Origin of the sequence: Bacillus thuringiensis (assembly GCF_022095615.2) — a bacterium.
Lineage (GTDB): Bacteria > Bacillota > Bacilli > Bacillales > Bacillaceae_G > Bacillus_A > Bacillus_A cereus_AG.
In genome coordinates, this window is the sequence record NZ_CP155559.1 from 2,151,683 (window position 1) to 2,267,025 (window position 115,343).

Genomic DNA, 115,343 nt, shown 5'->3' on the forward strand with positions numbered 1-115,343 from the left:
TGTCGGTTCAATATGGAAAAGAGAGAAAACAGTTTCAAACTGAATTAGTGGACTTTACGATGATTCAAGAGAAAATTGCCAATATGATTATTTCTACATATGGAGCAGAAAGTGCAGCTTACCGTACAGCAGGTGTAATTGATGAAGCCATTCATGAGAGTGATGAGGACCTTATGAAAAAAATGTCCCAATTTGCAATTGAATGTGCACTTAATAAAGTAAATGCTTCTGAAACACTTGGTCATATCGTAGATGAAGCTGTACAAATTCATGGTGGTTACGGTTATATGCAAGAGTACGAGGTAGAACGATTATATCGTGATGCTAGAATTAGTCGTATTTTTGAAGGAACGAATGAAATTAATAGATTAACAGTAGCTAAAATGTTAATGAAGCAAATGGAACAAATTGAAGATACTGAAGTAGAGATTGATGTAGCAAATGTTGAAAGAAACCATCGTTACATTTTATTAGCGAAAAAATTGTTGAAACAATCTTTGAAAACGCTCTCTAAAACTCCAGGTTTAAAAATTGATCAAGAGCAAGAATATTCACGTGTATTATCAAATATGTTAACGGACGTCTACGTCATGGAATCAGCATTTTTACGTACGAGTAAAGCAATTAGTAAAAATGGTGAAGAGAAAGAGCGTACGAAACAAATGATAACTGACGTTATTTGTGAAGAAGGCTATCGTAAAGTAGAAGAAGCGGCGATTTCTATACTTTCAGCGGCTGTCACAGAAGAACAAGATAGACACGTAATTTTAGCTGAAATTCGTCAATTATTAGTGCCTTTATACACGAACATGTTTACGAAAAAGAGAGAAATTGCGAAAGTTATTATAAATCGTGGAAAGTATATTGTGTAAATAGGAGGAAAGCGATATGAAAAAGATTGGCTTTATCGGTTTAGGTAACATGGGACTTCCGATGTCTAAAAATTTAGTTAAATCAAGTTACACAGTATACGGTGTGGATTTAAATAAAGGGGCTGAAGCTTCCTTTGAAAATGAAGGAGGAATTATCGGTTTATCAATCTCAAAACTAGCAGAAACATGCGATGTGATTTTTACAAGCTTACCTTCACCTCGCGCTGTTGAAGCGGTATATTTTGGGGAAGAAGGATTATTTGAAAATAGTCACTTGAATGTAGTTTTAATTGATACAAGTACTGTATCTCCACAATTAAACAAACAGTTAGAGGAAGCTGCAAAGGAAAAGAAAGTAGACTTTTTAGCAGCGCCTGTTAGTGGTGGGGTAATTGGAGCTGAAAATCGTACATTAACGTTTATGGTTGGTGGATCGAAAGAAGTATATGAGAAAACGGAATCTATCATGGGCGTACTTGGCGCGAATGTTTTCCATGTTAGTGAGCAAATTGATAGTGGTACAACAGTTAAATTAATTAATAACCTATTAATTGGTTTTTATACAGCTGGTGTGAGTGAAGCTTTAACATTAGCGAAGAAGAATAATATGGATTTAGATAAATTGTTTGATATTTTAAATGTAAGTTACGGTCAAAGTAGAATTTATGAGCGTAATTATAAAAGTTTCATTGCAACTGAAAACTACGATCCAGGCTTTACTGTGAATTTATTAAAGAAAGATTTAGGATTTGCAGTAGATTTAGCGAAAGAAAGCGAACTTCACTTACCAGTAAGTGAAATGCTATTAAACGTATATGAAGAAGCAAGTGAATCTGGGTATGGTGAAAACGATATGGCTGCTTTATATAAGAAAGTTAGTGAACAATTAATTTCTAATCAAAAATAATAGACTTATATACATTATAAAAAAGGAGAGAATATAATGATTACAACTGAAATTAAACGAGTAAAAAATCATATTAATGGTGAGTGGGTAGAATCTACTGGTACAGAAGTAGAAGCAGTTCCAAATCCGGCGACTGGAAAAATTATCGCTTACGTTCCGCTATCTCCGAAAGAAGATGTTGAAAAAGCTGTTGAAGCAGCAAAAGCAGCATACGAAACATGGTCTAAAGTACCAGTTCCGAATCGTTCAAGACAATTGTATAAATATTTACAGCTTTTACAAGAAAACAAAGAAGAGCTTGCAAAAATCATTACGCTAGAAAATGGTAAAACATTAACGGATGCAACTGGTGAAGTACAACGTGGTATCGAAGCGGTAGAACTTGCAACATCAGCACCAAATTTAATGATGGGACAAGCTCTACCGAATATTGCTAGCGGCATTGATGGATCGATTTGGCGCTATCCAATTGGAGTTGTGGCTGGTATTACGCCATTTAACTTCCCAATGATGATTCCATTATGGATGTTCCCACTTGCAATTGCTTGCGGTAATACATTCGTATTAAAAACATCTGAAAGAACGCCACTTTTAGCAGAGCGACTTGTAGAGTTATTCTATGAAGCTGGTTTTCCAAAAGGGGTATTAAATTTAGTACAAGGTGGAAAAGATGTTGTAAATAGCATTTTAGAAAATAAAGATATTCAAGCTGTTTCGTTCGTTGGATCTGAGCCGGTAGCTCGTTACGTATATGAAACAGGTACGAAACATGGGAAACGTGTACAAGCGTTAGCTGGTGCGAAAAATCATGCGATTGTAATGCCAGATTGCAATCTTGAGAAAACAGTACAGGGTGTAATTGGATCAGCATTCGCAAGCAGCGGAGAGCGCTGCATGGCATGTTCAGTAGTAGCAGTAGTTGATGAAATTGCTGATGAATTCATCGACGTACTAGTAGCAGAAACGAAGAAGTTAAAAGTAGGTGATGGTTTCCACGAAGATAATTATGTTGGACCATTAATTCGTGAATCTCATAAAGAGCGTGTACTAGGCTATATTAATAGCGGTGTAGCAGATGGAGCAACTTTATTAGTAGATGGCCGTAAAATTAAGGAAGAAGTTGGAGAAGGTTACTTTGTAGGTGCGACAATCTTTGATGGTGTAAATCAAGAAATGAAAATTTGGCAAGATGAAATCTTTGCTCCAGTATTAAGCATTGTAAGAGTTAAAGATTTAGAAGAAGGTATTAAACTGACAAATCAATCTAAATTCGCAAATGGTGCGGTTATTTATACGTCAAATGGTAAACATGCACAAACATTCCGTGATAATATCGATGCTGGTATGATCGGTGTAAACGTAAACGTTCCAGCACCAATGGCATTCTTCGCATTTGCAGGAAATAAAGCTTCCTTCTTTGGTGATTTAGGTACAAATGGTACAGATGGCGTTCAATTCTATACACGTAAAAAAGTTGTAACTGAGCGCTGGTTTTAATAGAGAGTAGAGGGATTGTTTCCTCACAATTAATTAGTAGCCTAGACCAGTCGAATAAATTGTTAAATGAAAAACACCACTTTGAAGATGTGGTGTTTTTCGTCTTGTTAATTACTTTTTTCAAAAGCTAGTTTAATACCAAAACCAATTAAGACGATTCCTGTTAACCCTTGAATATAACGTTGCGTCTTCGGTTTTTTCATAAAAGCACTAATTTTATCAATTAAAAATATATAAAAAGCGAACCATATAACTGTTAAAATGAGATAAGTAAGGCCCATTACGAGAAGTTGGATAAACGTATTATGAGTTGGATTTAAAAATTGCGGTAAAAAAGTTAAAAAGAAGACTGCAATTTTAGGGTTTAATAAATTTGTAAGAAACCCTTGGCGAAAACAAGAAGTATGCTCGTTTTCATTATTCAAAGATATATCGTTCGTATCAACGCCTTCTTTGTTTCTTACTGCTAAAAGGGCTTTAATACCAATATAAATTAAATATAGAGCTCCAACGTACTTGAAAATAGAGAATAAAAGAGCTGACTTTACAATAAGTGCGGAGAGTCCGATTACTGCTGCTAACGTATGAATCAAAAGTGCAACACATGTACCGAACACTGTTTTCACTCCACCAATCTTACCGGCAACTAATGTGTTTTTCGTGGCCATTGCTGTATCTGGACCGGGTAAAATAATAAGACAAATGGACATAACGATGAAAAGAAAAAAATTTTCAATCATAGTCGCTCCTCCTTTTTTATTTTTAGAATATTTGATTAAAAATAGTGTAGCACATATCTCGATTTAATAAAATTAAATTTTATTAAAAATTATTAAATAGGAAAGAGGCTATATAGTCGCGTAATTACACGACTATATAGCCTCAGGTTTATCCCGTATAAATGGGGATGTTCCCCATTTATTAAATTTTCACTTTATGCATTAAGTAAGTTAAAGAATCGATTTACATCTTCTTCTGAAACATCACTTAACTGCTTATATTTATAATTCGGATTTTGATCTTTATCAACGACAACAGAGCGTACTCCTTCGAAGAAATCTGTATGTCTCATGAAGTTTTTAGCAAGTACAAGGTCGGTAGCGAAACATTCTTCAACGGACTTATTTTGTCCATCAATAAACTGTTTTAATGTTACTTTTAACGAAATAGGGGATTTTGATAATAGTATTTCTTTCGTTTTTAAAGCAAAGGAACCGTGATCTTTCTCCAATGAATGGATGATTTCTTCAATTGTATCGAATGCAAAATGTGAATTCATTTCTTCTAATGTAGGAGCAAGTTCGCTCTCTAAGCTTGGAGTAGTTGCAAATGTACGAATGACTTCTTTTAAATTAGTATGTACATCATCTTCTTTATGCCAATTTATACTTTCCAATTCAGTAAGGAAATTTGGTAATGAATCAGATGTCATAAAGTAATCAGCAGCGTTTATAAATAAAACGTCAGCAGCTTTTAAAATAGATGCCGTTAAAGCAACATAGCGGCCAGCAAACCCTGGAGCTTTATTTAAGAAATAAGCAGCACCGACGTCTGGGAAGAAGCCGATATTCATCTCTGGCATTGCCCATTTCGTACGCTCAGTTACAATTCGATATTTCGCGCCATTTGTAAGACCGACACCACCACCCATTACAATTCCATCTAAACAAGCGATGATTGGTTTTTTATATTGATAAATATATGTATCAATTTCATACTCTTCTTCAAAAAAACGTTCCGCATGCTGCAATGCAGCTTCATTTGAACGTGCTTCATAAAGAGTTTTAATGTCGCCGCCTGCACAAAAACCTTTTGTGCCAGCTCCTTTTAATACGATAAGCGCAATTCGCTCATCATTTTCCCATTCTTTCAGTTTTTGCCCAATCGGTTGTAACATGTCATAAGATAAAGAATTAAGTGCTTTTGGGCGGTTTAAAGTAATTGATGCAACGCCGTTTTCACTAACAGAAAATAAAACGTGTTCAGTCATAATTCATCCTCCCTTACATATCTTCTTATTCTTAATTCTTGATATGTACTGAAATGTCCTTTATAAACTTTGTCTAAAGTTGGCGATATATGTTAATTTGCCCAATGCATATTTTGACGAGTTATATTTGCAGGATTTTGGAGGTTGAAAATGAATATTACAACATTACTGTAATTGTAATTATTTGAAGTTATCATAATAAAAACGCTATTATATAGGTATAAATTGTATATAATCACTTCAAAAAGGGTATTTGAAATGATTATGTTGAAAGAAAAATTGCTTTTCATTAGAAATAGAGAAAGGAGAAATCGGAATGCCAGGACCTTTACTGTTGTCGGTGATTATTTTGTCTTCTTTAATGATAGGGATAACGCAGTTTTTTCATCATACAGATACGACAGAGGAAGTGAAGGATAAAGTACGTCTCGTATTTCCGATTTTTATCATATCTATTTCTTTTTGTATTCTATTAAATAAGGATGGGTACATTGTCGCTGTATTTTCATTTTTTGTAGCGATCGTTTTAATTACTGTTTTATATTATGTAATGAAAGACTTTATACAAAAATAAAGATGTCACATGAGACATTTTTATTTTTGAAATAAATAAAATTTCACATACCGAATTATGTATAAAAAATAAAAAACATATAGCAATAGAAAAGTATGTACTTTGCCGTGTATTTACTTGTCAATCTTGCATAGCCAATATACTATTAATAATATAGAGATTAGAAAAAGGGGTTGTATCTGGCATGAAATTTGAGATGCACACAAAAATTATTTCAAATGAAAAAGAAGTAAGATTACATATAGAAGAAAATATATTTCAATTAAAATTGGATGGTTATCACTTATTTACACTGCAAGAAATATTGCCTTTATATAAATCAAATGAAGAAAGAATTGGTAGTGCAATGATACAAAAGTTAGAGTGGGAAAACGGAAAAACGACAATAAACTATCAACTCGTATCACTAAAATCAGTAAATTAAAAGGAGCAGGAAACTATGAAGTTATTTCATACAGCGGATTGGCATTTAGGAAAGCTTGTTCATGGCGTGTATATGACTGAAGATCAAAAGATTGTATTAGATCAGTTTGTACAAGCTGTTGAAGAAGAAAAACCAGATGCCGTAATTATTGCAGGGGATTTATATGACCGAGCAATTCCACCTACGGAAGCAGTAGACTTATTAAATGATGTGCTGCAAAAAATAGTGATTGAATTACAAACACCAGTTATTGCAGTTGCAGGAAACCATGATAGTCCAGATCGTATTCATTTTGGAAGTAGTTTAATGAAGAAACAAGGATTATTTATTGTGGGGCAATTTCAATTTCCATATGAGCCAATTATATTAAATGATGAATATGGCGAGGTTCACTTCCATCTCGTCCCATATGCGGATCCAAGCATAGTTAGACATGTATTGAAAAACGAAGATGTACGTTCTCATGATGATGCGATGCGTATTTTTATGAATGAGCTTTCTGAAACAATGGAGAAAGAAGCTAGACATGTATTTGTTGGTCATGCATTTGTAACTTCTGCGGGAGAAGCAGAAGAAAATACAAGTGATGCAGAACGACCACTTTCAATTGGTGGTGCTGAATACGTAAATAGTCATTATTTTGATAAGTTTCATTACACAGCGCTTGGACATTTACATCAAGCGCATTTCGTACGTAATGAGACAGTTCGATATTCGGGTTCGCCACTTGCATATTCTATTTCTGAAGAAAAACATAAAAAAGGATATTATATTGTGGAACTGGACGAGAAAGGTGAAGCAACAATTGAAAAAAGGTTACTTTCACCACGTCGTAAAATGAGAACAGTAGAAGCGAAAATAGATGAATTATTACAACATCCAATAAGTGAAGATTACGTGTTTGTAAAATTATTAGATGAAAATCCTGTCTTGCAGCCAATGGAAAAAATACGATCTGTATATCCAAATGCAATGCATGTTGAAAGATCTATTCAGAGACGAGAGTTCACAGAGTCAAATGAAGTAACTGTTTCAAGACATAAAACGGATGATTTATCTTTATTAAAGGCTTTTTATAAAGAAATGAAAGGCTTAGATTTATCAGAAGAGAAAGAACGTCTATTTGTAGAAGTACTACAAACAGTGCAAGAACGGGAAGGTGAACGAGGATGAGACCGATTCAGCTTATTATGACGGCATTTGGCCCATATAAACAGAAAGAAGTAATTGATTTTGACGATCTGGGAGAGCATCGTATCTTTGCCATTTCTGGGAATACAGGAGCAGGAAAGACAACGATTTTTGATGCGATTTGTTATGTGTTATATGGTGAGGCAAGCGGAGAAGAACGTAGTGATACGAGCATGCTTCGCAGTCAATTTGCTGATGATAATATGTATACAAGTGTAGAACTAACCTTTCAGCTAAAAGGGAAGCGTTATGAAATAAAACGACAACTTGGGCATAAAAAACAAGGGAACAAGACGATTACGGGACATGCAGTAGAACTATATGAAGTGATTGATGAAGAGAAAATCCCAGCTGTTGATCGTTTCCATGTAACGGATGTAAATAAAAAAGTGGAAGATTTAATTGGTTTAAGTAAACATCAATTTAGCCAAATTGTTATGTTACCGCAAGGGGAATTCCGAAAACTATTAACATCTGAGACAGAAAATAAAGAAGAAATTTTGCGTCGTATTTTTAAAACGGATCGTTATAAGTTAATGCGTGAGTTACTTGATCAAAAACGAAAACAATGGAAAGACGTTCTGCAAGAAAAGCAGAAAGAGCGAGAGCTATACTTCCGTAATGTTTTTAAATTGCCAATTCGCGATGGAGCATTATTAGAGACATTAGTAGAACAAGAACATGTAAATACGCATCAAGTAGTAGAAGCATTAGAACAAGAAACAGCTGCGTATAAGGCAGAGGTTGAGCAACTACAAGTAGAACAAGATGTTCAAACGAAGCAATTAAAGGATGCTGAAACACGTTTTCACGCAGCGAAATCTGTAAATGAGAAGTTTACAGATTTACAACAAAAGAATGAGAAATATAATACTTTACAAGAAAATCGTACAGTTATTGAAATGAAAGAAGCATCTTTTAAACGTGCGGAACAGGCGAAGCGCTTATTACCATTTGAACAATGGCACGAAGAAGCGATGCAAAATGAGCAGAAAGCTGAGAGTTTGTTAAAACAAATTATCGCCAAAAAAGAAAATGTAATGAATAGTTTTGAACTTGCTCAGGTGAAATATGAAGCAGTAAAGAATAAAGAACCTGAGCGAGAAGATGCAAAAAAACTTGTTCAAAGATTAGAAGAGTTACAACCGATTATTGCATCATTAGCTGAGAAACAGTTGAATTTACAACATGCAGAAATTCAACTAGGAAAATTAAAGGAAAGTATGCAAAACTTAGACCGACAATTAGAGGAGCATACAAATCAAAAACAGCTAATGTCTAGTGAATTACAGCAATTAGAACGAGCACTTGAGCAATATGTAGATAAAGTAGAAGAACTAACGAATATGCGAGAAGATGCAAAAACTTTAAAACAAGCATATGATGTTTGGCAAGAAAAACAAAAATTTGAGCAAGAAAAAGTAGCAGCATATAATAAGATGCAATTGGCAGTGAACGCATATGAAAATATGGAACGCCGCTGGTTAAGTGAACAAGCTGGTATATTAGCTCTTCATCTACATGATGGCGAATCTTGTCCAGTATGTGGTAGTACGAACCATCCGGAAAAAGCTACAGAGCAAAGTGATGCGATCGATGAAAAAGAGTTAAATGATTTAAGAGACAAGAAGAATATTGCCGAAAAATTACATGTTCAATTAGAGGAGAAATGGAATTTCTATCATCTTCAATATGAACAGGTAATAGAAGAGGTTAAGCAGCGAGGCTATCGCTCGGAAGAATTAGCTGAAACATACAATGCACTTGTTCAAAAAGGAAAACAATTAGTAACGGAAGTAAATACGTTAAAAGCAAGCGAAGAAACGCGTAAGCAAACTGCTATGAATATAAAAAGCATAGAAGAAAAAGTAGATGTGCTTCAGAAACAAAAGCGTGAGGTAGAAACAGAGCAGCACCGTACAGAAATGGAGTGTTTACAGCTTCGAACGTCATATGAACATGATAAGAAAAACATTCCTGACAGCTTACAAACAATACAAGCTTGGAAAGTCCAGTTTGATCAAGCGACGCAACAACTTAGGTTAATGGAAGATGAATGGAAGAAAGTGCAGGAAGCGTATCAACATTGGCAGAATGAAAATATACGTATTCAAGCAGAACAGGAAGGTGCTTCTAATCAATTTGAAAGTGCAAAATTGAAGAAAGAAGATACTTTTGCGCGCTTTATGAAAGAACTTGAACAAAGCGGATTTACAGATCAAATCACGTATAAAGAAGCAAAATTAAATGATGCTGAGATGGAGATGTTACAAAAAGAAATTCAAAGTTATTATTCATCTCTTGAAGTACTTGCAAAACAAATTGAAGAGTTACATGCTGAATTAAAAGATAAAGAGTATATGGATATTACAGCGTTAAGTGAACACATAACAGAATTACAAATTAATCTCGATATCATTAAAGAAAAACGTCAACGTGCGCAAAACGCTGTAACATATATTTCTGATTTACATGAAAATATTAGACGTATCGATGAGAAAATTCATGAGGAAGAAAAAGCGTTCCAAGAACTTGTTGATTTATATGAAGTAATGAAAGGTGATAACGAAAGCCGTATATCATTTGAACGTTACATCTTAATTGAGTATTTAGAACAAATTGTTCAAATTGCAAACGAACGATTACGTAAATTATCAAACGGACAATTTTATTTAAAACGAAGTGAGCGAGTTGAAAAGAGAAATCGTCAAAGTGGATTAGGATTAGATGTTTATGACGCATACACTGGCCAAACACGCGATGTGAAAACATTATCTGGCGGCGAGAAATTTAATGCATCACTTTGCTTAGCGCTCGGAATGGCAGATGTCATTCAAGCGTATGAAGGCGGTATTTCCATCGAAACGATGTTCATCGATGAAGGATTCGGTTCATTAGATGAAGAATCATTAACAAAAGCGGTAGACGCCTTAATTGACCTGCAAAAATCAGGCCGATTTATTGGTGTAATCTCACACGTTCAAGAGCTGAAAAACGCAATGCCAGCTGTATTAGAAGTAACGAAGCAGAAGGATGGGTGTAGTCAGACGCGGTTTGTGGTGAAGTAAGTTCAATTGTAATTTATACTCAAAGTATTGTTTGCGATTTTCTAGTATAAAACTCATGATAAAATAAATGCCGCCTCCTTATAGAGGCGGCATTTATTTGTTATTCAGAATTACATAATTTACTTATGAGTTATCTGTAGACGGCGGCGTATTCTCCAATCGATTATAAGTTTTAAATGCTGAAATTGCCGAGATAACCCCGCCTACTAAAAATAAAGCGGATCCTCCAACTAAGATGATACGACTGACATATGTTTCCCGTGCTTCTTCGACTTCTTCTTGTAACGCTGTAGGCATATGAATTCCCCTTTATAAAAGTTGTTTTATAAATAGTATATACAAACGCCTAAAATGTGTTAAAATAACTGATGATTTTATGCAGTGAGTAATTAGATGAGTAGGATGCGAGTGGCTAAATAAATCTTCATCACAAATTTATGCGAACTTCACATAGAGCACATATTAACATTGTATTATGTATATGTACCAAATAAATAAAGTGAATTGTATTTCGTTCTGTTTTTAAAAATTTAAAATTCTATTATTTTTATATAAAGGTTTCACACCGGAGTTTTAAATATTTTGGAAATAGATCTAAATAAGAGGAATTCATATAAAAGGGGAATGTCTTATGACAACATATACGAGTGAAATGAGAAAAAGTTTAGTTTCAGAAGAAGATGTAGATATTTTAAAAATTATGGCGCACCCAATCCGCTTACAAATTGTAAATGAATTAAGTACGAGAAAAACTTGTAATGTAACACAACTAACAGAATTGCTAAATATCCCACAATCGACTGTTTCGCAACATTTATCAAAAATGAAAGGTAAAGTGTTACGAGCTGAGAGAAGAGGTTTAGAAATTTATTATCATATTAATAATCTAAAAGCGAGTAAGATTGTAAGTGTTTTAGGATATATAAACTAATGAAGTATTTTCATATAAAATAGCCGCTGCTGGTGAGCAGGGGCTATTTTGTGTTGTATTATGTATTCGTTTTTAAAATTTTATAGTTTTTATGATTTACAATTGTTCGATCAAATTCAAAAGTACCACCGCTTACATTTGCAATTTCAACTAAGACCGATTCAGTATAAAGTTTTAGTACAGATCCCGTAATCTTTAAATTATTTCGTTGAAAAAGTATAGTATCCCCTACGTTTGCTTTCATAGTACCTCCTCATTAAAGATAGAAATGTTTTTTTATTATATATATTAAACCACGTATAGGTATATTAGTGAATATTTAGTTTTATTTATCAAAAAAATTTGTGGTTTTATAAAAAATAAAATACATCGTATTGTGAAAAAATTTTTCTATTTGCATCTAAATATTAAAATATCACAATCTAAAAATATTATAAAATGAGACATGATTTTTATAAAAGAAGATGATAAAACAGTTGTAAGTTGCATTGAAACTAAACATTATAATAGCTACTTACGTATTTAATAATTCGTTTTTTGTATTTCGACCTTCGTTTTCTGTAACTGATTCCATATTTTTGACGCTCTATCTTGTAAGTGCTTACATAAGCGGAAACATCTTATACAATGAAGGTGTTAAATCAAAAGAGGTGACCAAAATGAACATGAAAAAACAAAACTTAGCGAAAAGCATTGAAATAGAAAGAGGAGGCGGAAAAGTATGAAAAAATCAACTGTTAATCCATGGCTTGTTGTCCTTGGCACAGTCATCGTACAAATGGGACTTGGGACGATATATACATGGAGTTTATTCAATCAGCCTTTAGTCAGTAAATACGGTTGGAGTCTTAACGCTGTTGCAATAACTTTCTCAATTACTAGTCTTTCCTTAGCGTTTTCAACTTTATTTGCGAGTAAATTGCAAGAAAAGTGGGGACTTCGTAAACTTATTATGATAGCTGGACTAGCATTAGGACTAGGATTAATACTTAGTTCACAAGCTTCCTCATTACTATTGCTTTATGTACTAGCAGGAGTTGTTGTAGGTTATGCAGATGGTACAGCATATATCACTTCATTATCCAATTTAATAAAGTGGTTTCCAAAGCGTAAAGGTTTAATTGCTGGTATTTCTGTCTCTGCATATGGTTCGGGTAGCTTAATCTTTAAATATATTAACGCACAGTTGATTGAATCAGTTGGTGTATCACAAGCGTTTATATACTGGGGTTTAATTGTTACAGCTATGATTGTAATTGGTGCTTGTTTAATTCATCAAGCTGCAGATCAAGGAGCGGTTCAAGAAACAAAAACTAAGGAATATACAACGAAAGAAATGTTAGGCACAAAGCAAGTTTACTTATTATTTATTATGTTATTTACATCATGTATGAGTGGTTTATACTTAATTGGTATGGTAAAAGACATTGGTGTTCAACTTGTAGGGCTTAGCGCAGCGACAGCAGCTAATGCGGTGGCTATGGTTGCAATCTTCAATACATTAGGTCGTATTATTCTAGGGCCGTTATCAGATAAAATCGGCCGATTAAAAATCGTTACTGGTACTTTTGTTGTTATGGCGACTTCAGTCTTGGTTTTAAGTTTCGTTGATTTAAATTATGGTATCTACTTCGTATGTGTAGCAAGTGTAGCGTTTTGCTTTGGTGGAAATATCACTATTTTCCCAGCTATTGTTGGTGATTTCTACGGTATGAAAAACCATAGTAAGAACTATGGAATTGTGTATCAAGGATTTGGATTTGGAGCGCTTGCAGGTTCCTTTATCGGTGCACTTCTAGGTGGATTCAAACCAACATTCATGGTGATTGGCGCATTATGTGTCGTATCATTTATTATCGCAATTGTAATTCAAGCACCTAAACAGAAAAAAGAACAAGAGGAAGAGTATCGCAGTGTAGCATAAGTATATAAATCTTCTATCACACTATAATTCATAAAAAAGCATCCTATTAAATAGGGTGCTTTTTTTATGAATTATAGTAACGAGGTTATATAATCTTTGGGATTTCTGAGGAAAAAAGCGAGTGAAATACTAATTTGGATTATATTGGAATATTAAAAGGTGATACATTATATTCGAAATACGTATTAAATCTTAAATTATAAACACAACATGCATCGATAATTGCAAGATATGCTTTCTCGATATTTTCAGAAAAATGTTGAGAAAATATACAATCGTTTTTTTTGTAAGGTTTTGAAAATGAAGGTATCTACAGTTTATTTTCTTCAATTTTAAAAAGAAGAGTATGAATTATATTTTTAATGTAAGTACGTATTAATGCTTTTAAATGTAATTGTATTGAGAAGTATTAAAATATTTTATCTGAAAAATAAAAATAGGTTGACAAGTTTATTGAGAAACATTATCATTGCGATGTAAGAATGTTAAATGAAAAACATTATCAATAAATATTAATTTGATGAAAAGTACACTTGACCAATTAGTTTAGTAAGTGTATTATTTTTTACATCGATAATGATAATCATTATCATTATTTACTTGATTAGATTAATTTTCATATGAAAGGATAGAGGAAATGAACTTAGGGGAATTTGATGGAAAAACGGTTTTAGTAACAGGGGCCGCCCAAGGTATAGGCAGTGTTGTGGCAAACATGTTTGTAGAAAGAGGGGCTACAGTTATTGCGGTTGATCAAAATGAAGAGGGGTTAAACGTACTCTTAAATCAAAATGAAACACGTGTAAAAACGTTTCGTTTAGATGTAAGTGATAGTGCCGCTGTTGAAGATATGGTAAACGGTATTGAAAATGATATAGCACCGATAGATATATTAGTAAATGTTGCAGGGGTTTTACGTATGGGAGCGATTCACTCTTTAAGTGATGAAGATTGGAATAAAACATTCGCTGTAAATTCTACTGGAGTTTTCTATATGTCCCGAGCCGTAAGTAAGTATATGATGCAAAGAAAGTCAGGGGCAATTGTCAGTTGGTTCAAATGCAGCAAATACTCCGAGAATGGAGATGGCCGCGTATGCTGCATCAAAAGCTGCAACGACGATGTTTATGAAGTGTTTAGGATTGGAACTTGCAGCATACAACATTCGCTGTAACTTAGTTTCTCCAGGTTCTACTGAAACTGAAATGCAAAGGTTACTATGGGCTGATGAGAATGGAGCAAAAAATATAATTACTGGTTCTCAAAGTACATATAGACTCGGTATACCGTTACAAAAAATTGCACAGCCTTCAGAAATTGCTGAAGCAGTATTGTTTTTAGCTTCAGATAAAGCAAGCCACATTACAATGCACAACTTATGTGTCGATGGCGGAGCTACATTAGGCGTTTAATAAAAAAATCAGGGGGTTACTATACTATGAATGAATTTACGGCTGTAAAGGAACTGTCAGAAAAACTTTTAGAAGATTATAAGACTGAATCTTCATTCTTTTTTTCTTCGCCTAATCGAACAATATTGACAGAAGGAGAGATTACTACAGTAAAACATCGTGAAATTGAAAGTTTTCCAGAACTTGTACAGGCAGTATTACGTAATGCAAAACAAGCTGGACATCCGAATCCTATCGTTGTCGGTGCTTTGCCATTTGATCGTAGAAAAGAAGTTCAACTTATCGTACCAGAACAGAGCAGATTTGCTGAACGTTTACAGTTAGAGATTACAAATGAGATAGAACGAAAGGAGCAACTGGCATTTGAAATGACACCAGTCCCAGAGCCTGAAGTGTATATGAATGGTGTGAAGCAAGGAATTGAAAAAATACAGGACGGAGATTTAAAGAAAATCGTTCTATCCAGATCGTTAGATGTTAAATCTTCCGAAAAGATTAATAAGCAAAAACTTCTTCGAGAATTAGCAGAGCATAATAAGAATGGTTATACATTTGCTGTTAATTTACCGAAAGATGAAAACGAGAATAATAAGACTTTAATTGGAGCAAGCCCTGAATTACTCGTTTCACGTAATGGTATGCAAGTTATGTCTAATCCGTTAGCTGGTTCAAGACCACGTAGTGATGATCCGGTAGAAGATAAAAGAAGAGCAGAGGAATTACTTTCTTCTCCAAAAGATTTACATGAACATGCAGTAGTAGTGGAAGCGGTTGCCGCTGCACTGCGTCCGTATTGTCATACATTACACGTTCCAGAAAAACCATCCGTTATTCATAGTGAAGCGATGTGGCATTTGTCTACTGAAGTGAAAGGTGAACTTAAGGATCCAAATACTACTTCTTTGGAATTAGCAATTGCTCTTCATCCTACGCCAGCAGTTTGCGGAACGCCGATGGAAGAAGCGAGAGAAGCTATTCAAAAAATTGAGCCATTTGACCGTGAATTCTTTACAGGAATGTTAGGATGGAGCGATTTAAATGGAGATGGTGAATGGATTGTTACAATTCGCTGTGCTGAAGTGCAAGAAAACACACTTCGATTATTTGCAGGAGCGGGAGTTGTTGCTGAGTCAAAACCAGAAGATGAGTTAGCAGAAACATCAGCTAAGTTCCAAACAATGCTGAAGGCTCTAGGGTTAAGTGATAATTCGCTGAATGAAAAATAGGGGGAAGAAAGAATGTTATCAGGTTTCACGGAATGGCCAGAAGAATTTGCAAATCGTTATCGAGAAGAAGGATGTTGGCTTGGAGAAACATTTGGTTCGTTGTTAAGAGAACGTGCTGAAAAGCATGGAGATGAAATTGCAGTTGTAAGTGGTAATACGCATATAACGTATAGTGAGCTTGATAAAAAAGTAGATCGCTTAGCTGCAGGTTTACTGAATTTAGGAGTAAAGAAAGAGGACCGAGTTGTTCTTCAGTTACCTAATATTATAGAGTTTTTTGAAATATGTTTTGCGCTATTTCGGATTGGAGCACTTCCTGTCTTTGCACTACCTTCACATCGAAGTAGTGAAATTAGTTATTTTTGTGAGTTTGGTGAGGCGAGTGCTTACGTTATTTCAGATAAGGCTCTCGGCTTTGATTATCGAAAACTAGCAAGAGAAGTGAAAGAGAAAGTATCAACTTTACAACATGTAATTGTAGTGGGAGAAGAAGAAGAGTTTGTGAACATAAGTGATCTGTATATAGATTCCGTTCCATTACCAGAAGTTCAGCCAAGTGATGTTGCATTTCTCCAATTATCAGGGGGGACAACAGGACTTTCTAAATTAATTCCTAGAACGCATGATGACTATATCTATAGTTTACGTGTTAGCGCTGAAATTTGTAATTTGAATAGGGATAGCGTATATATGGCTGTTCTTCCAGTAGCGCACAATTACCCGATGAGTTCTCCAGGGACATTTGGAACTTTCTATGCAGGTGGAAAAGTAGTGTTGGCAACTGGAGGTAGTCCAGATGAGGCATTTGCTCTTATCGAAAAAGAAAAAGTGACGATTACTGCCCTTGTTCCGCCATTAGCAATGATATGGCTTGATGCTGCATCTTCTCGTAATAACGACTTATCGAGCCTAGAAGTTATTCAAGTAGGTGGTGCTAAATTTAGTGCTGAGGTTGCAAAACGTATACGCCCTACATTTGGTTGTACATTACAGCAAGTGTTCGGTATGGCAGAAGGGTTAGTAAATTACACAAGATTAGATGATCCGGAAGAAATTATTATTCATACACAAGGTAGACCGATGTCTACATTTGATGAAGTACGAGTTGTTGATGAAAATGACAAGGATGTAAAACCTGGTGAAGTAGGTGGTTTATTAACACGAGGGCCATATACAATTCGTGGCTATTATAAAGCGGCAAAGCATAATGAAAGGTCATTTACTGAAGATGGATTTTATCGTACTGGAGATCTTGTAAAAGTAAATGAACAAGGTTACATCATTGTAGAGGGTAGGGATAAAGATCAAATTAATCGTGGTGGTGAGAAAGTTGCTGCGGAAGAGGTTGAAAATCATATATTAGCACATGATGCAGTACATGATGTTGCAATTGTATCAATGCCTGACGATTATTTAGGGGAACGTACTTGTGCATTTGTTATAGCTCGCGGACAAGCTCCGACAATAAGTGAATTAAAAAAGTTTTTAAGAGAACGCGGTATAGCAGCTTATAAGATTCCGGATCGAATTGAATTTATTGAATCATTCCCGCAAACAGGTGTTGGAAAGGTAAGCAAAAAAGAGTTACGTAAAGTCATTGCTGAAAAACTTATTACGGTAAAACGATAAAAAATATAAAAATTGGAAGGAAGTGATTAGATGGCTATCCCATCTATTTCAGTATATAAAATGCCAGTTGAATCAGAACTACCAAAAAATAAAGTGAACTGGACGCCAGATCCGAAACGTGCGGTTCTTCTAATCCATGACATGCAAGAATATTTTCTTGATGCATATAGCGATACAGAGTCACCAAAAGTAGAACTCATTTCAAATATTAAGATGATAAGAGAAAAATGTAAGGAGCTTGGTATACCAGTTGTTTATACAGCACAACCAGGTGGACAAACGTTAGAACAGCGAGGATTATTACAAGACTTCTGGGGCGATGGTATTCCTGCTGGACCAGATAAAAAGAAAATTGTCAATGAACTTACTCCTGATGAGAATGATATCTTCTTAACAAAATGGAGATATAGTGCATTTAAAAAGACAAATCTACTAGAAATTTTAAATGAACAGGGAAGAGATCAACTTATTATTTGCGGTATTTATGCGCATATTGGCTGCCTTTTAACAGCTTGTGAAGCGTTTATGGACGGTATAGAGCCATTCTTTGTAGCAGATGCAGTTGCTGATTTTTCATTAGAGCATCATAAGCAAGCATTGGAGTATGCGTCTAGTAGATGTGCAGTAACGACATCCGCCCATTCACTGTTAAAAGATCTACAAAGTGAAAAAGGTGATAAGAGTGAAGGGATTACTTTACAGGAAGTACATGAACTAGTTGCACAATTACTTCGTGAACCAGTAGAAAGTATTGAGACTGATGAAGATTTATTAAATAGAGGACTTGATTCGGTCAGAATTATGAGTTTAGTAGAGAAGTGGCGTCGCGAAGGAAAAGAAATCACTTTTGCGGATTTAGCAGAGAACCCAACCGTTGTCGATTGGTACCGCTTATTATCTCCGCAAACAGAACATGTACTTTAATATAGACTACATAATAAAGGGGTAGTAAAGAATGCCTAATAGTCAAAAGGTTCGTTATTCGTTATCATCTGCGCAGACTGGTATGTGGTTTGCACAGCAATTAGACCCGCTTAATCCGATTTATAATACTGGGGAGTATGTTGAAATAAGCGGAAATATTAATAAAGAAATTTTTGAATTAGCAGTACGTAAAGTTGTAACAGAAGCAGAAGCACTACACGTTCGTTTCGAAGAGGATGAAATGGGCCCATGGCAAGTTATGGAAGAATTACAGTGTCATATGCATTTTATTGACGCTCGTAAAGAAGAAAATCCTGAAGAAGCTGCTAAAGTATGGATGAAAAATGATTTATCTATGCCAGTCGATTTGAAAACAGATACATTATTTACTGAAGCACTTATTCAAGTTGAAAATAATCGTTTCTTTTGGTATCAGCGCATCCATCACATTGTGATGGATGGCTATGGATTTTCACTTCTTAGCCAAAAGGTAGCGAAAGAGTATACATCACTTATAGAGGAAACAAACAAGAATGAAAAGTCTTTTGGTTCTATTTCAAAAATTGTACAAGAAGATATTGAGTATCAGGAGTCTAAACAAATTCAGGAAGATCGTACTTTTTGGTTAGAGAAATTTGCTGATGAACCAGAAGTTGTAAGTTTGGCAGAACGAGCGCCGAGAACATCAAATGGATTTTTACGAGAAACCGCGTATTTATCCAGATCTAGCACGAAAACATTACTAGAAGATATTAATGTTTCGTTAACAAGTTGGCCAGAATTTATTGTCGCTGTAACAAGTATTTATATGCATAAATTAACAGGTGCAAATGATATTGTTTTAGGTTTACCGATGATGGGGCGTATCGGTTCTGCATCTATTTATACACCGAGTATGGTAATGAATTTAGTACCACTTCGTCTCACTGTAACTCCAAATATAACTCTTGCGGAATTATTACAGCAAGTTTCTAAAGAAATCCGAGACGTACGTCGTCATCATAAATATCGTCATGAGGAATTAAGAAGAGACTTAAAGTTACTAGGTGAAAATCAAAGGTTATTCGGGCCATTAGTGAATGTTATGCCTTTTGATTATGGGCTTAACTTTGCTGGTAATCGTGGTATTACACATAATTTATCAGCAGGACCTGTTGATGATTTATCGATAAATGTTTATAAACGTTTCGATGAAAATGAGTTAATGATTCATTTTGATGCGAACCCGGAGGTATATAGTGATTCGGAACTAGCATTGCATAAAGAGAGATTTATGAATGTATTAGAATTAGTGATAAATGATTATGAAAGAGATACGTCGATTGGAAATATAAACATTACTCTTCCTGAAGAAAATCATAAAGTTTTATTGGAATGGAATGAAACTAAGGAAGCTGAAGAGTTAATCTCTCTACCTATATTATTTGAAAAACAAGTACAAAAAAATCCAAATAAAATAGCGATTACATGTAACGGAGTAGACCTTACGTATAAAGAGCTAAATGAAAGGGCAAATGAACTAGCGAACTATTTAGCAGAAGAAGGTATAGGGCCAAATCAGTTTGTAGCTTTAGTATTTCCAAGATCAATAGAAATGGTAGTTAGTATGCTAGCAGTCTTAAAGGCTGGTGCAGCGTATTTACCAATAGATCCAGAATATCCAGCCGAGCGAATAAATTATATAGTAAATGATGCAAGGCCAGTTTGTATTATAACGCATTCATCGGTCACATCAACTTTAGTTATAGAAAATGATATAAAAAAAATCGAATTAGATCGAGAAGAAACAGAACTAGCATTAAAAGCATATTCTCATATGAATCTACCATTTAGAAATGAAGAATCACTTTTAAAGCCTGCGTATACAATTTACACTTCAGGCTCAACTGGAAATCCAAAAGGTGTAATTGTTCCTATGAAAGCTTTAAGTAACTTTTTATTGTCCATGGATGATATGTTTTCATTACATGAAAATGATCATTTATTAGCAGTTACAACATTTGCGTTTGATATTTCTGCTCTAGAGATTTATTTACCTCTTATTAGTGGTGCAAGTATAACAATTGTACAAAAGGAGGTAATTCAAGAACCTTCTGCGTTAACGGCAATGATACAAGAAGAAAGAGTAACAATTATGCAAGCTACACCTACGTTATGGCAGGCGTTAGTAACTGAATATCCAGAGAGGCTACAAGGGCTAAATGTGCTCGTAGGTGGTGAAGCGCTTCCGGCCCATTTAGCAAATACATTAAAAGAATTAGGTTGCTCTATTACAAACTTATATGGACCAACTGAAACGACTATTTGGTCTACTGTCATGAACATTGATGAAAATGAAATTGGTATACCTCCTATTGGAAAGCCAATTTGGAGTACAGACGTGTATGTATTAGATGCAGGTTTACAACCAGTTCCACCTGGAGTAATTGGGGAATTATATATTGCGGGGGAAGGGCTTGCGAACGGATATTTAGGAAAACCAGAGTTAACGGCTGAACGGTTTGTTGCAGATCCTCATGGAAAACCAGGGAAGCGTATGTACCGCACAGGTGATCTGGTGAAATGGCGTAACGATGGTGTGTTAGAGTACATGAGCCGCGCAGATCATCAAATTAAAATTCGTGGTTTCCGAATTGAATTAGCTGAAATTGAAATGGTATTACAACGACATGAGTATATTCAACAAGCGGTAGTAATGGTACGAGAAGATCGCCCAAATGATAAACGAATCATTGCGTATATCGTTGCCGAAGGGTATGAAGGGATTAACCTTTCAGAAATTCGTACTTATGTTTCAGAAAGTTTAGCGAATTATATGGTGCCATCGGCATTTGTTGTGCTAGAAGAATTACCATTAACGCCAAATGGTAAGGTTGATAGAAAGAAATTACCTGCTCCTGATTTTAATGAAACGAACAAGGAGAGAGTTGCTAGAAATCCGAAAGAAGAAATATTATGTGATTTATTTGCAGAAGTACTTGGTGTTTCTCGCATTAGCATTGATGATAATTTCTTTGAAATGGGTGGCCATTCGCTTCTTGCATCTCGTCTAATGTCAAGAATTCGTGAAACGTTAAGTGTTGAATTAGGAATAGGAAAACTATTTGAATCGCCAACTGTTGCTGAACTTGTGAAACAATTGGATCAAGCAAAAACTGCAAGACCAGCTATTAAGAAAGTAAGTAGACCAAATGAAGTTCCACTTTCATTTGCACAGCGCAGGTTATGGTTCTTAAATTGTTTAGAAGGTCCAAGTCCTACTTATAATATTCCATTAGTTATTCGTATTTCTGGAAAGTTGAACGAGGAAGCATTGCAAGGTGCCTTTTACGATGTAGTTGAGAAACATGAAACGCTTAGAACGATTTTCCCTAACGTATTAGGGAGTTCCTATCAGAAAATTTTAGATATGGAAAATTTAAATTTAGAAATGATTATAACAAGAACGTGTAAAGATGAATTAGAAAGTGTGCTTGTAGAGGCGGTAAGATATAGTTTTAAACTTGATGTTGAACCAGCAGTTCGTCTGCAACTATTTACAGTGAATGAAAACGAACATGTATTACTAATTTTATTGCACCATATTGTAGGGGATGGCTGGTCATTACAACCGTTAACGAGAGATTTTACAGCGGCATATAAAGCACGATGTCAAGGTAACAGAGTTCAGCTAGAGACACTTCCAGTTCAATACGCAGATTATGCACTTTGGCAACAACAATTGTTAGGTGATGAAACTACACGAGAGAGTCTTATTTCAACACAATTAGATTTTTGGAAACAAGAGCTAAAGGGTTTACCAGATCAATTGGAGTTACCTACAGATTATCAGCGTCCAATTGAAACGAGTTACCGCGGAGAAACAGTTCATTTTCAAATAGATGCAAGTATGCATAGTAGGTTAGTAGAGCTTGCACGGAAAAACGGAGTTAGTTTGTTTATGGTGTTGCAAGCAGGGCTTAGTGCGCTATTTACAAGATTAGGTGCAGGTACTGATATACCAATCGGAAGTCCAATTGCTGGAAGAAACGATGATGCCCTCTCTGACATAATCGGTTTATTTGTAAATACATTAGTGTTACGTACAAATACATCAGGAGATCCAAGTTTTAAAGAATTATTGAATAGAGTGAAGCAAGTAAATCTTGCAGCTTATGAAAATCAAGATGTTCCATTCGAACGACTTGTTGAAGTGTTAAACCCAGTACGTACTCGAAATAGTCATCCGCTGTTTCAAGTTATGTTAGCTTTCCAAAATACACCAGAAGCAACCTTTGATGCTCCAAATATAGAATCAATCCTTGAAATCCAAAGCGTCGGATCTGCGAAATTTGATCTAACATTTGAAATTAGCGAGAGTAACGGAGTTGATGGTACGCCAAATGGATTACACGGGTTACTAGAGTTTAGTACTGATTTATATAAACGTGAAACGATTCAAAAATTAATAGAAAGATACATGCTGTTATTAGACGATGCAGCAGAAAATCCGAATCAATCAATTGGAAGATTAGAAATATTAACTGTAGCAGAGAAAAATACAGTGTTAGAAAAGTGGAATGGTGGTTTTCAAATTGTACCAGAAATGACCTTATCACAATTATTTGAAAAACAGGCTTATATAAATCCAAATTCTATTGCTGTAGTCTTTGAAGATGAAAAATTAACTTATGAGGAATTGAATAAAAAAGCGAATAAAATAGCTCGATTGCTAATAGCAAAAGGAGTCGGTCCTGATCAACTCGTTGCATTAGCAATGCCAAGATCATTAAACATGGTTGTAAGCTTATTAGCTGTTCTTAAAGCTGGTGCTGGATACCTTCCGTTAGATCCAGATTACCCAGCAGACCGCATTTCATTTATGCTACACGATGCGAAACCATCATGTGTTTTAACGAATTCAGAAGTGGAAATTGAATGTGATGTGGCACTAAAAGTTTTAGTTGATGATGTGAAAGTGATAGCAGAAGTTGAGAAATATAGTGAAGAAAATATTGATGAAGTGGAACGAATTAAGCCATTATCTCCATCACATATTGCTTACGTTATTTATACGTCAGGCTCAACGGGTAGACCGAAAGGTGTTATGATACCTCATCAAAATGTAGTAAGACTTTTAGGAGCAACTGATCATTGGTTCCAGTTTGACGGAAACGATGTTTGGACGATGTTCCATTCATACGCTTTTGATTTCTCGGTTTGGGAAATTTGGGGACCTTTATTATACGGAGGGCGTTTAGTTGTAGTGCCACATACTATAAGTCGCTCACCGAAAGAATTTTTACAGCTTCTTGTTAAAGAAAAGGTTACGGTTTTAAACCAAACTCCATCAGCGTTCTATCAATTGATGCAAGCAGATCGTGAAAATGAAGAGATTGGCCAAAAATTATCTTTACGATATGTTGTTTTTGGAGGAGAAGCACTTGAGCTAAGTCGCTTAGAAGATTGGTATAATCGACATCCTCATAACGCACCAAAGCTTATTAATATGTACGGTATTACGGAGACGACAGTACATGTTAGTTATATTGAATTAGATGAAACTATCGTCTCTTTACGAGCAAATAGTTTAATTGGGTGCAGTATACCTGACCTTAAAGTGTATGTGTTAGACAACTATTTACAACCAGTGCCACCTGGAGTAGTTGGAGAAATGTATGTTGCAGGTGCAGGGCTTGCGCGTGGATATTTAGGAAGAGCAGGATTAACGGCTGAACGCTTTATCGCAGATCCATTTGGAAAGCCAGGTACAAGAATGTATCGTACAGGAGACTTAGCTCGCTGGCGTAAAGATGGGACGCTAGATTATATAGGACGTGCAGATCATCAAATAAAAATTCGTGGATTCCGAATTGAATTAGGAGAAATAGAAGCAGTCATAATGAAGCACTCTAAAGTTGAGCAAGTAGCCGTTATTGTACGGGAAGATCAACCAGGGGATAAACGGTTAGTTTCTTATATCGTTGCATCAAATAATGAAGCGATTGATACGAATGAAATGCGTCAGTTTACTAGTGGTAGTTTACCAGATTATATGGTTCCATACGCTTTTGTAGTAGTAAATGAGTTACCTTTAACTCCAAACGGTAAATTAGATAGAAAGGCATTGCCAGCTCCAGAATTTATCGCATCATCTTCTAGTCGTGGTCCAAGAACACCGCAAGAAGAAATGTTATGTGACTTGTTTACAGAAGTGCTAAGTGTAACTCAAATTGGAATTGATGACGGATTCTTTGATCTTGGTGGTCATTCACTCCTTGCAGTACAGCTTATGAGCCGCATTAAAGAGGCGCTTGGAGTGGAACTAAACATTGGTACTTTATTTGCAGCACCGACTGTTGCAGGGTTAGCTGAAAGACTTGAGATGGGGAATGGTCAAAGTGCACTTGATGTGTTGCTGCCATTACGAGCAAGCGGAGAGCAATTACCACTATTTTGTGTACACCCAGCAGGTGGATTAAGTTGGTGCTATGCAGGACTTATGAAATCTTTAGGAACAGATTATCCAATCTATGGTGTCCAAGCACGTGGTATTGCTAAAAATGAAGAACTTCCAAAAAGTTTAGAGGAGATGGCGGCGGATTATTTAAAACACGTTCGTGAAGTACAGCCTCACGGACCATATCGTTTACTCGGTTGGTCGCTCGGAGGAAATGTTGTCCATGCAATGGCAGCGCAACTACAAAATGAAGGGGAAGAAGTAGAATTACTCGTTATGCTAGATTCTTACCCAGGTCACTTCCTACCGAATACAGAAGCGCCTACTGAAGAAGAAGCGTTAATCGCATTACTTGCTCTAGGTGGATATGATCCAGATAACATGGATGGTAAACCGCTTACGATGGAAAGTGCGGTTGAAATACTTCGTAAAGATGGAAGTGCATTAGCAAGTCTTGAAGAAGAGACTATTTTGAATTTGAAAGAAACATATGTAAATTCGGTAGGATTGTTAGGGAAATACGTACCGAAAGTTTATAACGGAGATATTTTATTCTTTAGATCCACTGTTATACCAGACTGGTTTGATCCTATCTCTCCAAATACGTGGCTAAATTATTTAGACGGGCAAATTGTGCAACATGATATTGATTGTAGGCATAAAGATTTATGTCAGCCGGGTCCGCTTACAGAAATCGGACAAGTACTGGCGAAATTTTTGCAAAATAAGAAAGGGGTAAGTACAGTATGACGAATCCGTTTGAAAATGATAATTACACATATAAAGTATTAAAAAATGAGGAGGGTCAGTATTCTCTCTGGCCTGTCTTTCTGGATGTACCTATTGGCTGGAATGTTGTACATGAAGAAGCTAGTAGGAAGGATTGTTTACAATATGTTGAAAATAACTGGGAAGATTTGAATCCAAAAAGTAATCAAGTTGGCGAAAAAATATTAGTAGGAAAACGATAATGAAGGTAAAAATAAATCCAAAAGTAGTTGTAAGTATCGTATATATAACAGCGATGTTTATGGCTGCGATGGATGCAACAATTGTGAATGTAGCACTACAAACGATAAGTAAAGAATTACAAGTGCCTCCATCTGCAATGGGGACGGTTAATGTTGGGTATTTAGTTAGCTTAGCTATTTTCCTTCCGGTTTCTGGTTGGTTAGGAGATCGCTTCGGTACGAAAAGAGTATTTCTAACTGCTCTTTTCGTATTTACAACTGCGTCTGCATTATGTGGAATAGCGAACGATATTACTTCATTGAATATTTTTCGTATCATGCAAGGTGTTGGTGGCGGACTTTTAACACCAGTTGGGATGGCGATGTTATTCCGAACATTTTCACCAGAGGAAAGGCCGAAAATTTCACGGTTTATTGTGTTGCCAATTGCTGTCGCACCGGCAGTAGGGCCGATTATTGGAGGTTTTTTTGTTGATCAAATGTCTTGGCGCTGGGCATTTTATATTAATGTACCGTTTGGAATCGTAGCGTTACTATTCGGTCTACTATTTTTAAAAGAACATATTGAAAAATCAGCTGGTCGCTTTGACTCTCTCGGTTTTGTTCTTTCAGCACCAGGATTTGCGATGCTAATCTATGCACTTAGTCAAGGACCATCAAAAGGCTGGGTTTCTCCAGAAATTATGAGTACTGGGATAGTTGGGATTGTATGCATTACGTTGTTCATCATTGTGGAACTTAGAGTAAAGCAACCGATGTTAGATTTACGTTTATTAAAAGAACCTGTCTTTAGAAAGATGAGTTTTATTTCATTGTTTTCATCAGCTGGTTTATTAGGGATGTTATTTGTTTTTCCACTTATGTATCAAAATGTAATAGGAGTGTCCGCACTGGAATCAGGTCTTACGACATTTCCAGAGGCGATTGGGTTAATGATATCGTCACAGATTGTGCCATGGTCATATAAGAACTTAGGAGCTCGAAAGGTAATTTCTATTGGATTAATTTGTACGGCGATTATCTTTGTTTTATTAAGTTTTGTAAATCACGATACGAATCCTTGGCAAATACGAGCATTATTGTTTGGTATAGGTATTTTCTTAGGTCAATCTGTTGGAGCAGTTCAATTTTCTGCATTTAACAATATCACGCCACCTTCTATGGGGAGAGCAACGACTATATTTAATGTGCAAAATCGATTAGGTTCAGCGATAGGAGTTGCTGTTTTAGCTAGCATATTATCTGGGTTTGGAAGTAATGAAATACGGAATCATGCACAGTCAGATTTCTTACCATATCAAGCCGCATTAATTGGATCAGCAATGTTTTTACTCGTAGCATTACTATTTTCTTTACGTATTTCTGACAAAGAGGTAATGTCAAAGAAGAAAGAAAAAATGTTATCCGAATCAAAACAACAGAAAGCACTTGTCAATGAATAACAATTGATATTCGTTGTATAAAGGAGAGTTTACATGATAGAAAGTAAAGTTGTAGATTCTATACCAACTTTGAATGAGAATGATTGTCAAATATGGTGGGCAAGAATTTCAGATTTGCAATCATGGCATTACAATTTACTAAATGATGTTGAACGGGAGAAAGCAAATTCATATCATCATTCGGCGGATCGTGCCCGTTTTATAATAGGTTGTGTAATTAGTAGATTAGTTCTAGGGAAAATTCTTTCTATTTCACCTGTTCAAGTGCCGATTGATCGAATGTGCCCAATATGTAAGTTACAACATGGCAGACCACAATTACCAGAAGGAATGCCGCAGTTATCTGTTTCACATTCAGGTGAGTGGGTTGTTGTTGCATTTACAAAGTCTGCACCTGTAGGCGTTGATGTTGAACAAATGAATCCAAATGTAGAAGTTATGAAAATGGCAGAGGGCGTATTAACAGACTTTGAAATCGCGCAAGTTATGAAATTACCTAATGAACAGAAAATAGAAGGTTTTTTAACATATTGGACTCGAAAAGAGGCAGTGTTAAAAGCGACAGGTGAAGGACTAATGATTTCACCAGAACATATTACTGTATCAGCTCCAAATGATCCTCCGAATTTGTTGGTCTTTAAGGATAGACAGGAGTTAGTAGAAAATACAATGATGGAAGATATAAGGCCAAGTGTAGATTATATGGCTTCAATTGCAATATTTAGTAAAGAAGTAACTGAAATTACACAGTTAGACGCAGTAGCGCTTTTAAATTATAAATAAGTTTAATAAAATATTTTATAGAAGAGGTGTTCCCCATGTTAGTAGCGGAAAATAGAACAAATGAATTCACTTATAATGTACAGGCAATTAAAAATATTTTATTTTCTGGAGATACATCATCTATTCATGCTTTAGAAAGGCTTTTGAATGATACAGTTCAGTTTGATGTCCTCGAACAAGAGTTACTTGATAGACAGTATATCCCGAAAGAAGCAAAGAATTTCTTTGATAAAAACGGAACATTTCTTTATCGTGTATCGAATGTTAGTTATAAAGGAAAAGTGCTATCTGAAAATCTCATTTTTGCGGACACTTCGTTTTTACCAGATACAATTAAGAGTGAATTAGAGAGTGAAAACATTCCAGTTGAAAAACTTATAGAAAAGATGGAGGTAAGAAGAAATGTATTATACGAAGGATATCAGCCATCTGGGAATATTATTGAATTGTTTGATGGATGCTCTGTTACGGCGAATGTGTATCCAACTAGAAAATATCAAATTGTAAGTAATTGCAAATGTATATTTTATATTTGTGAAGTGTATCATGCAGAGAATATAAAAAATCTGCTTAAATAAGAAATAAACAAAAAACCAGCCATTTTATAGGCTGGTTTCTTGTTTATTTAACAGCTTCTTTTAACTCTTTACCTGCTTTAAATGCTGGAACTTTACCAGCAGCGATTTGGATTTCTTCGCCAGTTTGGGGATTACGCCCTGTACGAGCTGATCTTTCGCGCACTTCAAAAGTTCCAAAGCCGATTAATTGAACTTTATCACCAGATTGTAATGCAGTAGCAATTGTGTCAAATACGGATTGTACAGCTGCAGAAGCGTCTTTTTGAGAAATATCAGCTGATTGTGCTACGTTTTTAATTAATTCTGTTTTGTTCATGTTTTCACCTCATAAAAAAATTTTTGGAATGAATGTTTTAGTATAATAGATAGTAAAGATAAAGCTATCACTATGATTAGAAAGAATACTATATAATTATGTTAATTTCGTTGCAAGAGACTGAATCCCTTCTATTATTTAGGGATTAATTAAGAATCGATGTGTATAAAAAGCTTTAGTATGAGGATGAGGGGGAGTATACGAATGATTTTTCGTGAAAAAAATGAGAAAGAAAGTATATTAATTCGTCAACATAATCATGGTTTTTTAGCTGGAGAGATTGCAAAGCATATAAAAGAAGACTTTTTTGAAGGTAAAACATATGTAAAAGAAACAGTTGATGCAATATATGAGCATGACAGAGGATGGATAGAGCTAGATAAAGTACCAATTTTAAATGATGCTAAAAATATTCCATATACATTTATGGATTGTCCAAGCCCATTACGTTTTGTTTTTTATACGATTGGTTTGAATGAAATTGAAAATTCTAATCCATACGGGGCATTGCTTTGCAGTAAACATTTTTTATCATTTCCACTAAACGAGGAAGATGAAGAGATGATGTCATTTTATAAACATGAATTAGAACGGCAAAAAAGAATTTTGAAAACGTTAACAAAGGAACAGTTTGCGATGTTTGATAAACATTATAGATTATTAAAGTTTTGTGATGAACTTTCTTTATACGTATGTATGAATAAGCCTGGTGTAAAAAAGAAAGATGAAATTGATTTATTTAAAGATGGTTTTGAAGGAACAGAAATGTTTAATAGTAAGGATGAGAAACTTATTCAAGCTGAATGGGTGGACGAGGAAACAATTCGGATTACACCATTTCCATTTCAAACGGAATTTCATACGTATGTAAAATATAAAACGATAAATAAACATGAAATGAAAGAAAAAGGGATTGCAAAGGTTGATAGAGAATCGGAAACGAAGAAACAAATTATTCGTTTCATACAATAGGGAGGTAATATAAATTGAAAGATTATATATTAAAACAGTTTGATTACCACGCTTGGGCTAATACTAGATTATTCAATCGATTAAAAGAGTTACCAAACTATGAGACAATTTTTAATGAGCAGATACCGAGTGTATTCCCATCCATTAAGGATACTTTTGTTCATATTTATATTACAGATCAAGTGTGGTTACACATATTGCATGGTAAAAGTATGAATGAAGCAATACAAGACCGAGAAAATTTACGAAAACAAATTGAAACTAAATCGTTACATGAATTAGAAAAAATGTTTGAAAACATGGCAAATCAATATAAAGACTTTTTAATTACAATACAAGATGTGAATGCTGTATTTGTTATTGAGAACCCATATGCAGGGGCATTAGAAACTTCAATTTTAGAGTTAGTACAACATGTCGTAAATCATGGTACATATCATAGAGGAAATATAACAGCGATGATCCGTCAACTTGGTCATTCGTCGACAATGATGGATTTTGTACTGTATTTACATATGGTTAAAAAGCAGGGAGAGTAATATAGTTTGTAAGAAGGAGAGGCTTTAATTATAGAAGTCTCTCCTTCTATTTTATTCCGCATTCATGGTAGATCGACTGATTAAAGTTTTCTTAAGAAGCTTTATTTTCTTGTAATTGCTTAGCGTATTGTACAGCCTTAAATGCATTGACTCTACCATTTTTCCAGTACGTACCTGTACCACTAATTTTATCAGAAGTTGACTCAATAATTTGGCGGATTTGTGTATTGCTATATCCTTGATTTGCTAAAAGGGCAGCGACTCCTGCAACATGAGGTGTTGCCATAGATGTACCACTTAATGATTGATACGTGCTTCCTTTATATGTGGAATATATATTTGAACCTGGTGCTGCAACATCTACCCAGCTACCATAAGTAGAAAATGAAGATTTCTTATCTGCTTGATCTGTAGAAGCAACTGCAATCACTTCGCTGTAATAAGCAGGGTAATTAGCTTTTGTATTTCCAGCATTTCCAGCAGCTGCAACTATAACAGAGCCTTTATTCCATGCATATTGAACGGCTTGTTGTAATGCAGTACCACCATTTGGAGCTCCTAAACTTAAACTAATTACTTTTGCACCCGAATCAGCAGCTTCTCGAATACCTTGCGCTACAGCATCAAGAGTACCACTTCCTTGATTATCTAATACGCGGACAGCATAAATTGAAGTTTGTGGGGCAACACCAGCAATTCCGACACTATTATTCGTAAGTGCTCCAGTAATTCCAGCACAATGCGTACCATGACCATTACCATCATCAGATGTATTGTCATTATCAACATAATCATGCCCGTAAATTACTTTTGAAGCCAAATCAGGATGTGAGCCTTGAACTCCTGTATCAATAATAGCTACTTTTACACCAGGATCACTTCGTTGGCTATCCCAAGCTTGTGGAGCTTGAATTTTTTGTAATCCGTATTGATTATTAAAATATGGGTCGTTTGGAGTCCAAAAGGCATGAACGTAATAATTCGGTTCTGCATATTCTACATCTGGATTATTTTTATAACTCTTTATTTTTTCTTTTACAGTACCTTTTGAAAATTGAACGACTTCAAAACCTAATTTATCATCTTTAGATAAGACATTAGCTCCGACAGATTTATGAAAAGATTGCACATTACTTAAAGCTGCATTTTGCTTGAACTTAACGATTAATTGGTTAGGAACGTAATCAGTAGATGATGTTTCAGCGCTTGAAGTATTCGTGTTAAAGAAGAAACCACCAATGATAAATGATAAAACTGATAGGAAAACAATGATTTTGTTTTTCAAAAGATTTTTCCTCCCTTTTCTTGGATGAGTTTTTCAGCGACACTTTAATGTCGCATCCCTTTTCAACTATATAGTTAGACCATACGATTTATGACATTTATGTGAAAAACTTTTGGAGGAATAAAAAGGAGTAAACATTGATATAAATATATTTTTAATGATAGTAATTAAGTAAAAGAGGGGATAAAAAAAGGAATGCTCATCATGTATGAGTCATTCCTGTTTTCATAGATTAACTTGCCTGTTTTTTATTATTTTCTTTCAATTTCTCTGCTTGTAAAAAGCGATTCGTTTCAGCAACAACTATGCCACTTAAACCAATTAGCCCTATTAAGTTTGGAATCGCCATAAGTCCATTTGCAATATCAGCAAATGTCCATACAATACCTAGTTTTAAATTAGCCCCAACAGCAATCATGACGATAAAGATTGCTTTATAATATTTAACAGCACCTTCTCCAAATAAATAAGCCACGCATTTCTCGCCGTAATACGACCATCCTAAAATAGTAGAGTAGGCAAATAATATAATTGCGATACCAAGAATCATACTACCAGCAGTGCCAAATACAGATTGGAACGCAAGTGTTGTTGCTTCAACGCCGGTTTTTCCTGACTTCCATGCACCTGTAGTAATTAATACTAGCCCTGTAATGGTACATACAATAAACGTATCTAGAAAAGTACCAGTCATAGAAACTAAAGCTTGCTTTGCAGGTGAATCAGTTTTTGCGGCAGCTGCGGCAATAGGGGCACTCCCTAAACCAGCTTCGTTCGCAAATACACCGCGCGCCATTCCGATTTGAATAGCTGATGCAACTGTTGCGCCAATAAAACCACCAGCAGCTGCAGTACCAGTAAATGCGCCAGAAAAAATAAGTGAGAATGCTTCTGGAATTTGATCATAGTGATAGAAAATAATAATAAGACCAGCATTGATATAAAAGAAAGCTTTAATAGGAACGATATATCCTGTCACTTTCCCAATTTTTTTCACACCGCCTAAAATAACAATAGCGATTAAAAACGACATGAATATACCAGTTAGAGCAGGAGGGAAAGAGAAATTAATTCGCATTGCCTCTGCAACTGAGTTAGATTGCACCATATTACCGATACCGAAAGAAGCAGTTGTACCGAATATGGCGAATAAAACAGCAAGCCATTTCTTACCTAAACCACGTTCTAAATAGTACATTGGTCCACCTGAATATTCACCATTTTCATTACTAACACGGTATTTCACCGCAAGAATTGCTTCAGCATACTTTGTTGCCATACCGAACAACGCAGTAATCCACATCCAAAAGATTGCACCGGGTCCACCGATTGTCACCGCAGTTGCAACACCGGCTATATTTCCCATACCAATCGTTGCTGCCATAGCTGTCATAAGTGCTTGGAAGTGGCTAATATCTCCAGAGGAAGATGTATCTTCTGATTTTTTAAATGCTAGTTTGTGAGCGTATAATAGTTTACTAAACTGTAAACCCTTTAAACGCACTGTGAGAATGATACCAGTACCAACGAGTAACAACAACGTTGGTAATCCCCACACATAGTGATTGATTTGTTCTAATACTGTACTTACTGTTTCCATCTGTATTCTCCTTTTTTAGAAAAAATAAAAACCACTTCAAGTAAATGAAATGGTCTCTGGAGAAACAAGGGATAGAAAAATAAACCGATACAAATCGGCTTTTTCTTTCGCTTGTCTCTGTCCTTTTACCTGAGAGATTATCCGCTATAGTAGCGGATTTGCTCCTTCGGTGCTCGTTTTCCTCCGCGCTACATAAAGCGAGAGGGAGTCTCTCCAGAGATTCGTCCCCATGCAGTTCTACTTGTAACCAAGACCTGAGAGTTTCAAAGTTGATTCAGCAACTTTTTGCCCCGTCGGTAGATCAATAGACCTTCTCCTGAATGGTTCATCCGAATTATAAAATTTATAAAAATATTGATTGTAAATCAATAAAAATATTATAGTCAGTCAAAATGTGAATTGCAATCTTTTTTTATTTTAAAATAATAACTAGTTTCAAATATTTCAATGGCTATGTTATTAGTTGGCTTATTTGCACTCATATATTTGGACAAAGAATCTAAAATTGAAGATTTTCCAGTACCAATGTCAGCAATCCATATTAACGATGATAAGGAAGCAGATTATAAATACATAAGTGTAATACCTATTACAAAGGCAAGTGGATGGGAGAATTCAGGGGAAAATGGGCATACTGTTAGTTTCAAAAAAGGGGAGAGGAATGTAACTGTAATACATTATCCGAGAGAACTAGCGTATTATTTATTTGAGCAAAAGGTGAATAAGGGAGATAAGATAAAGATGTAATTCGTTACGGATTACATCTTTTCTTTTGATTCTGAATTATTTGAAATATAATCAGATAGATGGTTTGATATATGTAGTAATAAATATGATTCGTTCTATATGTAGATAAGGAGCACTGAAGAGACTATAAAAATATTATGTAAACTAAAGGTTGTAAGTGGAAGATAAATTATATCCTAAGGAGGAACTAAAAATGTTACTAAAAACAATATACTGTAAGGTAGAAGAAGAGAAAAAAGAGTTATTTTCAATGGCACAAGAAAAATGGCGTGATATACAGCATTTAGATGGATTTCATGGACAATTGGGTGGATGGAATGAAGATGAGGCATGTGTATTTACTTTATGGGAAGATCAAAATGCATATCAATCATTTATGAATGGTGCTCACGATACCATTTATGTAAATAGTAATCAAAAGGATACGTTTCTTTCATGTGAAATTGAATTATTTCAAACGTTGTATGATATAAATGATTTGCCTTTGAAAGACGTTGTTAAAGAAGGATCATTCGTAAGAGTTGCTATATGTGATGTAATGGGGGGAATGGAAAAGCAGTTTTTACATAAACAAGAAACAATTTGGAATAAAGGGATGGAAAAAGCAAAAGGGATGCTAGCTGGAGTTATTGGGAAATCTTTAAAAACTGGAAATCGTTACATAGTGTTAACTTATTGGAAAGATGAAATGGCACATCAAAATTATGTAGAAGAGATTCTCCCTGAGCTGTATAAACTAGCTAATATTCATGAGGATTTAGAAAATATAAGAGGTAAACAAGCTGTATGTAAGGAAGAGTGGTTTGTATATTAAGTGTACAAAACGTGCATAAATGAATGTATAATAAAGATATTTTCTTATAAACGAGTAATTAATAGAAGACGTTATATACCCTTTCATGTTAATATATTTAAGTTATAATAGAAGGCTTACCCTTTTGTATTGTACGGTAGAAGCAGTGTGAGCTTGAATTTTTTTTAGAAAAGGATGTGCCTAATTTGCGTATCAATAAATTTATTAGTGAAGCTGGAAAAGCGTCTCGACGTGGAGCAGATAAATTAATTAATGAGAGAAGAGTAATTATTAACGGTAAGGTTGCAAAAATTGGTGACCAAGTAAATCCAGGTGATGATGTGCGCGTAAATGGAGAGCAACTTCGTATTGCTCGAGATCACGTATATATTGCTTTAAATAAACCAGTAGGTATTACATGTACGAGTGAAAAAGCTGTAAAAGGTAACATTATCGATTTAGTGAACCATCCTTTACGAATTAGCCATATTGGACGTCTTGATAAAGACTCAGACGGTTTAATTTTGTTAACGAATGATGGTGATATCGTTAATGAAATTTTACGTGCTGAAAACAAACATGAGAAAGAATATATCGTTTCAGTAGATAAGCCAATTACACCTGATTTCTTAGAAAAAATGGCAGCTGGTGTGAAAATTTTAGGAACAAAAACGCTTCCTTGTGAGATCACACAGTTATCAAAATATGAGTTCAACATTATTTTAACGCAAGGGCTAAATCGCCAAATTCGTCGTATGTGTGAAGCTTTAGGTTATCAAGTATACACGTTAAAACGTACGAGAATTATGAATATTGAATTGAATAATTTACCTGTGGGACAGTGGAGAGATTTATCGAAGAAAGAGAAACGACGTCTATTTTCAGACTTAAATTACGAACCACAAGATTGGTAAAATTGAGAAAGGGAAACCAAAAATCTATTTTTGGTTTCTTTTTTATTTAATAAAAAATCTTTTTTTAACACTTGCAAAAATAAAATGAATAAGATATAGTAAATAACAATAAATGGATGTACTTATAAAAGCAAAGAAAAGGACACGAGTTATTTTATCCGGTTATACAGAGAAGGAAGGAAAGCTGAGAACTTCCTAACGCAGAAAAATAACTTACCACCTTAGAGCTGCACTAGGGAAATTAAGTATCTAGTGCCGTGTAAGCGACGTTATCGCAAAAGAAGCCATTATGTTTTTTGTGATGGGAATCTGGGTGGAACCACGAATATAAGCATATTCGTCCCTAATTTTTAGGGATGAATATGCTTTTTTGCATTCAATTTCATAATAAGCGAAGAAAAGGACACGAGTTATTTTACCCGGTTATACAGAGAAGGAAGGAAAGCTGAGAACTTCCTAACGCAGAAAAATAACTTACCACCTTAGAGCTGCACTAGGGAAATTAAGTATCTAGTGCCGTGTAAACGACGTTACCGTAAAAGAAGCCATTATGTTTTTTGTGATGGGAATCTGGGTGGAACCACGGGTAAAAGCACACTCGTCCCTATTTTAGGGATGAGTGTGCTTTTTATTATGAAATGGAGAGATGAAAAATGAAAGAACAGATGATTGAAATTAAATTTCCAGATGGTAGTCTTAAAGAATTTGTCAAAGGAATTACTTTAGAAGAAATTGCTGGATCCATTAGCAGTAGTTTAAAAAAGAAAGCAGTCGAGGGGAAAGTAAATGATCAGTTATTTGATTTACGCCGAAACATTGAAAATAATGCGAAAGTAGAAATCATTACTCTAGATTCAGACGAAGGGGCAGAGATTGCAAGGCATTCCGCGGCACATATTTTAGCGCAAGCTGTAAAGAGAATGTATGGTAATGTAAACCTTGGTGTAGGGCCTGTTATTGAAAATGGATTTTATTATGATATGGATCTTCCGAGTAGTGTGAACGTAGAAGATTTACCGAAAATCGAAAAAGAAATGAAAAAAATTATAAATGAAAATGTAAAAATAGAACGAGTTGAAGTCTCAAGAGAAGAGGCGAAAAAACTGTTTCAAGAAATGAATGATCACCTGAAATTAGAATTGTTAGAAGCAATTCCTAGTGAGGAAAGTGTAACACTATATAAACAAGGTGAATTTGTAGATTTATGTAGAGGACCACATTTACCGTCAACAGGCTATTTGAAAGCCTTCCAATTAACTCACGTTTCTGGTGCATATTGGCGAGGTGATAGTAACAATCAAGTGCTTCAGCGTATATATGGCGTTGCGTTCTCTTCTCAAAAAGAATTAGAAGAGTATTTACATTTCGTTGAAGAAGCAGCAAAAAGAAATCATCGTAAGCTAGGTAGTGAGCTAGAGTTATTTATGTTTTCAGAAGAGGCTCCGGGAATGCCATTTTATTTACCGAAAGGACAGATTATCCGAAATGAATTAGAAGCATTTTTAAGAGAAATTCAAAAAGAGTATAAGTATCAAGAAGTACGTACTCCGTTTATGATGAACCAAGAATTATGGGAGAAATCAGGGCACTGGGGACATTACAAGGATAACATGTATTTCTCAGAGGTAGACAATAAAAGCTTTGCATTAAAACCGATGAATTGTCCTGGTCATATGCTAATGTTTAAAAATAAATTACACTCTTATCGCGAATTGCCAATTCGTATGTGTGAGTTCGGTCAAGTACACCGACACGAATTTAGCGGGGCATTAAACGGATTATTAAGAGTACGTACTTTCTGCCAAGATGATGCTCATTTATTTGTAACTCCAGAACAAATTGAAGATGAAATTAAATCCGTAATGGCGCAAATTGATTACGTTTATAAAACTTTTGGATTCGAATATGAAGTAGAACTTTCTACTCGTCCAGAAGATTCAATGGGTGATGATAAGTTATGGGAGCAAGCAGAAGCAGCATTAGAAAATGTATTACATTCATTGAATTATAAATATAGACTAAATGAAGGTGACGGTGCATTTTACGGACCGAAAATAGATTTTCATATTAAAGACGCTTTAAATAGAAGTCATCAGTGCGGAACAATTCAGCTAGATTTCCAAATGCCAGAGAAGTTTGATTTAAATTATATAGATGAGAAGAATGAAAAGAAAAGACCAGTTGTCATTCACCGAGCAGTATTAGGATCTTTAGATCGTTTCTTAGCAATATTAATTGAGCACTTTGGAGGTGCGTTCCCGGCATGGGTAGCACCAGTTCAAGTGAAAGTCATTCCAGTTTCGAATGCAGTCCATGTACAATATGCAGATGAAGTTGCAGATAAATTAGCACAAGCTGGTGCTCGTGTGGAACGAGATGTTCGAGATGAAAAGTTAGGATATAAAATAAGAGAAGCACAAATGCAAAAAGTTCCTTATGTTCTTGTTATTGGGGATAAGGAAATGGAGAACGGATCTGTAAATGTACGTAAATATGGGGAAGAAAAATCAGATGTAATTGAACTAGATATGTTTGTGGAAAGTATGAAAGAGGAAATAAATAATCGGAAATAAAGTTTTAAAAAACACACACCAATTCAAAATGGTGTGTGTTTTTTTACCTTACAAAAATGTAAGGTAAATGTAAGCGAAATCGAAGGAACGAGTTGTAGAAAAGTGAGAATATGAAATAGGAAAAAGGTTTACATAACTCATGTAATCTTTTCTGATTGAAAAATTAAAAAATTCTTAAGGATTTACATGAGAAAAAGATAAGAAATATGTGAGAAATTAATTGTATACAAAAGGGATGGAGTGAAAGAGATGTCAACAAATGTAGTTACTGTAGAAAGTGTAGAAAAAACGTATGGGAAAAGAAATGAGAATCAGTCAAAGGCATTAAGGGGTGTGTCATTAAGTATTAAAGAAGGGGAGTTTGTCGGGATCATGGGTCCTTCTGGATCTGGAAAAACGACTTTACTTAATGTGATTAGTACATTAGATCAAGCAACGGGTGGCAGTGTGACAATAGCTGGTACAAATATTACTTCTATGAAGGGGAATGCATTATCAGATTTTCGATCTCAAAAATTAGGGTTCATCTTTCAAGATTTTAACTTACTAGAAAACTTATCAATTTATGAAAATATCGCTTTACCGCTTTCTCTGCAAGGCGTACCTTCAAGTGAGATTACTGGAAAGGTGAATGAGGTTGCGAAGAAATTAGGGATTACTGAAATTTTAACGAAATATCCAACTGCTGTTTCTGGTGGACAAAAGCAAAGAACAGCGGCAGCACGAGCTTTAGTACATAATCCAGCAATCGTATTAGCAGATGAACCGACAGGAGCGCTTGATAGTAAAAATGCAAAAAGCCTATTAGAAGCAATGCAAGATTTACATGAAAATCACAATGTAAGTATTTTAATGGTAACGCATGATGCATTTAGTGCGAGTTATTGTGAACGTATTTTATTTATTCAAGATGGTCTTCTTTATAAAGAGTTAAAGCGCCAAGGAACGCGGGAAAGTTTCTATCAAGATATTTTAGGTGTGCTCGCTCATATGGGCTCAGCTGCTGAGTCTAAGTAGGGGGGCGAGACTATGTTATTCAAATTATCACGTCATAGTATGAAAAAGATGTTAAAAGATTATATGGTTTTACTTATTGGTCTCGTTATTAGTATTAGTATCTTCTACATGTTCCAAACGATGGCGATGAATAGTGAATTTACGAAGGATAATAGTCTTATTAGTAGTATTAGACTCGTATTCTGGGTAGGGGCAATACTATTATCTTTCATTACTGTATTTTATATTATATATGCCAATTCTTTCTTACTCACATTAAGAAGAAAAGAACTTGGAATGTACATGATGCTCGGTGCGAAAAAGAAAAAAGTAGCACAGTTATTATTTATTGAAACATTCGGTATGGGTATTGTCAGTATTATTATTGGGATCTTAGTAGGGATGTTACTTGCAAGTGTAGCAGGAAACTTTTTAATGAATGGTATGGAAATTTCAGCAAAAGGTAGTTATTCATCTGTATATACACCAGCAATTTTAGTTACAGCTATTTTCTTCTTAATACTATTTTTTATTACTGGTTTGATGAATAGCATCCGGTTATTACGTAAAACAGAACTAGAGTTGATTCGTGAAGATGAAACACTAGATGAAGTGAAGAAAAGTAAAACTCGCATTATTGTAATGACTGTACTTGGTGTATTACTAGTAAGTACAGGATACTACTTTATGATAAATATAAAAATGTTTGCTGAAATCGGTTTTATAATAGCGACAATCGTTACAACACTTGGAACATATTTTATCTTTAGTTCATTGCTCCCATTTTTTGTGATGAAAATTAAAGGGAATAAAAAACGAAATGAAATGGGCTTAAATAGTTTTACATATGCACAGCTACGCTTTCGTGTAAATAGTTTATCGAGAGTATTAGGTACGGTAGCGATGTTAATTGCATTAGGCGCAGGTGCGATGACGGCAGGGATGGCATTTCAAAAAAATGTCGGTATTATGACAGACTTTTCTCGTGTATATGATGTCGTAATTCATGATCCAAATGATCAAGATACAGCGGCCTTAAAAGAAATGGAGATTGTGGAAGAAAGCAAGTATAAGTATAAAGTAGATGGAGAAGCGGTGTATTATTTACGTAACGACTTAACTGCGAAACCACCACTCGTTTCCGATCACTTTGATACAAAAACTTTAAAAGAGCCTGCTCGTAAACGTGTGGCTGAGCCTTTAACTGAACCTGTTTATTCTGCTTTGGAAGCTCCCGAAGCAGCCAATAAATTTCCTCGTATGCCAAGGGATTGGGAAGATGCGGTTGTAAGAGAAATACAAATTACACATAATCAATTTAACGGAAAACCTGTAAGAATTGCTGATGAAGAACACTACAAAGCCGTTCAAGGAACGGAACATAGTGTAACATTAGCAAAAGTAGACGATATGAAAAAATATAAACCGTTGTTGCTCGATATAGATAAGAGACAAAAAGAATTAATTGAAAAAACAACAGGCGCAAAAGTAGAACTGTATACAAAAATGACAATTTATCAGTTTATGAACAGTTTCATGAGTGGAACAATGTTTATGGGATTCTTCCTCGGAATTGCCTTTTTAGCAATGATGGCAAGTTCGCTTATGTTCAAAATATTAACAGGTGCTTCTCGTGATGTACGCCGTTATGAAATGTTACGAAAAATCGGTGTAAGACGTAGTATGTTAACGAAAAGTATTTATAAAGAGATTTCATATTTATTTATCTTCCCAGCAATTATTGGAATTTCCCACGTGTTAGTAGGGCTTAACTTATTCAGTTTTATATTAGTTGACCCGTTTGTAAAAGTGTGGGTGCCAATAGGAATCTTCTTAGTCATTTATTTCATCTATTACTGGATTACTGTTCAACTTTATAAAGGTATGGTAATGCCGAAAGAAGAAGTAGCGAAATAGTTTAAGAAAAGAGTCCTTGTTTAGAAAACAAGGGCTTTTTTATTTATAATACATTGTGACCAAACCTTCCTATTATTAGCGTATTGAAAATTAAGAAAATATTAAGGGTTTTTATAGCTGAAAGTTAAGAAGTGTATCCGAATTTTAGAGAATTAAAAAAGTTAGCGAGACGTAAAAAATCTCAGCAACATATCATTACATGAAGCGAAGTTAAATAAAAAGACTCTTGTATAAAAGACAAGAGTCTTTTTATCATGTTCTCTATATAGAAGGAAAAGATTGGATAATAGTCGAAAAATATAATATAACTTCCGAGAAATGACTAGAATAATAAAATTTTGTCGAGAGAAAGGATACGAAGGATGAAAGAAATGCTACAGTTATTTCGCAACAAAGTGTATGCACGTTTTTTTCTAGCAAATATTTTAGAACGACTCGGTTCTATGATTGCTGGAGTTTCTTTAATGTTTTACTTGCTTGATCAATACGGAAAACAACCAGTTTACGCAACGATGACACAAATTATGATGGCATTACCTGCATTAATCTTTTTTCTATTAGTAGGGACAGTAGTGGATCGTTTTGATAGACAGCGTATTTGTACGGTAAGTAATATATGTTGTTCGCTCTGTAATATCGGAATTCTAATTTCGCTTTATTACGGGATGATTATACTCGTCTTTATATTTTTATTTTTGGAAAATGCATGTATACAATTTTTCTCTCCATCAGAACAGTCGATGATACAGGGAGTAGTTGAATCAGACCAGTACGGTGCAGCAGCAGGTGTGAATCAAATGGTAAATAGTTTATATGCTTTGTTTGGTGTAGGAATTGCAACGATGGTGTATTGGACTTTTGGAATATACGGGAGCATTTTAGTAAATACGCTCACTTTTATTATGAGTGGTATTTTGATTCAAACGATCTCCATTTCAGAAAAAGTTCGTTTACCAAATGGTAGAACAAAATGGAAAGAAGTTAATTTGAAGATGTTAATAACAGAGTTTCAAGAAGGGATCAAGTATATATATCAAAATGACACTTTAAAAAAATTACTTTTAGGATTTATCGTATTTGGACTATTAAATGGTATTTTAAGTGTATCCACTACTTACATATTAAAATACAAATTAGCACCAGCAACGTATGAAAGTTTAGCGATGGTGGGCGGTGTAGTGGGAGGGATTTCATTACTAATTGGAAGCATAGTAGCAACGAGTATAGGTAAGAAATATGCACCAAAATCTATTATTGTTTTTGGTATGGCAGGCTCAGGAGTCTTCTTCGGTATGTGTTACTTTGTAAATTACGTATGGTCTTTTTATGTATGTATCGCTTTTGCGACTTTCTTTTTACCGTTTATTAATGTTGCAATCATGGGCTGGATGTATGAAATTGTAGAAGAATCATTCATGGGACGTGTTCAAAGTTTACTTAGTCCATTAACGACAGGATTCCAGCTGTTATCTCTCGGTGCGATAGCGATGTTGTTCCCGAAATGGATTCGTGCAGATACATTGTATATTATTTTATTTGGTTTATTATTTTTTGTTACGTGTTTATATCAAGCCATTTTACCTAGTGGGAAGAAACGCGTGCAAAGTATAGCTGAAGAGATGTAATATATGTGGTTTTTGATTTCTGAATATTCTATCGGATGGTAAGGAGAAATTGTTATGTTGATGCGAATTGCTAAGTGGTGTGGCGTCACTTGTTTACAACTAGTAGCTGCAATTTTATGTATAATCTGCCTAGGTGCGCTACCGCGTTTATTTAAGGGATTGCAAATTGATTTAATCGGTTTTTGGAACACGATTGTATTTCTCGGAGGAAAGTTATTGCAACCGAGTGAAATAACATATGGATTTCGAGACTCAAGAAAATTATTTCCGCAAATATGGATTCATTATTTTGAAACGATGATTGTATTTTTATCAGCTTTTTTACTATCTTTGCTTATAGCGTATATACTTGTCGTTTGGGTATTGCAGCGTTCTCATATAAAACAGAAAATGTGGAACGGGGTTTTTCTTACGCTTGAGAGTATACCAGATATATTACTTATTTTATTATCACAACTTCTTGTCGTAATTATGTTTCAAAAAACAGGATTTATGCCGATCAAACTGGCTGGATTAGGGGAAGAAAGGATACGTTTGTTACCGATTATATGTCTTACAATACCGACAACATTATTGTTTATTAAACTTTTGTTATTACGATTTAAAGAAGAATTAGAGAAGGAATATAGTTTGTTTGCCAAGAGTAAAGGGCTAAGCTTACGGCATATTTTGACACATCATATTTCAAGAAATGTTTTATTGACGACAATTTATTATGCGAAAACAAATATTTTATTTATGCTTTCCAATTTATATATTATTGAATGGATATTTAATACATATGGTATGTTTGTATTTGTAAAAGAAAATTCTAAATTAGAAATATTTACAGTGAGTCTAGTAATATTATACGTACCGCTTTTTATACTATTTCGTATATTACATACGCTTTTACAAAATGTTATAAAGGAGCGTGTGTAACATGTGGCAAGTTGTAAAAAGAGATGTGAGATTTTGGATAGGTATTACTTTTTTGAGTGTACTAATGATTGTTAGTATTGGATATACGGTGTTTTTTGATGGGAATATTCGTGAACTTACGATGATGTATAACGAAAAAGGGGAACTAGAGGCAGCACCATTTTCGCCATCAAGTACATTTTGGTTTGGAAGTGATGTGAAAGGTCGTGACCTTGTTCAATTAATAATAGAAGGTGCAAAATGGACAGTTGGAGCGAGTATAATTATAGCGATTTTACGAGTTATAGTGGGAGGGGGAATTGGTTTACTTCTTGGTATGTATGGTAAACGTTCTTTTCCAGTTATTTCATCCTTTTTTGATCCTTTTAGTATTGTACCGATGGTTATGATTTCTTATTTTATGTTAAATGAAGTTTTAACGTTTGATAGTGGAGCGGAAGTTGTGCCGTTATATTTGCGTGTGGCATTTCAAATTATAGTACTTGTATGCTTTGCTGTACCAACGGTGATGTTGTATGTAGCGCAAGAAGTAAAGCGTATTAAGAAAGAAGAATTTATGTTGGCAGCTACTGTGCTCGGCGGAAGTAAGTGGCATAGGTTGAAGCGCCATATATGGCCGCATATGTTACCATCATTTCTTTTATTAGTAGCGCAACAATTTGTAAGTACTTTATTACTACTTTTACACCTTGGTTTATTGCAATTATTTTTTGGTGGAACAATAACCTTCAGTGGAATGGATCCAGATAGTGTAACAAAGGAATGGACGGGTCTAATTGGTCAAAACTTCCGCCATTTAACTACACATACGTGGATTGTACTTATACCAATTGCTTTTTATAGTATGACAATTTTAGCTGGAAATCTAGTTAGTAATAGTATGCAAGATGCGATTAAACTAGGAAATGTAAAAATGCCTAAGAGCAAGGATAAAGAAGTAAAGGAAGAGAAACGAGTACAAACACAAACTAATGTGAATGATTTTTCTTTTTATAGAGAAATACAAAAATAAAAAAGATAGCTGAAGACAAATCGTTTTCAGCTATCTTTTTGTTTATAGTGGAGGTAAATCAATCTTACCTTCTTCAAACAATTCTTTTATCATATGCTTCGTATAACCAGCGGCTTGACCAAAGGTGATTTTTGCTGGCATTGGTGCTTCGTTTGCATCTACAACTACATCAATAATACACGGTCTATTTTGCTTTACCGCACTTTCGAAAGCAGGAAGTAGTTCATCTACATTCTCAACACGGTATCCAATACCTCCGCACGCCTCTGCGTATTTTGCAAAATCAGGGTTTGTTAAGTCTGTACCAAATTCGATATTCCCCATAACTTCTTGTTCGAATTTAATCATGGCGATCTTATTATTATTTAGAACGACAACAACGATGGGCAGTTTATATTTAACAGCTGTTACGAAATCGTTCATTGTCATTCCGAAACCACCATCACCACAAACAGCAAATACTTGTTTATCTGGGAAAGCAATTTTTCCAGCAAGGGCACCAGGTAAACCACAGCCAAGTGTTGCGAGCCAGCTAGAAATGATAAATTGTTGGTTTGTCATACGGAAGTGTCTTGCAGTCCATACTGTTACATTTCCGACATCGACTGATAATATTGCATCATCATGAGCCACTTGTTGCAGTGCATGCATAACGCGTTGTGGCTTAATTGGAGTAGAAGAATCGTCTTCTTGATTGTGTAATTTTTCTTCCCACTTTTTCATCATTTCTTGATGATGCACTAAGAAGGAATGGTCCTCGTGTTTTTCTACATTTTCAATTAACCATTTTAATGTTTTATCAGCATCACCGGCTAAGCCTATATCTGTGGCATAACGTTTTCCGATTTGGGCAGGATCTGTATCGATATGGATTGTTTTTGCTTTTTCAGGTAAGAAACCAGTGAACGGATAAGAAGTACCAACCATAATTAAAGTATCCGCATGTTTCATTGCTTCATAAGAAGGTTTCGTTCCAATTAATCCTAATCCACCGATGCAAAGTGGATGTTCATCAGGAATAATGCCTTTAGCTGGTAATGTAAGTACGATTGGAGCACCAATGTGTTCTGCGAATGTAAGTAAGGATTCTCTTGCATGTTTCGCACCTTTTCCAGCTAAAATAACAGGCTTTTTCGCTTCAGTTATTGCGATTTTCGCTTCATCTAAATCTTCATTTTGTGGAAATAACTCAGGCGAAGTAAAAGAAGTATTTGTAACACGGGCACCATTTTTCACTTCGAATTTCGGGACATCATCTGGAATCGTAAGAACAGATACACCTTTTTTCGTATAAGCCATTCTAATTGCTTGATTCACGACAGCTGGTAGCTGTTCTGCTGACATAATGCGTTGGTTATAAACCGCAACATCATCGAACAATCTTTCTAAGTTTACTTCTTGGAAAAAATCCGTCCCGAGTAAATCGGTTTCTACTTGACCTGAAATTGCTAGTACAGGAGCCTTGTCGAGTTTGGCATCATATAAACCGTTTAATAAATGAATAGCACCTGGCCCTGCAATTGCCATGCAAACACCAAGTTTTCCTGTTAATTTTGCATAAGCAGCAGCTGCTAATGCACCAGCTTCTTCATGGCGAACTTGAATGAATTTAATTTTATCTTGTTTTTTTCTTAAAGCTTCAATGATAGAATTGATAGAATCTCCAGGCATACCGTATATGTGTTCTACTCCCCAGTCAATTAATAAATCAACTAATGCTTCACCAGCTGTTTTCCCAAACATAATTGTTCCTCCTTATAATAGGTAGATAATATTATGTTTTGGATAAAAAGGGAAAATATACAAAAAAGAAAATTTATCCCACTATTTTCGAGCCAAGAAGCAATGTGGGATGAACAAAAGTTTTACTTTAGTAACTTTAATGATGACCAGCGAATAAAGCGAACACTGTTATTAGTAAAAAACCACTAGTTGCCCACGTTAGAAATGTCAGGAAAGAGAGCTGTTTCTTAGCTTTCCACAGCATTTCATGAATTGTGACATATCCAAGTGAACCAATAGCGCTTCCCATAATGAGTCCTTGTAAATGAAGAGCTTTTCCTTCCATCAAAATGCCAAAAACAGTACCTGTACCGAGAATAAGTGAAAGTAATAAAGTCGTTAATAAAAAGGAAATATATTTATGCTTTGTAAAGAGAAAGGGGATAATTAATGCTAAACCTTCTGGAATATGGTGAACGACAATTGCTATTAAAAACGGAATGGCAGAGTCATTATGATTTATAAAAGCTGTACCTAACGCAAATCCACTCGGTATATTATGAATAAATATAGCGAAAGAGAGAAAAAGGAAGGTTTGCCATGCTTGTCGATCTTTTTTATGGATCATTGGGTGATGACAATAGTTATCTAATAAGCTCATAACTAAAATACCGATGGCTATACCAAGTATAGGCCCAATCATTTCATAGCTTGAAAATGTTTCAGGAATAATTTCAAGTGATAATAACCCGAATAAAATACCGCCACATAATGCGTATAAACGATGCATTTTTTCCTCAATTAGCTGGCGCGTAGCAATGCCAACAGCACCGCCTAATAGTAATCCACCGAATGAAAAAAACGTAACAATCATTGGAATCCATAATCGTTCCATCGTATCACACTCCGATTCTTCCACTTATTTTTAGCTTACGAAAAGGGAAGTTAGATTAGTCCAAGTAATTGTGTTTGATTATGGAGAAAAAACTGATAATTCGTTATAATTTATATATTAAATTTAAGCGGAAAATGAAATGGGGAATAAGTTTGCATACAAAATGGAGTCTATCCGAATACGAAAATCCAAAACGATATGATATAGAAAATAAAAGTTTGTCAGATTTTCCGTTCTTACTATCATGGGCGCAAAAACTAAATATACAAAATGAATGGGTTTTAGACATTGCCTGCGGAACAGGAAGAGTTACACTTCCATTCATAGAAAACGGATATCAAATGATTGGTGTAGATATACATGAAGGCATGCTTGCTGAAGCGAAGAGAAAATCTAGGGAGTATAAAAAAGTAAAATGGCTACAACAAGACTGCTTACAATTAAAGATTGAAGAAACGATTCCATTAGCATTTATGGTTGGCCATGGATTTCAGCATTTTCTTACGAATACAGATCAAAATAAGTTATTAACATCTATTCATCACGTATTAGCTGACAATGGTATATTCATATTCGATACACGTTTTCCTTCAAAAGAAGAATTAATACAACCATCCACAGAAGAATATTGGACCACTGTTAATGATGAAAAGGGCAGAAAATGTGATCTATATACTGAAATGATATATGATTCAATTCAACAAATACAACACTACATAACAACAAGAAGGTTTTATAAAAATGATGTGCTAGTGGAGGAACTGAAAACAACGATAGATCTTCGATATACGTATCCGCAGGAGTTAGAAAGATTACTAGCAGGGAATGGTTTTGAATTATTACATATATATAATGATTGGGAAGGGAACGAATTAGGGGAAGATTGCTACTCAATGGTGGTTGTTTGTCGGAAGAAATAATAGTGATATTATAAAAATAGGAGTGTAAAAACTTTTAAGGAGAGAAAAAATGTCTTGGTACTTAGATAATGTTTATGAATTAAATAAAGAAGCTCCATATACATTCTACCTTCCTAGCTCAAACATTTTAGGGGAATTAAAGGTTGGAGATTTAGTAAAGTTAATTTTTGTAACTAAAAGCGAAGAAGATGATGGATTTCATGGTGAAAGAATGTGGGTTGCAATCACTGAAATGAATGAGGGGGGATTTATAGGGAAGCTCGACAATGAACCGTATCGCTTAGATTTAAAAATAGGTGACAAAATTTCATTTGGAATTGAAAATATATGTGATACGGAATATGATGATCCAGCTTCAAGTGATTGGGACTTTTATTTTGATACGAAAGTAATTGTTAGTAATGATGTACTTGAAAAAAGAGAATTTAACTTTATGCTTAAAGAGGATTCAAGAGAAGAAGGTGACTCTGGTTGGTCAATATTAAGTGGCTATGAAAGTGATGACTATGTAAATGATCCTAAAAACTTTCAAATTATTTCAATTGGAGTCATATTGAATATAGATGATTCTATTTTAAAATTTCTTGAGGAACCACCTTTATGTGCATATGAAAGAAATGATAAAGGTAGATTCTATAAGATTGAAGACTATGATTGGGATGCGTATTTAAATGGATAGAAGAATTTACTACGTTGTAAAGAAAAGTACATTTTGTTTCGGAATCATATTAACGTTATTTTTAAGTGGATGTATCAGTTTTAGTAAAGAAACGACAGATACAATTTACGTAATTCCTGAAGAATACGAAGGGGATTTAATTGTACTATATAACGTACCTGGTGCGGAGCCGTTACAGGAAGAAGATGGATTTAGTGTTGTTACTTTCTCAGCTGACGGTATTGCTGTGACATCTACACAAAATATGAAATATGGTACAGTGAATGATATATATTACACAGTAAATAAAGAAGGGAAGCGTACGAAGCTTGGTTCTAGCTGTATACGCCTTGTCGCAACTGGAAGTAGAACCGAAAATTCGTGGGAATTCCCGCTTGCAAACTTAGAAGTAACTCGTACAGCATGTTCTAAAGAATTTTCAGCAAATGGTAGAGAGGTACCAGAGAACCAAGAACATCCTGCTGAAAAGAAGATGAGAGATTTAATGCAGCATGTCCAAGAACAGTATATGAAAAAAGTGAAATAGTTAGTATATTAGATGGAAGAAATTCATAAGTAGTATAAATTGAAGAGAATAGTAGTAAATGGAGGAACTAATTATGCAGCAAATTAAAAAAATAGGAAACTCATTTTGGTATATGACACCAGTTTCTGAAACAGATAGACCTATATTAGGAATGGTTGTTGGAAAAGAAAAAACTTTAATGATCGATGCAGGGAATTCAGAAGAACATGCACAATTGTTTTTAGAAATGTTAAAAGAACAAAATGTATCGAATCCTGATTTTGTAGCACTAACGCATTGGCATTGGGATCATATTTTTGGATTACCTGTACTACAAGATGCATTGTCTATTGCACATTCTGAAACGAAAAAAGAGATGAGCACACTGGTTTCTTATGAATGGACAGATGAAGCTTTGGACACACGTGTAAAAGAGGGTACTGAAATTGAATTTTGTGCGGATTGCATCAAAAAAGAGTTTGAAGAAAAAGCGAGAAATATTAACATAATTCCTCCGACCTTAACGTTCCAGGATCAACTTGAATTAGACCTTGGTGAAGTGACATGCGTGTTAAAACATGTAGGCGGAGATCATGCACATGACTCTGTTGTTATGTATATAAAAGAAGAGAAGATATTGTTTTTAGGAGACTGTATATATGCAGATATTTTTTCTTCGAAGTGGAACTATACGACGAAACGAACTTTTAAATTAATAGAAGAGTTGGAGAAGTTTGATGCTGAAACCTATATACTTTCTCATGGGACAGCGATAAATCGAGATGAGTTTTTACAAGAAATACATTTGCTGAAAACAGTAGGAACATATACAGAAGCTCATAAAGGCGATGAAGAGAACATAAAGGAAGCGTATAAACGAGACATAGATAGAGAATTAAATGAAGATGAATTAGAAACAATAACGTTTTTTGTAAATGGTTATGAAATGGTGAATCTATAAAACGAAACTTTAATCAGATAACATTAAACTACACAAAAAGAGTATTGAATTAACTTTCAATACTCTTTTTAATATTAAGTTCCAACCAATTTCTAATTATTTTTACTGCACCATCTGAAGCTACATCATTTTTTGGTTTTTCATATAGATAGGTTTTTAATTTGAGACTTTCTTTGCTAACCCAGTTATATAGTCGAAAAACTCATTGTGGTTTACATCATATACGACATTTACAGGTCGTCCATCAGCAGTTTCCTCTGTACGTCCTTGGCTTGGTCCGTATGTATGAACGATACTATTAATTGTTTGAGTTTTTGCAAGGCTAGTGTTTTCGACAAGCGCGGTAGTTAGTACGTCCCATAAATAGTAAGTAGAGTTCGTTGAGAAGTGAACGAGAGGGGGAACCATTGCATAGCATTGACCAAGGAAATCAACACCAATATACTTTCTCTCTTTTGCCCACTGTTCACGAATGTCTATAGTTAACGGAACTTGGTTTGTACTTTCTAGTGTCACTAAGTCGATTTCAATATTTGATTCCCATACACGAGCTACTGCTTCTGGATCCCAAAACGAATTCCACTCAGCTGTTCCATCATGCTCTGGTTCATGTACATTGCCTGCAGTACGAAATGTACCACCCATCCAAACGAGACGTTCAATTTTATCTTCGATGATGGGAGCTTCGTATAATGCACGAGCAAGGTCAGTTAGGGGCCCAGTAAATAATAAAATTGTTTTTCCTTCCGTTTGTAGAAGCGTTTCTATTAAATGGTGATGTGCAGGCTTTGCTGCCATAGGTGTTACAACTTTTCCCGACTCATTTAAAATTGGTAAAGCATCTACATAAAATGCATGCATCCGCCATTCTTTTGGAAATGGATTTTTCGCACGGGAATTTGATGCGGCTACTTCAATATTATCTCTGCCGAAGCGATCAATAATTTTGCGACTTGCAGACATTGCGGGTTCTAAATAGCAATCTGCAGGGATAACTGAAACACCTGTAAGTTTGACATTATCCATCTGAAGTAATAAAAATAATGAGATTAAATCATCTACACCACCATCATGATTGAAGTACACTTTTTTCATCATTGTAATCCCCATCCTATTTGATTTAGTTAGAAATTAAACATGAATTGAGGAAAAGTCATCAATAATTTCCACCACTTCAATTTCGCCATCAATCAGTAGCTCAGGAAGTTCATTTCTAATATTTCCTTTCCAATACTCTCTAGCTTGTTCGATTTTTTGAGAAAAAGGAATACCATCTTCTTTCGGTAAAAGATTCCCGTCACCTTCAAAATAACTTCCAATCACTCGTAGTTTAACAATCTGTAAAACTTCTCGATTGTAAGAATCAAATAATGCTTTCCATTTTAAAGCACCTTCATAGCTTTTTGCAGCGTATAAACAAGATAATCTGGAAGGGTATTCAGGGAATTCTTGTAGCCTAACCATTTCCACAATCGCTTCTCTAATGGCTCTAATTGTTTGATCCATATAATTCATAACTACTTGAGCATTTTCAGTATTTATATGTAATCCGTCATTTGTATAATACTTATTTAAAATTTGCATGCAATCTTCACTGTCAGTATTTAATTGCTCTCTTTCAAAAAAGAAGCGATATAGAGTATTAGTTTGATTATTATCAAACTGAATGATTTGTCCAATGTTCATTTTTTTCCTTGTTACGATGTGATATGCGTAAAACTCTTGTTTATGCATGGGTATCCTCCTAGTAGTAATTATTATTTCAATGTTAAATTTAGTAATTCAACATTGAAATATATAAAACCTTTATAAGTAAAAATGAGAGTTTGAGTTGAAAGTAAAGAAAATATATGAAAACGTTTTAAATTTATTCACAAAATGGTCACTTACGAAGGGGGTTCCAATATCGATATAATGACAAAGACTCAAAGAGAAAGGATGATGAAATTTGCCAACAACAAGAAAGGAAAACCTCCAATTTGGTATGATGATGTGCCTTGGGATGGTTATTGTAATGACGTTTTATAACTTATTACTGAACGGTGCGGGAGGGTCAATTCATATTAAGGAGATCGCATTAGAACTATTAATTGGATTCATTATTGCACTATTAATTGAAATATGTATCGTTGGACCTTGTGCAAAAAAAATAGTATTGGCGTTACCGTTTGATAAATCGAAGAAAATAAATATTATAGTTGCGATGGCGACAACTATGGTAATCGGAATGGTTTTCTTTATGTCATTTTTCGGTATGGCTATGATGTATTTACATAATGGGCTACATGGTGGCTCATTCATTTCTATTTACTTTTCAATTTTTATTAAAAACTTTATGATGGCATATCCACTACAATTAATCGTTATGGGACCGCTAGTACGTTTCTTATTTGCAAAGTTTGTTTTGAAGAAATCTGTTAATGTAGCGTAATTTTTATTTGTAAAACATTATATATTAATAAAAAGAAAGGTGCATCTCACATTTTTGAGGTGTGCTTTTCTTGTTCATCCCTAGTTATTTCAAACTGATGTGACATTTGTCCTTTTGCCTTTATAGGATTATAGCTTTTAATTAAGTCAGAAATAAAAGATGAGGAGATGATTTTTTGAAAGGAATTATATTTGCTATTTTTGCTGGTTTATTTATAACACTTCAAGGAACTTTTAATGCAGAACTTAGTTCACATATCGGTATATGGTCGACGAGTATTATAACGCATTTAATTGGGTTCCTTATTGCAACAACTGTATTTTTGTTAAAGAAAGAAGAGAAAGTAATGGATTTAAAGAGTGTGAAAAAAGTATATTTAGTAGCAGGTGCATTTGGTGGATTCATTATTTATGCAGAAACGATGGCGATATATTCACTAGGAGTTACATTGACAGCTGGCACACTTATGGTTGCTCAATTGTTAACGGCAACAGTTATTGAAATGAAAGGACTGTTTCATATAAAAAAGATACAGATGGAGAGATATCATATTGTGGGAACAATAGTAATGATTATAGGTATTGTTGTATTTAATGTGTAAATGAAAGGAGGAAATGAGTATGGAGGATAGATCAGGTTTAATTACGCATTATTTGAAGACTAATAAAACACTCGAGTTTTTTTCAGGAATAGATACAGCTTATTTTCATGTAAATCATTTTGAAAAAGGGGAGCTTATTTGCAATATTGAAGACGAAATGAATCGTTTATATTTTGTTGTTAAAGGTAAAGTAAAAGTTTATACGATTACACCAGAGGGAAAGAAACTGATCCTTCGTTTTATCAATCCATTGGCAATTGTTGGTGATATTGAATTAATACAAAATAGTAAAGCACATAATGCCGTTGAAGCTTGTTCACATGTTGTAGCGATCTCCATTTCTCATACGGTAATTAGAAACAAGTTAATACAGAATCCCATATTTATGAAGTTCTTGCTTGAAAACATTGCGAACACGTTAAAAATATCGACCCGTTTTACAGCTCTAAATTTACTTTATCCAGTGGAAGTACGTGTAGCTAGTTATTTACTTTCTATTTTCACTGATAGTAACGGGAATATGTATAAAGAAGATTTGGATGCAACTTCGGTATCAAGTATTGCGGATTTTATAGGGGTGAGTTATAGGCACGTAATTCGGGTGTTACAAAAATTTTATAATGAAAAATTAATTGAAAAGAGTAATGGAGTTATTGTAATTAAAGATTTATCTAGAATGAAGGAAGTCGCGAAAGATAATATATATGAGAAATGAAAAGGGGAGAGGGAGTATGATTGGGTTTAGTTTAGCGATAGTAGCAGGAATATTAATTAGCGTACAATCTGTTTTCAATACAAAAGTGAATGAAAATGCAGGGCAGTGGTTAACAACTGCATGTGTTCTTGGAATAGGTCTCATAAGTTCTATTCTATTTTATATCATTACAGAAAACAGTATTAGCATTAATTTTTATACCACAAATTATTTATTTTATGTAAGTGGATTGTTTGGCATCGGGTTAATTATTTGTATAATGGGTGCAATAAAAAGTTTAGGTCCAGCGTATACGGTGTTAATTAGCCTTATTACTCAATTAGTTGTTGCGTTATGTATTGATACATTCGGATTATTTGGAATGGAGAGCATTCCATTACAAATAAATAAATTAGTTGGGATAGGTCTATTAATTGTAGGGGTAGGAATTTTTAAAAATCTATTTTCGAGTAAGCAAGCTATTAAAATAACTGAGGGTGAGGTTTAAAGAATATAAAGGAAAAGGTATTAATAATCAGATTATATATAGAAGGAAATACCATTATAATATGTCCCTGTTAGTGAAGGATTTATATCTATTTGATAAAAAACGTGAGTTAGTAATTAGTGTAGTTGAAAATAGTAAAGAAGACATCAATCTGTTGAGGTCTTCTTTATTAATTGTTTTGAGATTATATTAACTGAAGTAGAAGAGTATGAGAAGTGGTTATTGGAAAGGAGAATGGGGATGAAAATAAAATATTACTAAATATACGTAACTAATGCATACAATGTCTTTTTCAGTTATTATGTTGTAAATAATTTTATGGTAAAATCTTTAACATAATGAAATAAAGGGGTAGTATTCTATGGGTTATTTTTCAAATGGTTTATTAGTCTTATTTGTTCTTATCGTCTGTAGCTGTATGATTTTTGGTTGATAATATTATGACATGTTTATATAAAAGAAGTTAACTGAGGTGACGTTAACTTCTTTTTATTTTATGCTGAGAAGGAATTCTATCTTTGTTATTGAAGTTTATTTTTACATTGATCAGGTTTTTGTAAAGGGAAAGTTTATGAAACATAAACAAACCGGAGAATAGGGAGTATTTACATGAAAAATAGTATACGCTACACAAGTGAACATCCTACAGATTTTAATGGATTATTAACCCTATACGAATCTTTAGGATGGAATTCTCTTAAATTAACGGTTAATGAATTAGAACAAATGTGTAAACAAAGTTGGTATGCAATATATGCTTTTAAAGAGCAACAATTAATAGGGATGGGGCGTATTATATCAGATGGTGTAATAACAGGAATTATTTGTGGAGTAGGTGTATTGCCAGAATATCAGTCTATTGGTATTGGGAAAGAAATAATAGAACGATTAGTCCAGCGCTGTGAAAAAAATAAGGTTATCCCACAACTTATGTGTGTGGAAAAATTGCAATCTTACTATGAATCTGTAGGGTTTGAAGCATTCTCTATTGGGATGACAAAACATATTATGAGATAGCGGTGCTTTATATTTTTAGTTTACCCGTATATATTTTCAAACTTCAGTATAAAGGAGAGTTGCTGTATGGAGATTGCTAAAGGGGTAGAAATGTTACAACTTGAGTTTCAAGAATTTATAATTCACCCAATTCTTTTATGGAGTGATGAAATTGCAGTTTTAATAGATACTGGTTTCCCTGGACAATTTGAAGATATACAAGTAGAGATGGAGAGAGTTGGGGTATCTTTTGATAAGCTAAAAGTTGTGATTTTGACACACCAGGATATAGATCATATAGGTAGCCTTCCTGATTTATTGGAGAATGGTGTAAGCGATATTAAAGTTTATGCGCACGAGTTAGATAAGCCATATATTGAGGGGAATTTACCTTTATTGAAAGATGTACATGTAGAGAACCTACCAAAAGGAAAAGTGAGTGACACCGTGATTGACGGGCAAGAACTTCCGTATTGCGGTGGGATACTAATTCTACATACTCCTGGACACACTCCGGGTCATATTAGTTTATATTTGAAACAAAGTAAAACTCTTATTGCAGGAGACTCTATGTATAGTGTGAATGGAAAGTTAGGAGGAATTCACGCCCCAACAACTTTAAATGTTAAGGAAGCACAGCAGTCTTTGAAGAAGTATTCAAATCTAGATATTGAATCCATAGTTTGTTACCATGGTGGATTAAGTAAGGAGAATATAAAGATTCAAATTCAAAATTTGTAAAAGTTGAAGAGGAATTTTTTGTTAAACTGTGCTGAAGTATAATCTAATTAATAGTAAATAAATAATAAAAGAGCATGTTTGAAAAAAATTCAAACATGCTCTTTTATTAAAGTAAATCAGTTTAATATGAATGGCCTAATCCGTTCCAATAAAACAAAACAATTTCTTGTGCTAATTCATCTATATTTGCAAGAATAGGATTGTGATTTTCATCTTTAAAATTCCCAATTGATAATAAAGATACGAAAGCATGAGCAGCAAATTTAGCGTTTCCTTTAGAAATTTCTCCAAGTTGCATTGCATTATCGAGTACTTTTTCTAATACTTCATACATGTTATCTTCAGCATTTTTTAATTGCTTCAATTGTTCTTCAGATAATGATAGTTTTGCATCTTTCATAAAATTCTTCATATCAATATCTGTCGTTGCGTGTAAGTAGACTTTAGCGAAGTCCAATAACCTTTCTTGTAATGTTTTATTTGTAGAAAGGATTTGAGACATATTCTCTCGTATACGTACCATCATTTGAATCATAGTAGCGGTAAATAAATCTGCTTTTGTTGAATAGTAATAGTAGACGGTTGCTTTCGTCACACCACAAACTTTTGCGACTTCATCCATAGAAACAACTTGATAATTTTGAGTAAGAAATAATCGAGTTGCAACTTCTAAAATTAGTTCTTTTGTAGATTTTGTATTTTTATTTTGACGAGGCCTTCCAAGAGGACGTTGTTTTTGTTCCAAATCCATTCGCTCCTGACATGTATTGTTTAGATAATTATAACATAATTTTTATTCATTCTTGATTAATTAACCGACCAGTATATATAATTAATAGTGGAGGGAAAAAGGAAGGTGGGTTTTTATGAAAAAGCACCCGTTACATATGTTAGGGAGGCTTGTAGCAGGGAAGCATACGCAATGGATAACTTTATCGGTTTGGGTTCTTATTACATTATTACTTTCATTTACGTTACCACAAGTAAATAGTACGAAAGAACCGAATCCGAAAAATTTACCTGAAACTGCTATGTCGCAGCAAGCGGAAGCACTTATGAAAAAAGAATTTCCAAATAATGCAGGAAATCCTTTGTTAGTAGTATGGTATAGAGATGGTGGATTACAGTCAAAGGACTATAAACTCATACAAGACGTTTATAAAGAATTAAAGGCCAGTCCTTTAAAAGAACAATCAACGTTACCACCATTTGATACAATCCCGGAACAAGCATTATCAAAAAGTGCATCAAAAGATGGTACATCATTTGTTACACCCGTATTCTTTAATAAGTCAGCTGGAACGGATATATTAAAAGGAAATCTTGAAGATTTAAGAAACATAGTGAATAGTAAGGTCGATGAAGATCCGTTCAAACAAAAAATAAGTGACTCTGGTTTACACGTTCGATTATCTGGACCAGTAGGTATTCAAACAGATGCAGTTAGCTTATTTAGTCAAGCAGATGTGAAGTTATTAGTTGCTACTGTATTACTCGTATTAGTCCTATTAATTTTACTGTACCGTTCACCAATCTTAGCAATTTTACCTTTACTTGTTGTTGGCTTTGCATACGGTATTATTAGTCCAACGCTTGGTTTTTTAGCTGATCACGGATGGATTAAAGTAGATGCCCAAGCAATATCAATCATGACAGTGTTATTGTTTGGTGCTGGAACGGACTATTGTCTATTTTTAATTTCGAGATATCGGGAGTGCTTGTTAGAAGAAGAAAGTAAATATAAGGCGCTGCAACTTGCGATTAAAGCATCTGGTGGGGCAATAATAATGAGTGCATTAACGGTAGTACTTGGCTTAGGAACATTACTACTTGCTCATTATGGTGCCTTTCATCGATTTGCAGTACCATTTAGTGTTGCAGTATTCATAATGGGAATCGCTGCTTTAACAATTCTTCCTGCGTTTTTATTAATCTTTGGCAGAGTTGCGTTCTTCCCGTTTATACCGAGAACAACTTCAATGAATGAGGAGTTTGCAAGAAAGAAAAAGAAAGTCGTAAAGGTTAAAAAATCAAAAGGCGCCTTTAGTAAAAAACTTGGAGATGTAGTAGTACGAAGACCGTGGACAATAATTATGCTTACTGTATTTGTATTAGGTGGATTGGCTTCATTTGTAACACGTATTCAATACACATATGACCTATTAGAATCGTTTCCAAAGGATATGCCTTCACGTGAAGGGTTTACATTAATTAGTGATCATTTTTCAGCTGGTGAACTAGCGCCAGTAAAAATTGTTGTTGATACGAAAGGAAAAGCGCTTCCTATTAAAGAAAAACTAGAGAAATTTTCTTTCGTAAAAACAGTGAAAGAGCCAAAAGAGGGTAAAGAAAACAAGCAAATTAAAATGTATGAGGTTTCTTTAGCAGAAAATCCATACTCAATTGAAGCATTAGATCAAATTCCTAAATTGAAAAGTAGTGTAGAAAAAGTATTAAAGGATGCTGGGGTTAGCAATGCTGAAGATCAGCTATGGATTGGCGGAGAAACAGCTTCATTATATGATACAAAGCAAATTACAGAACGTGATGAATCAGTTATTATTCCAGTAATGATTAGTATTATAGCTTTACTATTACTAGTCTACTTACGCTCAATTGTTGCGATGGTTTATTTAATTGTAACTGTCGTTTTATCATTCTTCTCAGCATTAGGCGCAGGATGGATATTACTTCACTTCGGTATGGGTGCACCGGCCATTCAAGGTGCAATACCGTTATACGCATTCGTATTTTTAGTTGCTTTAGGTGAAGATTATAATATCTTTATGGTTTCAGAAATATGGAAAAACAGAAAGACACAAAATCATTTGGATGCAGTAAAAAATGGCGTTATACAAACAGGTAGTGTCATTACATCCGCAGGTTTAATTTTAGCCGGAACTTTTGCTGTGTTAGGAACACTTCCAATTCAAGTGCTCGTTCAATTTGGTATTGTAACAGCAATTGGTGTATTACTAGATACGTTTATTGTAAGACCACTACTTGTACCGGCAATCACAGTCGTTTTAGGCCGTTTTGCTTTTTGGCCAGGGAAACTTTCAAGAAAGAGTGAAGAAATACAAAAAGTGGATGCATAGTTGAAAAAGCCAAGGATATTTTCCTTGGCTTTTTTCAATGTAATTCATTTTTTGAAGTCAAATCATCAGATACAGAATGATCAGCATCTTCAATATCGGTTTCTGGCATTCCATATAAGCCGTTCATTGCTTGTTCTTCGATATTAAGATTTGCAGTATGATTATTTTGAATTGGTGTAGCGTTTTCGGTAACAGTTTCTTTTTTATTTTCATTTTTGTTATTCATGTATGAATCCTCCAAATTTCATTTGATTTATCTATAGTATGTGGATGGATTTCTAGAAATATGTGAATTGATTCTTATAGATGTTATATAATTAAATAAACAATTAGGGTGAAATGTAAACTGTTAGGAGTGAACAATTATGGTGAAAGCAAGGAAATTAGCCTTCTAAAATAAAAAGAAAATTTTAGGAGGCTATTAAAATGAAGTTTCATGTAATTGATAGAGAAAATTGGAATAGAGAGCAGTATTTTGAACATTATTTAGAATTAAAATGTACGTTTAGTATGACAGTAAATGTTGATATTACGCTTCTGATAGAGAAAGTACATCAAAAGGGAATTAAATTTTATCCGACTGTTATTTATATAATTTCGAGAATAATAAATAAACATAAAGAATTTCGAACATGTTTTAATAAAGAAGGAATTTTGGGCTATTGGGAGAAAATGATACCTAGCTATACAATCTTTCATATAGATGATAAGTCTTTTTCAAGTATATGGACGGATTATTCAAGTGATTTCCGCATTTTCTATAAAAATTATGAAGAAGATATGAGATGCTATGCTAGTGTTCGTGGTCTTTTCACGAAAGAAAATATTCCGCCTAATGTATTTCCGATTTCTAGCATACCTTGGACTAGTTTTACTGGATTTAATCTTAATATTAATAATGATGCTGATTTTCTATTACCAATTATAACTTGTGGGAAATATTTTAATGAAGAAAATAAGGTTATGCTACCAGTTTCATTGCAAGTTCATCATTCGGTTTGTGATGGATATCATGCGAGTCGATTTATTGAAGAGTTGCAGGAGTTAAGTCATACTTGCAACGAGTGGCTTAAGTAACAACTGGTTTTTAATTATAAACAATTGAAAATGAATAATAGAAGAGAACATGTTTATATTGCATGGTCTCTTTTTTATTCATTAATACGAAGTAACAGTGGAAAATATAGGTTTATTTATAGTTTAATAGTAAAGAGGAGTATTAATTTTAATTTTCTTTATTTTATAATTATATCGTTTGCAAAGTTTCTTATTTTTTAATAATAAAGGGGAAAGTAAAAATGACATTAATATCTATAGAAAAAGCTACAATTTTAGATGCTGAAAAGTTAACAGAAATAATGACAAAAACATTTGATGAAGAAGCAAAACGCTGGTTATATGGCCAAGATGATGTAATTGACTATAACATCCAACCACCAGGGTATTCTTCAGTAGAAATGATGAAATATTCGATTGAAGAACTGGATTCTTTTAAAATAATAATGAATGAAAAAATAATTGGGGGAATTATAGTTACGATCTCTGGTAAGTCATATGGTCGAATTGATCGTATTTTTGTGGATCCTGTTTATCAAGGAAAAGGAATTGGATCATATGTTATCAAATTAATAGAAGAGGAATATCCGAACATAAGGATTTGGGATCTCGAAACATCCAGTAGACAAATTAACAATCATCATTTTTATAAAAAAATGGGCTATGGAATAGTTTTCAAATCTGAAGATGAGTATTGTTATGTAAAAAGAATAACTGTAGAGTCGGCTGAAGAGGACCTAATAAAAAACAAAGATATGAAAAATAGCCAATACGAAAACAGTAATCTAGCAAATACAGAGTATTATCAAGTGAATTTAAAAAACAGTTCATTTGTGGGTAGTAATATAAAGCATATGGATATGAGTAATTGTAATGTAAGTCAATCAAAGTTTAGAAATATAAATTTTAGAAGTTCTTCATATGCAGATTTAAACCTTTCTGGTAGTAAATTTAATTTTGTGACTTTAGGTGGGGTTCAATTTAAAAATACAAGTCTTGGAGATGATAAAGATCCTATTTTATTCGATAAATGTGAGTTAGAAGGTAGTATAGTAAGTAATAGTAACCTGAAAAATATGGAAATAGTAAATTGTGATATAACCGGTATGAAAATAAATGGTATTCCAATTGAAATGTTACTTGAGTTATATAATAAAGTAAAAAGTTAACCGGTAATTGGAATTGGTGTAGATAGGATGTTTGTAAATTGAATGTTATGCTGAAATAATTATGTAAAAATAACATAAAGAAATACAGAGGAGAAGGGCTTTCAACCAGGGTTCTAGAATAAATATGTATTGTTATAGATATGGAGGAGAAAAGATATGGGGATCAAAGTAAGAGCGGTAGAAATTCAAGATGCTAGAGCAATTCATCGTATATGCATACAAGATGATGTTTTACCTTATATGGTTTTCTTACCTAGCATGCGTGTAGATGCAATGGAAAATAGAATTCGAAATTTAGCACAGAATCAATTTGAATTTGTTGCAGAGTATGATGGAGAAGTTGTTGGATTTGTTGGGTTAACTCAAAGTCCAGGACGTAGATCTCATTCGGGGGATTTGTTTATAGGGGTAGATAGTGAATATCATAATAAAGGTATTGGACAAGCTCTTCTTACAAAAATGCTTGATTTGGCTGATAATTGGTTAATGTTAGAGAGAGTAGAACTTGGTGTTTTAGAAACGAATCCTAAAGCGAAATCTCTATATAAAAAATTCGGATTTGTAGAAGAGGGAGTAAAGATAGGGAATTTGAAGGCTCACGGGAAGTTTATTAATGAAATTATGATGAGTCGTTTTAGACCTGACGGTTTAATCGTACATAATGGATAGTGAAAAGCATGACAGTATAATGTCATGCTTTTTATTTGTTAGTTGTTGTTAGGCAGTTTGGGTTGCATTAAAAATAATGCTAAACCAATAAAAATAACTGTAATGCCTAGTCCTTGTTGTAAAGAAATAGTCTCATTTAATATAAAGTATGCCAGCATACAAGTTCCAATCGTTTCTCCTAGAATACTCATAGAGATTACAGTAGCACTCATCCATTTTAATAACCAATTAAAAATTGTTTGCCCTAAAATCGTTGCAACAAACGCTAAGCCAATAAAACACAACCAAGTTTGCGTAGAGTAATGGATGAAAGATTCTTGCTGCATGTAAGCAAATATACCAAGAAAACAGGCGCTACTTCCATAACTAATTACCGAATACGGTATAAGTGATAAATCTTTACGAACATGTTGGCTAATGAAAAAGTATGCGGTAATAATTCCGGCCGCAATAAACGCTAAAATATCTCCGTATAAAGCTTCACCGCTAATTTGGAAGTCTTGCCATCCAATTATGATACTTCCTGAAATAGCGATGAGGCAACCAATGACTGCACCTTTCGTAAATATCTCTTTAAATAGAAAGTAACCGCCAATCATTGAAAATAAAGGTTGTAACGTTACGATAACTGTAGAACTTGCTACAGAAGTATATTGTAATGATTCAAACCAAAGTACATAATGGGTAGCTAAAAATAACCCTGATATGAATCCAAATCCCCATTGTCTTTTTGTTACTGTGTTTAGCTCGTTTCGATTATTTTTATTGAAAAGTAACAAGGGTAACAAAATTAGTGTAGCAAAGAATAATCGATAAAAAGCGATGATAGCCGCAGGAGCATCGGCTAATTTTACAAAAATCGCTGAAGTTGATAGGGCAAATACGCCGAAAAATAAGATGAAATATGAAAGAATAGGTGATTTCACAGTTTGTCCCTCCGATAGTTTGTTTATTATAATGAACTTTATACGATATAATGTACAAAGGTAAGTATATAAGTCACTGAGATGATAGGAAAGGATTATTTGTCTTTGTTTACTATGTCAGCACAAAGACAGTGAAAGATGCAATATGATGGACGAAAGGAAGTTTTTACTATGATACATGATAGACTCGGACAAACTGTATTAAGTTATCGGAAGAAAAATAATATGACAATTCGTGAGTTTGCTGATTATGCAGGGATTAGTACTTCACTAATTAGCCAAATTGAAAGAGGATATGCGAATCCTTCTTTGAGTGTATTGGAATTAATTGCGAAAGCATTAAATGTACCATTATTTACACTTTTTATTAATGAAATCGATACAGATTCACTCATTTCTAAGAAAAAAGATCGCAAGAAAGTATATCGGGAAAACAATGATCACATTGTATATGATGTATTAACACCAGATTTTATGAAAGCACGTATTGAAATGTTAATAATGGATTTAAATAAACAAGCAAAAACAACGGAAGGTCATTATTCACATGAAGATAAGGAAGAAATTGCTGTTGTCATGAAAGGAGAAGTGTATGTGGAGTTAGAAGGAAAAGAGTATTTTTTAGAAGAAGGTGATGTTGTACGTATTCCGCCAAATGTGAAACATCGTTTTTTAAATAAAAGTGATGAATCTAATCATATTTTATTTGTATTGACGCCATCTTTAGGATGAATATAAATTGATTTTTATTACGGGGGATAAAAAGATGGAAAATAAAACTGTTTTAAGAGATGGCCTTTCAATTATTTCTCAATGTAAAAGACAAACAAATGATATTTGGCATGCACATTTCGGTGCAGCTGCAATTGCTAGTTATTTTTTCATGAAAGATAACAATGTGAAAGAAGAAATAATTCGTAGTATGTATTCTCAAACAAAAATGATGCTAAGCAAGCAAAATTTAGGTGAAGTCATCGATAATAAAGAAGAAATTGATTTTCAAAGTGCTGAAAAAATGATTATAAAATCATTGGAACATACAATTGATGAACTTCATTGGGTGGGGCATAATGTCATTTATGCTGCATTAAGTTTATTAGCTATGAAAGAGTTACAAAAATGGGGCGATAATCAAGAGATTGAAGGGATTACTAACCTTATAATATCGTTTCGAAAAACAATTCCTGGTAGATCATGGATTGGTTTTACAACAAAGGGAGTAAAACAATTAAATATAAAAGATGAGATAGAAAGTGAATTAAGAAATCCGAAACAATTATCTACGTTTATTTTAAAAGAGCTTTCGCAATTTAATATTATTTATAGAGCGGAAGCACACCATGATTTAATTGGTCATTTACTTACTTTTTCTCATGCAATTAATATTATGTATGACTTAGGGCATAGAGATATATTCCATCGAGCGTTGTGTCCACTGTTAAAACTAGTATACGTGTTACGTGCTAGTCAAAACCTAACGTCAAATAGTGAAATAACTTTACACTCACCGATAGATTGTTTACCTTTAGTCGAATCTAAACGTGCTCATATGTTACCAACAGAAAATCAATTTTGGCTAAAAGACTATGGTGAATTTGATTGGGATTTCGGACATATCTTTAAATTTTCATATAGTTACTTTGATCATATTAAGAGAGCTCCAAAATATAAAGATATAACATTAGAGAAATTCCGATTTGTTATTCATACGTAATAATGTCTAATGAACTGTAAAAAAGGGGCTAAATTTCAAATTTTTTGTTGATAGTATATTATTTTTATATTTGTAAGATTTTACATGTGTATTTTACTTTTACTAATTATGTAAATAGGCTATACTAAAATACATACATTTTAGTATTGGAGAGAGAAGTAAAACGATATGGAATTAGTGAAATTGGAAAAAGTCATTGAAATAAAGAAAGAAGAACTTTTATATTTAGTATCGGATTACGGAATTCAGCATGAAAAAGTATTAGCGTTAAGCCAAGAAATAGACAAATTGATTAATTACTTTATGTTTTTAAAATAAAAAGAACTATGACGTGATTTGAAAATGTTATAGTTCTTTTTTATTTGGAAATTCCGATGTATATTCTATATACTGTTAATTGATAGAAAATTCAATTTCATAGGAGGGGCATAAATGATATTACATACACACATTTCAGGCGAAGGTGAACCGATTGTACTTTTACATTCTGGTGGTATGACAGGTTTAGTAGAATTCGAAGAACAGGTAGAGTTTTTTCGAGGGAAAAACTATCAAGTAATACGTCTTGATTTAAGAGGACATGGAAAATCAGGGGGAACAGTAGATAATTATTTCCTGCGCTCTGTTAAAGATTTAAATGATACTTTAGAGCATTTGCAAATTATTAGATGCCATATAGTCGGTGTTTCACTAGGAGGAATCGCTGCTTTATTATTTGCAAAAAAATATCCAGATAAAGTGAGAACGTTAACTTTTTCAGGTATCTTTCCGCTTAAGAGAGGAAATTGGGAGGAGTCTCAGGAGTACGAAGCGAAGTGCCACCAGCAATTGATGGAAAATGAAGAAGTAATAACATATATGAATCAAATCCATGAAAAAAGTGATTGGAAAGCATTGCTTGAATCGTGGCAAGTTAAAGGTTGGTACCCATTTGATGAGACGGGTGATGTAGCTAATCTTGAAGTGCCTACACTTTGTATTGCTGGGGGAGATTCAGAAGATGAAGTTACAGCTGCTACAACGTTCAAACAATTAAACGACAACATACATATCGCCGTTATTCCGTTTGCCGGTCATTTAGTTCATAATGATCAACCGGAAATATATTCGAATATATTGTCTAATTTCTTACAGAATGCACAAGCTGCTAGTCGAATATAAGGACTTTTGGGTATAATAATAAAGGAATTATTAATTGTATCGGTTAGGAGCGCAGTACATATGAAAACAGTTGTTGTTATCGGTGGAGGTATAACGGGACTTTCTACTATGTTTTATTTAGAAAAATTTAAAAAGGATTATAATATTGATTTAAATTTAATCCTTGTAGAAAAAGAAGAGTATTTAGGCGGTAAAATCCATAGTGTAGAAGAAAAAGATTTTATTATGGAATCAGGAGCAGATTCTATCGTTGCCCGTAATGAATATATTATGCCACTTGTAAAGGATTTAAATTTAGAAGAAGAAATGGTATATAACGAAACGGGTATTTCTTACATATACTCTGATAATACTTTACATCCAATTCCTTCTGACACTATATTTGGGATACCGATGAGTGTCGAGTCGTTGTTTAGCAGTACGCTAGTATCAACGAAAGGGAAAATTGTTGCTTTAAAAGATTTCATAACGAAAAATAAAGAGTTTACAAAAGATACTTCACTTGCTGTATTTTTAGAAAGCTTTTTAGGGAAAGAATTAGTGGAAAGACAAATTGCTCCAGTGCTTTCAGGTGTATATTCCGGTAAATTGAATGAACTTACTATGGCATCGACATTACCGTATTTACTGGATTATAAAAATAAATATGGAAGTATTATTAAAGGTTTTGAAGAGAATAAAAAACAATTTCAATCAGCGGGAAACAAAAAGTTCGTATCATTTAAAGGTGGACTATCTACGATTATTGATCGTTTAGAAGAAGTGCTGACTGAGACTGTTGTTAAGAAAGGTGTTATAACGACAGCTATAAGGAAACAAGGTGAGCACTATGAAATCTCCTTTGCAAATCATGAATCCATCCAAGCTGATTCTGTTGTTGTAGCAGCTCCGCATGATATTGCAGAAACTTTATTACAGTCTACTGAGTTAAACGAGCAGTTTCATACATTTAAAAACTCATCTCTTATAAGTATTTACCTAGGATTTGATATATTAGATGAACAATTACCGGCGGACGGCACAGGATTTATCGTAACGGAGAATAGTGATTTACATTGTGATGCTTGTACATGGACAAGCCGAAAGTGGAAACATACATCTGGAAAACAAAAGCTATTAGTAAGAATGTTTTATAAGAGTACCAATCCAGTATATGAAACGATTAAAAATTATAGTGAAGAAGAATTAGTACGAGTCGCTTTATACGATATTGAAAAGAGTCTCGGAATTAAAGGTGAACCAGAAGTAGTTGAAGTTACAAATTGGAAAGATTTAATGCCGAAATATCATTTAGAACATAATCAAGCGGTTCAAACATTACAAGAAAAAATGACGGATCTATATCCAAATGTATATTTAGCTGGTGCCTCATATTACGGTGTCGGAATTGGTGCATGTATTGGAAATGGAAAGAACACTGCAAATGAAATAATGGCAACATTAAATGAACCGTCAAATTAATAATGCATAAATAAATAAAATGTCCCTCCGTTATGCTGGAGGGACATTTTATTTATTTTACTTGAATTGAGACCTTTTTATTTGTTGTATTATTCTCAGTGATTGTTAATGTTATGTTCCCGGATTCTTTAAATGAATATGATGAGAGTTGATAAAGCTCTTTTATACCGTGTTTCTCTTTTAATTTATTGGCAGGAATTAATGTAATGTTCGGTTTCCATGTTTCCTGTTTACCGGAAGGATAGTTTACTATTATTTCTGGATTATTTAATTGCATTTGTTTCCAAGAGGCGAAATATAGTGCAACTTCTGTATCTTTTTTTAGTAATTCTTCTGAGAAATATCCAACTTCTCCAACATTACCAAAAACAGTAAAGTTTTGATTTTGAAGTGTAATATCTAAATGTTTAGGTTGATATGTTGCTGCGTGATAGATTCCATATGAAAGTGAAAGAGTAGCGGCGATTAACATGCTGATTGAAAATGTTTTAAGGCTATTGCCTTTAAAACGAGTCATCATGAATGAGTTTGGAGCCAACTTTTTTGCGAATAAAAATAGGAGTAGTATGAGTAAGAGGGATAAGCCGATGAATATATACATAGAACATTTACACCTCCACAATAAAATATGATATTAACTATATTTTACCATAAATGTATGGCGTAGGGCGTTTTTTTAGAAAAGAAAAGTGAGCAAGGAATCGAATTTATAAGACATATTATTACGAGCGGAGTGATGGAAATGAAAATAATACAAATAATTTTAAAAAATGAAGGAAAGAACGGAATGTGATTATAGTCATTTGTTAATGAGGTAGATACACTTCTTAGAGAAACTGGTTTTTTAAGTATAAATTGGAGACAAACAGCTCCATGTCATTGGGCATTAGTTGCACATAAATAGGGAATAAAGAGATAATCATAGCACTTTGATCATCTCTTTATTTTTTCTAATCATGCAAAAACAAGAAGGGTTACTCTTAGTTCGTATTGAATTAAGAGGATAAGCTCCTCCTGAAATATTTGATTAATGGGACATTGAGGACTTTCCTAATTATTAATATTTTTTCTGCTATAATGAATGAGTAGAAAGAAAGGAGCGATCCTATGGTATTTCCTATATTAGAAACAGAACGTTTGCGTTTAGTTGAAATAGAACAATCTTATTGTCAAAAAATATATGAAATCTTTTCATTGGATGAGGTAACATGTTATTACGGCATGAATTCTTTTACGGAGTTCGGACAAGCTTCACGTATGATTGAATCTTTTTCGAAAAATTACTTCGAGAAAAAAGCGATACGATGGGGGATTGTACTAAAAGAAACAAATACTTTAATAGGTACAATTGGATTAAATAATTTACAACTATGGAGTAAACGATCTGAAATTGGATATGACTTACACCCTCGATATTGGGGGAATGGTTATGCGTCAGAGGCGGCCGGGGAAATTATTCATTATGGATTTCGTGATTTAGGCTTATTTAGAATTGGTGCTATTACATACCCTGAAAATGTTACTTCTTGTAAAATGTTATCTAAAATAGGTTTTCATAAGGAAGGGTTATTACGTGGATACATTCATCAAGGAAATAAGCAACATGATGCACTATTGTATTCTATAATTCGAACGGATGTAGAGAATATAAATTTATAATAAAAAACCCCTCTTATAAAAGAGGGGTTAAATAAAAATTAACCTAACTTAGGTAATAAACGTTCTCCGCTTTTCATGCTACTTTTACATAAAGGGCATTTAGGCTCTTCTTCAAATGAAAAGTTCTTTCTCATCCATCCTAAACAATCCTCTGCTTCACATTCCCAGACAGGGGTTTGTTCTGGTGGTACTTCTGCTACATCGTTCTTTCGATTGCGATACATATAACCACTCCTTTTATGTAAAAAATTTTAGTTATATATTAAAAAGGTTGTTAACCGTGCTGGTAACAACCTTTTTATTGTTTGAATTATAGCTTTACAACGTTTTTAGCTTGAGGTCCACGGTTACCGTCTTCAACTTCGAAGCTAACTTCTTGACCTTCGTCAAGAGATTTGAAGCCGTCGCCAGTGATAGCTGAGAAGTGAACGAATACGTCGTTACCGTCTGCAACTTCGATGAAACCGAAACCTTTTTCGCTGTTAAACCATTTTACTTTACCTGTTAATGTCATGGTAATGCCTCCTAAAATTTAAAAAGATTACAATATGATCGGCCTTATTTGAATGAAAAATAAAAGTTCACATATTATCAAAAACCCATAAGGAGTATAAAATGTTCCTGATTGATACTTGATAATATGCAAAGAAAATACAGTGTTAAATTGACCTTAATTACTATCTTACAACAAATGGTGGGAAATAGCAAGTGCTGGTAATACCAGTGAATAATCTTGGTGATAATAGTAAAACGCACAAAGTCATCTCTTTTATTTATATATTATTCCTAATTTGGGTTTATGCTAAACTGAGAAGTTTTTTTATTGGAAATTTGTGTTAGGAAAACGATATATAGTATAAGAATAGTGTTGATGTATTTGTTAAGGAGGCGAAAATATTGCAATTTACTCAATTTAAAATAATTGAAGCAGCCAAAGAAGGAAGAAAAAAAGTTCATCCAGTATTCGCTGTTATACTTGCAATTGTATTTTTAACGTTAGGTGAATTGTTCATGTTATTTATGTTGTTTTTACCGAAAACAGAAACACTTTTAATGAAGGCAATTTATAGCGATATTGAGATGATATTGACGTTTGGCGGAGCTATATTTTTTGTTTTTTTATGGATCAGATTCGTAGAAAAAAGATCAATTTCATCTATTGGCTTTTGGAGTAATCAGTGGATAAGAAAATATTTGAAAGGTGCATTAATAGGTTTTGTTTTCATTTCAATACCAGTTATGCTCCTTTTATTAACAGGAAATGTACAACTACAAATGCAACAAATTACATCAACCGCTATACTTGGGATTGTGGGATCTTTAGTTGCTTTTTTAATACAAGGTGCGACAGAAGAAATTGTTGTTAGAGGGTGGTTATTTCCAGTTCTTTCTGTTAGAAGCCGTATATGGGTCGGGATTGTTGTGACTTCTTTTTTATTTGGTTTTCTTCATTTACTAAATCCAGGTATTACAATTCTTTCAATATCGAATATAATATTAGTTGGTGTGTTTGCAGCTTTTTACGTTTTGAAAGATAGTAGTCTTTGGGGCATATGCGCATGGCATTCCATTTGGAATTGGGCACAATATAATGTTTTCGGTTTTGCAGTTAGTGGAATGACAATGTACTCTACACCACTTTTTAAACCTGTAACAAACGGAGGGGAATCCCTTCATGGAGGCTCGTTCGGAATTGAGGGGAGTATCATAACAACAATAATGCTTTCTATCGCTTCAATTATTTTATGGAGACAGTTGTGGGGGAGGAAAGCGAAACAAGGGAATTTAAGTTAATGAAAGTGGGAGAAACTATGGGGATTATAGCGTTTGAGGGAGCAAGTGCGGTTGGTAAGAGCACAACGTGTCGGGAGTTAGAAAAGAATTATGGTGCTTATATTATACCCGAAGTGAATTTTTTATTTGAAAGACCAAAAAATGAGCACAGAACATGGTATTTTGAAAAACAAGTAGAGCGCTGGAATATAGCAATGCAGAAATCGAAGCAATATGAAATAGTAATACTTGATGGCGACATTTATCAACCACTTAGTTATAATTGGTGTTTCCATTTTGAAATATTTGATCAGCCATTATCTTTAATAGAAAACTTTTATAAAGAAAAGCTGGTCAATAGGGAAATTGGTTTTCCTGATCAATATTTTTATTTATATACGAATGATGAAGAGCTGAGAAAACGGAAAGAATCTGACGAGACAAAAAGAAGAAGAAACTTTGAAAAACATTTACATATATCCAAATCGTTTCAACGCTATTATGAAAATTTAAATGCCGTTACAGACGGATACTGCAAAGTGATCGAAGCAAAAAGTGTAAAATCGAATGAATTAGAAATTGTAAATAATTTAAACAGTTTAAATGTTTGTGAAGAGAGCCGTTTTGATGTTTCGAAGTTAGATGCGATTACGAAGTGGTTAAAAGAACATCGTGCATAAAAACAACGAGTACCTTATAAGGCACTCGTTGTTTTTATTTGTATTATATATTGATTTTAAAATTTATAAGTTTATTTTTTCATTTTTCTTAATAGCATTAGCATATTTAGCTAGAAAGAGCTGAGAAGGATAAACTGGTATACAATAAACTCATATTTATTCATCTCATTTATATTTAGGCTAACATATATTTTTAAAATTTAAAACGAAATGCTTAGAGGTAGATTTGTATAAAAAAAGATGGGGTATTTTGACAGAATAATCTTTCAATTAACAATAGAAAGAAATATAATATAAGGAAATATATATGTGTGTCAGGAAATAGTAAATATGTAATAAATGAAAATGAGACTTGAATTGAGGCGAAAAAATAGGTAGAGATTAACTACCTGCAAAAGCTTAGTTGGTTCAACCTATAATCAATATTTCGAGTTATTATTTGTGAAAGGAGAATAAATGTAAGTATAAAAAAATTATTATTTCAGATCTTGATGGGACTTTATTAAGAAGTGATAAAACAATTTCAGAAAGTGAAAGTTATGTTTATGTAAAATAGTATGAAAAAATAAATTGCAGTAGGCTAGTAGGCTGCGAAAAAAAGAGATGCTGCATCTGTTTTTGATAAATAGATATTATGAATGGGATATGTGGGAGGAAATAAGCAAGATGAAAACATTATTTAAAATAATAGGTATTTTAGCTGGTATGGCGGTAATCGGTGTAGGTTTAACATATGGTATGCTGTATTATTTGAATAATAGTAAACCAGCTGCGAAAAAGGCATCACCAGCCGCTCCAGCAATAGAAGTGCTAGCTGATAGTAATGTAAAAGCTGAAGATGCAAAGCTTTTAGAAAATGGCAATCATTCATTACCGAATAGCGGTTTTAATAAAAATTTCAAATGGACAGATGAGAACATACAAACAGCATTACATGAAATGGCACATCAAAAAACGAAAGCTGATCAAAAGTGGGGCTATATTTTTATCACACAAGAACGTATTGAAAGTTTACTTGATATTGTAAAGAGCAATGATTTAGTACAAGGAAATACATATGCAGACATTTTAGAGAGATGGAAACAAGGGAAATATGAAAAGATGGACGCAGATCACAATAAGATTTGGAAATTACAAAGCGGGAATTTAGGTGAAGGAAAAGGGGTAATGTCAGAAGCGGAACAAAAAGAGTTAATTAATCAAGTGTTTATGCAAAAAGGTACATATTCGGGTAGTCAATTAATTGCAGGTGGGGGACAGACTAATAAATAAGATAACATTGGAAGAGAGTAAGTGCTTATTAGGCAGTTACTCTTTTTTGTGTGCACCTTTTAGTCTCGCTCTAGTAAGGAAAGAAACGATTGTAAAACGGGTGAAATCCATCTAGATTTATGATAGATTACATGACTTTGAATAACTGATGGAGTTTCAATAGGCTGATAACAGAGTTGTTCTTTTTGACAACTTTCTTGTACAACGATGTGAGGAAGAATTGAAATCCCTAACTCACACATAACGGATTGTTTAATGACTTCAACATTGGAAGTTTCAAATGTTTTAGCTGGAATATTGCCGCTTTGACGTAAAAAACGATCTACCATTGGTCTATAGCCGCAGCTTTGTTCAGTAAAAATAAACTGAGTATCTTTTAATAAACAAAATGGATTGGCGTGTGTAGAGTAATGGGGAGGTAAAATCCATCCAAATGTTTCATTACTAAAAGTACGCGTAATAAAATCATTATGTTCCATACTTTCTCCAATTATGAAAATAACATCTGTTTCTTCTTCACGTAATTTTTGTAATGCTTGTTCATTTGTGTTTGTTTCAAGTACGATATTTACTTTCGGGTTTTTCTGTTTGTAAATACGTAATAATTGTGGTAAACGGTACACTGCTAATGATTCGTTTGATGTAATACTCAATGTACCTTCTAATTGATCGGTATTTTGAGGGATTTCTTGTGCTTTTGCGTAAATTGCAAGTAATTCTAAAGCATAAGGATGAAATTGATGACCTGCTTTTGTAAGAAGTATTTTTTTCCCTAACCGATCGAAAAGAGGGAGATGTAAATCGTTTTCTAATGCTTTCATATGCGCTGTTACAGTAGATTGCGCATACCCTAACGCTTGAGCAGCTTTAGAAAAACTACCGTGCTTTACAATGGCACAAAATGTTTTAACGTGTCTCATTTCCATAAGCGATCCCTCTTTTATTATCATGATTTGTGAATGATTATATCATGTATTTCAATTTTCCGAATGGTTAAATTCTTTATAAAATAAAATTGTAGAAATATTCATTTAAGTGATATTGGAGGAGAAAAGATGATTGAAAAGGGTTATCATGTAGCTGTTGTGGGTGCTACAGGTGCAGTTGGGCAGAAAATTATTGAATTGTTAGAGAAAGAAACTAAATTTAATATAGTTGAAGTTACATTGCTTTCGTCAAACCGATCGGCTGGTAAGATAGTACAATTTAAGGGGCGAGAGCTCATTATAAAAGAAGCAAAAACAACTAGCTTTGAAGGTGTGGATATTGCCTTTTTTAGCGCTGGAGGAGAAGTTTCTAGACAATTTGTGAATCATGCAGTGTCTAGTGGTGCAATCGTAATTGACAACACGAGTGAATACCGAATGGCGCATGATGTACCGCTCGTTGTTCCAGAAGTAAATGCGCACACTTTAAAGGATCATAAAGGTATTATAGCAGTTCCGAATTGTTCAGCATTACAGATGGTGACGGCACTTCAACCAATTCGAAAAGCATTTGGAGTGGAACGAATTATTGTTTCCACATACCAAGCTGTGTCAGGTTCGGGAATTCATGCGATTCATGAATTAAAAGAACAGGCTAAGTCAATACTTGCAGGTGAAGAGGTTGAGAGCACTATATTACCAGTGAAGAAAGATAAAAAGCATTATCCAATTGCGTTTAATGTATTGCCTCAAGTAGACATATTCACTGATAATGATTTCACCTTTGAAGAAGTAAAGATGATTCAAGAAACGAAGAAAATTTTAGAAGACCCAAACCTGAAAATGGCAGCTACTTGTGTGCGTGTTCCGGTTGTATCAGGTCATTCAGAATCGGTTTATATTGAACTTGAAAAAGAAGCAACTGTTGCAGAAATAAGAGCAGTGTTGCTGGATGCATCAGGTGTTGTATTACAAGATAACCCAAGTGAACAGTTGTATCCAATGCCATTATATGCAGAAGGGAAAATAGATACATTTGTCGGGAGAATTAGAAAGGATCCTGATATACCAAACGGATTCCATCTTTGGATCGTTTCCGATAATTTATTAAAAGGTGCGGCTTGGAACTCGGTTCAAATTGCAGAAACGATAGTGGAAGAGGGAATCATTTAGTATTAAGAAAACTAAGGAACTGTTAATGATTACAGTTTCCTAGTTTTTATTTTATCCCAGCCACATTTGATTTGAAAGACAGTAAAAAACATCAAGAATGTATAAAATTTATTTGGTACGATATGGATAAATTCAATAAGGAGGAATTAGATGTATCAAGTAAAGGGGTATTTTTCATCGCTAACAGGAAGTCATTATGAAATCGGTAAGCAACAAGGGGAGTTTGTGAAACAAAATCCTTATCTCATTCCACAATTTATACAGAAAGAAAACTTAATATCGCATCACCATTGGACTGAATCCAGAAATATATTACATAAATATTGTCCTGGAATTAATGAAGAAATTGAAGGTTTTTGTGAAGTGTTGAAAATTCCTGCTAAACATATGATGTATTATTATCAAACGTTATTAAAAGCAGGATGTAGTCATTGTGTCGTATTACCTAAAAAGACAGATTTAAAGCATACCTATGTATTAAGAAACTATGATTTGTCACCAAAAATAGATGATATGCGTTTTTGTTCAACTCATGTTGAAGGTGCGTATGCACATAGTGGTTTTTCTACTCAATATTTTGGCCGAACGGAAGGGATTAACGAGCATGGATTAGCTGTTACATTTTCAGCATGTGGTCAACCAGTAGGAAATATTGAGGGGCTGCGAAAGCCAGTATTAAGTGGTTTACAATGTTTTGCGGTAATTCGAGTGTTATTGGAGAAATGCAAAAATGTACAGGAGGCTAAGTCACTAATAGAAGAAATACCGATTGCTAGTAATATTAATCTAATAGTAGCAGATCCATTAGACGCAGCGCGTATTGAAATATTTGACGGGTATAAATCAATAACTCCAATTGATGAGGAAAACCAAGATTTTATCGTATCAACAAACCATGCAATCAGTTTACCTATTCAAAAACTGAGTAATAGAAGATTAGAACAATCTACAAACAGATATCACACATTGTATGAATATTTAAATCGAAATGAACTAGTGAGTCTGGAGTCTTTAAAAGGATTAGTAGAAAAAGAATATCCTGCTGGGCTGACAGTACATAATTATGAAGAATGGTTTGGAACTTTGCATTCTGTCTTATTTGATTTACATAATCGTACAATGAAGATTTGTTTCGGATCACCAATTTTAAACGACTGGTACTCGTTGGAAGTTGGAGGAAGTCTTTTATTTTCTGAAGTAAATGTGAAATTTAAAAATAAAACGTATGCTGACTTTTGGAGAGAAGAGTATAATTAATTGATTCAAAAAGAACAAATGAGATAAAATGGTAATAGTAAGGTATATTAGGGGAGGTAGTGCCATTGCTAAAAGTAGTGTTACCGATTGTTCTTATCTTATTTGTTTTCGTTTTAATGTATATTACTTATGAAAAAAGAAAAAAAGCAGGGGTAAAAGGATTGAAGAGTGCGTTAACTTCAATTTGTTTCTTTACACTAGCAATCTTAAATTCACTTGCATATTGGTTAAACTTTGGCGGCATTTTTATTTGGTTAATTTCAATTGTTTTATTGCTCGTGGGGGCATATTTTACGAAATATATTCCAATTTCCAAAAAGGTACACTGAAATTTATAGATAATGCTTTATTTCATTATGAAAAGAGATTATTCTACTAAGTCGTTGTGAAACGGTTTCATAGGATAATCTCTTTTGTTCGTTTAGCTTTGTAAAGAACGAACTGTTCTTTTTAGTTGTTCAATAAATTCTCGAGTTGCAGCGCACATATATTTATCTTTTCTATAAATAAGTCCTATTTCAATTGTTGGAGTAGGATTTTCTATTTTGATAGCTTGAATGTTTTCGTTTTGCAGAAAGTCTATATAAGGTTTTGGTAATACTGTAATTCCCATTCCTTTTGAAACCATTTGGATTAAAGATTCCATCGTACTAATTTCTAAAATTGGTTTTGGTTTAAAGTTGAATTTTTGACAATGTGATGTAATTAATTCGGTTAAAAAGAAATTTTTAGGTAAAAGAATTAAAGGGTAGTTCTGTAATTCAGCAATAGATACATGATTATGTTCAGCTAATTGATGACCGGTTGGTACGACTAATGTAAGCTCACTTTTGTATAGAGGGGTAGAAATAATCTCTTTATCTTGCATCGGGAGAAATGTAATGCCAATATCTAGTTCGTTTTGTAATAATTTTTCACGAATATCTCCTGTACGAAGTCCTAATACAGAAAGTTCTATATTGGGATATAAATGATTGAAATTTAAAATAGCTGAGGGTAGTAAATAATTTACTACGGTTAGCAATGATCCTATTGTTAAGGAACCTTGCTGTAATCCGTTTAAGTCTTGAATAGCAGAACGAGCTTGTTCAACTTCATGAAATATGGTTTTACTATGTAATAATAAAATCCTTCCTGCGTCAGTTAAAGATATTCTTTTACCAATGCGATCGAAAAGAGGCATTCCTACTTCATGTTCTAATGCACGTATTTGTTGACTTAGTGAAGGTTGTGAAATATTTAATTTCTCAGCTGCTTTTGTGAAATGCAATTCTTTTGAAACAGCTAAAAAATATTCAAGTTGTCGTAATTCGATTGGGATCACCTCAAGTATAATGATAGGTTTTACCTATCATTATTATATAAATAATTGGATTGAACAATGATTTTTTAGGTTTTATAATCATCTTTATATAAAAGAGATAGTAGTGAAAATATATCGAGAGAAAATAAATGGAACCCCCTTAAAGGAGGAAATAGAATGGCTAATGAATATCAATTATTATCTTTAAATATAGGGTTACCGAAAGAGGTTACATATGGCGGAAAGGTAATTCATACAGGCATAAATAAGGAACAAGTAAAGGTATCGGTATTTTTATCCTTTGTAAAATTTAATGGAGATGGTCAAGCGGATTTAGTTCATCATGGTGGAGTAGATAAGGCGGTTTGTGTGTATTCGGGAGAACATTACGGATATTGGGAAAAAGAGTTGAATCAAGAACTTGTATATGGAGCATTTGGAGAAAATATAACAATTAGTGGTATGTACGAAGAGGATGTTTGTATTGGTGATACATTTCAAATTGGAGAAGCAATTGTACAAGTAACGCAGCCAAGACAACCTTGTTTTAAATTAGCTAAGAAATACAATATTCCAAAGTTACCACTATATTTTCAAGAAACAGGATATACAGGGTTTTATTTTCGTGTATTAAAAGAAGGGTGGGTATCACCTGTTGATACGTTAAAGTTAATGAAGTCTGATCCGAAAGGTGTGACAGTAGCATTTGCTAATCGTATCATGCATAAGGAAAAACAAAATATGGAAGGGGTAAAAAGAATCTTAGAAGTACATGCGCTTTCTGCTAGTTGGAGAAATACATTTGAAAAGCGAATCAAAGGAGAAGAAATTAATACGGAGGAAAGGCTAGAAGGAAAAAAATAATAAAAAATTTTATTTATAAATGGTGCATTTCTATTAGTAAAAACGACTTAGAAAGCACTATTTTTATATAATAAACTTATTAATATTCAAAAATCTTAATATTGTTTTATTCGACTTATTTTCGAATAGTCAAAACATAAAATTAATTAGACTCTTTTTTTATATTTTATGATAGTATATTGATTGGTAAGACCTATTACTTTAAGAGCAGGTTCTACAACTATATCTAATTTGATGGAATTAACGTATGGAGGGACAGCATGGGGAATGTTGAAAATTTTGAAAAACTTCTTTTAGAAGAACCGAAAAGAGAGCAGTTATTTCCTTTATTTGAAGAAGTGTTTGGAATTACAATTCAAACATTGAATGATTTTTCAGAGAGAGGTTATTGGGATGATACATACAAAGCTATATCATTTTCACATAACGATAAAGCGATTGCGAATGTTGCGGCATTTTCGCTGCCATTGCTAATAAATGGTGAAAGAATAAATGCAGCGGGCATTCAATCGGTAATGACACACCCTAATTTTCGTAGACAAGGACTCATGACACAATTAATGAGTAAAATGATAGAAGAAATCGATAAGAAATGTGAATGTACATTATTGTTTACGGAAAAACCCGAACTATATGCATCATTTGGTTTTAAAGTTGTGCAGGAATATTTGATGACTATTCCATATAATAAAATGATTAATAATGATTCCTTACTTAGAGAGCTAGATTATTATATGGAAGAGGATAGAAAGTTAATACATGAAACTATAGATAGTAGCCAAAGACTTTCAAATAATTTTTCAACATTAAACTTCCAACCTTCGTTTTATTTGAATATGCATGATTCGGAATGGAATGAGAAATTGTATTATTCAGAGAAGCTAGATGCTCTAATTGTGTATGAAGTAGATAATGGCAGGTTGAAATTATATGGAGTGTTTGCACCAGTAATTCCAGTTTTAGATGAAATATGCGGGGAAATCGCTGAAAGATTTACAGAAATCGAATTTTACTTCTCTCCAGATCAATTAGGGGTTGAGGATGTACAATTTAAAGAGTTACAGTCTAGTAAGTATTTAATGGTTCGAAGTAATAAAAAATTAGATTTTAAAGGATATAAATTCCCAGTGTTAACGGAGTTTTAAATGTTAATATAGATATTTTTGAGGTGGATATAAGTATACATATTATTAAAATAGTTTTATACATGTGAAGTCCACCTGAAAAAATGAATTTGAGAATAAATTTTGCAGTTTAACTTATATAGATAAAAACCGTATTCTTTCAATTTAAGAATACGGTTTTTCTAATTGCTTAATATAAAGCACATTTATTGACCGAAAAGTCATTAATGCGTATCATTTAATAATGTTAAATATTAATTTACATAATATAATAGGAATAAGAAAGAAATTACAAACTACATCGCTTAAATAAGGAGGGATATGAATTATTTAGTGGTAATTTCATGGGAAAAGGAGATTATGTATGAAATCATTTCGCAAGTTATTACAGTATTTAAAACCATACATGTTCTTCGCTATAATTGGACCGCTATTTATGGTACTTGAGGTTGCGATGGACTTAATTCAACCGACTATTATGCAACATATTATTGATGTTGGGATAGCAAACCGTGATTTGAATTATGTAATTAAAATGGGAATTCTTATGATAGGAGCTGCAGCACTCGGTTTAGTTGGAGGACTTGGGTGTATGATGTATTCTACAAAAGCAGCTGTTAATTTCGCTACTGACATACGAAAAGATGTGTTTGCGAAAATAGAAACATTTTCTAGTGAAAATCGTGATTCGTTTGGAACTGGAAAGTTATTAACGATTGTGACAAATGATGTTACTTCTATTCAGGCGGCGATGACGATGACATTACGTGTTCTTGTTCGTGGTCCTTTGTTATTTATCGGAAGTATAATAATTGTTTTTGTAACAGCACGCGAGTTATTTCCTATATTACTTGTAGTTGTTCCAATTTTATTACTTGCGATTATATTCATTGCAAGTAAAGCGAGCGGAACGTTCAAAAAAGTGCAAGAAGCATTAGATAAAGTGAATACAAAGCTACAAGAAAATTTATCTGGAGTACGTGTTATTAAAGCGTATGTAAGACAAAAATATGAAATTACTCAGTTTGGAAATGTTAATACAAATTTAACGAAGATAAATATTCGAGCGGTGCAACTAATTTCCATAATGATGCCAATCATTATGTTAGTTGTAAGCGGCGGGATTGTCGCAACATTATGGATTGGTGGAGAAAAAGTATTTGATGGAACGCTTCAAGTAGGAGCTATTTTAGCGTTTATAAACTATTTGAATATTATTTTAATGTCACTTATGTCTATAAGCATGGTATTTATGCAAATCGCGCGAGCATTTCCATCTGCGGATCGTGTACAGCAAATTTTAAATACTGAGGTTGATATTACGACCGAAACAAATGCGATTGCACCTAAGCAAATCGAGGGACATATTGACTTTAAAGATGTTAGTTATAGTTACACGAAAAATAATGAATATGTTTTAAAAGATATTTCATTTCGCATATGTAAAGGTGAAAAAGTAGGGATTATCGGTTCTACAGGAAGCGGTAAATCTACGTTAGCAAAACTGTTACCGCGTTTATACGATGTTGATCAAGGTGAAATATGCATTGATGGAATAAATGTTAAGGCATACGATTTACAAAAACTTCGTGGTTCAATAGGTTTTGTACCTCAAAAGGCATTGTTGTTTTCAGGTAGTATAGAAGAGAACTTACGTTATGGTAAAGAAGATGCAACAAGTGACGAACTGGAAGTAGCGGCTTCATCAGCTTGTGCGACTGAGTTTATTAAAAAGCTGGAAGATTCTTATCGATATCATTTAACACAAGGTGCAACGAATTTATCAGGTGGACAAAAACAACGTGTATCAATTGCAAGGGCACTTGTGAGAAAGCCATCCATTCTTATATTAGATGATTCTACATCAGCAGTTGATGCGAAATCAGAATCTAACATTCAATCGGCATTAAGAACAGAATATAAAGGAACAACAACATTATTAATCGCCTCTAAAATCTCATCTATTATAGATGCTGATAAAATTCTCGTTTTAGATAACGGTGAATTAGTTGGTGATGGTACCCATGAGGAATTGTTAGAACAATGCGAGGTATATCAAGAAATTTATCTTTCCCAAGGTGGTAATTTAAATAAAGAAGGTGGGAAAGAACATGCGTAATTTTCAAGGGCAATTTGCTAATAAAGGTGGGCGTAACTCGCCTAAGATAGGTAAAGCTAAAAATACGAAAGGAACTGTAATGAGAGTATGGAACTATATGGGGTACCAAAAGGCTGCTCTTACGTTCGTTATATTTTTAGTATTTGTTACGACGTTACTTGGGTTATTAGGTCCATATTTAATGGGAGTAATTATCGATCAATATATTGTACCGAAAGATTTAAGCGGTACGGCGAGAATGTGTTTGTTACTTATCGCGATTTACGGTGTAACAGTATTATTAACTTGGTTACAAACATTCGTAATGGTTAATGTTGCATTGAAAACGATACAAAGAATACGACAAGATATTTTTGAGAAAATCCAAACGCTTTCTTTACGGTTCTTTGATGTACGTTCGCAAGGGGATTTAATGAGTCGTGTGACAAATGATATAGATAATTTGAATCAAGCGTTGACACAAAGTGTAGTACAAATTATTTCCTCAGCGCTAACTTTTATAGGTGTGACGATTGCGATGTTCGCATTGGATTGGATTTTAGCAATTGTTACTTTAATTACAGTACCTATTATGTTTTTCGTTACAAAAAAACTAGTTGCTTATAGTGGTAAAAACTTTGCAAAGCGTCAAAAAGATTTAGGAGAATTAAATGGATTCATTGAGGAAGCTATAACAGGAGCGGATGTTACAACGTTATACGGGAAAGAAAAAGAAACCGTACAAAATTTCAATAAAATTAATGAACAACTAAGAGTTTCAGCAACGAAGGCAGATACATTTTCAGCTTTTATTTTTCCGAGTATGAATTTTATTAACAACTTAGGTATGGGACTTGTAATTGGGACTGGATCAGTAATGGTTTTAAATGGAATGACAACAGTAGGTGTTATTGCAGCTTTTATTAATTATTCTCGTCAATTCTCAAGACCACTCAGTCAATTCGCAACTTTAATGAATACGATTCAAGCGGCAGTTGCTGGTGGAGAACGTGTCTTTGAAATTATGGATGAAGTACCGGAAATCCAAAATAAAAAAGATGCATTCATTGTACAAAATTTACAAGGGCATGTTGCACTCGAGAATGTTTCATTTGGATATGAGGAAAATAAAACGATTTTAAAAGAAGTGAGTCTTAAAGCACAACCAGGGGAGACAATTGCTTTAGTTGGTCCAACTGGATCGGGCAAAACCACAATCATTAATTTGCTAACGCGCTTTTACGATATACAGCAAGGACAAATCCATATCGATGGGAAAAATATAAAAGATTATGATATGAATTCGTTGCGAAGCAAAATAGGAGTAGTTTTACAAGATACGTATTTATTTGCTGGGACGATTATGGATAATATCCGTTATGGCCGATTAGATGCTAGTGATGAAGAAGTAATCAATGCCGCTAAAGCAGCATCTGCACATTCTTTTATAAAGCATTTACCGAATCAATATGAAACAAAAATTGCTTCAGAAGGATCGAATTTAAGTCAAGGACAAAAACAACTTCTTGCGATTGCAAGAGCAATTTTAGCAGATACAGATATATTAATTCTCGACGAAGCAACATCTAATATTGATACGAGAACAGAATTACAAATTCAAGAAGGGCTAAATAATTTAATGAAAGGTCGAACAAGTTTTGTAATCGCTCATCGACTGAAAACGATTGAAAAAGCAGATCAAATCCTTGTTATAAAAGATGGAAGTATTTTGGAAAGAGGGAATCATGAATCTCTTATGGAAGATAGAGGGTTTTACTTTGATCTGTATACGAGTCAGTTTAAATTTTAATAAAAACTTTAATATGGTGCGGTTTCTCTAGAACAGAGAAACCGCATTTTTATGTTTGTAAAGATAATTAGAAATATAAAATCGGATTTTTTAAGAGACACGAATTGTTAGCAAAAACTAGCAACTTCAGTGCTAGATGGAAGAATTAATTTACGTGGAATTGTAATAATCTCAAGAGCCATCTGTGCTGAATAGAGAAGTATAGGAGTTAATTCTAAAGCGTGAGTTAATAATAATATAAAGCTTGTTAGGATTGCAAAACTCCCCCAAAAGAAACTTTTTGAAGTGTTACGGAAATCTTTTATTAAGGAAAAGAAAGAAAAAAATGCTGTAACAATGAGTATCAACAATTTATATTTATCAGCCATTAAACCCCTCCTAAAGAACAGTAACTTATATTATAACGTATTTTTCAGTATTATAATAAAAAGATTTTGAAATAAATAGGTTAAATGCGTAAAAACCACAACTGGAAAATATTAGTTGTGGTTTTTATTTATGAGTCCTTTGTTTTAGAAAATAGATAATCTAGAATTAAAAATTTAAAAATAGATTAGTGCCCAAATTTTGTTTGCTGGAGATGTACTGGATATTTGACCAGACAATAAGACGAGCTATGAATATAGTAATAAAAAAAGGGGATGTTGAACAATGGCTAGATATAGTTTACATGGAGGGCACAATAGTATTGTACAGGGCGCGAATTATGGGAATCGGAAAGAACACATTATGGATCGCCAAGTGAAGGATGCAGTTGTTGCTAAATTAAGAGCATTGGGGCATACAGTTTATGATGATACCGATGAAGTAGGGACAACGCAAGCACAAAATTTAAATAACATTGTATCAAAAACAAACTCACATGATGTAGACTTAGTAGTTTCATTTCACTTAAACTCATATGATACGAAAGCTAATGGTGTTGAAGTTTTGTACTATGACCAACAAGCTTTATCAGCAAAGATAGCGGCACAACTTTCAAAAGATATTGGCTGGTCAAATCGCGGTGCAAAGGAACGAAAAGATCTTTATGTGTTATCGAATACGAAAGCACCTGCAATCTTAATTGAACTTGGATTTATTGATAATGAAGCAGATATGGCAAAATGGAATCCAGATAAGATTGCAAATTCAATTGTGTATGCATTAACTGGGCAATCTGGTGGGACAACTCCGCCATCAAAACAAAATATTATCCAATCAGGCGCTTTTTCACCGTATGAAGTTCCTGAAGCTATGCAAGCTTTAAATTCAGTTAAAATGACAGCTAAATTTATTTTACAGCCTGATGGATTAACATATTTTATTTCCGATCCAACATCAGATAATCAATTAAATGGTATGAAAGGCTGGCTTGATCGCAAAGGTTGGTGGTATGAAGTTAAGTAAAGTAAAGGTTCTAGTTTAGTGGAACCGAATATTTAAAAAACGATAGGACATAAAAAGAGGATTACTCATAATGAGTAATCCTCTTTTTATCATTTTATCTCGTATAAATATGATTAGATATAGAAGATTCCTCTTTTAATATTTAATAAGTAATACATGTAAGTGGGAGGTTCATCGGAAATTTCAAGTATATTACTAAACATATATTTAAAAAGAAAAAATTTGAATTTAATTAATTACAATTGAAATAGCACTGAAAACTAATAAAACAGCCATAATGATGTTAAACGTTTTAGTATGCTTTAATAAAAGTTTTTGGAACATGGAACCAAATAAGCTCCAACTAAATGTACTCATTAACCCGACTATACCTAAAAATAATGAGAAAAGTAGAAAACTTGAAAATGAATTATAGTAAGGGAGAATAAAAGTTGACACTACAGTCAACCCGAAGAGTATCCCTTTAGGATTAACAAATTGAAGAAAAATCCCCACTGTAAATAAGTTTTTATTATGTTTTTCATCGGGATCTGTACTAGTTTTGCTAGTGAGTATTTTAAAAGCTAAATATAGCATATATGCTACACCTAAAATTTTTAAAGGGAATTCTATTATGGGTAGGATATTGATGAGTACAATATTAAAGAAGCTACATAAGGAAGTGAGGATGAAAAAACCGAAAGCTACTCCAAAGCAAAATTGCATACTCCTTTTTAAACCATGTTGCTTGGCGTATGTCATAGCTAAAAAATTGTTAGGTCCAGGTGTGAAGCTACTTATAAAAACAAATAACAAAAAAGAAAATATAGGCATTTCAAAACCCCCTAATGATTTATTGTGTGTTATAATGACCGAAAAGAACAATATAACGTGTGCTTTTTATTATACATAACGGTCGTTATATTGTATATAGTGTAGGAGTGTTTCTTATGGAAGAAATTCAACTTATTTTAGCAAAAAATTTAAAAACAATACGTGAAAAAGAGAAAATGAGTTTAGAAAAGGTCTCTCAATTAACAGGTGTGAGTAAAACGATGATTGGACAAATTGAACGAGGAGAGTCAAGCCCAACATTAACAACGATATGGAAAATCGCTAATGGTTTGAAAGTGTCTTTTACTTCTTTAATCAATAATCCGCAACCAGATACGAAAGTTGTTTTACGAAATGATGTACAAGTATTATCAGAAGACAGTGGGAGATATAAAGTGTATCCTTCTTTTCCTTTTCAAGATGATAGGAATTTTGAAATCTATACGGTTGAAATTGAAACAGAAGGAAAATTAATTTCAGAAGGTCATAAAGAAAGGACCGAAGAATTTATAACGGTGTTTGAAGGGGAATTGACGGTTGAAATAAATGATTGTCAATATAAATTAAATAGCGGAGATTCAATTCGCTTTAAGGCGGATAGACAGCACTCTTATCATAATTTTGGAAGTACGCTAACTCGGTTAAGTATGACCATTTATTATCCAGCTACATAAACTTGCGATTACATCAAAAATATAAAGAAATGTGTGTTGATAAACCATCTATTAGAGATGGTTTTATTTTTGAAAATTCATAAAAAAAGACACTCGTTTGAGTGTCGACATAGTATTGCTCTCGCGTATAGGATTGGAGTATGCTTCTCAAAAACGTATTGAGATGGTTCGCATTTGAGAAACTGTCTTCGTATTTAATGTAACATTGGTAGGGAGAAGTGTAAATTGATAATGTATATACGGAAAATTTAGTATAGATAATTTCTACTATGAATATAGTGTAATGTGTTTATTATCCCGTATTAACGGGCAGTAATACTCGCATCTTAACATTCAGCTGGAGTAAAGACATTCGGTGGGAGTCAGGCTTCACGTAAACGACCGATTTGTTTAACTAATTATTAGTGGGGGACGTATAAAACTCCTACTAATTAAACTTTCGCTTTATTAGTTAAGTATGTAAGAAGTTGTCTTATAAAAAAGAATGAATCATTTTTTAATCGATTCGTATAATTGTTAGAGGGACATCCGTTGAAGTGGATATTGTGGAATAAAAAATAAAGCTGGGAAGTGAGAGTTTTTAGTAGTAGTTATAACAATGGTAAAATGTTTAATAGGTTAATTATTTGAAAAGAAAAAGAGAATAGTTATTAAGTTATTCTTTAATAATAGATTTTAATGATTTAAATGAATAAAAAATATGTGGAATGAGGTATTAAATTGAACCGCAATGACAAATTATCGTTGAATAAAGGTATGATAGGACCTGAAAATATTGGACCTACCTTTCCGGTTCTTCCACCAATTTATATTCCAACAGGTCCAACGGGAGTAACAGGAGTAACGGGGCCGACGGGTTTAACAGGACCTACCGGAGCAACGGGAGTAACAGGACCGACGGGTTTAACGGGACCTATCGGAGCAACGGGAGTAACAGGACCGACGGGTTTAACGGGACCTACCGGAGCAACGGGAGTAACAGGACCGACGGGAGTAACAGGACCTGCCGGAGCAACGGGAGTAACAGGACCAACGGGTTTAACGGGACCTACCGGAGCAACGGGAGTAACAGGACCGACGGGTTTAACAGGACCTACCGGAGTAACGGGAGTAACAGGACCGACGGGTTTAACAGGACCTGCCGGAGCAACGGGAGTAACAGGACCAACGGGTTTAACGGGACCTACCGGAGTAACGGGCTTAACGGGACCGATGGGTTTAACAGGACCTACCGGAGCAACGGGCGTAACAGGTCCAACTGGAGTTATTGGTCCCATAACAACAACTAATTTATTATTTTACACTTTTGCTGATGGAGAGAAACTTATATATACAGATTCAGATGGGATTGCTCAATATGGTATAACTCACATATTATCTCCTGATGAGGTTTCATATATTAATTTGTTTATTAATGGAATACTTCAGCCACAACCATTTTATCAGGTCAGTGCTGGTCAGCTAACTTTGTTGGATGATCAACCACCATCACAAGGTTCATCAATTATTTTGCAATTTATCATTATTAATTAAAAAAGACAGCTTCTTAAAAAAAAGAAGCTGTCTTTTTGTTTTACTTTAAAGTAGATAACACTAAGTGACGATAAATTCGATTGTAATTGGAATTCCGCCGTCTAATGCATCTCCGCCAGGAATTGTAATAGCACCAGTAGGTCCAGTAGTAACACTGGAGTTCACACTAGGTTGAAGAATGCCATTTACATATAAGTTGTAATACGTAAAAGTCGGAAAAGCTGTTGCAGTAGTGCCTGCATCATTTAAACAAGCTGTTGCAGCAACCGCAAAAGCTGCACCTGTGCCAGTTCCAGCTCCTAGTGTAGATGTAAATCTTCTAGATGCCATAAATGGTTGAATAATAGGCAATTAATTCTCACTCCCTTAATTGTTTATTTGGAACGAAGTATACAATAACTTGTCCACTATATTGTATGAGAGTTTTTGATAATAGAAACAGCTTTATGATAGTAAAGGGAACACAATTTTAGTAATGATATTGGGTTAATTATTTGAAGAATGGGTGTTTTTACTTTTGTTTATATGCTAATGATTAATTTGTGTTTTTGTACTTAAGAGATAAACGTGGAAAAATAAAATAAACTCTTCAGTTTAGGTGTTTAATCTAAGCAGTCAATTATTAAAAACATATAATTAATATGTGAGTCATGAACATAATTAAATAAAGTTTTAAAGTTTAATTATCTTTCATGTTTCCTACTTTAAGTGAATTAAATCTATGCAAAATTTTATAGTTCTTAGAATAGGAAAACACTCAACTATAAGACAAGTCAGGAGGAAATAAATGTCACATAACAATTGTTTTGGTCACAATAACTGCAATCCGATAGTTTTCACACCAGAATGTTGTAATAATCCACAAACTGTTCCAATTACTAGCACTCAATTAGGACAGTTAATCACTTTACTAAATTCTTTAATTTCGGCTATTGCAGCGTTTTTTGCAAATCCAAGTGATGCAAACAGATTAAATTTACTCAATTTGTTTACTCAGCTACTAAATTTACTAAATGGATTAGCACCATCTCCAGAAGGTAATTATTTAAAACAATTAATCCAAAGTATTATCAATGTACTCCAATCTCCTAATCCAGACATAAGCGAATTACTTTCTTTATTACAACAATTCTACAGTGCTCTTGCACCATTCTTCTTCTCTTTAATTATTGATCCTGCAAGTTTACAACTTCTATTAAATTTATTAACTCAATTAATTGGCGCTACTCCAGGAGCAGGAGCAACAGGAGCAACAGGAGCAACAGGAGCAACAGGAGCAACGGGAGCAACAGGAGCAGGAGCAACAGGCCCAACAGGAGCAACAGGAGCAACAGGAGCAACAGGAGCAACAGGTCCAACAGGAGCAGGAGCAACAGGTCCAACAGGAGCAACAGGAGCAACAGGAGCAACAGGAGCAACAGGAGCAACAGGTCCAACAGGAGCGACAGGAGCAGGAGCAACAGGCCCGACAGGTCCAACAGGAGCAACAGGAGCAACAGGAGCAACAGGCCCAACAGGAGCAACAGGCCCAACAGGAGCAACAGGCCCAACAGGAGCAACAGGTCCAACGGGTGCAACAGGGTCAACAGGAGCAACTGGTGCAACTGGTGGTGGAGCTATTATTCCATTCGCTTCAGGTACAACACCATCTGCGTTAGTTAACGCATTAGTAGCTAATACAGGAACTCTACTTGGATTTGGATTTAGTCAGCCTGGCGTTGCTTTAACAGGTGGAACAAGTATCACATTAGCGTTAGGTGTAGGTGATTATGCATTCGTAGCACCACGAGCAGGGACTATTACGTCACTAGCAGGTTTCTTTAGTGCAACAGCTGCATTAGCTCCATTATCACCTGTTCAAGTGCAGATACAAATATTAACTGCGCCAGCAGCAAGTAATACGTTTACAGTTCAGGGAGCACCTTTATTATTAACACCGGCATTTGCTGTTATCGCTATTTTGGACACAGCATCAGGTATCGTACCTGAAGCTATTCCGGTAGCTGCTGGAGATAAAATACTACTGTATGTTTCGTTAACAGCAGCAAGTCCAATAGCTGCAGTAGCTGGATTTGTAAGCGCAGGTATTAATATCGTCTAATTTGTTACAATGTCTGTTTGAAATTTGAACTGGCAATTGTATATAGCCCTTCCTAATTTTGTTAGGGGGGTTATATTTTTTTTGTGGATAGGTGATAAAATAATTGAGAAATTACTCTTTGTTAAGTTGGTATAAAAAATTATGATTTACATTTTATTGTTTATGGAATAAGTTATGTAGTTTAAAAAATTACCTATAAATAAAAAAGATGAATTCTATTAAAAACAGAATTCATCTTTTAAATAAAAGGGAAGTAAATTATTTATCGTGTGCGTTGAAATGTTATTGTTCAAATTCGTAATAAATCATTTGTTTTTATTACAATTACATCCTTTTTTCTTTACATAGCCTTGCTCAGCTAAATCTCTTTGTGATTGGGAATTGGAAGATTGAGAATTCGAAGACTGAGAGGATGTTGATGAACTACTATTTTTATTATGGGAGTAGTTTTTTCGATAGTTATAATTACTCATAGTACTATCACCTCCAATTAAATATATAACTATTATATGTATGTACTCTATTAATTGTTACGATAATAAATAGGAATAGGGGATATACAATAAAAAATCTCCTACGTATTTTCCGAGGAGATAATTAATTGTCTTTTTATAATATAAATTAATATCCCCAGTAAAGAGGGAAATAATATGAATCTTGGTAATATAAATTTTGTTGTGGACTAGGAGGCTGAGTTGGTGGGTTTATCATTCCGCGGTTTTGATTACAGTTTGCTGACGGACCAATTACTGTAGTAGATTGAATAGGTGATACCGCTTGTTTCCATTGTTGTTCATCGAGACAGTAAGTATGAGCCATTATATTCGCGGGAGTTAACCTTAAAATATCAGAACCAAAAATAACTTCTGGGGTTGGAGCGTCGAAAATAGCTAATAAATGAGTACCATCTGCTGTAGCAATTTCATAATGCCACCACGCTTTTGGAATGTTTGCAACTTGCCCCGGTTTTATCGGTAAGTTTAATATATGATTTGTAAAAGGATTAAGTAAAGAAACAACCGCAGATCCTGAAATACAGTAAACAAGTTCAGCTGCATTTTGATGAATATGTGGCTCTACAACATTTCCTGTACTTAAATAAATATCTAATAAAGAAGTATTTTCTAACGTATTTAATTGCTTCATACCAAGTACGTTTATATAATTCTGGGCATCTTTCTGAAAAAAATTACTTTTACTTACATCATGGGTGAAATTAGTTGAGGGGGAAGTGTAGTCGATACTAGAAGTCATTTGTATTACCTGCCTTTCTTATAATTTCATGCAATTTGAATTTAGGATATGAGTCTAGTTATTGAAATGTGAAAGCGTTGCTGCTTTTGGTTTGTAAAGTGATAAAATTGTTCGTTTGTATGCAATATAATTACAATAGTTTCATTGCGAAAAAAGGTGCTATTAATTACAATTAATGTAAAAGATAGCGCTTTTTTAATTTGTATTATAAGGGGAGTGCAGAAAATGAATCATACTATTTTAAAAGAGTTGGAAGTTGAATTGAAAAAATACTTTCAACCGTTTTTGAATGCACCTGCAACAATAGAAGAAATTCAAGATGCTGAAAATGAAATGGGAATTGCGTTTCCAGATGAATTACGTAATCTTTATCTTGCACATAACGGTGAGGATAAATCAGGACCAGGGTTATTTTTTGGTTTGCCATTTCTTTCATTAGATCAAGTTTTGGATGAGTGGAGAATATGGAAAAGAATTGAAGAGGATGATTTTTTAAATTTTGATGCATTTTCAATACCAGCAGAATGTATTAAGGAACAATATGTGAATCACAATTGGATACCTATTAGTAAAGATTATGGCGGTAATAATATAGGAATAGATGTTGCCCCGGATCAAAAGGGGAAAGTGGGACAAGTTATTAATTTTGGACGAGATGAAGAAGTAAAATATGTAATTGCGAATAGAATTTCAGACTTGTTACTATTTATTTTACAAACGCTAAAAAATAAAAATTTCACCATTCACCAAGAAGAAGACTATTTATATTGGAGTTATGGTGCTAACGATAATATACATTTTTTAGACGCTTTATTTAACATTGAGTTACCTGTTTTACATCCTCAATTAATATTTCAATCTGAAAAAAACATTAATGATTGGTACGATAGTTTAGATGAGAATTGGAGAAATATAGTGGGTCCACCTGAGTGTGCAGGCAAGTTTATTAGAGAGAAGAGATTATATTTAGGTGGAAATGGATTAGTAGATATTAGTCCGTTACAGATGTGTACGGAAGTGAGAGAGCTAATTTTATCTGGAAATGAAATTAAGGATTTAACAGGATTAGAACGAGTGGATTCTTTAAAGAAGTTATATTTAGTTAATAACCCGGTTCAAGATTTAACGCCAGTATTACATTTGAAGCACTTACAAGAAATGAATATAAAAAATACGAAGATAAATACTCTATCGGCACTTTTGGAAATATCATCATTAAAGAAATTAGACATTTCACATACTAGTATTCAAGATTTTTCATTATTACCGAAGTTTCAAGATTTAGAGTCTCTTACAGTACATATTTCAAATTGTGAGCAGCTCGATGCAATTTCAAAAGTAGATTCTTTAAAGTATTTATATATTTTAGGTTTAGAAAATGTTAGTGAACTGGATTTATTTGTTTTGCAAAAATTAATAACGATTGAATTTGAAAACAGCATCATTGTTAATTTTAATTGCTTAAAACACAATTCGTCAATTCAAAATATAAAGCTGACAGATACAAAGGTAAAGGATGGAACCGCATTAGGTAAAATGAAAGGACTAAAGGAATTAGAATTAGATGGCGCAACAATTGATAACCTTAAAACGATTTGTTGTTCTCGTTCATTAGAAATATTTACAGGTTCGTTTGAACAATTTTACATGTTAAAAGACTCATTTGATAGAAAAATAGATTTTTCAAAAATAATTGGAGGAATGAGTGAAGAAGAAAGAAAAATTTGGCATCAGCATGTAATGGATTAGAAAATAAATTATGTATCACTGAATGTCACATCCCTCGTTAATCGTTCGTCTTGTATGTAGAACGAATAAGGAGGGATTTTATTATGAATACATTTGATGTAGCAATTGTTGGCGGTGGGCTTGCTGGATTAACAGCATCTATATATTTAGCGAAAGCTGGGAGGAAAGTTATTTTATTGGAAAAATCCAGTCGCTTCGGTGGTCGAGGGATGACTGTAAATAAAAATGGCGTTTGCATGAATCTTGGTGCACATGCTTTATACAGAGGAGGCGCAGCATTTTTAACTTTTAATGAGTTAGGTTTGAATCTTCCAGGTGGAATGCCATCTACAAAAGCACATGGAATATGGAAAGGGGATGTATTTACAATCCCCACAGATTTTCGCTCTATTTTAGCAACTCCACTACTTTCATGGGCTGCAAAAGTACAATTCTCGCGTCTTATGATTCATTTAGGGAATTTAAATGTAGGGGAAGTGCCGAAAATGAGTCTAACTACATGGGCAGAAAAAGAAATAAAAGATCCAATGGTTCGAAATATATTTTATGCGTTATGCCGAACGACAACATATACGTTTGCTCCTACAATGCAATTAGCATCATCTGTACTAAAGCAAATACAGCTGTCTATGAAAGAAGGAGTATTTTATGTAGATGGTGGTTGGGAGACGATAATAAAAAAATTAAGAGATATAGCGAATAATCTCGGGGTGCAATTTTCGGCTAATAAACATGTTTTGGAAATAGAGCATTACGAAGATAAACAAAGAATACATTGTTTTGACGATGAGTTATTTGAAGTAGGTACAGTCATCGTGACAACTCCACCAAAAGAGGCTTGTAAAATAATAAAAGGTGCAGAAGGAACAAGTTTGTATAGATGGAGTGAACAATCGGTACCGGTTACCGTCGCTGCATTAGATATTGGTTTAAGACGCTTAACCAACCCAACACATCAGTTTGCATTAGGGTTAGATCAACCTATATTTTTCACGAATCAATCAAGAGCAGCCAAATTAAGTAAAGATGGAGCAATTGCAGTGAGTCTAATTAAGTACCATAATCCTGTGCTAGAGATGAATCATATTCATGAAGATAAAGAACAGTTGGAAAGTATGATGGAGTTGTTACATCCAAATTGGAAAAGAGAAGTTGTTGCACAGCAATATTTACCGAAAATAACAGTAGTACATGACTTTCCTCATATTGACCGTGTTGAAAAACCGGGCCCTAATATACCTGAAATGCCAGGTGTTTGCGTTGCAGGAGATTGGGCAGGGCATGATGAAATATTAGCTGATGCTGCGGTAGCAAGCGGGAAACGTGCAGCGTTACACATTTTAAAGCAATATGAAAGTGAGGCAATTCATCATGGAAACGGAGCAATTATATGAAGCGTATCAACCATTATTATTTTCATTAGCATATAGAATCCTTGGGAGTGTTATGGACGCTGAAGATATCGTTCATGACGTATTTATCGCGGTAAATAATATAGAGAATGTTCAATCTATAGAAAATATGAAAGCATATTTGTGTAAAATGGCGACAAATCGTTCAATTGATAAATTACGTTCGGCAGCGCATAAACGTAATGTATATGTAGGGATGTGGTTACCAGAGCCATTTGTAGAAGAGAGTGATGAGTCATCAAAGTCATTTATAATGAAAGAATCCCTGTCAACCGCATATTTATTACTTTTACAACAACTATCTGAGGTAGAAAGGATTGTTTTCATATTAAGAGAGGTTTTCAGTTATGAATACGAAGAAATAGCTTCAATTGTTGATAAGAGTAGTGTGAATTGCCGGAAGATCTTTCAACGCGCACGAAAAAGTATTTTAGATAAGCCGAAGCAATCAACACTAAGTACGAAGAAAATGGCTGTCTATGTGGAAAAGTTTGTATCATCATTACAGTGTGAGGATGCAGAAGGCATGTTAGAAGTATTAAAAACAGATGCGATATTTAAAGCAGATGGTGGTGGTAAAGTTACAACTGCTATTAATCCGATTTATTCTGCAGATAAAATTATACGTTTGTTCTTTGGAATTGCAAAAAGATTGCCAGAAAAGTATAGTGTTGATTTCAAAATAGTAAATGGTGCACCGGGCGTTATAGTTACAATAAATAATAAAGTGATGTATGTACTTTCATTCGCATTTGAGGATGAGAAAATCTCAAACATTTATATGATGGTTAATCCTGAAAAACTTATGCACTTAAATGTAATAGTATAAAAAAGACGCATTTCTTTAGAAGTGCGTCTTTTTTATTATTTTTCTAACATTTCAAGAGGTACATCTTTTTCGCCGGCTACCTCAAATTTAATTTCCCCGTCTTCTTCATAAATACGTGAAATAATCGGTATAGTAATCATTAATTTTTTATGCTGTTTTCGTTTTCTAGCAGCATCTAAGCTAATCACGTTCATTGTAAGCATCCTTTCTTCTAGAAATATATAAACAAAAGAAAATGCGTCCGGAAAGGGCGCTTAATTGAATTTGAAATACCGATTCATTTAATTGGGGTTTATATGATTTAATAACTGCAATTGAATTAAAAATAGTATGAATGGAATAATTGCACGTAGAAATTAACTTTACCAAAAAACGAAACAATATGCTATAAAAAAATTTAAATCTTTGTCATATAACGAGAAAAAGGTTTTCGTTTCGCATATAATGAAAGTAGACGGGCAGCAAGAGCTTTTTCATCATATTGCTTTGGAAAGGCGATGAAAAAATGGATACGTTAGATTCATTATTATTTCAACTTGAACAATATGGAGAAGAGCATGATCGAAATAAAAAAACACGGGAAGAAAAATTACGGAATATTTCTCGTGAGATGGGGAAATTTTTATCAATTTTAGTAAAAGGGTGTAGTGCAAAAAATATTTTAGAAATTGGAACTTCTAATGGCTATTCTACATTGTGGTTAGCTAACGCGGTAGAAGAAACAAATGGAAATGTAACAACTGTAGAGCTTTCTTCGGAACGAGTTGGAGAGGCACTTGTCAATTTTGAAAAGGCAAACCTTTTGCAAAGGATTGATGTTCATAATCAAGAAGCAGGGGCATTTTTAGATTCGCAGCTAAATCATTCATTTGATTTTATTTTCCTAGATTCAGAGCGTACGCAATACATGTGGTGGCTTGAGCATATAAAACGCATTTTACAACCAAACGGTTTTCTTGTTGTTGATAATGCTACTTCTCACGAGAGTGAGTTAGCCGAGTTTAGAAAAATGATTGAAGAAGATGAAATATTTGAAACGGTGTTATTGGCATTTCAAAATGGAGCATTCGTAGCGCGCAAGAAGAAATAGGAGTGAGCGCAATTTAATTATCACATTGAAAAAGGGTATATGTCAAAAGATTGAGTACAGTAGGATAAGAAGAACATAATTTATATACGTAATATACGAAGAATCCGCCTTCAGCATGTTGTTCTCTAGGTCTTAAGTCTGAGGAAAATAATGTTGAGAACAGGTATACTTATACTAAGAAACAGGGAATGACTGCATATGCAGGTATTTCTTGAAAATCGGTTTCAAACAAGTGGAATTCGATGAATGAGATGAAATATATAGTGCAAATAAATTCGCACATATAAATAAAGGAGCGATTTTGTTGACTGAACTCGAGAAAAAAGAACCTGTATCGATTGTGAAAGATAATAATGTAGAAGTAGTGGTTGATACAGTTATAAAAGATGCAGAATTAGAGGAATTGAATAAAGAAGCTGATCTTTATGTACAAAAGTTAAATAGCGAGCAAAATACAGATTTATCAAAAGTATTGTCCCAGCTAGGAGATTTAGGGGATAAAGAGCAACAAGCAGCAGGACAAACGTTGTCAGCGTTAAAACGTCCTGTAACAGCGATGATGAATGGAAAGAACGAAGAAATACCAAATACATTGTTAGAATTACGAAAAGTGGTATCAGAGCTTGATCCGAATTCATTAAAAGCAAGTGGAATGAAGAAAATTATGTTTAAAGTATTCAAGAAAAACCCACTTGAAACATACGTGCATAAATATCAATCTATAGATAAGCAAATTGAGGAGATTATAAGATCCCTTTTAATTGGTCGTGACAACTTACAAGAAGATACAGTTGGTCTTGAAATGCTTAAAGAGCAATCGCACGATAAAATTCACGCTCTTGATAAACAAGTATACTTAGGAAGAAAACTCGCTGGCATGCTGGAAGCTGAGAAACAAAATCCAGAACGTCAAAGAGATATTCCATTAATTAACGATGCGTTAGAAAAGATTCTAGTGCGTACACGTAATATGCAGCAAGCGAAAAGTGTTTTATTACAATCTATCGCATCTGTAGACATTATTAAGAAAAATAATGAAAAGTTAACAGAGGCAATTCGTAATGCAATTACGATGACGCAAAACGTTGTAACAGTTTCAGCTGCTATCCAGCTAGCGTTAACAAATCAGCGTAAAACAATTGATGCAGTGAATGCGACAAATGAAGCAATTGAATCAATGGTATTAAGTAACTCACAAGCATTAAAACAAAATACAGAAGAAACAACAAAACTTCTTGAAAATCCTGCAATTAGCATGGATAAATTACGCGAATCATTCCAAAATGTATTTGCTGCGATTGAAGCTTCTGAGAAATCATCAGAACGCATTATCGAGTCAAGTAAGAAGTTTGTTATTGAACTAGACACATTTAATGATGAAATGAAACAAAAACTCATTCAGCGTCCAAGGAAATAACAGACTTTTAGAGGAGGTGAAAAAATGAGTTTCATTCAAACCGTATTAGTACTATTAGGTACATTGCTTTTAATCGCATTTACTGTCGTTGTTTTAGTTGTATATTTCGGACGTAAACTGTATTTTTCATGGACGAAACCATATAAAAGAGCACATGATTCTTTAGATAAGTTATCGAATAAATCATTACCGTTTCTACAAGAATTTACACAACATCCACTCTTTTATCGCTGGATTCGTACGGAAGGAAAGAAAGAACAGTATACATTAAACACTCTTTTCTGTGCATCAGGTCAACGTACGAGAGAGCAAGTATTCTCAATGTTACCGAAAGAAAAACAGAAAAAAGTGCATGTAATGGCAAAAACAACGAAAAAACTTACAAATGAAGATATTGATGTAGCGGCGATAAAAGTAAAAGATTTTTTAAGACAAGAAACGCAGCAAACAGTAAAACCGACAGACTTATCGTTTTATAAATTGTATTTTTATGATCGATATCCAGATGCATTAAATACAATTCAAGCGTATAAACGCTCAATAAATCCTTCATTACAACGAACGGTTGATGATATTACAATTTCAGTATTAAATGCCTTACCGTATTATCAGGAGCAGCGTATGTTTGAGCAACAACATAAACTTGAAACGTTTTTAATGAAAGATTTAACAGCTATGCTATCGTTAGTCGTACAATTACCACCTTCACAACGACCAGAAAAAGAAGAAGAACTAAAAATCTACTTGCAAAATTTCCAAAAAGAAATGGAAGTAGTCGAGCGAGATATTCGTGACTCGATTGATCACGATTTGAATGTGAAGATGAGAGCAGCGACTGAGAAGTTTAAAAATAAATAAAAAAAGTGCCTTAAAGCTATAGTTCTTAGCTTTTAAGGCGCTTTTTTTATTAGATGTTATTTTGCTTTAACTGTAGTTTTACTAGAAGCGACACTTTCATTATGCAATCGATCAACTGCAGTTACGACATACGTATACGTTTCTCCTGAAATAACTGTTTTATCTAAATAAATTTCCCCAAGCTTTGTTTTTCTTACAGTAGTAAGTAAATGTTTCGGATTTTCTATATCCACTTCATTTTTTCCATTCGCGCGGTAAATTGCGTAATAAGCAGAGTCATTCTCTCTATCATCAATGATACCTACAGCAATACCTTCATCTCTTGGAATGGCCCCTTTTAAAGTCGGTTGTTTTGGTGGATCATGATCAAGCCAAGGCATAGGCGGGATTAGTGCAGGATGTTTATATATGTCTTTTGCGAGTCTATCTTTAACCCCTAGTGGATTGTTATTAATATCTTTTAAGCTAAAATGCATACTCCCATTTATTTCAGAAAATAGCCGGTTTAATACAATCTGTCTTGGATATTCTTCCGGATCAGACCAAGCTGGGACAGAGTTATTATTAATTTTATAGGCCGCTTGACCGATGTATAAGTGAATCGGTTTATTATTTGTTTCTTTTACCCACCAGTCTACTAATATGTCATATGCAGCGGGTGTGAAACCAATATTCCAATATATTTGCGGTGTAATGTAGTCAATATAACCTTTTTGTATCCACTCACGTGTGTCAGCGTAAAGGTCATCGTAGTTCCTTTGACCTGCAGTTGTGTTAGACCCAGTTGGATCGTCAGCTATATTTCGCCATACGCCGAACGGACTAATGCCAAACTTTACGTATGATTTTTCTTGTTTTATAGCAGTATTTAGACCTTTGACAAGTTCATTTACATTGCCGCGTCGCCAATCTTCTATATTTGTAAATCTACCGTTATTATACGTTTCGTACGTTTTTTGATCAGGGAATTCTTCGCCAACTACTTTATATGGATAAAAGTAATCATCCATATGCAACGCATCAATATCGTAATTTTGTACGATTTCTAAAGCACCTTCTGTTATGAATTTTTTCACTTCTGGAATACCGGGATTGTAATATAACTTTCCACCATATGGTACAACCCAATCGGGATGTTGTCTTGCAGGATGATCATTTGATAATCGATTTATATCAGTGTGATTCATCGTTATTCGGTATGGGTTAATCCATGCGTGGAATTCTATATTTCTTTTATGTGCCTCTTCAACCATAAATGCGAGTGGGTCGTATCCAGGGTCTTTTCCCTGTGTACCCGTAATGTATTCTGACCAAGGACCGTATTTGGAAGGATAAAAAGCATCAGCAGTTGGTTTAATTTGTACAACCACTGCATTCATACCAGTGCTTTTTACATCGTCTAGCAATCTTATTAATTCTTGTTTTTGCTTTTCAATAGGTAAGCCAGTTTTTGATGGCCAATCAATATTAAGAACAGATGCGATCCATACAGCACGTAATTCATGTTTTTTGTACGTAGTATTTACTTCAGCATAAGTAGAGTGAGGGGAAATGAAAGAGAAAGGAATAAAAAAGATGACGATACAACATATCATTAATAAACGTTTAACAATCATTTATACGCCTCCCTATCATATGATTATCTAATATATTATCTGGGGCAGGGTTGGCCTTGCAATAGAGAAAATTGCATATTGAAACATTAATTTAATAGGAAAAATATTTTTACTGAAATTTACTTTCATCATAACTAAATTCTTTCACTTCTTCATATGCTTGTTAGTAAAGTGAAACTTCCTTTCATTCGAAGGGGATAATTTATAAGTATAGGAGGATTCATAAATGAAGGTTTTATTCGTTTGTTCTGGAGGGATGTCTAGTGCAATCGTTGTAAGCGCTTTAAAAAAAGAGGCAGAGAAAAAAGGTGTAAACATGGAAGTACATGCGATTGGAACAAGTGAGGTGGAAGAAGAAGTAAAGAATGGTTGGGATGTTGTAATGGTTGCACCTCAAATTAGACACCGATTTGACTCTGTAAAAAAATTTGCAGAAGCGGAATCTATCCCGTGCGGTATCATACCGCCGCAAGCATATACGCCGCTTGGTGGACCGACTTTATTAAAAACTGTAAATGATTTAATTCGTTAGGGGGAAGCGTTATGAATAAGTTTGTCACGTTTCTTGATAAAAACTTATCTGGACCGATGGCAAGGCTTTCTGAGCAAAGGCATTTACAAGCAATCCGTGATGGAGTTATTTCGGCGTTACCATTTATTATAGTAGGGAGTTTCTTTTTAATCGTAGCATTTCCACCATTACCGAAAGATAGTTTCATATCCGTTTGGGCATTAAAAAATCAAACAAGTATATTAATACCATATCGTTTAACGATGTTCATTATGTCTTTATATATAGCGTTTGGAATAGGATATAATTTAGCGAAAAGTTATAAGTTAGATGCTTTATCGGGAGCTCAGCTTGCAGTATGTTCACTGCTATTAACAGTAACGCCTGAATTAATTGATAAAAAAGGATTTATGCTTCCGATGACAAATCTAGGAGGTCATGGATTATTCGTGACGATGATTGTTTCTATTTTATCCGTAGAGATTTTAAGGTTTTGTAAGACGAAAAATGTAATGATTAAAATGCCAGAACAAGTACCGCCATCTGTGTCGCGTTCATTTGAAGCACTTATACCTGCTGCATTCGTTATTATTATAATGAGTCTAGTAACTGTCGTTTTTAGCATTGATTTACACCATGTTGTTGATAAATTAGCAGCACCATTAGTAAAAGCTGGGGATAGTTACTTCGGTGTAATCATTCCAGTGTTTTTAATTACGTTTTTTTGGTCATTTGGAATCCATGGTGTGTCGGTTGTTGGAACTGTTGCTCGGCCATTATGGGAAGTATACCTAGGGAAAAATGGCGAAGCAGTTGCTAATGGAGCTGATCAGTTGCCATTCATTTCACCAGAGCCGTTATATCAATGGTTTATATGGATTGGCGGTTCTGGTGCGACATTAGGGCTTGTATTAGCTATGATTGTATTTGGTCGATCAAAATATTCGAAAGCATTATCAAGAACTTGTATTGTTCCGGGTATTTTTAATATTAATGAACCAGTGATATTCGGATTACCGATTGTACTAAATCCAATTTTAATTATCCCATTTATCATTACACCACTTGTAACAGCAACTGTTGCATATTCAGCAACTGCAATGGGATTTGTAACGCCAACACATATTATGCCACCGTGGACATTACCAGCTCCAATTGGTGCGTATTTAGCTACAGGCGGAGATTGGCGTGCAATTGTATTAGTTTTCATAAATATAGCAATATCATTCCTTATTTATCTACCATTCTTTAAAATGTACGACAAAAATATGCTTGAAATTGAAAAGAATGGAGACGGAGAATCTGTTAATCTGTGATTTTTATACTGTATTTATGAGTGATAGGTATTTTGCCTATCACTTCTTTCACATGAAGTCCAGAGAGGGTGAAATGGAATGAATATAAAATTTAGTTATAAAGGTGTATTTTTATTACTATTTGGAGTGATATGTGCGAATTTACTATTTGTACCTTTATTAAGAATGTTAAATCTATCACAAATGCACAGTATATGGCTCGTTACAAGCATTGCGGCAAGTATTTTGCTTACAGTAGTTGTTTCTTTCATTGATGGGTCGTTTACATCAAAAGTGCAGCTGTTTTTTAGATTTATAATATTTTCAATTGGCTGTACGTTTGTAACTTACATGATTGTTTTTTAGTAAATAGGAGGTTATGCATGTTATGTATATTGCAGGGGTAATGTCCGGTACTTCGTTAGACGGAATAGATGTAGCACTCGTTCATATAGAAGGAAGCGGTGTAGGTTCTAAAGTTGAACTCATCCATTTTACTACTGTGCCATTTTATAATGATATGAAAAATGAGATCCAGCAGGCATTATCAATAGAAAATTCAAATGTCCAACTCATATGCAGTTTAAATTTCAAACTCGGTTTATGCTTCGCCAATGCTGTAAAGGAAGTTTGTAAAGAGGCCAATTTTCCTTTGGGACAATTAGATTTAATTGGTTCTCACGGACAAACGATTTATCATCAGCCAAAGCAAGATGGTACTAGGATTCCTTCCACATTACAAATTGGAGAACCAGCAGTTATAGCGTATGAAACGAAAACGACGGTTATCTCTAATTTTCGAACGATGGATATGGCAGCAGGAGGACAAGGTGCACCACTTGTACCATATTCAGAGATTATTTTGTATCGTCACCATACTAAAAATAGACTACTACAAAATATTGGCGGGATTGGTAATGTTACTGTAATACCAAGTCAACTAAGTGAGAAGAGCGTCATAGCATTTGATACAGGTCCAGGTAATATGGTAATGGATGAAGTATGTCAAAGGTTATTTCATTTGCCGTATGATCACAATGGTAAGGTTGCAAAACAGGGAGTAGTTGTAGAAGAAATTTTGATATATTGTATGAATCATCCATTTTTGAAAATGAATCCACCGAAATCAACTGGTAGAGAACAGTTTGGAGAAGAATTTGTATGTGAATTATTGAAGCGGTTTGAAAAGCATAGTAAAGAAAATATATTGACGACTGTCACGATGTTTACAGCAAGTTCAATTGTTTATCATTATAAGGAGTTTATTTTGCCGTATTATGAAATCGATGAGGTAATTCTAGGTGGTGGTGGGAGTTATAATGATACACTTGTTGAAATGATACGAAATGGATTGAAAGAAGAAAAATGTGCATTATTCCTTCAAGAAGATATAGGCTATTCTTCAGAGGCGAAGGAAGCAATCGCCTTTGCCATTTTAGCAAACGAAACACATCATCGTAATCCGAGTAATGTGCCGAGCGCAACAGGTGCAAAACAATCTGTAGTTTTAGGGAACATAACATTCCCTCCAATTTGAAGAGAATGAGGCGAACGTATGAAGTATATGATTGGAATAGACGGCGGGGGAACGAAGACAGAAGCAATTGCATTTGATAAAGAGGGAAATGGACTTGTAAGAGCTACAAGTGGTTTTGGGAATATATTAATAGATTTTGAAGAAGTTTTTGTGCATATTATGGAAGTGATTGATCAATGCCAGAAAGGGTTATTAAATGGGCATTGCGTTTGTATTTGTTTAGGATTAGCGGGTGTAAGTGGAGCAAATACAAATGAATTAACATTACGATTAAAAAAGAAGTACGGAACTCAAATTAAAGTTTTAAATGACGCAATGATTGCACATGCAGCTACTTTAAAAGGGAAGGATGGAATTTTAACGATTGGCGGTACAGGTGCAATTTGTATTGGAAAGAAAGGAGAAGTGTACGAGTATAGTGGTGGATGGGGACATATTTTAGGAGATGAAGGAAGCGGATATTGGATTGCGTTACAAGGTTTAAAGAGAATGGCAAATCAATTTGATCAAGGAATGGGACTTTGTCAATTAAGCTTAAGGATGCAAGATCGATTTCAACTTTTAACATCGTCTCATATAAAACAACTAGTATACAGTTCTTCAAAAGATAAAGTTGCAGCAATTGCACCATTCATTATTGAGGAAGCGAGGAATGGGAATGATGACGCACATGAAATTATTTTGCAAGCGGCTAAGGAATTAACGAGAATTACGGTGAATATATACAATAAGATGCAGTTTGATGTATCAACTTCAATTGCAGTAAGTGGTAGCATACTACGTTTCGTTCCTGAAATATATAATGAATTTAAGAAATGCTGTGAGAAGAGTATAGGAGAAGTTACATTTGTATCACAATCAGAACCAGCAGTGAAAGGAACATATTATTTAATGAAGAATATATATTTTTAAAAATAGCTGTATGAGAATTTTTGTATGATTTGTAAATATATGATGTTAAGATGTATAAAGGGATGTAAAGCAAGAAAAGTACAATATACATGGTCATTGAATATTGTATAAGTACTCCCATGTAGAAAGTGAATGATTTCATGATTAATAGTATACAATTTTTGTATTTGGTAGCTTCTTATTTATTTGGAAACATATTGACCGCTTATATAGTAACAAAATGGAGACATAACGTTGATATTCGAGATGAAGGAAGCGGTAATCCTGGCGCAAGAAATATGGGGCGCGTATATGGAAAAGGGTATTTCATTGCTACATTTTTAGGTGATGCAATCAAAGGAGCAATCGTAGTTTCTATTGCAAAATACCTTTTTGAAGATTCTACATTCATAATGTTAGCTTTATTGGCTGTTTTACTTGGACATATTTACCCAATTTTATTTAAAGGCAAGGGCGGAAAAGGCATATCCACTTTTATTGGAGGATTAATCGCATTTGATTATTTGATAGCGCTTACTCTTGTTGTTGTTTTCATTATATTTTATTTGATTTTTAAAGGATTTACTAAGCCAGGCTTAATTACAATCGCTTGTTTACCGGTTTGCATGATTTTGTATTCTTACTCTATTGTTACGATTATTTTAAGTGCTCTTATCATTGTACTTATTTTATATGTAAATCGAGAATGAAATGAATTTTTAATAAGTGGAGTTAATCTCCACTTATAATTTTTATTAAATACATAAAGGAGATAAGGCATGGGGTTAATTTATAAAGTTGCTGATCAAGCTTGGGAATTTGAACGTATACATAAATTGAATTATAAAACATTTGTAGAAGAAATTCCGCAACATGAAGAAACGAAAGAGCGTGTTCGTATAGATCGTTTCCATGAAGAAAATACATATTTAATTTGTTTAGACGACAATAAAGTGGTAGGTATGGTTGCGTTGCGAGGAAAACGACCATTCTCGTTAGACTATAAAATTTCAAATCTAGATTTCTATTTTCAAGAACATGGAGAAAATGTATATGAAATTCGTTTGCTTTCAGTAGAACGTGCATATCGAAGTGGAAGAGCATTGTTAGGTTTAATTCGCTTTTTACATCGTTATTTGCTTCTAAATGGATATGAATTGGCGCTCATTTCTGCTACAACTCGTGAACTACCTTTATATGAGCAAATGGGATTCAAATCTTTCCATACGTTAGTTGGAACAGAAGAAGCAGCCTTCCAGCCAATGTATGTTACCCCTGCTATGTTTGAAGCATCGAGTGTTGGGGGTATTATGACGAAGGAATATACGTTTTTACCTGGTCCAGTCGATATGGAAGAGAATGTTCGAAAGGCATTTTCTACTAAGTCTACTTCGCATCGTTCTAAGTCATTTCAAGTGACGATGGAAAATGTGAAAAAACGTTTACTGCAAATGACAAAAGCAAAACGTGTGCAAATCATGTTAGGAACAGGGACATTGGCGAATGATTCGATTGCTTTACAGTTATGTTCTTTAAAAGGGAAAGGACTAGTATTAACAAATGGGGAATTTGGTAATAGATTAGTTGGACATGCAACACGCGCGCAATTATATTTTGATACGTATAAAAAAGAATTGGGAGAACCGTTTATTTATACAGAATTAGAAAAAATAATGGAAACTGGAAATTATGAATGGCTTTGGTTTGTTCACCATGAAACGTCAACTGGAATGTTAAATGATTTAGACGGACTAAATACTCTTTGTAACAAGCGTCAAATGAAATTATGTGTAGATTGTATCAGTTCGATTGGAGCAATACCGATAAATTTAAAGGATGTATATTTTGCAAGCGGCGTTAGCGGAAAGGCAATTAAATCGTTTACTGGATTATCTTTCGTTTTTTATAATCACAATGTGAAAGTAAATGAGACATTACCGGCCTATATGGACATTGGTATGTACGAAGAAAATGAAAGTATTCCATATTCACATTCATGGAATTTAATGTATGCATTGCAAGAAGCATTAAAAAGATTCGAAGATGAAATGGCATTTGAAAAAATAAAAGAGACGTATGCATATATTGAACAAGCTATTACTACTATGAGTTTAAAACTTATTTCACCTAAAGAACATGCTGCGTCAATTATACTTACCATTCAATTACATAAAGGTCTTTCTTCTAAAGCGTTAGGAGATGCGTTAGCGTTACAAGGATATATCGTCCATTATGAATCAGCGTATTTACAAAAGAATAACTGGATCCAAATTGCATGCCTAAATCATTACAAAGAACGTGATATGAAGAGGATGTTGAATTGTTTGCAAATGTGTGTATTACAGAGTGAGGTACATATATAAAGACTTTTACATAATATACGTGGTTTCGTATAAAGGAGTTGCTACATACGAAAACTTAGGAATAAGATCATTGGAAGAGGTGTTAGTATGATAACTAAAAAACTACCATTACATATAGCAGACATTAAAAAAGCTCAAAACATTCTAGACAGAAATGCTCGTAAAACGCCATTAGTAAAATCTTTTTATTTGACTAGTAAAACAGGCGGAGAAATTCACTTGAAATTAGAAAATATGCAATTAACGGGTTCGTTTAAATTCCGTGGTGCGTTTAATAAAATGTCACAGTTGACAGATCAAGAAAAAGAGAGAGGAGTAATTGCTTGTTCCGCTGGTAATCATGCACAAGGGGTTGCTTTATCTGCTCATTTACTTGGCATTAAGAGTAAAATTGTGATGCCGATTTCTGCACCTCAGGCGAAAGTTGAAGCAACTAAAGGGTATGGATCTGAAGTGATTTTACATGGTGAAACCTTTGATGATGCGAAGGCAAAATGTGAGGAAATTATAAGGGAAACAGGTGAAACATACTTACATCCATATGATGATGTAGAGGTAATGGCTGGTCAAGGTACAATAGGATTAGACATTCTTGATGATATGTGGGATGTAGATACTGTTATTGTACCAATTGGTGGAGGCGGAATTATTTCTGGTATTGCTGTTGCATTAAAATCTTTTAATCCATCGATTAATATAATTGGCGTTCAAGCAGATAATGTTCATGGGATGAAGGCATCTTATGACAAAGGTACAATTGTAGAACATTATGAGGCACCTACTATAGCAGATGGTTGCGCGGTTAAAATACCAGGCAATTTAACTTTTGAAGTTGTAAAAGAATTAGTAGATGATATTGTAACAGTATCAGAAAGCGAATTAGAAGTAGCGATGAAAGACTTATTACAGCGTGGTAAAGCTGTTGTAGAAGGTGCAGGCGCATTAGCTACTGCTGCTCTACTCGCAGGGAAAGTGGATACATATATTAAAGGGAAAAAAGTAGTAGCGGTTATATCTGGTGGAAATGTAGACTTGCAGCGCATTTCAAGTGTTTGTGAGCAATTTTTTGTAGCAAATGAAGTGAAATAGTATTTTAAAAAGTAGTTTTATGAACGAGGAGCTAAGAGGAATGATCTTAGCTCTTATATTTTGTATATTGCGTAATACAAGTAGCATAATTCTTGTATTATTTGCCGTGTAAGGAGTTATTCTAGTTAGTCACCTGTGTTTACATATTTCTATAATGTTAAAATAATTATTTCAATATAGTCGAAACGGAAACAGAAATTTAATATAATGGTTTTAACGTATGAATGTGCGGTTAGGAGGATAGGCCATGAATAAGGAAGAACAGGTCATGAACGGTTTCAGGGAATTATATAATAAGATAGTGTGGCTTAATAAGGATAAGATGGAAGAGGGTCTTAAAGGTTTTAAGTCTTCTGAAGTACATTGCATTGAATATATTGAAAACAATGCAGATTCTAACGTGACACAACTTGCAGAGGCTTTTTATGTGACTCGCGGTGCTATAAGTAGAATGACTAAGAAGCTCATACAAAAAGGCCTTATTGAAAGCTACCAAAAGTCGGAAAATAAGAAAGAAGTTTATTTTAGGCTTACTGAACAAGGGAAAGAAATTTATAAAATCCATGAAGACTTGCACAAAGAGTTTCAAGATCGGGATAAAGCTGTATTTGAGCAAGTAACTGAGGAAGAATTTGAAAGTATAATTAGCTTCGTGGAAAAGTATAGTAGGCATTTGGATGCAGAAATAAAGAAACAAGGTATACATATTAAGTCATAATAAAGTTGAAGCATTCGTGCTTTTACGGGTAGTTAATCCCGAAAACTAACTTATTTTTCCGTTCATGCGGGATACATTTAAATAATAAAAAGGTAGCCTGTTCATAGTAAGGCTACCTTTTTATTATTGTATTTTTGTTGACTAATCAACAAAACAGGGTTATCATTTTGTTGACGAAGCAACAAAATGTTTTAAGGAGAGAAGTTAAATGTCTATTTTTAGATCACAAAATGAAAGCGAAACTGAAAAAAATATAGATAAACATGCTTTAATATTCGGCCTTATTTCTGTATTTCTTTGTGGTATAGGTTTCAGCATCATTATGCCTGTAGTGCCATTCTTAGTGCAGCCTTATATAAGTAGTCCGGAAGAACAGGCTCTAGTTGTTACGCTACTGACCGCTGTTTATGCGGTTTGCGTGTTTTTTGCTGCTCCTGCACTCGGGGCTTTAAGCGATAAATATGGCCGTCGTCCATTACTTTTAATATGCCTTTTCGGTTCTGCAATCGGGTACTTAGTTTTTGGTATAGGAGGGGCCCTATGGGTACTATTTGCTGGACGCATAATAGAAGGTATAACAGGCGGGAGTATCAGTACAATTTTCGCATATTTTGCAGATATCATTCCGCCAGAACAGAGAACGAAATACTTTGGATGGGTAAGTGCGGTGGTAGGTGTAGGAACCATCATTGGCCCAACTCTTGGGGGATTACTTGCAAAGTTTGGTCATTCTGTACCTTTATATTTTGGAGCGCTCATAACTTTATTCAATGTATTATATGGGATGAAATATATGCCTGAGAGTCTTGACAAAAATAATAGGTTAAAAGAGATTACTTTTGTAAGGTTAAATCCTTTTGTACAACTTGCAAATATACTTTCTATGAAACACTTAAAATGGTTACTCGTCTCAGCGTTTTTACTTTGGATACCTAACGGATCTTTACAAGCAATTTTCACACAACTTACGATGGATACTTTTAGCTGGAAGCCTGCACTAATCGGACTTATGTTTTCAATTATGGGCTTTCAAGACATCATTTCACAAGCTTTTATAATGCCAAAGCTTGTGGGCAAGCTTAGTGATAAACAAATAGCAATACTTGGGATGGTTTCGGAGATTATTGGCTACAGTTTTATTGCAGCATCTGCTTTGTTTTCCCTATATCCTCTTTTAATCGTTGGGATGTTACTGTTTGGTTTTGGTGACTCGATTTTCGGGCCTTCATTCAATGGGATGCTCTCAAAGTCTGTCGATTCTAGTGAACAAGGAAGGATTCAAGGTGGAAGCCAATCTATTCAAGCTTTGGCAAGAATGATTGGTCCAATTATTGGAGGGCAAATTTATGTATCACTTGGTCATGCCGCACCTGCTTTTATGGGGATGATTCTTATAGTCGCGGCAATAGCAGTTTTGTATAAGGGGACACATGGAACTGTATAAACTATCTGTACTGTTATTGACTTTCGTTATGAAAGAATCTCTCTACCGGAATCTATCATGAATCAATTGCATAACAGATATAAGAACAAATAATAGGGTGTCAGAACTTAGGAACAAGTGCTGACACCCTATTTGTTTACAGTTTGAGGACTAAGAGAAATTCTTTTACTTTTTAGGAATTTATTCTGTAATGCTCTCATGGTAAATGACTAGATAGTTTAATTATGCTTGTGCTGAAGTAAATAATGACTCCATTTTTACTTTGCTCTTTTCTCGAATTTCAGCATCTGCGTGTCTCATAACGTATTTATGCGCTACAGCGATTGCTAAAACATCATCTAATAAGCCAATCCCAATAATAGCAGCTATATCTGGAATGAAATCGATTGTTAATACGTAATAAGATAAAGCGGCTAATATTATGAATTTCGCTTTAGTAGGTAATTCTTTCTTTTTCATTGTATAGAATAAAATAATACTTTCATATACGCTGGATTTACCGAGGTTTACAGAGCTTTTTTTGAACTTTTTCCAAAGTGTCTGTTTCTCCATATAAACACTCCTTTTACAAAAACATAGATTTTTTAAAAGGATGGACAAAGAAGTGAGAGATTAATCAATTTTATTGTTTTTCTTAATTATATATTTCCATAAAAATAGGGGAATACCTGTTCAAAATAATATAATGTGGATTATTTTGAACAGTGTTCCGTTACATAGTATGTGTTCGTTCCAAGTAAAGGTACTACGCAGGTAACGTTTGGTGGTAATACGTATTAAAGTTCATTTTTACATTAATCTCTGCATTCGTACAATATTGAATTACTTCTAAATAATCTAAGGGTACATCTATTGATGAGAACTTTTGTAATTTTTGAATAGCCCCTTTACTCGCTGGTGATTCATAAGCTTCTAATGTAATTCTGGTATTAATTGCAAGATTAGCCTCTTCATCTAGCATTTCAGGTGTTATTTTGTTTTGAACTATTTTTTCCTCTCTTTTCTCCCATCTTCTTGAAAGTTGTCGATTCGGTGATGGCTTTTTTATTTTCTCAAGTGAAGCCGATGAGTTTGAGTTTTAGAATTTTATCGTGGTATTATTTATGTAACAAGGGGATGTTGTAAGAAAAAAATATAATTTGAGGGGAAAATGAGAATGGGAATTTATAACTATGAAGCGAAAGAGGATTTGCAAGTAGGAGAAGTTTGTTTAGAACGAGATATTTATGAAATTATAAATTTTTATAAGAAAGGGTCAATAGTTTTATGTGATTCAGTATCTCGTTTCAGTGCGAATTCAGACAGAATGTTTAAAGTGATAAATAGGATAGAAACATATATGCATAAAAATGAAGACTATACATATCAGGTTTCGGATAGACCCAATTTGATTTATGTAGTTGAGCAAGTAAGGTAAGGAAGTATCCATAACGGGTGCTTTTTTCTTTGTTATATAGAAATTACACATTAAACGTGAATTTGGACTAAGTGGATATTTGGATTCAAATTTTTGTGATATGTATAGTAAAATGTATGTGTATGATTTAGTTATTATTATGCATTTTATAAGCGGTATGGGGGAAGAAAAATGAAAATAATAGAACTACCAATTGAATTCGAATTTAACGGGCAAAAACAATGTATTTATCCAAGTTTAATTATATTACATAATGAATTAACGTTAGTCGATACAGGATATCCAAATTTTTTACCTTTAATTGAAAATGCAATATTAAAACATGGATATGAGATGAAAAACTTAAAAAATATAATTATTACCCATTATGATGACGATCATATAGGATCTTTATATGATTTCAAAGTGAAATATCCTCACGTTAATATTATTGCTAGTGAAATTGAATCTAACTACATTAATGGTGATATAAAATCAGAGAGATTAGTTCAAGCTGAAGAAATGTTACAACTTATGCCAGTTGAAGAGAAAGAATTTGGTGAGTGGTTTATACAACAATTAAAAAATATAAGACATATTTCTGTCGATGAAAAAGTATATAATGGCCAAATGATTTTGAATGATGAATGTCAAATAATAGCAACGCCAGGACATACTTCGGGGCATATTTCATTATATTTTCCGAATTTAAACTGTGTAATTACGGGAGATGCAGCGGTTCAAGAGAATCGTGAGTTAGTAATAGCTAATCCGAATTTTTGTTTAGATTTAGAAAAAGCAGAAGAGTCTTTAAAGAGGATTAAAAACCTTAAAGCGAAAAGCTATTATTGCTATCATGGAGGAAAACTTACTGTATAAAAATTTATATTTGTTCACGAATAATAAAGTCACTTCAAAAATAAAATAGATGTTTAAAAATAGTATTGAAGTAGTGTCTATTGTTCTCCTATCATTTTTAAAATACAATTAGATTAAAAGGGGAATTATATGCATAAATTGGTTATTATTGTATTTAGCCTTATACTAGGATTTATAACGTTCCAAATCCCTGTAGTATCGGAATGGATACAAAACTCAGTCTTTTGGTTAATTGTTATTATTTTATTGTCGTATTCATATAAAAATGATAACAGTGATAAGAAAGATAAAAATGCTGATTAAGAATACTATTTAAAATTTTTTCACTTGTGTTATCCCATTTTTAGGAGGAACACTCGTTATATAAAATAATAAAAACCCGATCTTTCTTATATCAAAAAGATCGGGTTTTTAATTCATAGATTCCGCAATTCTTATCAAATCAGTAACATTGTATTTTCTTTTTATGTATAGTTTGTTACCAATTGCAATTGTATATTGAAAACCATTCTTCTGAAAGATAAGTTCATATGCTAAATCAAAATGAGGATTATATAATGCTTTTATATTATTTTTTAAACTGTAGAACGTAGCGCCCCTATGTACATAGAAGCCTAATTTGTTTTGAACTGGTGAAACAGTGATTTTAAAAATCCCATTAATATCTTCATTGTAGTATTGGAGGTCTAAGTAATCGTTATAGATGTACCCTTGAAATTCGTGAATTTCAAACGGGAATTTTGTAGGAGTAAGTATATGTTCCTTACACTTCATTTCATATTCTTTTACGATAGTAGCTTCTTTCATAAGTGGATTGGTTCCATTATAAATTTGATTAATGCGAGATATTTTATTGTTTTTTGTTACTATTTCTAAAATGAAACCGATAATAAATTCATCATTAGTGCCTTTGAAATAAGAAATAAGAATTGTAGTATCTTCTTTTGGAGATGGTACGATTTTAATTTCATGAATAGGTTTTTCCTTTTGGAAAGCAGGTAGTTCAACTCCTTCTGTTACATATGACTGCATTAATTTTTTATCATTTTTGAGTAAAGCATGTTTGAATTCACTGATTACATCTGTTTGAGATTTCGCCATTATAATTGTGGTGGATTGAAAATATAGTAAGAAAAATATGCAAAAAGTCTTTATGAATGTAGTAGTCAATTTTATCACCCTGTAACTATATTTCCGTAACATTGAAATATATATGTATAGGAGGGGAGAAGATGAGTTTATTGTTTGATGTAATAATGGCCATATTTACCTTTTATCCTCGAAATGACATGAAATTAAAACATCATATCGCAAAATTAAGTGAATTTGGGTGGTTTCGAAATTTACATGAAGATACAAAGTATACAAGATTAATTTGGAGTAATAGAAAAATTAAGAAATTCATTTTGTCTTCTATTAATATGGAAGAATTAATAAAATCTGAGGAAAAACAAAAAGAATTTGTGCATCTAGTACACGATGAATATAAAAAAAGAAGGTAAGAATTTTTTTATTTTTCATATTTGGCGAAACAAATGGTACAATGAAAGCTAATGTGAAAAATAAGGAAAAGAAGTGGTCTATTTGAAAAACTTTTTAGAATTAGGAATTAGTGAAACTTTTAATCATACATTACGTGAAAATGGAATTACAGAAGCAACACCAATTCAAGAGAAGGCGATTCCTGTTATTATGTCAGGTAAAGACATTATTGGTCAGGCGAAAACAGGGACGGGTAAAACGTTAGCATTCGTGTTACCGATTTTAGAAAAAATCGATCCAGAGTGTAGTGATGTTCAGGCTTTAATTGTTGCACCAACAAGGGAACTAGCACTGCAAATTACAACTGAAATTAAAAAAATGCTTGTTCAAAGAGAAGATATTAATGTACTAGCGATTTATGGCGGGCAAGATGTAGCACAACAATTGAGAAAGTTAAAAGGTAATACCCATATTGTTGTAGCAACACCAGGACGATTATTAGATCACATACGACGTGAAACAATTGATTTAAGTAATCTTTCAACGATTGTACTAGATGAAGCGGATCAAATGCTTTATTTCGGTTTCTTATATGATATTGAAGATATTTTAGATGAGACACCTGGTAGTAAACAAACCATGTTATTCTCAGCAACGATGCCAAAAGATATTAAAAAATTGGCGAAGCGTTATATGGATGAGCCGCAAATGGTTCAAGTACAAAGCGAAGAAGTAACGGTAGATACAATTGAGCAGCGTGTCATTGAGACGACAGATCGTGCAAAGCCAGATGCACTTCGTTTTGTTATGGATCGTGATCAGCCATTTTTAGCAGTTATTTTCTGTCGTACAAAGGTTAGAGCAAGTAAGCTGTATGATGATTTAAAAGGACGAGGTTATAATTGTGCTGAACTTCATGGTGATATACCTCAAGCGAAACGTGAAAGAGTTATGAAGAGTTTCCGCGAAGCTAAAATTCAGTACTTAATTGCGACTGATGTAGCAGCACGTGGACTTGATGTAGATGGTGTAACGCACGTATTTAACTTTGATATCCCTGAAGATGTAGAAAGTTATATTCACCGCATTGGCCGAACAGGACGTGCAGGTGGATCAGGTCTTGCAATTACATTCGTTGCAGCGAAAGATGAAAAACATCTAGAAG

111 protein-coding genes, 2 pseudogenes, 1 riboswitch and 2 other annotated features (2 of these 116 running past the window's edge) are annotated in these 115,343 nt (G+C 33.9%); of the genes and pseudogenes, 85 read left to right on the plus strand and 28 right to left on the minus strand.

All coding sequences use genetic code 11. The features are described from left to right. The 3 genes in view from KZZ19_RS11090 to KZZ19_RS11100 are tightly spaced (at most 36 nt apart) and all read left to right on the plus strand, a layout consistent with a single transcriptional unit that may run on beyond the window. Positions 1 to 872, plus strand: the 3' portion of a protein-coding gene (locus KZZ19_RS11090; protein ID WP_237981064.1) for an acyl-CoA dehydrogenase family protein. 838 nt of this gene lie to the left of the window's left edge; 872 of the gene's 1,710 nt are visible here — the last part of the coding sequence; its start codon lies off the left edge, out of view; its stop codon occupies positions 870 to 872. Between the two features lie 16 nt (positions 873 to 888). Continuing rightward, positions 889 to 1,779: an NAD(P)-dependent oxidoreductase gene (locus KZZ19_RS11095; RefSeq protein ID WP_237981065.1), complete on the plus strand. Its 891-nt coding sequence runs from the start codon at positions 889 to 891 to the stop codon at positions 1,777 to 1,779. Positions 1,780 to 1,815: 36 nt separating this feature from the next. Beyond that, positions 1,816 to 3,276 (plus strand): CoA-acylating methylmalonate-semialdehyde dehydrogenase, encoded by a 1,461-nt coding sequence (locus KZZ19_RS11100; protein ID WP_000633351.1) that lies wholly within the window; start codon positions 1,816 to 1,818, stop codon positions 3,274 to 3,276. 107 nt (positions 3,277 to 3,383) lie between these two features. Here KZZ19_RS11100 and KZZ19_RS11105 read toward each other — a convergent pair whose 3' ends face one another. Continuing rightward, a complete protein-coding gene (locus KZZ19_RS11105; RefSeq protein ID WP_088096357.1) occupies positions 3,384 to 4,016 on the minus strand; it encodes a LysE family translocator in 633 nt (210 codons plus the stop codon). Between the two features lie 194 nt (positions 4,017 to 4,210). Continuing rightward, a complete protein-coding gene (locus tag KZZ19_RS11110; RefSeq protein WP_237981066.1) occupies positions 4,211 to 5,266 on the minus strand; it encodes an enoyl-CoA hydratase/isomerase family protein in 1,056 nt (351 codons plus the stop codon). A gap of 316 nt (positions 5,267 to 5,582) precedes the next feature. Here KZZ19_RS11110 and KZZ19_RS11115 point away from each other — a divergent pair, with 316 nt between their 5' ends. The 4 genes from KZZ19_RS11115 (at position 5,583) to KZZ19_RS11130 (ending at position 10,523) form a co-directional block, all read left to right on the plus strand. After that, a complete protein-coding gene (locus tag KZZ19_RS11115) occupies positions 5,583 to 5,840 on the plus strand; it encodes a hypothetical protein (protein ID WP_001119406.1) in 258 nt (85 codons plus the stop codon). A 184-nt stretch (positions 5,841 to 6,024) separates the two neighbouring features. Next, entirely contained in the window at positions 6,025 to 6,264 is a 240-nt protein-coding gene (locus KZZ19_RS11120; RefSeq protein WP_088096366.1) for a DUF2584 family protein, read from the plus strand. 15 nt (positions 6,265 to 6,279) lie between these two features. Beyond that, positions 6,280 to 7,437 (plus strand): exonuclease SbcCD subunit D, encoded by a 1,158-nt coding sequence (locus KZZ19_RS11125; protein WP_237981067.1) that lies wholly within the window; start codon positions 6,280 to 6,282, stop codon positions 7,435 to 7,437. Next, positions 7,434 to 10,523: an AAA family ATPase gene (locus KZZ19_RS11130; protein WP_237981068.1), complete on the plus strand. Its 3,090-nt coding sequence runs from the start codon at positions 7,434 to 7,436 to the stop codon at positions 10,521 to 10,523. Before KZZ19_RS11125 ends, KZZ19_RS11130 begins: the two co-directional genes overlap by 4 nt. Positions 10,524 to 10,646: 123 nt before the next feature. Here the strand turns inward: KZZ19_RS11130 and KZZ19_RS11135 are convergent, their stop codons facing one another. After that, a complete protein-coding gene (locus tag KZZ19_RS11135) occupies positions 10,647 to 10,820 on the minus strand; it encodes a hypothetical protein (protein ID WP_001141667.1) in 174 nt (57 codons plus the stop codon). Between the two features lie 334 nt (positions 10,821 to 11,154). Between KZZ19_RS11135 and KZZ19_RS11140 the strand changes: the two genes are divergently transcribed. Continuing rightward, on the plus strand, positions 11,155 to 11,454 hold the full coding sequence (locus tag KZZ19_RS11140; RefSeq protein WP_000214798.1) for an ArsR/SmtB family transcription factor: 300 nt from the start codon (positions 11,155 to 11,157) through the stop codon (positions 11,452 to 11,454). A gap of 58 nt (positions 11,455 to 11,512) precedes the next feature. On the opposite strand, the gene KZZ19_RS11145 is transcribed toward KZZ19_RS11140, so the two are convergent. Further along, the gene (locus KZZ19_RS11145) at positions 11,513 to 11,698 is read right to left on the minus strand and encodes a YkvS family protein (protein WP_088096369.1); all 186 of its coding nucleotides are present in this window, start codon (positions 11,696 to 11,698) and stop codon (positions 11,513 to 11,515) included. A 477-nt stretch (positions 11,699 to 12,175) separates the two neighbouring features. On the opposite strand from KZZ19_RS11145, the gene KZZ19_RS11150 reads away from it, so the two are divergent. From KZZ19_RS11150 to KZZ19_RS11195, 10 genes and pseudogenes are all read left to right on the plus strand, one after another. Beyond that, on the plus strand, positions 12,176 to 13,378 hold the full coding sequence (locus KZZ19_RS11150; RefSeq protein WP_088096370.1) for an L-lactate MFS transporter: 1,203 nt from the start codon (positions 12,176 to 12,178) through the stop codon (positions 13,376 to 13,378). Positions 13,379 to 14,015: 637 nt separating this feature from the next. Beyond that, positions 14,016 to 14,790, plus strand: a pseudogene (dhbA, locus tag KZZ19_RS11155) (2,3-dihydro-2,3-dihydroxybenzoate dehydrogenase). Between the two features lie 26 nt (positions 14,791 to 14,816). After that, positions 14,817 to 16,016: an isochorismate synthase DhbC gene (gene dhbC / locus KZZ19_RS11160; protein ID WP_098342555.1), complete on the plus strand. Its 1,200-nt coding sequence runs from the start codon at positions 14,817 to 14,819 to the stop codon at positions 16,014 to 16,016. A 12-nt stretch (positions 16,017 to 16,028) separates the two neighbouring features. After that, positions 16,029 to 17,645: a (2,3-dihydroxybenzoyl)adenylate synthase gene (locus tag KZZ19_RS11165; RefSeq protein WP_237981070.1), complete on the plus strand. Its 1,617-nt coding sequence runs from the start codon at positions 16,029 to 16,031 to the stop codon at positions 17,643 to 17,645. A 30-nt stretch (positions 17,646 to 17,675) separates the two neighbouring features. Next, positions 17,676 to 18,569: an isochorismatase family protein gene (locus KZZ19_RS11170; protein WP_237981071.1), complete on the plus strand. Its 894-nt coding sequence runs from the start codon at positions 17,676 to 17,678 to the stop codon at positions 18,567 to 18,569. 31 nt (positions 18,570 to 18,600) lie between these two features. Then, complete coding sequence (locus KZZ19_RS11175) at positions 18,601 to 25,758, plus strand: amino acid adenylation domain-containing protein (RefSeq protein ID WP_237981072.1); 7,158 nt, start codon at positions 18,601 to 18,603, stop codon at positions 25,756 to 25,758. Further along, a complete protein-coding gene (locus KZZ19_RS11180) occupies positions 25,755 to 25,979 on the plus strand; it encodes an MbtH family protein (RefSeq protein ID WP_237981073.1) in 225 nt (74 codons plus the stop codon). The genes KZZ19_RS11175 and KZZ19_RS11180 overlap by 4 nt, the downstream gene beginning before the upstream one ends. Next, positions 25,979 to 27,421 carry an MDR family MFS transporter gene (locus tag KZZ19_RS11185; protein ID WP_237981074.1) on the plus strand — a complete coding sequence of 481 codons (1,443 nt, stop codon included), beginning with the start codon at positions 25,979 to 25,981 and terminating at the stop codon, positions 27,419 to 27,421. The genes KZZ19_RS11180 and KZZ19_RS11185 overlap by 1 nt, the downstream gene beginning before the upstream one ends. A gap of 33 nt (positions 27,422 to 27,454) precedes the next feature. Beyond that, positions 27,455 to 28,204 carry a 4'-phosphopantetheinyl transferase Sfp gene (gene sfp / locus KZZ19_RS11190; RefSeq protein ID WP_237981075.1) on the plus strand — a complete coding sequence of 250 codons (750 nt, stop codon included), beginning with the start codon at positions 27,455 to 27,457 and terminating at the stop codon, positions 28,202 to 28,204. 35 nt (positions 28,205 to 28,239) lie between these two features. Further along, positions 28,240 to 28,782 (plus strand): chorismate pyruvate-lyase family protein, encoded by a 543-nt coding sequence (locus KZZ19_RS11195; RefSeq protein WP_237981076.1) that lies wholly within the window; start codon positions 28,240 to 28,242, stop codon positions 28,780 to 28,782. Between the two features lie 43 nt (positions 28,783 to 28,825). Here the strand turns inward: KZZ19_RS11195 and KZZ19_RS11200 are convergent, their stop codons facing one another. After that, complete coding sequence (locus KZZ19_RS11200; protein WP_001043907.1) at positions 28,826 to 29,098, minus strand: HU family DNA-binding protein; 273 nt, start codon at positions 29,096 to 29,098, stop codon at positions 28,826 to 28,828. Positions 29,099 to 29,302: 204 nt separating this feature from the next. On the opposite strand from KZZ19_RS11200, the gene KZZ19_RS11205 reads away from it, so the two are divergent. Continuing rightward, complete coding sequence (locus KZZ19_RS11205; RefSeq protein WP_098342551.1) at positions 29,303 to 30,070, plus strand: DUF3891 family protein; 768 nt, start codon at positions 29,303 to 29,305, stop codon at positions 30,068 to 30,070. Between the two features lie 14 nt (positions 30,071 to 30,084). Continuing rightward, positions 30,085 to 30,609, plus strand: coding sequence for a DinB family protein (locus tag KZZ19_RS11210; RefSeq protein WP_237981077.1), 525 nt, complete (start codon positions 30,085 to 30,087; stop codon positions 30,607 to 30,609). 91 nt (positions 30,610 to 30,700) lie between these two features. Here KZZ19_RS11210 and KZZ19_RS11215 read toward each other — a convergent pair whose 3' ends face one another. Continuing rightward, positions 30,701 to 31,894 carry a S8 family peptidase gene (locus KZZ19_RS11215; protein WP_237981078.1) on the minus strand — a complete coding sequence of 398 codons (1,194 nt, stop codon included), beginning with the start codon at positions 31,892 to 31,894 and terminating at the stop codon, positions 30,701 to 30,703. 232 nt (positions 31,895 to 32,126) lie between these two features. Continuing rightward, a complete protein-coding gene (locus KZZ19_RS11220; protein WP_237981079.1) occupies positions 32,127 to 33,494 on the minus strand; it encodes an alanine/glycine:cation symporter family protein in 1,368 nt (455 codons plus the stop codon). Between the two features lie 107 nt (positions 33,495 to 33,601). Next, a riboswitch (glycine riboswitch) is annotated at positions 33,602 to 33,721 on the minus strand. A gap of 220 nt (positions 33,722 to 33,941) precedes the next feature. Here KZZ19_RS11220 and KZZ19_RS11225 point away from each other — a divergent pair. From KZZ19_RS11225 to KZZ19_RS11265, 9 genes are all read left to right on the plus strand, one after another. Next, positions 33,942 to 34,241, plus strand: coding sequence for a hypothetical protein (locus KZZ19_RS11225; protein ID WP_237981080.1), 300 nt, complete (start codon positions 33,942 to 33,944; stop codon positions 34,239 to 34,241). A gap of 193 nt (positions 34,242 to 34,434) precedes the next feature. After that, positions 34,435 to 35,055, plus strand: a complete 621-nt coding sequence (locus KZZ19_RS11230; RefSeq protein WP_088096385.1) for a YdbC family protein — start codon at positions 34,435 to 34,437, stop codon at positions 35,053 to 35,055. A 185-nt stretch (positions 35,056 to 35,240) separates the two neighbouring features. After that, positions 35,241 to 35,948, plus strand: a complete 708-nt coding sequence (locus KZZ19_RS11235; RefSeq protein WP_001222159.1) for a pseudouridine synthase — start codon at positions 35,241 to 35,243, stop codon at positions 35,946 to 35,948. Between the two features lie 124 nt (positions 35,949 to 36,072). After that, positions 36,073 to 36,296, plus strand: a binding site (T-box leader). Between the two features lie 37 nt (positions 36,297 to 36,333). After that, positions 36,334 to 36,557: a binding site (T-box leader), on the plus strand. Between the two features lie 44 nt (positions 36,558 to 36,601). After that, positions 36,602 to 38,521 (plus strand): threonine--tRNA ligase, encoded by a 1,920-nt coding sequence (thrS, locus tag KZZ19_RS11240; protein ID WP_237981081.1) that lies wholly within the window; start codon positions 36,602 to 36,604, stop codon positions 38,519 to 38,521. A 249-nt stretch (positions 38,522 to 38,770) separates the two neighbouring features. Further along, positions 38,771 to 39,538 (plus strand): ABC transporter ATP-binding protein, encoded by a 768-nt coding sequence (locus KZZ19_RS11245; RefSeq protein WP_000106430.1) that lies wholly within the window; start codon positions 38,771 to 38,773, stop codon positions 39,536 to 39,538. Positions 39,539 to 39,550: 12 nt separating this feature from the next. Further along, the gene (locus KZZ19_RS11250; protein ID WP_088096387.1) at positions 39,551 to 41,434 is read left to right on the plus strand and encodes an FtsX-like permease family protein; all 1,884 of its coding nucleotides are present in this window, start codon (positions 39,551 to 39,553) and stop codon (positions 41,432 to 41,434) included. A gap of 353 nt (positions 41,435 to 41,787) precedes the next feature. Continuing rightward, on the plus strand, positions 41,788 to 43,059 hold the full coding sequence (locus KZZ19_RS11255) for an MFS transporter (protein ID WP_400787589.1): 1,272 nt from the start codon (positions 41,788 to 41,790) through the stop codon (positions 43,057 to 43,059). Between the two features lie 54 nt (positions 43,060 to 43,113). Further along, a complete protein-coding gene (locus KZZ19_RS11260; RefSeq protein ID WP_237981083.1) occupies positions 43,114 to 43,980 on the plus strand; it encodes an ABC transporter permease subunit in 867 nt (288 codons plus the stop codon). A gap of 1 nt (position 43,981) precedes the next feature. After that, entirely contained in the window at positions 43,982 to 44,992 is a 1,011-nt protein-coding gene (locus KZZ19_RS11265; protein ID WP_237981084.1) for an ABC transporter permease subunit, read from the plus strand. Between the two features lie 42 nt (positions 44,993 to 45,034). Here KZZ19_RS11265 and KZZ19_RS11270 read toward each other — a convergent pair whose 3' ends face one another. Further along, positions 45,035 to 46,735, minus strand: coding sequence for a pyruvate oxidase (locus KZZ19_RS11270; protein ID WP_237981085.1), 1,701 nt, complete (start codon positions 46,733 to 46,735; stop codon positions 45,035 to 45,037). A 136-nt stretch (positions 46,736 to 46,871) separates the two neighbouring features. Continuing rightward, positions 46,872 to 47,609 carry a ZIP family metal transporter gene (locus KZZ19_RS11275; protein WP_237981086.1) on the minus strand — a complete coding sequence of 246 codons (738 nt, stop codon included), beginning with the start codon at positions 47,607 to 47,609 and terminating at the stop codon, positions 46,872 to 46,874. Positions 47,610 to 47,743: 134 nt separating this feature from the next. Here KZZ19_RS11275 and KZZ19_RS11280 point away from each other — a divergent pair, with 134 nt between their 5' ends. From KZZ19_RS11280 to KZZ19_RS11295, 4 genes are all read left to right on the plus strand, one after another. After that, entirely contained in the window at positions 47,744 to 48,529 is a 786-nt protein-coding gene (locus tag KZZ19_RS11280) for a class I SAM-dependent methyltransferase (RefSeq protein ID WP_237981145.1), read from the plus strand. 49 nt (positions 48,530 to 48,578) lie between these two features. Continuing rightward, a complete protein-coding gene (locus tag KZZ19_RS11285) occupies positions 48,579 to 49,208 on the plus strand; it encodes an immunity protein Imm33 domain-containing protein (RefSeq protein ID WP_237981087.1) in 630 nt (209 codons plus the stop codon). Next, on the plus strand, positions 49,201 to 49,734 hold the full coding sequence (locus tag KZZ19_RS11290; RefSeq protein ID WP_237981088.1) for a DUF6843 domain-containing protein: 534 nt from the start codon (positions 49,201 to 49,203) through the stop codon (positions 49,732 to 49,734). The genes KZZ19_RS11285 and KZZ19_RS11290 overlap by 8 nt, the downstream gene beginning before the upstream one ends. Before the next feature lie 73 nt (positions 49,735 to 49,807). Continuing rightward, the gene (locus tag KZZ19_RS11295) at positions 49,808 to 50,674 is read left to right on the plus strand and encodes an MBL fold metallo-hydrolase (RefSeq protein ID WP_237981089.1); all 867 of its coding nucleotides are present in this window, start codon (positions 49,808 to 49,810) and stop codon (positions 50,672 to 50,674) included. 156 nt (positions 50,675 to 50,830) lie between these two features. Here KZZ19_RS11295 and KZZ19_RS11300 read toward each other — a convergent pair whose 3' ends face one another. Both KZZ19_RS11300 and KZZ19_RS11305 read right to left on the minus strand, forming a co-directional pair. Next, complete coding sequence (locus tag KZZ19_RS11300) at positions 50,831 to 51,772, minus strand: nucleoside hydrolase (RefSeq protein ID WP_237981090.1); 942 nt, start codon at positions 51,770 to 51,772, stop codon at positions 50,831 to 50,833. A gap of 33 nt (positions 51,773 to 51,805) precedes the next feature. Next, entirely contained in the window at positions 51,806 to 52,408 is a 603-nt protein-coding gene (locus KZZ19_RS11305; protein WP_237981091.1) for a DUF2441 domain-containing protein, read from the minus strand. A 214-nt stretch (positions 52,409 to 52,622) separates the two neighbouring features. On the opposite strand from KZZ19_RS11305, the gene KZZ19_RS11310 reads away from it, so the two are divergent. The 6 genes from KZZ19_RS11310 to KZZ19_RS11335 all read left to right on the plus strand — a co-directional run bounded on the left by KZZ19_RS11310 (position 52,623) and on the right by KZZ19_RS11335 (position 56,645). Further along, positions 52,623 to 53,105, plus strand: a complete 483-nt coding sequence (locus KZZ19_RS11310; RefSeq protein WP_237981092.1) for a DUF2798 domain-containing protein — start codon at positions 52,623 to 52,625, stop codon at positions 53,103 to 53,105. Positions 53,106 to 53,280: 175 nt separating this feature from the next. Further along, positions 53,281 to 53,706 carry a DMT family transporter gene (locus KZZ19_RS11315; protein ID WP_237981093.1) on the plus strand — a complete coding sequence of 142 codons (426 nt, stop codon included), beginning with the start codon at positions 53,281 to 53,283 and terminating at the stop codon, positions 53,704 to 53,706. A 19-nt stretch (positions 53,707 to 53,725) separates the two neighbouring features. Then, on the plus strand, positions 53,726 to 54,421 hold the full coding sequence (locus KZZ19_RS11320; protein WP_237981094.1) for a Crp/Fnr family transcriptional regulator: 696 nt from the start codon (positions 53,726 to 53,728) through the stop codon (positions 54,419 to 54,421). Positions 54,422 to 54,437: 16 nt separating this feature from the next. Next, the gene (locus KZZ19_RS11325) at positions 54,438 to 54,908 is read left to right on the plus strand and encodes a DMT family transporter (RefSeq protein WP_237981095.1); all 471 of its coding nucleotides are present in this window, start codon (positions 54,438 to 54,440) and stop codon (positions 54,906 to 54,908) included. A 609-nt stretch (positions 54,909 to 55,517) separates the two neighbouring features. Then, positions 55,518 to 55,925 (plus strand): GNAT family N-acetyltransferase, encoded by a 408-nt coding sequence (locus KZZ19_RS11330; protein ID WP_217613548.1) that lies wholly within the window; start codon positions 55,518 to 55,520, stop codon positions 55,923 to 55,925. A gap of 66 nt (positions 55,926 to 55,991) precedes the next feature. Beyond that, complete coding sequence (locus KZZ19_RS11335) at positions 55,992 to 56,645, plus strand: MBL fold metallo-hydrolase (RefSeq protein WP_237981096.1); 654 nt, start codon at positions 55,992 to 55,994, stop codon at positions 56,643 to 56,645. A gap of 121 nt (positions 56,646 to 56,766) precedes the next feature. Here KZZ19_RS11335 and KZZ19_RS11340 read toward each other — a convergent pair whose 3' ends face one another. Continuing rightward, a complete protein-coding gene (locus KZZ19_RS11340) occupies positions 56,767 to 57,390 on the minus strand; it encodes a TetR/AcrR family transcriptional regulator (RefSeq protein WP_237981097.1) in 624 nt (207 codons plus the stop codon). A 121-nt stretch (positions 57,391 to 57,511) separates the two neighbouring features. On the opposite strand from KZZ19_RS11340, the gene KZZ19_RS11345 reads away from it, so the two are divergent. After that, positions 57,512 to 59,743: an MMPL family transporter gene (locus tag KZZ19_RS11345; protein ID WP_237981098.1), complete on the plus strand. Its 2,232-nt coding sequence runs from the start codon at positions 57,512 to 57,514 to the stop codon at positions 59,741 to 59,743. A 34-nt stretch (positions 59,744 to 59,777) separates the two neighbouring features. Here KZZ19_RS11345 and KZZ19_RS11350 read toward each other — a convergent pair whose 3' ends face one another. Next, entirely contained in the window at positions 59,778 to 59,969 is a 192-nt protein-coding gene (locus KZZ19_RS11350) for a DUF4021 domain-containing protein (RefSeq protein WP_237981099.1), read from the minus strand. Positions 59,970 to 60,169: 200 nt separating this feature from the next. Between KZZ19_RS11350 and catA the strand changes: the two genes are divergently transcribed. The 3 genes from catA to KZZ19_RS11365 all read left to right on the plus strand — a co-directional run bounded on the left by catA (position 60,170) and on the right by KZZ19_RS11365 (position 62,637). Beyond that, on the plus strand, positions 60,170 to 60,820 hold the full coding sequence (catA, locus tag KZZ19_RS11355) for a type A chloramphenicol O-acetyltransferase (RefSeq protein ID WP_237981100.1): 651 nt from the start codon (positions 60,170 to 60,172) through the stop codon (positions 60,818 to 60,820). A gap of 203 nt (positions 60,821 to 61,023) precedes the next feature. Then, a complete protein-coding gene (locus KZZ19_RS11360) occupies positions 61,024 to 61,968 on the plus strand; it encodes a GNAT family N-acetyltransferase (protein ID WP_237981146.1) in 945 nt (314 codons plus the stop codon). Between the two features lie 156 nt (positions 61,969 to 62,124). Next, positions 62,125 to 62,637 (plus strand): GNAT family N-acetyltransferase, encoded by a 513-nt coding sequence (locus KZZ19_RS11365; protein ID WP_237981101.1) that lies wholly within the window; start codon positions 62,125 to 62,127, stop codon positions 62,635 to 62,637. A gap of 38 nt (positions 62,638 to 62,675) precedes the next feature. Here KZZ19_RS11365 and KZZ19_RS11370 read toward each other — a convergent pair whose 3' ends face one another. Continuing rightward, entirely contained in the window at positions 62,676 to 63,563 is an 888-nt protein-coding gene (locus KZZ19_RS11370; protein WP_098342522.1) for a DMT family transporter, read from the minus strand. A 138-nt stretch (positions 63,564 to 63,701) separates the two neighbouring features. On the opposite strand from KZZ19_RS11370, the gene KZZ19_RS11375 reads away from it, so the two are divergent. The 5 genes from KZZ19_RS11375 (at position 63,702) to KZZ19_RS11395 (ending at position 67,899) form a co-directional block, all read left to right on the plus strand. Next, positions 63,702 to 64,295 carry a helix-turn-helix domain-containing protein gene (locus tag KZZ19_RS11375; RefSeq protein ID WP_322349760.1) on the plus strand — a complete coding sequence of 198 codons (594 nt, stop codon included), beginning with the start codon at positions 63,702 to 63,704 and terminating at the stop codon, positions 64,293 to 64,295. 34 nt (positions 64,296 to 64,329) lie between these two features. Next, the gene (locus KZZ19_RS11380; RefSeq protein ID WP_237981102.1) at positions 64,330 to 65,277 is read left to right on the plus strand and encodes a hypothetical protein; all 948 of its coding nucleotides are present in this window, start codon (positions 64,330 to 64,332) and stop codon (positions 65,275 to 65,277) included. Between the two features lie 168 nt (positions 65,278 to 65,445). Continuing rightward, on the plus strand, positions 65,446 to 65,595 hold the full coding sequence (locus tag KZZ19_RS11385; protein ID WP_000424361.1) for an aspartyl-phosphate phosphatase Spo0E family protein: 150 nt from the start codon (positions 65,446 to 65,448) through the stop codon (positions 65,593 to 65,595). Positions 65,596 to 65,709: 114 nt separating this feature from the next. Next, entirely contained in the window at positions 65,710 to 66,438 is a 729-nt protein-coding gene (locus KZZ19_RS11390; protein WP_237981103.1) for an alpha/beta fold hydrolase, read from the plus strand. Between the two features lie 60 nt (positions 66,439 to 66,498). Then, positions 66,499 to 67,899 (plus strand): protoporphyrinogen oxidase, encoded by a 1,401-nt coding sequence (locus KZZ19_RS11395; RefSeq protein WP_237981104.1) that lies wholly within the window; start codon positions 66,499 to 66,501, stop codon positions 67,897 to 67,899. Positions 67,900 to 67,951: 52 nt separating this feature from the next. Here KZZ19_RS11395 and KZZ19_RS11400 read toward each other — a convergent pair whose 3' ends face one another. After that, a complete protein-coding gene (locus KZZ19_RS11400; protein WP_237981105.1) occupies positions 67,952 to 68,500 on the minus strand; it encodes a hypothetical protein in 549 nt (182 codons plus the stop codon). 506 nt (positions 68,501 to 69,006) lie between these two features. Between KZZ19_RS11400 and KZZ19_RS11405 the strand changes: the two genes are divergently transcribed. Continuing rightward, positions 69,007 to 69,558, plus strand: a complete 552-nt coding sequence (locus KZZ19_RS11405; protein ID WP_098342517.1) for a GNAT family N-acetyltransferase — start codon at positions 69,007 to 69,009, stop codon at positions 69,556 to 69,558. A gap of 38 nt (positions 69,559 to 69,596) precedes the next feature. On the opposite strand, the gene KZZ19_RS11410 is transcribed toward KZZ19_RS11405, so the two are convergent. Next, positions 69,597 to 69,782 (minus strand): cold-shock protein, encoded by a 186-nt coding sequence (locus KZZ19_RS11410; RefSeq protein ID WP_000286198.1) that lies wholly within the window; start codon positions 69,780 to 69,782, stop codon positions 69,597 to 69,599. 86 nt (positions 69,783 to 69,868) lie between these two features. Beyond that, positions 69,869 to 70,072 (minus strand): cold-shock protein CspD, encoded by a 204-nt coding sequence (gene cspD, locus KZZ19_RS11415; protein ID WP_000176365.1) that lies wholly within the window; start codon positions 70,070 to 70,072, stop codon positions 69,869 to 69,871. Positions 70,073 to 70,455: 383 nt separating this feature from the next. Here cspD and KZZ19_RS11420 point away from each other — a divergent pair, with 383 nt between their 5' ends. The 4 genes and pseudogenes from KZZ19_RS11420 (at position 70,456) to KZZ19_RS11435 (ending at position 73,283) form a co-directional block, all read left to right on the plus strand. Further along, on the plus strand, positions 70,456 to 71,352 hold the full coding sequence (locus tag KZZ19_RS11420) for a CPBP family intramembrane glutamic endopeptidase (protein WP_237981106.1): 897 nt from the start codon (positions 70,456 to 70,458) through the stop codon (positions 71,350 to 71,352). After that, complete coding sequence (locus KZZ19_RS11425) at positions 71,352 to 72,011, plus strand: AAA family ATPase (RefSeq protein WP_237981107.1); 660 nt, start codon at positions 71,352 to 71,354, stop codon at positions 72,009 to 72,011. The genes KZZ19_RS11420 and KZZ19_RS11425 overlap by 1 nt, the downstream gene beginning before the upstream one ends. A 472-nt stretch (positions 72,012 to 72,483) precedes the next feature. After that, positions 72,484 to 72,540: pseudogene (locus tag KZZ19_RS11430) on the plus strand (HAD hydrolase family protein); the annotation flags it as partial. Positions 72,541 to 72,677: 137 nt separating this feature from the next. Beyond that, positions 72,678 to 73,283, plus strand: coding sequence for a PRK06770 family protein (locus KZZ19_RS11435; RefSeq protein ID WP_237981108.1), 606 nt, complete (start codon positions 72,678 to 72,680; stop codon positions 73,281 to 73,283). Between the two features lie 59 nt (positions 73,284 to 73,342). On the opposite strand, the gene KZZ19_RS11440 is transcribed toward KZZ19_RS11435, so the two are convergent. Further along, the gene (locus KZZ19_RS11440; RefSeq protein ID WP_237981109.1) at positions 73,343 to 74,209 is read right to left on the minus strand and encodes a LysR family transcriptional regulator; all 867 of its coding nucleotides are present in this window, start codon (positions 74,207 to 74,209) and stop codon (positions 73,343 to 73,345) included. Positions 74,210 to 74,338: 129 nt separating this feature from the next. Here KZZ19_RS11440 and KZZ19_RS11445 point away from each other — a divergent pair, with 129 nt between their 5' ends. The 3 genes from KZZ19_RS11445 (at position 74,339) to KZZ19_RS11455 (ending at position 76,968) form a co-directional block, all read left to right on the plus strand. Next, complete coding sequence (locus KZZ19_RS11445) at positions 74,339 to 75,382, plus strand: aspartate-semialdehyde dehydrogenase (RefSeq protein WP_237981110.1); 1,044 nt, start codon at positions 74,339 to 74,341, stop codon at positions 75,380 to 75,382. A 150-nt stretch (positions 75,383 to 75,532) separates the two neighbouring features. Then, positions 75,533 to 76,639 carry a C45 family autoproteolytic acyltransferase/hydolase gene (locus KZZ19_RS11450; RefSeq protein ID WP_237981111.1) on the plus strand — a complete coding sequence of 369 codons (1,107 nt, stop codon included), beginning with the start codon at positions 75,533 to 75,535 and terminating at the stop codon, positions 76,637 to 76,639. Between the two features lie 65 nt (positions 76,640 to 76,704). Next, complete coding sequence (locus KZZ19_RS11455; protein WP_141532584.1) at positions 76,705 to 76,968, plus strand: hypothetical protein; 264 nt, start codon at positions 76,705 to 76,707, stop codon at positions 76,966 to 76,968. Between the two features lie 92 nt (positions 76,969 to 77,060). On the opposite strand, the gene KZZ19_RS11460 is transcribed toward KZZ19_RS11455, so the two are convergent. Beyond that, positions 77,061 to 77,963, minus strand: a complete 903-nt coding sequence (locus KZZ19_RS11460) for a LysR family transcriptional regulator (protein ID WP_237981112.1) — start codon at positions 77,961 to 77,963, stop codon at positions 77,061 to 77,063. Between the two features lie 156 nt (positions 77,964 to 78,119). Here KZZ19_RS11460 and KZZ19_RS11465 point away from each other — a divergent pair, with 156 nt between their 5' ends. From KZZ19_RS11465 to KZZ19_RS11480, 4 genes are all read left to right on the plus strand, one after another. Then, a complete protein-coding gene (locus tag KZZ19_RS11465) occupies positions 78,120 to 78,806 on the plus strand; it encodes an MOSC domain-containing protein (protein WP_237981113.1) in 687 nt (228 codons plus the stop codon). Between the two features lie 260 nt (positions 78,807 to 79,066). After that, positions 79,067 to 79,951: a GNAT family N-acetyltransferase gene (locus KZZ19_RS11470; protein WP_237981114.1), complete on the plus strand. Its 885-nt coding sequence runs from the start codon at positions 79,067 to 79,069 to the stop codon at positions 79,949 to 79,951. A gap of 343 nt (positions 79,952 to 80,294) precedes the next feature. Beyond that, complete coding sequence (locus KZZ19_RS11475) at positions 80,295 to 82,049, plus strand: ABC transporter ATP-binding protein (protein ID WP_237981115.1); 1,755 nt, start codon at positions 80,295 to 80,297, stop codon at positions 82,047 to 82,049. Then, positions 82,042 to 83,838 (plus strand): ABC transporter ATP-binding protein, encoded by a 1,797-nt coding sequence (locus tag KZZ19_RS11480; protein ID WP_237981116.1) that lies wholly within the window; start codon positions 82,042 to 82,044, stop codon positions 83,836 to 83,838. The genes KZZ19_RS11475 and KZZ19_RS11480 overlap by 8 nt, the downstream gene beginning before the upstream one ends. Before the next feature lie 107 nt (positions 83,839 to 83,945). Here the strand turns inward: KZZ19_RS11480 and KZZ19_RS11485 are convergent, their stop codons facing one another. Beyond that, positions 83,946 to 84,206, minus strand: a complete 261-nt coding sequence (locus tag KZZ19_RS11485) for a hypothetical protein (protein WP_098342504.1) — start codon at positions 84,204 to 84,206, stop codon at positions 83,946 to 83,948. Between the two features lie 283 nt (positions 84,207 to 84,489). Here KZZ19_RS11485 and KZZ19_RS11490 point away from each other — a divergent pair, with 283 nt between their 5' ends. Next, on the plus strand, positions 84,490 to 85,227 hold the full coding sequence (locus KZZ19_RS11490) for an N-acetylmuramoyl-L-alanine amidase (RefSeq protein ID WP_098342503.1): 738 nt from the start codon (positions 84,490 to 84,492) through the stop codon (positions 85,225 to 85,227). 228 nt (positions 85,228 to 85,455) lie between these two features. Here KZZ19_RS11490 and KZZ19_RS11495 read toward each other — a convergent pair whose 3' ends face one another. Next, positions 85,456 to 86,040 (minus strand): LysE family transporter, encoded by a 585-nt coding sequence (locus KZZ19_RS11495; protein WP_098342502.1) that lies wholly within the window; start codon positions 86,038 to 86,040, stop codon positions 85,456 to 85,458. Positions 86,041 to 86,099: 59 nt separating this feature from the next. On the opposite strand from KZZ19_RS11495, the gene KZZ19_RS11500 reads away from it, so the two are divergent. Both KZZ19_RS11500 and KZZ19_RS11505 read left to right on the plus strand, forming a co-directional pair. Next, a complete protein-coding gene (locus tag KZZ19_RS11500) occupies positions 86,100 to 86,714 on the plus strand; it encodes a helix-turn-helix domain-containing protein (RefSeq protein WP_226545350.1) in 615 nt (204 codons plus the stop codon). Between the two features lie 720 nt (positions 86,715 to 87,434). After that, positions 87,435 to 88,247 carry a DUF4183 domain-containing protein gene (locus tag KZZ19_RS11505; protein ID WP_348638036.1) on the plus strand — a complete coding sequence of 271 codons (813 nt, stop codon included), beginning with the start codon at positions 87,435 to 87,437 and terminating at the stop codon, positions 88,245 to 88,247. A gap of 60 nt (positions 88,248 to 88,307) precedes the next feature. Here KZZ19_RS11505 and KZZ19_RS11510 read toward each other — a convergent pair whose 3' ends face one another. Then, entirely contained in the window at positions 88,308 to 88,598 is a 291-nt protein-coding gene (locus tag KZZ19_RS11510; protein WP_001121652.1) for a DUF4183 domain-containing protein, read from the minus strand. A 436-nt stretch (positions 88,599 to 89,034) separates the two neighbouring features. Between KZZ19_RS11510 and KZZ19_RS11515 the strand changes: the two genes are divergently transcribed. Then, a complete protein-coding gene (locus KZZ19_RS11515) occupies positions 89,035 to 90,348 on the plus strand; it encodes an exosporium glycoprotein BclB-related protein (RefSeq protein WP_237981118.1) in 1,314 nt (437 codons plus the stop codon). Positions 90,349 to 90,969: 621 nt separating this feature from the next. On the opposite strand, the gene KZZ19_RS11520 is transcribed toward KZZ19_RS11515, so the two are convergent. Then, a complete protein-coding gene (locus tag KZZ19_RS11520) occupies positions 90,970 to 91,602 on the minus strand; it encodes a cupin domain-containing protein (RefSeq protein WP_217613618.1) in 633 nt (210 codons plus the stop codon). A gap of 225 nt (positions 91,603 to 91,827) precedes the next feature. Between KZZ19_RS11520 and KZZ19_RS11525 the strand changes: the two genes are divergently transcribed. The 3 genes from KZZ19_RS11525 (at position 91,828) to KZZ19_RS11535 (ending at position 95,592) form a co-directional block, all read left to right on the plus strand. Then, entirely contained in the window at positions 91,828 to 93,351 is a 1,524-nt protein-coding gene (locus KZZ19_RS11525) for an SMI1/KNR4 family protein (protein ID WP_237981119.1), read from the plus strand. 83 nt (positions 93,352 to 93,434) lie between these two features. Beyond that, the gene (locus KZZ19_RS11530; protein ID WP_237981120.1) at positions 93,435 to 94,745 is read left to right on the plus strand and encodes a phytoene desaturase family protein; all 1,311 of its coding nucleotides are present in this window, start codon (positions 93,435 to 93,437) and stop codon (positions 94,743 to 94,745) included. Then, positions 94,723 to 95,592 (plus strand): sigma-70 family RNA polymerase sigma factor, encoded by an 870-nt coding sequence (locus tag KZZ19_RS11535; protein ID WP_098342495.1) that lies wholly within the window; start codon positions 94,723 to 94,725, stop codon positions 95,590 to 95,592. Before KZZ19_RS11530 ends, KZZ19_RS11535 begins: the two co-directional genes overlap by 23 nt. 35 nt (positions 95,593 to 95,627) lie before the next feature. Here KZZ19_RS11535 and KZZ19_RS11540 read toward each other — a convergent pair whose 3' ends face one another. Then, positions 95,628 to 95,786 carry a hypothetical protein gene (locus tag KZZ19_RS11540; RefSeq protein WP_001100983.1) on the minus strand — a complete coding sequence of 53 codons (159 nt, stop codon included), beginning with the start codon at positions 95,784 to 95,786 and terminating at the stop codon, positions 95,628 to 95,630. A 311-nt stretch (positions 95,787 to 96,097) separates the two neighbouring features. Between KZZ19_RS11540 and KZZ19_RS11545 the strand changes: the two genes are divergently transcribed. From KZZ19_RS11545 to KZZ19_RS11555, 3 genes are all read left to right on the plus strand, one after another. Beyond that, positions 96,098 to 96,682, plus strand: a complete 585-nt coding sequence (locus KZZ19_RS11545; protein ID WP_237981121.1) for an O-methyltransferase — start codon at positions 96,098 to 96,100, stop codon at positions 96,680 to 96,682. A 304-nt stretch (positions 96,683 to 96,986) separates the two neighbouring features. After that, entirely contained in the window at positions 96,987 to 98,099 is a 1,113-nt protein-coding gene (locus KZZ19_RS11550; protein ID WP_000137398.1) for a toxic anion resistance protein, read from the plus strand. A gap of 24 nt (positions 98,100 to 98,123) precedes the next feature. Beyond that, positions 98,124 to 98,957, plus strand: coding sequence for a DUF3974 domain-containing protein (locus KZZ19_RS11555; RefSeq protein WP_098342493.1), 834 nt, complete (start codon positions 98,124 to 98,126; stop codon positions 98,955 to 98,957). A gap of 56 nt (positions 98,958 to 99,013) precedes the next feature. Here the strand turns inward: KZZ19_RS11555 and KZZ19_RS11560 are convergent, their stop codons facing one another. Further along, positions 99,014 to 100,573, minus strand: coding sequence for a glycoside hydrolase family 10 protein (locus KZZ19_RS11560; RefSeq protein WP_237981122.1), 1,560 nt, complete (start codon positions 100,571 to 100,573; stop codon positions 99,014 to 99,016). Between the two features lie 226 nt (positions 100,574 to 100,799). On the opposite strand from KZZ19_RS11560, the gene KZZ19_RS11565 reads away from it, so the two are divergent. The 10 genes from KZZ19_RS11565 (at position 100,800) to KZZ19_RS11610 (ending at position 110,421) form a co-directional block, all read left to right on the plus strand. Further along, on the plus strand, positions 100,800 to 101,105 hold the full coding sequence (locus KZZ19_RS11565) for a PTS sugar transporter subunit IIB (RefSeq protein ID WP_226545345.1): 306 nt from the start codon (positions 100,800 to 100,802) through the stop codon (positions 101,103 to 101,105). 11 nt (positions 101,106 to 101,116) lie between these two features. Further along, positions 101,117 to 102,400, plus strand: coding sequence for a PTS sugar transporter subunit IIC (locus tag KZZ19_RS11570; RefSeq protein ID WP_237981123.1), 1,284 nt, complete (start codon positions 101,117 to 101,119; stop codon positions 102,398 to 102,400). Between the two features lie 78 nt (positions 102,401 to 102,478). Further along, positions 102,479 to 102,745: a hypothetical protein gene (locus KZZ19_RS11575; protein WP_071745916.1), complete on the plus strand. Its 267-nt coding sequence runs from the start codon at positions 102,479 to 102,481 to the stop codon at positions 102,743 to 102,745. Positions 102,746 to 102,767: 22 nt separating this feature from the next. Beyond that, positions 102,768 to 103,916: an anhydro-N-acetylmuramic acid kinase AnmK gene (gene anmK, locus KZZ19_RS11580; protein ID WP_237981124.1), complete on the plus strand. Its 1,149-nt coding sequence runs from the start codon at positions 102,768 to 102,770 to the stop codon at positions 103,914 to 103,916. A gap of 18 nt (positions 103,917 to 103,934) precedes the next feature. Then, entirely contained in the window at positions 103,935 to 104,828 is an 894-nt protein-coding gene (locus KZZ19_RS11585; RefSeq protein ID WP_237981125.1) for a BadF/BadG/BcrA/BcrD ATPase family protein, read from the plus strand. A 140-nt stretch (positions 104,829 to 104,968) separates the two neighbouring features. Beyond that, positions 104,969 to 105,517: a glycerol-3-phosphate 1-O-acyltransferase PlsY gene (plsY, locus tag KZZ19_RS11590; RefSeq protein ID WP_098342486.1), complete on the plus strand. Its 549-nt coding sequence runs from the start codon at positions 104,969 to 104,971 to the stop codon at positions 105,515 to 105,517. Between the two features lie 69 nt (positions 105,518 to 105,586). Then, a complete protein-coding gene (locus tag KZZ19_RS11595; protein WP_237981126.1) occupies positions 105,587 to 107,170 on the plus strand; it encodes an aminotransferase class V-fold PLP-dependent enzyme in 1,584 nt (527 codons plus the stop codon). An 87-nt stretch (positions 107,171 to 107,257) separates the two neighbouring features. Next, entirely contained in the window at positions 107,258 to 108,259 is a 1,002-nt protein-coding gene (gene tdcB / locus KZZ19_RS11600; RefSeq protein WP_237981127.1) for a bifunctional threonine ammonia-lyase/L-serine ammonia-lyase TdcB, read from the plus strand. A gap of 247 nt (positions 108,260 to 108,506) precedes the next feature. Next, on the plus strand, positions 108,507 to 108,977 hold the full coding sequence (locus KZZ19_RS11605; RefSeq protein ID WP_217613628.1) for a MarR family transcriptional regulator: 471 nt from the start codon (positions 108,507 to 108,509) through the stop codon (positions 108,975 to 108,977). Between the two features lie 208 nt (positions 108,978 to 109,185). Further along, positions 109,186 to 110,421 (plus strand): MFS transporter, encoded by a 1,236-nt coding sequence (locus tag KZZ19_RS11610; RefSeq protein ID WP_237981128.1) that lies wholly within the window; start codon positions 109,186 to 109,188, stop codon positions 110,419 to 110,421. Positions 110,422 to 110,643: 222 nt separating this feature from the next. Here KZZ19_RS11610 and KZZ19_RS11615 read toward each other — a convergent pair whose 3' ends face one another. Then, on the minus strand, positions 110,644 to 110,973 hold the full coding sequence (locus KZZ19_RS11615; RefSeq protein ID WP_000415089.1) for a YkvA family protein: 330 nt from the start codon (positions 110,971 to 110,973) through the stop codon (positions 110,644 to 110,646). Positions 110,974 to 111,166: 193 nt separating this feature from the next. Continuing rightward, positions 111,167 to 111,382 (minus strand): hypothetical protein, encoded by a 216-nt coding sequence (locus KZZ19_RS11620; protein ID WP_237981129.1) that lies wholly within the window; start codon positions 111,380 to 111,382, stop codon positions 111,167 to 111,169. A 195-nt stretch (positions 111,383 to 111,577) separates the two neighbouring features. Here KZZ19_RS11620 and KZZ19_RS11625 point away from each other — a divergent pair, with 195 nt between their 5' ends. The 3 genes from KZZ19_RS11625 to KZZ19_RS11635 all read left to right on the plus strand — a co-directional run bounded on the left by KZZ19_RS11625 (position 111,578) and on the right by KZZ19_RS11635 (position 112,999). Then, complete coding sequence (locus KZZ19_RS11625; protein ID WP_000513517.1) at positions 111,578 to 111,838, plus strand: hypothetical protein; 261 nt, start codon at positions 111,578 to 111,580, stop codon at positions 111,836 to 111,838. Positions 111,839 to 112,009: 171 nt separating this feature from the next. Continuing rightward, complete coding sequence (locus tag KZZ19_RS11630) at positions 112,010 to 112,696, plus strand: MBL fold metallo-hydrolase (protein ID WP_237981130.1); 687 nt, start codon at positions 112,010 to 112,012, stop codon at positions 112,694 to 112,696. A gap of 129 nt (positions 112,697 to 112,825) precedes the next feature. Continuing rightward, a complete protein-coding gene (locus KZZ19_RS11635) occupies positions 112,826 to 112,999 on the plus strand; it encodes a hypothetical protein (protein ID WP_217613631.1) in 174 nt (57 codons plus the stop codon). Positions 113,000 to 113,107: 108 nt separating this feature from the next. Here the strand turns inward: KZZ19_RS11635 and KZZ19_RS11640 are convergent, their stop codons facing one another. Next, the gene (locus tag KZZ19_RS11640) at positions 113,108 to 113,899 is read right to left on the minus strand and encodes a hypothetical protein (protein ID WP_237981131.1); all 792 of its coding nucleotides are present in this window, start codon (positions 113,897 to 113,899) and stop codon (positions 113,108 to 113,110) included. A 29-nt stretch (positions 113,900 to 113,928) separates the two neighbouring features. On the opposite strand from KZZ19_RS11640, the gene KZZ19_RS11645 reads away from it, so the two are divergent. Continuing rightward, a complete protein-coding gene (locus KZZ19_RS11645; protein ID WP_237981132.1) occupies positions 113,929 to 114,198 on the plus strand; it encodes a hypothetical protein in 270 nt (89 codons plus the stop codon). Between the two features lie 73 nt (positions 114,199 to 114,271). Then, positions 114,272 to 115,343 carry the 5' portion of a DEAD/DEAH box helicase gene (locus KZZ19_RS11650; RefSeq protein WP_237981133.1) on the plus strand. Its footprint extends 293 nt past the window's final position, so 1,072 of the gene's 1,365 nt are visible here — the first part of the coding sequence; it begins with the start codon at positions 114,272 to 114,274; its stop codon lies beyond the right edge, outside the window.

What these genes read in the sequence shown, in the direction of transcription:
- KZZ19_RS11095 (WP_237981065.1), top strand. Translation starts at nt 889, where the DNA reads ATGAAAAAGATTGGCTTTATCGGTTTAGGTAACATGGGACTTCCGATG.
- KZZ19_RS11100 (WP_000633351.1), top strand. Translation starts at nt 1,816, where the DNA reads ATGATTACAACTGAAATTAAACGAGTAAAAAATCATATTAATGGTGAG.
- KZZ19_RS11105 (WP_088096357.1), bottom strand. Translation starts at nt 4,016, where the DNA reads ATGATTGAAAATTTTTTTCTTTTCATCGTTATGTCCATTTGTCTTATT.
- KZZ19_RS11110 (WP_237981066.1), bottom strand. Translation starts at nt 5,266, where the DNA reads ATGACTGAACACGTTTTATTTTCTGTTAGTGAAAACGGCGTTGCATCA.
- KZZ19_RS11115 (WP_001119406.1), top strand. Translation starts at nt 5,583, where the DNA reads ATGCCAGGACCTTTACTGTTGTCGGTGATTATTTTGTCTTCTTTAATG.
- KZZ19_RS11120 (WP_088096366.1), top strand. Translation starts at nt 6,025, where the DNA reads ATGAAATTTGAGATGCACACAAAAATTATTTCAAATGAAAAAGAAGTA.
- KZZ19_RS11125 (WP_237981067.1), top strand. Translation starts at nt 6,280, where the DNA reads ATGAAGTTATTTCATACAGCGGATTGGCATTTAGGAAAGCTTGTTCAT.
- KZZ19_RS11130 (WP_237981068.1), top strand. Translation starts at nt 7,434, where the DNA reads ATGAGACCGATTCAGCTTATTATGACGGCATTTGGCCCATATAAACAG.
- KZZ19_RS11135 (WP_001141667.1), bottom strand. Translation starts at nt 10,820, where the DNA reads ATGCCTACAGCGTTACAAGAAGAAGTCGAAGAAGCACGGGAAACATAT.
- KZZ19_RS11140 (WP_000214798.1), top strand. Translation starts at nt 11,155, where the DNA reads ATGACAACATATACGAGTGAAATGAGAAAAAGTTTAGTTTCAGAAGAA.
- KZZ19_RS11145 (WP_088096369.1), bottom strand. Translation starts at nt 11,698, where the DNA reads ATGAAAGCAAACGTAGGGGATACTATACTTTTTCAACGAAATAATTTA.
- KZZ19_RS11150 (WP_088096370.1), top strand. Translation starts at nt 12,176, where the DNA reads ATGAAAAAATCAACTGTTAATCCATGGCTTGTTGTCCTTGGCACAGTC.
- dhbC (WP_098342555.1), top strand. Translation starts at nt 14,817, where the DNA reads ATGAATGAATTTACGGCTGTAAAGGAACTGTCAGAAAAACTTTTAGAA.
- KZZ19_RS11165 (WP_237981070.1), top strand. Translation starts at nt 16,029, where the DNA reads ATGTTATCAGGTTTCACGGAATGGCCAGAAGAATTTGCAAATCGTTAT.
- KZZ19_RS11170 (WP_237981071.1), top strand. Translation starts at nt 17,676, where the DNA reads ATGGCTATCCCATCTATTTCAGTATATAAAATGCCAGTTGAATCAGAA.
- KZZ19_RS11175 (WP_237981072.1), top strand. Translation starts at nt 18,601, where the DNA reads ATGCCTAATAGTCAAAAGGTTCGTTATTCGTTATCATCTGCGCAGACT.
- KZZ19_RS11180 (WP_237981073.1), top strand. Translation starts at nt 25,755, where the DNA reads ATGACGAATCCGTTTGAAAATGATAATTACACATATAAAGTATTAAAA.
- KZZ19_RS11185 (WP_237981074.1), top strand. Translation starts at nt 25,979, where the DNA reads ATGAAGGTAAAAATAAATCCAAAAGTAGTTGTAAGTATCGTATATATA.
- sfp (WP_237981075.1), top strand. Translation starts at nt 27,455, where the DNA reads ATGATAGAAAGTAAAGTTGTAGATTCTATACCAACTTTGAATGAGAAT.
- KZZ19_RS11195 (WP_237981076.1), top strand. Translation starts at nt 28,240, where the DNA reads ATGTTAGTAGCGGAAAATAGAACAAATGAATTCACTTATAATGTACAG.
- KZZ19_RS11200 (WP_001043907.1), bottom strand. Translation starts at nt 29,098, where the DNA reads ATGAACAAAACAGAATTAATTAAAAACGTAGCACAATCAGCTGATATT.
- KZZ19_RS11205 (WP_098342551.1), top strand. Translation starts at nt 29,303, where the DNA reads ATGATTTTTCGTGAAAAAAATGAGAAAGAAAGTATATTAATTCGTCAA.
- KZZ19_RS11220 (WP_237981079.1), bottom strand. Translation starts at nt 33,494, where the DNA reads ATGGAAACAGTAAGTACAGTATTAGAACAAATCAATCACTATGTGTGG.
- KZZ19_RS11225 (WP_237981080.1), top strand. Translation starts at nt 33,942, where the DNA reads ATGGCTATGTTATTAGTTGGCTTATTTGCACTCATATATTTGGACAAA.
- KZZ19_RS11230 (WP_088096385.1), top strand. Translation starts at nt 34,435, where the DNA reads ATGTTACTAAAAACAATATACTGTAAGGTAGAAGAAGAGAAAAAAGAG.
- thrS (WP_237981081.1), top strand. Translation starts at nt 36,602, where the DNA reads ATGAAAGAACAGATGATTGAAATTAAATTTCCAGATGGTAGTCTTAAA.
- KZZ19_RS11245 (WP_000106430.1), top strand. Translation starts at nt 38,771, where the DNA reads ATGTCAACAAATGTAGTTACTGTAGAAAGTGTAGAAAAAACGTATGGG.
- KZZ19_RS11250 (WP_088096387.1), top strand. Translation starts at nt 39,551, where the DNA reads ATGTTATTCAAATTATCACGTCATAGTATGAAAAAGATGTTAAAAGAT.
- KZZ19_RS11260 (WP_237981083.1), top strand. Translation starts at nt 43,114, where the DNA reads ATGTTGATGCGAATTGCTAAGTGGTGTGGCGTCACTTGTTTACAACTA.
- KZZ19_RS11265 (WP_237981084.1), top strand. Translation starts at nt 43,982, where the DNA reads ATGTGGCAAGTTGTAAAAAGAGATGTGAGATTTTGGATAGGTATTACT.
- KZZ19_RS11270 (WP_237981085.1), bottom strand. Translation starts at nt 46,735, where the DNA reads ATGTTTGGGAAAACAGCTGGTGAAGCATTAGTTGATTTATTAATTGAC.
- KZZ19_RS11275 (WP_237981086.1), bottom strand. Translation starts at nt 47,609, where the DNA reads ATGGAACGATTATGGATTCCAATGATTGTTACGTTTTTTTCATTCGGT.
- KZZ19_RS11280 (WP_237981145.1), top strand. Translation starts at nt 47,744, where the DNA reads ATGAAATGGGGAATAAGTTTGCATACAAAATGGAGTCTATCCGAATAC.
- KZZ19_RS11285 (WP_237981087.1), top strand. Translation starts at nt 48,579, where the DNA reads ATGTCTTGGTACTTAGATAATGTTTATGAATTAAATAAAGAAGCTCCA.
- KZZ19_RS11290 (WP_237981088.1), top strand. Translation starts at nt 49,201, where the DNA reads ATGGATAGAAGAATTTACTACGTTGTAAAGAAAAGTACATTTTGTTTC.
- KZZ19_RS11295 (WP_237981089.1), top strand. Translation starts at nt 49,808, where the DNA reads ATGCAGCAAATTAAAAAAATAGGAAACTCATTTTGGTATATGACACCA.
- KZZ19_RS11300 (WP_237981090.1), bottom strand. Translation starts at nt 51,772, where the DNA reads ATGATGAAAAAAGTGTACTTCAATCATGATGGTGGTGTAGATGATTTA.
- KZZ19_RS11305 (WP_237981091.1), bottom strand. Translation starts at nt 52,408, where the DNA reads ATGCATAAACAAGAGTTTTACGCATATCACATCGTAACAAGGAAAAAA.
- KZZ19_RS11320 (WP_237981094.1), top strand. Translation starts at nt 53,726, where the DNA reads ATGGAGGATAGATCAGGTTTAATTACGCATTATTTGAAGACTAATAAA.
- KZZ19_RS11325 (WP_237981095.1), top strand. Translation starts at nt 54,438, where the DNA reads ATGATTGGGTTTAGTTTAGCGATAGTAGCAGGAATATTAATTAGCGTA.
- KZZ19_RS11330 (WP_217613548.1), top strand. Translation starts at nt 55,518, where the DNA reads ATGAAAAATAGTATACGCTACACAAGTGAACATCCTACAGATTTTAAT.
- KZZ19_RS11335 (WP_237981096.1), top strand. Translation starts at nt 55,992, where the DNA reads ATGGAGATTGCTAAAGGGGTAGAAATGTTACAACTTGAGTTTCAAGAA.
- KZZ19_RS11345 (WP_237981098.1), top strand. Translation starts at nt 57,512, where the DNA reads ATGAAAAAGCACCCGTTACATATGTTAGGGAGGCTTGTAGCAGGGAAG.
- KZZ19_RS11350 (WP_237981099.1), bottom strand. Translation starts at nt 59,969, where the DNA reads ATGAATAACAAAAATGAAAATAAAAAAGAAACTGTTACCGAAAACGCT.
- catA (WP_237981100.1), top strand. Translation starts at nt 60,170, where the DNA reads ATGAAGTTTCATGTAATTGATAGAGAAAATTGGAATAGAGAGCAGTAT.
- KZZ19_RS11365 (WP_237981101.1), top strand. Translation starts at nt 62,125, where the DNA reads ATGGGGATCAAAGTAAGAGCGGTAGAAATTCAAGATGCTAGAGCAATT.
- KZZ19_RS11375 (WP_322349760.1), top strand. Translation starts at nt 63,702, where the DNA reads ATGCAATATGATGGACGAAAGGAAGTTTTTACTATGATACATGATAGA.
- KZZ19_RS11380 (WP_237981102.1), top strand. Translation starts at nt 64,330, where the DNA reads ATGGAAAATAAAACTGTTTTAAGAGATGGCCTTTCAATTATTTCTCAA.
- KZZ19_RS11385 (WP_000424361.1), top strand. Translation starts at nt 65,446, where the DNA reads ATGGAATTAGTGAAATTGGAAAAAGTCATTGAAATAAAGAAAGAAGAA.
- KZZ19_RS11390 (WP_237981103.1), top strand. Translation starts at nt 65,710, where the DNA reads ATGATATTACATACACACATTTCAGGCGAAGGTGAACCGATTGTACTT.
- KZZ19_RS11395 (WP_237981104.1), top strand. Translation starts at nt 66,499, where the DNA reads ATGAAAACAGTTGTTGTTATCGGTGGAGGTATAACGGGACTTTCTACT.
- KZZ19_RS11400 (WP_237981105.1), bottom strand. Translation starts at nt 68,500, where the DNA reads ATGTATATATTCATCGGCTTATCCCTCTTACTCATACTACTCCTATTT.
- KZZ19_RS11405 (WP_098342517.1), top strand. Translation starts at nt 69,007, where the DNA reads ATGGTATTTCCTATATTAGAAACAGAACGTTTGCGTTTAGTTGAAATA.
- KZZ19_RS11410 (WP_000286198.1), bottom strand. Translation starts at nt 69,782, where the DNA reads ATGTATCGCAATCGAAAGAACGATGTAGCAGAAGTACCACCAGAACAA.
- cspD (WP_000176365.1), bottom strand. Translation starts at nt 70,072, where the DNA reads ATGACATTAACAGGTAAAGTAAAATGGTTTAACAGCGAAAAAGGTTTC.
- KZZ19_RS11425 (WP_237981107.1), top strand. Translation starts at nt 71,352, where the DNA reads ATGAAAGTGGGAGAAACTATGGGGATTATAGCGTTTGAGGGAGCAAGT.
- KZZ19_RS11435 (WP_237981108.1), top strand. Translation starts at nt 72,678, where the DNA reads ATGAAAACATTATTTAAAATAATAGGTATTTTAGCTGGTATGGCGGTA.
- KZZ19_RS11440 (WP_237981109.1), bottom strand. Translation starts at nt 74,209, where the DNA reads ATGGAAATGAGACACGTTAAAACATTTTGTGCCATTGTAAAGCACGGT.
- KZZ19_RS11445 (WP_237981110.1), top strand. Translation starts at nt 74,339, where the DNA reads ATGATTGAAAAGGGTTATCATGTAGCTGTTGTGGGTGCTACAGGTGCA.
- KZZ19_RS11450 (WP_237981111.1), top strand. Translation starts at nt 75,533, where the DNA reads ATGTATCAAGTAAAGGGGTATTTTTCATCGCTAACAGGAAGTCATTAT.
- KZZ19_RS11465 (WP_237981113.1), top strand. Translation starts at nt 78,120, where the DNA reads ATGGCTAATGAATATCAATTATTATCTTTAAATATAGGGTTACCGAAA.
- KZZ19_RS11470 (WP_237981114.1), top strand. Translation starts at nt 79,067, where the DNA reads ATGGGGAATGTTGAAAATTTTGAAAAACTTCTTTTAGAAGAACCGAAA.
- KZZ19_RS11475 (WP_237981115.1), top strand. Translation starts at nt 80,295, where the DNA reads ATGAAATCATTTCGCAAGTTATTACAGTATTTAAAACCATACATGTTC.
- KZZ19_RS11480 (WP_237981116.1), top strand. Translation starts at nt 82,042, where the DNA reads ATGCGTAATTTTCAAGGGCAATTTGCTAATAAAGGTGGGCGTAACTCG.
- KZZ19_RS11485 (WP_098342504.1), bottom strand. Translation starts at nt 84,206, where the DNA reads ATGGCTGATAAATATAAATTGTTGATACTCATTGTTACAGCATTTTTT.
- KZZ19_RS11490 (WP_098342503.1), top strand. Translation starts at nt 84,490, where the DNA reads ATGGCTAGATATAGTTTACATGGAGGGCACAATAGTATTGTACAGGGC.
- KZZ19_RS11495 (WP_098342502.1), bottom strand. Translation starts at nt 86,040, where the DNA reads ATGCCTATATTTTCTTTTTTGTTATTTGTTTTTATAAGTAGCTTCACA.
- KZZ19_RS11515 (WP_237981118.1), top strand. Translation starts at nt 89,035, where the DNA reads ATGTCACATAACAATTGTTTTGGTCACAATAACTGCAATCCGATAGTT.
- KZZ19_RS11520 (WP_217613618.1), bottom strand. Translation starts at nt 91,602, where the DNA reads ATGACTTCTAGTATCGACTACACTTCCCCCTCAACTAATTTCACCCAT.
- KZZ19_RS11525 (WP_237981119.1), top strand. Translation starts at nt 91,828, where the DNA reads ATGAATCATACTATTTTAAAAGAGTTGGAAGTTGAATTGAAAAAATAC.
- KZZ19_RS11530 (WP_237981120.1), top strand. Translation starts at nt 93,435, where the DNA reads ATGAATACATTTGATGTAGCAATTGTTGGCGGTGGGCTTGCTGGATTA.
- KZZ19_RS11535 (WP_098342495.1), top strand. Translation starts at nt 94,723, where the DNA reads ATGGAAACGGAGCAATTATATGAAGCGTATCAACCATTATTATTTTCA.
- KZZ19_RS11540 (WP_001100983.1), bottom strand. Translation starts at nt 95,786, where the DNA reads ATGAACGTGATTAGCTTAGATGCTGCTAGAAAACGAAAACAGCATAAA.
- KZZ19_RS11545 (WP_237981121.1), top strand. Translation starts at nt 96,098, where the DNA reads ATGGATACGTTAGATTCATTATTATTTCAACTTGAACAATATGGAGAA.
- KZZ19_RS11555 (WP_098342493.1), top strand. Translation starts at nt 98,124, where the DNA reads ATGAGTTTCATTCAAACCGTATTAGTACTATTAGGTACATTGCTTTTA.
- KZZ19_RS11560 (WP_237981122.1), bottom strand. Translation starts at nt 100,573, where the DNA reads ATGATTGTTAAACGTTTATTAATGATATGTTGTATCGTCATCTTTTTT.
- KZZ19_RS11565 (WP_226545345.1), top strand. Translation starts at nt 100,800, where the DNA reads ATGAAGGTTTTATTCGTTTGTTCTGGAGGGATGTCTAGTGCAATCGTT.
- KZZ19_RS11570 (WP_237981123.1), top strand. Translation starts at nt 101,117, where the DNA reads ATGAATAAGTTTGTCACGTTTCTTGATAAAAACTTATCTGGACCGATG.
- KZZ19_RS11575 (WP_071745916.1), top strand. Translation starts at nt 102,479, where the DNA reads ATGAATATAAAATTTAGTTATAAAGGTGTATTTTTATTACTATTTGGA.
- anmK (WP_237981124.1), top strand. Translation starts at nt 102,768, where the DNA reads ATGTATATTGCAGGGGTAATGTCCGGTACTTCGTTAGACGGAATAGAT.
- KZZ19_RS11585 (WP_237981125.1), top strand. Translation starts at nt 103,935, where the DNA reads ATGAAGTATATGATTGGAATAGACGGCGGGGGAACGAAGACAGAAGCA.
- plsY (WP_098342486.1), top strand. Translation starts at nt 104,969, where the DNA reads ATGATTAATAGTATACAATTTTTGTATTTGGTAGCTTCTTATTTATTT.
- KZZ19_RS11595 (WP_237981126.1), top strand. Translation starts at nt 105,587, where the DNA reads ATGGGGTTAATTTATAAAGTTGCTGATCAAGCTTGGGAATTTGAACGT.
- tdcB (WP_237981127.1), top strand. Translation starts at nt 107,258, where the DNA reads ATGATAACTAAAAAACTACCATTACATATAGCAGACATTAAAAAAGCT.
- KZZ19_RS11605 (WP_217613628.1), top strand. Translation starts at nt 108,507, where the DNA reads ATGAATAAGGAAGAACAGGTCATGAACGGTTTCAGGGAATTATATAAT.
- KZZ19_RS11610 (WP_237981128.1), top strand. Translation starts at nt 109,186, where the DNA reads ATGTCTATTTTTAGATCACAAAATGAAAGCGAAACTGAAAAAAATATA.
- KZZ19_RS11615 (WP_000415089.1), bottom strand. Translation starts at nt 110,973, where the DNA reads ATGGAGAAACAGACACTTTGGAAAAAGTTCAAAAAAAGCTCTGTAAAC.
- KZZ19_RS11620 (WP_237981129.1), bottom strand. Translation starts at nt 111,382, where the DNA reads ATGCTAGATGAAGAGGCTAATCTTGCAATTAATACCAGAATTACATTA.
- KZZ19_RS11625 (WP_000513517.1), top strand. Translation starts at nt 111,578, where the DNA reads ATGGGAATTTATAACTATGAAGCGAAAGAGGATTTGCAAGTAGGAGAA.
- KZZ19_RS11630 (WP_237981130.1), top strand. Translation starts at nt 112,010, where the DNA reads ATGAAAATAATAGAACTACCAATTGAATTCGAATTTAACGGGCAAAAA.
- KZZ19_RS11635 (WP_217613631.1), top strand. Translation starts at nt 112,826, where the DNA reads ATGCATAAATTGGTTATTATTGTATTTAGCCTTATACTAGGATTTATA.
- KZZ19_RS11640 (WP_237981131.1), bottom strand. Translation starts at nt 113,899, where the DNA reads ATGTTACGGAAATATAGTTACAGGGTGATAAAATTGACTACTACATTC.
- KZZ19_RS11645 (WP_237981132.1), top strand. Translation starts at nt 113,929, where the DNA reads ATGAGTTTATTGTTTGATGTAATAATGGCCATATTTACCTTTTATCCT.